The sequence below is a fragment of the Avibacterium sp. 21-586 genome (genome assembly GCF_026226775.1).
GTDB lineage: Bacteria > Pseudomonadota > Gammaproteobacteria > Enterobacterales > Pasteurellaceae > Avibacterium.
Genome location: NZ_JAKKOD010000001.1, coordinates 1,208,529 through 1,323,871 on the forward strand (window position 1 = coordinate 1,208,529; position 115,343 = coordinate 1,323,871).

General features: G+C 40.6%; 110 protein-coding genes, 9 tRNA genes, 3 rRNA genes and 3 pseudogenes (2 of these 125 cut by a window edge). 62 read left to right on the top strand and 63 right to left on the bottom strand.

Annotated features, from left to right (window positions below):
• Positions 1 to 142 (top strand): annotated as a pseudogene (locus L5B71_RS05485) (PTS system mannose/fructose/sorbose family transporter subunit IID); its annotated part reaches 41 nt to the left of the window's first position; the annotation flags it as partial.
• Positions 143 to 251: 109 nt separating this feature from the next.
• Positions 252 to 626 carry a hypothetical protein gene (locus L5B71_RS05490; RefSeq protein WP_265757364.1) on the top strand — a complete coding sequence of 125 codons (375 nt, stop codon included), beginning with the start codon at positions 252 to 254 and terminating at the stop codon, positions 624 to 626.
• Between the two features lie 125 nt (positions 627 to 751).
• On the opposite strand, the gene L5B71_RS05495 is transcribed toward L5B71_RS05490, so the two are convergent.
• The 3 genes from L5B71_RS05495 to L5B71_RS05505 all read right to left on the bottom strand — a co-directional run bounded on the left by L5B71_RS05495 (position 752) and on the right by L5B71_RS05505 (position 2,779).
• Positions 752 to 1,537 (bottom strand): TatD family hydrolase, encoded by a 786-nt coding sequence (locus tag L5B71_RS05495; protein WP_265757365.1) that lies wholly within the window; start codon positions 1,535 to 1,537, stop codon positions 752 to 754.
• Positions 1,538 to 1,548: 11 nt separating this feature from the next.
• A complete protein-coding gene (locus tag L5B71_RS05500; protein ID WP_265757366.1) occupies positions 1,549 to 2,166 on the bottom strand; it encodes an NUDIX hydrolase N-terminal domain-containing protein in 618 nt (205 codons plus the stop codon).
• Between the two features lie 103 nt (positions 2,167 to 2,269).
• Entirely contained in the window at positions 2,270 to 2,779 is a 510-nt protein-coding gene (locus L5B71_RS05505) for a peptidylprolyl isomerase (RefSeq protein ID WP_265757786.1), read from the bottom strand.
• 114 nt (positions 2,780 to 2,893) lie between these two features.
• On the opposite strand from L5B71_RS05505, the gene cysS reads away from it, so the two are divergent.
• On the top strand, positions 2,894 to 4,273 hold the full coding sequence (cysS, locus tag L5B71_RS05510) for a cysteine--tRNA ligase (protein WP_265757367.1): 1,380 nt from the start codon (positions 2,894 to 2,896) through the stop codon (positions 4,271 to 4,273).
• 59 nt (positions 4,274 to 4,332) lie between these two features.
• On the opposite strand, the gene L5B71_RS05515 is transcribed toward cysS, so the two are convergent.
• The 3 genes from L5B71_RS05515 to L5B71_RS05525 are packed head-to-tail and all read right to left on the bottom strand — an operon-like array spanning position 4,333 to position 7,345.
• The gene (locus L5B71_RS05515) at positions 4,333 to 5,013 is read right to left on the bottom strand and encodes a 3-keto-L-gulonate-6-phosphate decarboxylase UlaD (protein WP_265757368.1); all 681 of its coding nucleotides are present in this window, start codon (positions 5,011 to 5,013) and stop codon (positions 4,333 to 4,335) included.
• A 23-nt stretch (positions 5,014 to 5,036) separates the two neighbouring features.
• Positions 5,037 to 5,510 carry a PTS sugar transporter subunit IIA gene (locus L5B71_RS05520; RefSeq protein ID WP_265757369.1) on the bottom strand — a complete coding sequence of 158 codons (474 nt, stop codon included), beginning with the start codon at positions 5,508 to 5,510 and terminating at the stop codon, positions 5,037 to 5,039.
• 56 nt (positions 5,511 to 5,566) lie between these two features.
• Positions 5,567 to 7,345, bottom strand: a complete 1,779-nt coding sequence (locus tag L5B71_RS05525) for a PTS ascorbate-specific subunit IIBC (RefSeq protein ID WP_265757370.1) — start codon at positions 7,343 to 7,345, stop codon at positions 5,567 to 5,569.
• Positions 7,346 to 7,663: 318 nt separating this feature from the next.
• Between L5B71_RS05525 and ulaG the strand changes: the two genes are divergently transcribed.
• The 5 genes and pseudogenes from ulaG to tkt all read left to right on the top strand — a co-directional run bounded on the left by ulaG (position 7,664) and on the right by tkt (position 13,335).
• On the top strand, positions 7,664 to 8,755 hold the full coding sequence (gene ulaG, locus L5B71_RS05530) for an L-ascorbate 6-phosphate lactonase (protein WP_265757371.1): 1,092 nt from the start codon (positions 7,664 to 7,666) through the stop codon (positions 8,753 to 8,755).
• 76 nt (positions 8,756 to 8,831) lie between these two features.
• Positions 8,832 to 9,578 carry an HTH-type transcriptional regulator UlaR gene (gene ulaR, locus L5B71_RS05535; RefSeq protein WP_265757372.1) on the top strand — a complete coding sequence of 249 codons (747 nt, stop codon included), beginning with the start codon at positions 8,832 to 8,834 and terminating at the stop codon, positions 9,576 to 9,578.
• A gap of 48 nt (positions 9,579 to 9,626) precedes the next feature.
• Positions 9,627 to 10,488, top strand: a pseudogene (locus L5B71_RS05540) (L-ribulose-5-phosphate 3-epimerase).
• A complete protein-coding gene (araD, locus tag L5B71_RS05545) occupies positions 10,482 to 11,177 on the top strand; it encodes an L-ribulose-5-phosphate 4-epimerase (RefSeq protein ID WP_265757373.1) in 696 nt (231 codons plus the stop codon). The pseudogene L5B71_RS05540 and the gene araD overlap by 7 nt, the downstream one beginning before the upstream one ends.
• 160 nt (positions 11,178 to 11,337) lie before the next feature.
• Positions 11,338 to 13,335 carry a transketolase gene (gene tkt, locus L5B71_RS05550; protein WP_265757374.1) on the top strand — a complete coding sequence of 666 codons (1,998 nt, stop codon included), beginning with the start codon at positions 11,338 to 11,340 and terminating at the stop codon, positions 13,333 to 13,335.
• A 69-nt stretch (positions 13,336 to 13,404) separates the two neighbouring features.
• Here the strand turns inward: tkt and L5B71_RS05555 are convergent, their stop codons facing one another.
• Positions 13,405 to 14,295 (bottom strand): divergent polysaccharide deacetylase family protein, encoded by an 891-nt coding sequence (locus L5B71_RS05555; RefSeq protein ID WP_265757375.1) that lies wholly within the window; start codon positions 14,293 to 14,295, stop codon positions 13,405 to 13,407.
• Positions 14,295 to 15,509 carry a murein hydrolase activator EnvC gene (gene envC / locus L5B71_RS05560; protein WP_265757376.1) on the bottom strand — a complete coding sequence of 405 codons (1,215 nt, stop codon included), beginning with the start codon at positions 15,507 to 15,509 and terminating at the stop codon, positions 14,295 to 14,297. Before envC ends, L5B71_RS05555 begins: the two co-directional genes overlap by 1 nt.
• A gap of 240 nt (positions 15,510 to 15,749) precedes the next feature.
• Here envC and L5B71_RS05565 point away from each other — a divergent pair, with 240 nt between their 5' ends.
• Positions 15,750 to 16,433: a 2,3-diphosphoglycerate-dependent phosphoglycerate mutase gene (locus tag L5B71_RS05565; protein WP_265757377.1), complete on the top strand. Its 684-nt coding sequence runs from the start codon at positions 15,750 to 15,752 to the stop codon at positions 16,431 to 16,433.
• A gap of 45 nt (positions 16,434 to 16,478) precedes the next feature.
• Here the strand turns inward: L5B71_RS05565 and tusA are convergent, their stop codons facing one another.
• On the bottom strand, positions 16,479 to 16,718 hold the full coding sequence (gene tusA / locus L5B71_RS05570; RefSeq protein ID WP_265757378.1) for a sulfurtransferase TusA: 240 nt from the start codon (positions 16,716 to 16,718) through the stop codon (positions 16,479 to 16,481).
• Between the two features lie 75 nt (positions 16,719 to 16,793).
• On the opposite strand from tusA, the gene L5B71_RS05575 reads away from it, so the two are divergent.
• The 9 genes and pseudogenes from L5B71_RS05575 to L5B71_RS05615 all read left to right on the top strand — a co-directional run.
• Positions 16,794 to 17,402, top strand: a complete 609-nt coding sequence (locus L5B71_RS05575; protein ID WP_265757379.1) for a YigZ family protein — start codon at positions 16,794 to 16,796, stop codon at positions 17,400 to 17,402.
• Positions 17,403 to 17,413: 11 nt separating this feature from the next.
• Positions 17,414 to 18,877 (top strand): TrkH family potassium uptake protein, encoded by a 1,464-nt coding sequence (locus tag L5B71_RS05580; protein ID WP_265757380.1) that lies wholly within the window; start codon positions 17,414 to 17,416, stop codon positions 18,875 to 18,877.
• Positions 18,877 to 19,383, top strand: a complete 507-nt coding sequence (gene hemG, locus L5B71_RS05585) for a menaquinone-dependent protoporphyrinogen IX dehydrogenase (protein WP_265757381.1) — start codon at positions 18,877 to 18,879, stop codon at positions 19,381 to 19,383. Before L5B71_RS05580 ends, hemG begins: the two co-directional genes overlap by 1 nt.
• 365 nt (positions 19,384 to 19,748) lie before the next feature.
• Positions 19,749 to 21,288: ribosomal RNA gene (locus L5B71_RS05590) — 16S ribosomal RNA — on the top strand.
• A gap of 90 nt (positions 21,289 to 21,378) precedes the next feature.
• Positions 21,379 to 21,455: transfer RNA gene (locus tag L5B71_RS05595), tRNA-Ile, on the top strand.
• A 24-nt stretch (positions 21,456 to 21,479) separates the two neighbouring features.
• Positions 21,480 to 21,555 (top strand) — tRNA-Ala (locus tag L5B71_RS05600).
• Positions 21,556 to 21,828: 273 nt separating this feature from the next.
• Positions 21,829 to 24,729, top strand: a 23S ribosomal RNA gene (locus L5B71_RS05605).
• Positions 24,730 to 24,851: 122 nt separating this feature from the next.
• A 5S ribosomal RNA gene (gene rrf / locus L5B71_RS05610) occupies positions 24,852 to 24,967 on the top strand.
• The 16S, 23S and 5S rRNA genes sit together here with 2 tRNA genes alongside, the layout of an rRNA operon.
• Before the next feature lie 64 nt (positions 24,968 to 25,031).
• Positions 25,032 to 25,301: pseudogene (locus L5B71_RS05615) on the top strand (transposase); the annotation flags it as partial.
• Here L5B71_RS05615 and ligA read toward each other — a convergent pair.
• Positions 25,298 to 27,322 (bottom strand): NAD-dependent DNA ligase LigA, encoded by a 2,025-nt coding sequence (gene ligA / locus L5B71_RS05620; protein WP_265757787.1) that lies wholly within the window; start codon positions 27,320 to 27,322, stop codon positions 25,298 to 25,300. The pseudogene L5B71_RS05615 and the gene ligA sit on opposite strands and share 4 nt — an antisense overlap.
• 127 nt (positions 27,323 to 27,449) lie before the next feature.
• A complete protein-coding gene (gene zipA / locus L5B71_RS05625) occupies positions 27,450 to 28,475 on the bottom strand; it encodes a cell division protein ZipA (protein WP_265757382.1) in 1,026 nt (341 codons plus the stop codon).
• A 153-nt stretch (positions 28,476 to 28,628) separates the two neighbouring features.
• Between zipA and cysZ the strand changes: the two genes are divergently transcribed.
• Together cysZ and cysK are read left to right on the top strand one after the other, a co-directional pair.
• A complete protein-coding gene (gene cysZ / locus L5B71_RS05630) occupies positions 28,629 to 29,468 on the top strand; it encodes a sulfate transporter CysZ (protein ID WP_265757383.1) in 840 nt (279 codons plus the stop codon).
• A gap of 103 nt (positions 29,469 to 29,571) precedes the next feature.
• Positions 29,572 to 30,522, top strand: coding sequence for a cysteine synthase A (cysK, locus tag L5B71_RS05635; protein WP_265757384.1), 951 nt, complete (start codon positions 29,572 to 29,574; stop codon positions 30,520 to 30,522).
• 476 nt (positions 30,523 to 30,998) lie between these two features.
• On the opposite strand, the gene L5B71_RS05640 is transcribed toward cysK, so the two are convergent.
• Genes L5B71_RS05640 through L5B71_RS05650 form a run of 3 tightly spaced genes read right to left on the bottom strand, consistent with a single transcriptional unit; the run spans position 30,999 to position 34,762 of the window.
• Complete coding sequence (locus tag L5B71_RS05640) at positions 30,999 to 32,036, bottom strand: ABC transporter ATP-binding protein (protein ID WP_265757385.1); 1,038 nt, start codon at positions 32,034 to 32,036, stop codon at positions 30,999 to 31,001.
• Between the two features lie 2 nt (positions 32,037 to 32,038).
• A complete protein-coding gene (locus L5B71_RS05645; protein WP_265757386.1) occupies positions 32,039 to 33,694 on the bottom strand; it encodes an ABC transporter permease in 1,656 nt (551 codons plus the stop codon).
• Between the two features lie 57 nt (positions 33,695 to 33,751).
• On the bottom strand, positions 33,752 to 34,762 hold the full coding sequence (locus tag L5B71_RS05650; protein WP_265757387.1) for a Fe(3+) ABC transporter substrate-binding protein: 1,011 nt from the start codon (positions 34,760 to 34,762) through the stop codon (positions 33,752 to 33,754).
• A gap of 336 nt (positions 34,763 to 35,098) precedes the next feature.
• Here L5B71_RS05650 and L5B71_RS05655 point away from each other — a divergent pair, with 336 nt between their 5' ends.
• Both L5B71_RS05655 and groL read left to right on the top strand, forming a co-directional pair.
• A complete protein-coding gene (locus tag L5B71_RS05655; protein ID WP_017806817.1) occupies positions 35,099 to 35,389 on the top strand; it encodes a co-chaperone GroES in 291 nt (96 codons plus the stop codon).
• Between the two features lie 84 nt (positions 35,390 to 35,473).
• Complete coding sequence (groL, locus tag L5B71_RS05660) at positions 35,474 to 37,117, top strand: chaperonin GroEL (RefSeq protein ID WP_265757388.1); 1,644 nt, start codon at positions 35,474 to 35,476, stop codon at positions 37,115 to 37,117.
• 104 nt (positions 37,118 to 37,221) lie between these two features.
• On the opposite strand, the gene L5B71_RS05665 is transcribed toward groL, so the two are convergent.
• A complete protein-coding gene (locus L5B71_RS05665) occupies positions 37,222 to 37,698 on the bottom strand; it encodes a low molecular weight protein-tyrosine-phosphatase (protein ID WP_265757389.1) in 477 nt (158 codons plus the stop codon).
• Positions 37,698 to 39,029, bottom strand: a complete 1,332-nt coding sequence (rimO, locus tag L5B71_RS05670) for a 30S ribosomal protein S12 methylthiotransferase RimO (RefSeq protein ID WP_265757390.1) — start codon at positions 39,027 to 39,029, stop codon at positions 37,698 to 37,700. The genes L5B71_RS05665 and rimO overlap by 1 nt, the downstream gene beginning before the upstream one ends.
• A 201-nt stretch (positions 39,030 to 39,230) precedes the next feature.
• On the opposite strand from rimO, the gene L5B71_RS05675 reads away from it, so the two are divergent.
• From L5B71_RS05675 to L5B71_RS05695, 5 genes are all read left to right on the top strand, one after another.
• Positions 39,231 to 39,452 (top strand): YceK/YidQ family lipoprotein, encoded by a 222-nt coding sequence (locus L5B71_RS05675; protein ID WP_265757391.1) that lies wholly within the window; start codon positions 39,231 to 39,233, stop codon positions 39,450 to 39,452.
• On the top strand, positions 39,449 to 41,464 hold the full coding sequence (gene rep, locus L5B71_RS05680) for a DNA helicase Rep (protein WP_265757392.1): 2,016 nt from the start codon (positions 39,449 to 39,451) through the stop codon (positions 41,462 to 41,464). The genes L5B71_RS05675 and rep overlap by 4 nt, the downstream gene beginning before the upstream one ends.
• Before the next feature lie 108 nt (positions 41,465 to 41,572).
• Positions 41,573 to 41,662 (top strand) — tRNA-Ser (locus L5B71_RS05685).
• 10 nt (positions 41,663 to 41,672) lie between these two features.
• Positions 41,673 to 41,749, top strand: a tRNA-Arg gene (locus L5B71_RS05690).
• Positions 41,750 to 41,810: 61 nt separating this feature from the next.
• Positions 41,811 to 41,887, top strand: a tRNA-Arg gene (locus L5B71_RS05695).
• A gap of 423 nt (positions 41,888 to 42,310) precedes the next feature.
• Here L5B71_RS05695 and glyS read toward each other — a convergent pair.
• The 6 genes from glyS to L5B71_RS05725 form a co-directional block, all read right to left on the bottom strand.
• Positions 42,311 to 44,377, bottom strand: coding sequence for a glycine--tRNA ligase subunit beta (gene glyS / locus L5B71_RS05700; protein ID WP_265757393.1), 2,067 nt, complete (start codon positions 44,375 to 44,377; stop codon positions 42,311 to 42,313).
• 11 nt (positions 44,378 to 44,388) lie between these two features.
• Positions 44,389 to 44,826 carry a GNAT family N-acetyltransferase gene (locus L5B71_RS05705; RefSeq protein WP_265757394.1) on the bottom strand — a complete coding sequence of 146 codons (438 nt, stop codon included), beginning with the start codon at positions 44,824 to 44,826 and terminating at the stop codon, positions 44,389 to 44,391.
• A 28-nt stretch (positions 44,827 to 44,854) separates the two neighbouring features.
• Positions 44,855 to 45,124, bottom strand: a complete 270-nt coding sequence (locus L5B71_RS05710) for a hypothetical protein (protein WP_265757395.1) — start codon at positions 45,122 to 45,124, stop codon at positions 44,855 to 44,857.
• A 20-nt stretch (positions 45,125 to 45,144) separates the two neighbouring features.
• A complete protein-coding gene (locus tag L5B71_RS05715; RefSeq protein WP_265757396.1) occupies positions 45,145 to 45,762 on the bottom strand; it encodes a glutathione S-transferase family protein in 618 nt (205 codons plus the stop codon).
• Between the two features lie 33 nt (positions 45,763 to 45,795).
• On the bottom strand, positions 45,796 to 46,704 hold the full coding sequence (gene glyQ / locus L5B71_RS05720) for a glycine--tRNA ligase subunit alpha (protein ID WP_265757397.1): 909 nt from the start codon (positions 46,702 to 46,704) through the stop codon (positions 45,796 to 45,798).
• Positions 46,705 to 46,807: 103 nt separating this feature from the next.
• Entirely contained in the window at positions 46,808 to 47,188 is a 381-nt protein-coding gene (locus L5B71_RS05725; RefSeq protein ID WP_265757398.1) for a hypothetical protein, read from the bottom strand.
• A gap of 162 nt (positions 47,189 to 47,350) precedes the next feature.
• Here L5B71_RS05725 and L5B71_RS05730 point away from each other — a divergent pair, with 162 nt between their 5' ends.
• The 6 genes from L5B71_RS05730 to L5B71_RS05755 all read left to right on the top strand — a co-directional run bounded on the left by L5B71_RS05730 (position 47,351) and on the right by L5B71_RS05755 (position 51,522).
• Positions 47,351 to 47,953 carry a beta-phosphoglucomutase family hydrolase gene (locus L5B71_RS05730; protein WP_265757399.1) on the top strand — a complete coding sequence of 201 codons (603 nt, stop codon included), beginning with the start codon at positions 47,351 to 47,353 and terminating at the stop codon, positions 47,951 to 47,953.
• Positions 47,954 to 48,562 (top strand): sugar O-acetyltransferase, encoded by a 609-nt coding sequence (locus L5B71_RS05735; protein WP_265757400.1) that lies wholly within the window; start codon positions 47,954 to 47,956, stop codon positions 48,560 to 48,562. It begins immediately after the preceding gene.
• On the top strand, positions 48,555 to 49,016 hold the full coding sequence (locus L5B71_RS05740) for a YqaA family protein (protein ID WP_265757401.1): 462 nt from the start codon (positions 48,555 to 48,557) through the stop codon (positions 49,014 to 49,016). Before L5B71_RS05735 ends, L5B71_RS05740 begins: the two co-directional genes overlap by 8 nt.
• 101 nt (positions 49,017 to 49,117) lie before the next feature.
• Positions 49,118 to 50,272, top strand: coding sequence for a methionine adenosyltransferase (gene metK / locus L5B71_RS05745; RefSeq protein WP_265757402.1), 1,155 nt, complete (start codon positions 49,118 to 49,120; stop codon positions 50,270 to 50,272).
• 94 nt (positions 50,273 to 50,366) lie between these two features.
• On the top strand, positions 50,367 to 50,897 hold the full coding sequence (locus L5B71_RS05750) for a SprT family zinc-dependent metalloprotease (RefSeq protein ID WP_265757403.1): 531 nt from the start codon (positions 50,367 to 50,369) through the stop codon (positions 50,895 to 50,897).
• Between the two features lie 28 nt (positions 50,898 to 50,925).
• Entirely contained in the window at positions 50,926 to 51,522 is a 597-nt protein-coding gene (locus tag L5B71_RS05755; RefSeq protein WP_265757404.1) for an opacity family porin, read from the top strand.
• 49 nt (positions 51,523 to 51,571) lie between these two features.
• Here L5B71_RS05755 and mutM read toward each other — a convergent pair whose 3' ends face one another.
• The 4 genes from mutM to radC all read right to left on the bottom strand — a co-directional run bounded on the left by mutM (position 51,572) and on the right by radC (position 53,851).
• On the bottom strand, positions 51,572 to 52,387 hold the full coding sequence (mutM, locus tag L5B71_RS05760; RefSeq protein WP_265757405.1) for a bifunctional DNA-formamidopyrimidine glycosylase/DNA-(apurinic or apyrimidinic site) lyase: 816 nt from the start codon (positions 52,385 to 52,387) through the stop codon (positions 51,572 to 51,574).
• Between the two features lie 145 nt (positions 52,388 to 52,532).
• A complete protein-coding gene (gene rpmG / locus L5B71_RS05765; RefSeq protein ID WP_005542835.1) occupies positions 52,533 to 52,703 on the bottom strand; it encodes a 50S ribosomal protein L33 in 171 nt (56 codons plus the stop codon).
• 11 nt (positions 52,704 to 52,714) lie between these two features.
• On the bottom strand, positions 52,715 to 52,951 hold the full coding sequence (gene rpmB, locus L5B71_RS05770; protein WP_011608297.1) for a 50S ribosomal protein L28: 237 nt from the start codon (positions 52,949 to 52,951) through the stop codon (positions 52,715 to 52,717).
• Positions 52,952 to 53,176: 225 nt separating this feature from the next.
• The gene (gene radC, locus L5B71_RS05775; RefSeq protein WP_265757406.1) at positions 53,177 to 53,851 is read right to left on the bottom strand and encodes a RadC family protein; all 675 of its coding nucleotides are present in this window, start codon (positions 53,849 to 53,851) and stop codon (positions 53,177 to 53,179) included.
• A gap of 156 nt (positions 53,852 to 54,007) precedes the next feature.
• On the opposite strand from radC, the gene coaBC reads away from it, so the two are divergent.
• From coaBC to crp, 5 genes are read left to right on the top strand one after another with little or no spacing between them, the layout of a single operon-like run.
• A complete protein-coding gene (coaBC, locus tag L5B71_RS05780; RefSeq protein ID WP_265757407.1) occupies positions 54,008 to 55,213 on the top strand; it encodes a bifunctional phosphopantothenoylcysteine decarboxylase/phosphopantothenate--cysteine ligase CoaBC in 1,206 nt (401 codons plus the stop codon).
• A 16-nt stretch (positions 55,214 to 55,229) separates the two neighbouring features.
• Positions 55,230 to 55,685 carry a dUTP diphosphatase gene (gene dut, locus L5B71_RS05785; RefSeq protein WP_265757408.1) on the top strand — a complete coding sequence of 152 codons (456 nt, stop codon included), beginning with the start codon at positions 55,230 to 55,232 and terminating at the stop codon, positions 55,683 to 55,685.
• A gap of 7 nt (positions 55,686 to 55,692) precedes the next feature.
• The gene (gene slmA / locus L5B71_RS05790; protein ID WP_265757409.1) at positions 55,693 to 56,370 is read left to right on the top strand and encodes a nucleoid occlusion factor SlmA; all 678 of its coding nucleotides are present in this window, start codon (positions 55,693 to 55,695) and stop codon (positions 56,368 to 56,370) included.
• Between the two features lie 21 nt (positions 56,371 to 56,391).
• Complete coding sequence (locus L5B71_RS05795; RefSeq protein ID WP_265757410.1) at positions 56,392 to 56,616, top strand: YheU family protein; 225 nt, start codon at positions 56,392 to 56,394, stop codon at positions 56,614 to 56,616.
• Between the two features lie 15 nt (positions 56,617 to 56,631).
• Positions 56,632 to 57,279, top strand: coding sequence for a cAMP-activated global transcriptional regulator CRP (gene crp, locus L5B71_RS05800; protein WP_442780735.1), 648 nt, complete (start codon positions 56,632 to 56,634; stop codon positions 57,277 to 57,279).
• Between the two features lie 80 nt (positions 57,280 to 57,359).
• Here crp and L5B71_RS05805 read toward each other — a convergent pair whose 3' ends face one another.
• The 4 genes from L5B71_RS05805 to cyaY form a co-directional block, all read right to left on the bottom strand.
• The gene (locus L5B71_RS05805; protein WP_265757411.1) at positions 57,360 to 58,115 is read right to left on the bottom strand and encodes an esterase family protein; all 756 of its coding nucleotides are present in this window, start codon (positions 58,113 to 58,115) and stop codon (positions 57,360 to 57,362) included.
• A gap of 8 nt (positions 58,116 to 58,123) precedes the next feature.
• The gene (locus L5B71_RS05810; protein ID WP_265757412.1) at positions 58,124 to 59,302 is read right to left on the bottom strand and encodes an ATP-grasp domain-containing protein; all 1,179 of its coding nucleotides are present in this window, start codon (positions 59,300 to 59,302) and stop codon (positions 58,124 to 58,126) included.
• Between the two features lie 817 nt (positions 59,303 to 60,119).
• Positions 60,120 to 61,964 carry a DNA helicase RecQ gene (recQ, locus tag L5B71_RS05815; RefSeq protein WP_265757413.1) on the bottom strand — a complete coding sequence of 615 codons (1,845 nt, stop codon included), beginning with the start codon at positions 61,962 to 61,964 and terminating at the stop codon, positions 60,120 to 60,122.
• Positions 61,965 to 62,025: 61 nt separating this feature from the next.
• The gene (cyaY, locus tag L5B71_RS05820; RefSeq protein ID WP_265757414.1) at positions 62,026 to 62,334 is read right to left on the bottom strand and encodes an iron donor protein CyaY; all 309 of its coding nucleotides are present in this window, start codon (positions 62,332 to 62,334) and stop codon (positions 62,026 to 62,028) included.
• Positions 62,335 to 62,483: 149 nt separating this feature from the next.
• Between cyaY and lptM the strand changes: the two genes are divergently transcribed.
• Positions 62,484 to 62,603, top strand: coding sequence for an LPS translocon maturation chaperone LptM (gene lptM, locus L5B71_RS05825; RefSeq protein WP_265757415.1), 120 nt, complete (start codon positions 62,484 to 62,486; stop codon positions 62,601 to 62,603).
• A gap of 31 nt (positions 62,604 to 62,634) precedes the next feature.
• A complete protein-coding gene (lysA, locus tag L5B71_RS05830; RefSeq protein WP_265757416.1) occupies positions 62,635 to 63,885 on the top strand; it encodes a diaminopimelate decarboxylase in 1,251 nt (416 codons plus the stop codon).
• Positions 63,886 to 63,959: 74 nt separating this feature from the next.
• Here lysA and L5B71_RS05835 read toward each other — a convergent pair whose 3' ends face one another.
• On the bottom strand, positions 63,960 to 64,304 hold the full coding sequence (locus tag L5B71_RS05835) for a carboxymuconolactone decarboxylase family protein (protein ID WP_265757417.1): 345 nt from the start codon (positions 64,302 to 64,304) through the stop codon (positions 63,960 to 63,962).
• Positions 64,305 to 64,458: 154 nt separating this feature from the next.
• Between L5B71_RS05835 and L5B71_RS05840 the strand changes: the two genes are divergently transcribed.
• Positions 64,459 to 65,385 (top strand): AraC family transcriptional regulator, encoded by a 927-nt coding sequence (locus tag L5B71_RS05840; RefSeq protein ID WP_265757418.1) that lies wholly within the window; start codon positions 64,459 to 64,461, stop codon positions 65,383 to 65,385.
• 35 nt (positions 65,386 to 65,420) lie between these two features.
• Here the strand turns inward: L5B71_RS05840 and L5B71_RS05845 are convergent.
• The 3 genes from L5B71_RS05845 to L5B71_RS05855 form a co-directional block, all read right to left on the bottom strand.
• Positions 65,421 to 65,496 (bottom strand) — tRNA-Val (locus L5B71_RS05845).
• A gap of 67 nt (positions 65,497 to 65,563) precedes the next feature.
• A tRNA-Val gene (locus L5B71_RS05850) sits at positions 65,564 to 65,639 on the bottom strand.
• Between the two features lie 39 nt (positions 65,640 to 65,678).
• Positions 65,679 to 65,754 (bottom strand) — tRNA-Val (locus L5B71_RS05855).
• Between the two features lie 176 nt (positions 65,755 to 65,930).
• Here L5B71_RS05855 and gltX point away from each other — a divergent pair.
• Both gltX and L5B71_RS05865 read left to right on the top strand, forming a co-directional pair.
• Positions 65,931 to 67,373, top strand: coding sequence for a glutamate--tRNA ligase (gene gltX, locus L5B71_RS05860; RefSeq protein ID WP_265757419.1), 1,443 nt, complete (start codon positions 65,931 to 65,933; stop codon positions 67,371 to 67,373).
• A gap of 94 nt (positions 67,374 to 67,467) precedes the next feature.
• A tRNA-Ala gene (locus L5B71_RS05865) sits at positions 67,468 to 67,543 on the top strand.
• Between the two features lie 324 nt (positions 67,544 to 67,867).
• Here the strand turns inward: L5B71_RS05865 and L5B71_RS05870 are convergent.
• The 13 genes from L5B71_RS05870 to bioA all read right to left on the bottom strand — a co-directional run bounded on the left by L5B71_RS05870 (position 67,868) and on the right by bioA (position 78,480).
• Positions 67,868 to 68,581, bottom strand: a complete 714-nt coding sequence (locus L5B71_RS05870; RefSeq protein ID WP_265757420.1) for a 7-cyano-7-deazaguanine/7-aminomethyl-7-deazaguanine transporter — start codon at positions 68,579 to 68,581, stop codon at positions 67,868 to 67,870.
• 172 nt (positions 68,582 to 68,753) lie between these two features.
• Positions 68,754 to 68,984: an acyl carrier protein gene (acpP, locus tag L5B71_RS05875; RefSeq protein ID WP_005544465.1), complete on the bottom strand. Its 231-nt coding sequence runs from the start codon at positions 68,982 to 68,984 to the stop codon at positions 68,754 to 68,756.
• Positions 68,985 to 69,294: 310 nt separating this feature from the next.
• Positions 69,295 to 70,023: a 3-oxoacyl-ACP reductase FabG gene (gene fabG / locus L5B71_RS05880; RefSeq protein ID WP_265757421.1), complete on the bottom strand. Its 729-nt coding sequence runs from the start codon at positions 70,021 to 70,023 to the stop codon at positions 69,295 to 69,297.
• Positions 70,024 to 70,046: 23 nt separating this feature from the next.
• Positions 70,047 to 70,991, bottom strand: coding sequence for an ACP S-malonyltransferase (fabD, locus tag L5B71_RS05885; RefSeq protein ID WP_265757422.1), 945 nt, complete (start codon positions 70,989 to 70,991; stop codon positions 70,047 to 70,049).
• A 47-nt stretch (positions 70,992 to 71,038) separates the two neighbouring features.
• The gene (locus tag L5B71_RS05890) at positions 71,039 to 71,989 is read right to left on the bottom strand and encodes a beta-ketoacyl-ACP synthase III (protein WP_265757423.1); all 951 of its coding nucleotides are present in this window, start codon (positions 71,987 to 71,989) and stop codon (positions 71,039 to 71,041) included.
• Positions 71,990 to 72,019: 30 nt separating this feature from the next.
• Positions 72,020 to 73,054 (bottom strand): phosphate acyltransferase PlsX, encoded by a 1,035-nt coding sequence (gene plsX / locus L5B71_RS05895; protein WP_265757424.1) that lies wholly within the window; start codon positions 73,052 to 73,054, stop codon positions 72,020 to 72,022.
• 25 nt (positions 73,055 to 73,079) lie between these two features.
• Positions 73,080 to 73,250 (bottom strand): 50S ribosomal protein L32, encoded by a 171-nt coding sequence (gene rpmF / locus L5B71_RS05900; RefSeq protein ID WP_103853741.1) that lies wholly within the window; start codon positions 73,248 to 73,250, stop codon positions 73,080 to 73,082.
• A 17-nt stretch (positions 73,251 to 73,267) separates the two neighbouring features.
• Positions 73,268 to 73,792, bottom strand: coding sequence for a 23S rRNA accumulation protein YceD (gene yceD / locus L5B71_RS05905; protein WP_265757425.1), 525 nt, complete (start codon positions 73,790 to 73,792; stop codon positions 73,268 to 73,270).
• 83 nt (positions 73,793 to 73,875) lie between these two features.
• Entirely contained in the window at positions 73,876 to 74,523 is a 648-nt protein-coding gene (gene bioD, locus L5B71_RS05910) for a dethiobiotin synthase (RefSeq protein WP_265757426.1), read from the bottom strand.
• Positions 74,524 to 74,569: 46 nt separating this feature from the next.
• A complete protein-coding gene (gene bioC / locus L5B71_RS05915; RefSeq protein ID WP_265757427.1) occupies positions 74,570 to 75,334 on the bottom strand; it encodes a malonyl-ACP O-methyltransferase BioC in 765 nt (254 codons plus the stop codon).
• Positions 75,334 to 76,023: a DUF452 family protein gene (locus L5B71_RS05920; protein ID WP_265757428.1), complete on the bottom strand. Its 690-nt coding sequence runs from the start codon at positions 76,021 to 76,023 to the stop codon at positions 75,334 to 75,336. Before L5B71_RS05920 ends, bioC begins: the two co-directional genes overlap by 1 nt.
• Positions 76,014 to 77,186 carry an 8-amino-7-oxononanoate synthase gene (locus L5B71_RS05925; protein WP_265757789.1) on the bottom strand — a complete coding sequence of 391 codons (1,173 nt, stop codon included), beginning with the start codon at positions 77,184 to 77,186 and terminating at the stop codon, positions 76,014 to 76,016. Before L5B71_RS05925 ends, L5B71_RS05920 begins: the two co-directional genes overlap by 10 nt.
• 4 nt (positions 77,187 to 77,190) lie before the next feature.
• Positions 77,191 to 78,480 carry an adenosylmethionine--8-amino-7-oxononanoate transaminase gene (gene bioA, locus L5B71_RS05930; RefSeq protein WP_265757429.1) on the bottom strand — a complete coding sequence of 430 codons (1,290 nt, stop codon included), beginning with the start codon at positions 78,478 to 78,480 and terminating at the stop codon, positions 77,191 to 77,193.
• 144 nt (positions 78,481 to 78,624) lie between these two features.
• On the opposite strand from bioA, the gene asd reads away from it, so the two are divergent.
• From asd to rpoC, 13 genes are all read left to right on the top strand, one after another.
• Complete coding sequence (gene asd / locus L5B71_RS05935; protein WP_265757430.1) at positions 78,625 to 79,509, top strand: archaetidylserine decarboxylase; 885 nt, start codon at positions 78,625 to 78,627, stop codon at positions 79,507 to 79,509.
• 26 nt (positions 79,510 to 79,535) lie between these two features.
• Entirely contained in the window at positions 79,536 to 80,168 is a 633-nt protein-coding gene (locus L5B71_RS05940) for an FKBP-type peptidyl-prolyl cis-trans isomerase (protein ID WP_265757431.1), read from the top strand.
• 125 nt (positions 80,169 to 80,293) lie between these two features.
• On the top strand, positions 80,294 to 81,151 hold the full coding sequence (menB, locus tag L5B71_RS05945; protein WP_265757432.1) for a 1,4-dihydroxy-2-naphthoyl-CoA synthase: 858 nt from the start codon (positions 80,294 to 80,296) through the stop codon (positions 81,149 to 81,151).
• 61 nt (positions 81,152 to 81,212) lie between these two features.
• Positions 81,213 to 81,668 (top strand): hypothetical protein, encoded by a 456-nt coding sequence (locus L5B71_RS05950; RefSeq protein ID WP_265757433.1) that lies wholly within the window; start codon positions 81,213 to 81,215, stop codon positions 81,666 to 81,668.
• A 12-nt stretch (positions 81,669 to 81,680) separates the two neighbouring features.
• Positions 81,681 to 82,673, top strand: a complete 993-nt coding sequence (menC, locus tag L5B71_RS05955) for an o-succinylbenzoate synthase (RefSeq protein ID WP_265757434.1) — start codon at positions 81,681 to 81,683, stop codon at positions 82,671 to 82,673.
• A gap of 89 nt (positions 82,674 to 82,762) precedes the next feature.
• Positions 82,763 to 83,215: a type II 3-dehydroquinate dehydratase gene (gene aroQ / locus L5B71_RS05960; RefSeq protein ID WP_265757435.1), complete on the top strand. Its 453-nt coding sequence runs from the start codon at positions 82,763 to 82,765 to the stop codon at positions 83,213 to 83,215.
• 171 nt (positions 83,216 to 83,386) lie between these two features.
• Positions 83,387 to 83,842: an acetyl-CoA carboxylase biotin carboxyl carrier protein gene (gene accB, locus L5B71_RS05965; protein ID WP_265757436.1), complete on the top strand. Its 456-nt coding sequence runs from the start codon at positions 83,387 to 83,389 to the stop codon at positions 83,840 to 83,842.
• A 58-nt stretch (positions 83,843 to 83,900) separates the two neighbouring features.
• Positions 83,901 to 85,247: an acetyl-CoA carboxylase biotin carboxylase subunit gene (accC, locus tag L5B71_RS05970; protein ID WP_265757437.1), complete on the top strand. Its 1,347-nt coding sequence runs from the start codon at positions 83,901 to 83,903 to the stop codon at positions 85,245 to 85,247.
• 288 nt (positions 85,248 to 85,535) lie between these two features.
• Positions 85,536 to 85,799, top strand: a complete 264-nt coding sequence (locus tag L5B71_RS05975) for a YhdT family protein (RefSeq protein ID WP_265757438.1) — start codon at positions 85,536 to 85,538, stop codon at positions 85,797 to 85,799.
• A 13-nt stretch (positions 85,800 to 85,812) separates the two neighbouring features.
• Positions 85,813 to 87,240, top strand: a complete 1,428-nt coding sequence (gene panF, locus L5B71_RS05980) for a sodium/pantothenate symporter (protein WP_265757439.1) — start codon at positions 85,813 to 85,815, stop codon at positions 87,238 to 87,240.
• A 17-nt stretch (positions 87,241 to 87,257) separates the two neighbouring features.
• The gene (gene prmA / locus L5B71_RS05985) at positions 87,258 to 88,139 is read left to right on the top strand and encodes a 50S ribosomal protein L11 methyltransferase (RefSeq protein ID WP_265757440.1); all 882 of its coding nucleotides are present in this window, start codon (positions 87,258 to 87,260) and stop codon (positions 88,137 to 88,139) included.
• Positions 88,140 to 88,964: 825 nt separating this feature from the next.
• Entirely contained in the window at positions 88,965 to 92,993 is a 4,029-nt protein-coding gene (rpoB, locus tag L5B71_RS05990) for a DNA-directed RNA polymerase subunit beta (protein ID WP_265757441.1), read from the top strand.
• 98 nt (positions 92,994 to 93,091) lie between these two features.
• On the top strand, positions 93,092 to 97,354 hold the full coding sequence (gene rpoC, locus L5B71_RS05995) for a DNA-directed RNA polymerase subunit beta' (RefSeq protein ID WP_265757442.1): 4,263 nt from the start codon (positions 93,092 to 93,094) through the stop codon (positions 97,352 to 97,354).
• Between the two features lie 273 nt (positions 97,355 to 97,627).
• Here rpoC and L5B71_RS06000 read toward each other — a convergent pair whose 3' ends face one another.
• On the bottom strand, positions 97,628 to 97,822 hold the full coding sequence (locus tag L5B71_RS06000; protein WP_265757443.1) for a transposase: 195 nt from the start codon (positions 97,820 to 97,822) through the stop codon (positions 97,628 to 97,630).
• A gap of 120 nt (positions 97,823 to 97,942) precedes the next feature.
• Here L5B71_RS06000 and L5B71_RS06005 point away from each other — a divergent pair, with 120 nt between their 5' ends.
• The gene (locus L5B71_RS06005; protein ID WP_326938250.1) at positions 97,943 to 98,521 is read left to right on the top strand and encodes an acetate uptake transporter; all 579 of its coding nucleotides are present in this window, start codon (positions 97,943 to 97,945) and stop codon (positions 98,519 to 98,521) included.
• A gap of 42 nt (positions 98,522 to 98,563) precedes the next feature.
• Here the strand turns inward: L5B71_RS06005 and L5B71_RS06010 are convergent, their stop codons facing one another.
• From L5B71_RS06010 to rfbB, 9 genes are read right to left on the bottom strand one after another with little or no spacing between them, the layout of a single operon-like run.
• On the bottom strand, positions 98,564 to 99,376 hold the full coding sequence (locus tag L5B71_RS06010; RefSeq protein WP_265757445.1) for a DUF4422 domain-containing protein: 813 nt from the start codon (positions 99,374 to 99,376) through the stop codon (positions 98,564 to 98,566).
• A complete protein-coding gene (locus tag L5B71_RS06015; protein WP_265757446.1) occupies positions 99,376 to 100,299 on the bottom strand; it encodes a glycosyltransferase family 2 protein in 924 nt (307 codons plus the stop codon). The genes L5B71_RS06010 and L5B71_RS06015 overlap by 1 nt, the downstream gene beginning before the upstream one ends.
• A complete protein-coding gene (glf, locus tag L5B71_RS06020; RefSeq protein ID WP_265757447.1) occupies positions 100,300 to 101,451 on the bottom strand; it encodes a UDP-galactopyranose mutase in 1,152 nt (383 codons plus the stop codon). It lies immediately after the preceding gene.
• Between the two features lie 7 nt (positions 101,452 to 101,458).
• Entirely contained in the window at positions 101,459 to 102,448 is a 990-nt protein-coding gene (locus L5B71_RS06025) for an acyltransferase family protein (RefSeq protein WP_265757448.1), read from the bottom strand.
• Between the two features lie 32 nt (positions 102,449 to 102,480).
• Positions 102,481 to 103,569: a glycosyltransferase family 2 protein gene (locus L5B71_RS06030; RefSeq protein WP_265757449.1), complete on the bottom strand. Its 1,089-nt coding sequence runs from the start codon at positions 103,567 to 103,569 to the stop codon at positions 102,481 to 102,483.
• Entirely contained in the window at positions 103,562 to 104,266 is a 705-nt protein-coding gene (locus L5B71_RS06035; RefSeq protein ID WP_265757450.1) for an ABC transporter ATP-binding protein, read from the bottom strand. The genes L5B71_RS06030 and L5B71_RS06035 overlap by 8 nt, the downstream gene beginning before the upstream one ends.
• Before the next feature lie 12 nt (positions 104,267 to 104,278).
• Positions 104,279 to 105,070, bottom strand: a complete 792-nt coding sequence (locus tag L5B71_RS06040; protein WP_265757451.1) for an ABC transporter permease — start codon at positions 105,068 to 105,070, stop codon at positions 104,279 to 104,281.
• A 9-nt stretch (positions 105,071 to 105,079) separates the two neighbouring features.
• Positions 105,080 to 105,949 (bottom strand): UTP--glucose-1-phosphate uridylyltransferase GalU, encoded by an 870-nt coding sequence (gene galU / locus L5B71_RS06045; protein ID WP_265757452.1) that lies wholly within the window; start codon positions 105,947 to 105,949, stop codon positions 105,080 to 105,082.
• A 34-nt stretch (positions 105,950 to 105,983) separates the two neighbouring features.
• Positions 105,984 to 107,015, bottom strand: a complete 1,032-nt coding sequence (gene rfbB / locus L5B71_RS06050; RefSeq protein ID WP_265757453.1) for a dTDP-glucose 4,6-dehydratase — start codon at positions 107,013 to 107,015, stop codon at positions 105,984 to 105,986.
• A 134-nt stretch (positions 107,016 to 107,149) separates the two neighbouring features.
• On the opposite strand from rfbB, the gene wbaP reads away from it, so the two are divergent.
• From wbaP to L5B71_RS06075, 5 genes are all read left to right on the top strand, one after another.
• Complete coding sequence (wbaP, locus tag L5B71_RS06055) at positions 107,150 to 108,589, top strand: undecaprenyl-phosphate galactose phosphotransferase WbaP (protein WP_265757454.1); 1,440 nt, start codon at positions 107,150 to 107,152, stop codon at positions 108,587 to 108,589.
• 125 nt (positions 108,590 to 108,714) lie between these two features.
• A complete protein-coding gene (gene nudC / locus L5B71_RS06060) occupies positions 108,715 to 109,527 on the top strand; it encodes an NAD(+) diphosphatase (RefSeq protein ID WP_265757790.1) in 813 nt (270 codons plus the stop codon).
• Between the two features lie 11 nt (positions 109,528 to 109,538).
• Positions 109,539 to 110,603 carry a uroporphyrinogen decarboxylase gene (gene hemE / locus L5B71_RS06065; protein ID WP_265757455.1) on the top strand — a complete coding sequence of 355 codons (1,065 nt, stop codon included), beginning with the start codon at positions 109,539 to 109,541 and terminating at the stop codon, positions 110,601 to 110,603.
• Positions 110,604 to 110,612: 9 nt separating this feature from the next.
• Positions 110,613 to 111,203 (top strand): YjaG family protein, encoded by a 591-nt coding sequence (locus L5B71_RS06070; protein ID WP_265757456.1) that lies wholly within the window; start codon positions 110,613 to 110,615, stop codon positions 111,201 to 111,203.
• A 164-nt stretch (positions 111,204 to 111,367) separates the two neighbouring features.
• Entirely contained in the window at positions 111,368 to 111,640 is a 273-nt protein-coding gene (locus L5B71_RS06075; RefSeq protein ID WP_265757457.1) for an HU family DNA-binding protein, read from the top strand.
• Positions 111,641 to 111,719: 79 nt separating this feature from the next.
• Here the strand turns inward: L5B71_RS06075 and L5B71_RS06080 are convergent, their stop codons facing one another.
• The 6 genes in view from L5B71_RS06080 to truD are tightly spaced (at most 33 nt apart) and all read right to left on the bottom strand, a layout consistent with a single transcriptional unit that may run on beyond the window.
• Positions 111,720 to 112,094 (bottom strand): hypothetical protein, encoded by a 375-nt coding sequence (locus L5B71_RS06080; protein ID WP_265757458.1) that lies wholly within the window; start codon positions 112,092 to 112,094, stop codon positions 111,720 to 111,722.
• A gap of 1 nt (position 112,095) precedes the next feature.
• On the bottom strand, positions 112,096 to 113,292 hold the full coding sequence (gene nlpD / locus L5B71_RS06085; protein ID WP_265757459.1) for a murein hydrolase activator NlpD: 1,197 nt from the start codon (positions 113,290 to 113,292) through the stop codon (positions 112,096 to 112,098).
• Positions 113,293 to 113,305: 13 nt separating this feature from the next.
• Positions 113,306 to 113,494, bottom strand: coding sequence for a hypothetical protein (locus L5B71_RS06090; RefSeq protein WP_265757460.1), 189 nt, complete (start codon positions 113,492 to 113,494; stop codon positions 113,306 to 113,308).
• 14 nt (positions 113,495 to 113,508) lie between these two features.
• Entirely contained in the window at positions 113,509 to 114,084 is a 576-nt protein-coding gene (locus tag L5B71_RS06095; protein WP_265757461.1) for a YqaA family protein, read from the bottom strand.
• Positions 114,085 to 114,117: 33 nt separating this feature from the next.
• Positions 114,118 to 114,858 carry a 5'/3'-nucleotidase SurE gene (surE, locus tag L5B71_RS06100; RefSeq protein ID WP_265757462.1) on the bottom strand — a complete coding sequence of 247 codons (741 nt, stop codon included), beginning with the start codon at positions 114,856 to 114,858 and terminating at the stop codon, positions 114,118 to 114,120.
• A gap of 8 nt (positions 114,859 to 114,866) precedes the next feature.
• Positions 114,867 to 115,343, bottom strand: partial view of a tRNA pseudouridine(13) synthase TruD gene (gene truD / locus L5B71_RS06105; RefSeq protein ID WP_265757463.1) — the 3' portion only. The gene runs 531 nt beyond the window's last position; the window shows 477 of its 1,008 coding nt (coding positions 532–1,008); the start codon falls outside the window, past its right edge; it ends in the stop codon at positions 114,867 to 114,869.

A 115,343-nucleotide genomic window follows, 5' to 3' on the forward strand; every position in this document is an offset into this window, starting at 1 on the left:
TGAACTGCTTCCGGGGCTTGCAGTGCTCGGATTAACCTTCTTATGTATGTATTTACTACAGAAAAAGATTAATGCAATGTATATTATTTTTGCATTATTCGGTGTCGGTATTTTAGGTTATCATTTTGGCATATTAGCTTAACTTATTTTGCGATAAAGGCAGTTTCTAACAAACTGCCTTTTATAAATGTTATCACAAATGAAATTTCATTAATTCACATTAATGAGATTCTAAAAAGAGGAATTTTTATATGCGATTGAAAGAGATAATCAATCCGCCACCTCACGAAGGATATCTTAAAAATAGTTCAATGCTTGTTACCGCACTTTTTATTATTGGCGGGATTGTTTATTATCCAACTCAGGGCTATGGCACAGTTATCGCACTAGTCATTGCACTAATGGTATTAGTCGGGCAAAAATTACTACTTTCGCAAATCAAAAAAGATTTTGCCGATATATATTTTGCCAAGAAACAATTTGAGGAATCAAATAATAAAGAATATCTGGAATTTATTATTGCGCGTTCAAGCCAAATTTTACAGGATAATAAAGTATTATCACAAAAAGCGAAAAAAGAGCTCAAACAATTACAACAATACGCAAGTTCAATGCTCCCCAAATAATAATTATGTAACAGTCTAGGTATGACAATCATTTTATTTGTAAACTGACAATTCGCGCAAATGCACTACCAGTATTGCTATATTATTTATAAAATGAAGAATGAGCTAAAAATACCATAAATAGGCTATCCAAATAAGCAACTCCCCTGCCAGAGCACGCGTTCAATAATTTCTGGGGGTTCACTTCTAAGTTCGCATAATATCTTGAAAGTATTGATTAGTCGTATTGGTCTATTTGGTTGTCCTTGAAAACCAAACACTGGCATATCGGGGCTATCGGTTTCGAGTAATAAACTGTCTAGCGGTAGGCGTTTGATGGTTTCGCGGGTTTTGTTAGCGCGGGCGTAAGTGATGACACCGCCTACACCAATTTTATAGCCTAAATCGATAAACCGTTTGGCTTGTTCATAGCTGCCTGAAAAGCCGTGCACCACGCCTGTAACACTAAGTTGTGCACTTTTTAAAAAGCGATAAAGATCTTCGTGGGATTTGCGCGAATGTAGATTGACAGGTAGCTGATTGGCTTTGGCTAGGCTCAGTTGGGCTTCAAAAAATTCGCATTGTTTTTGCCATAATTCAGGGGTTAATAACTCTGGCACACCTTTTTCTAAGCCAATTTCAGCCACAGCAGTTAGATTTTTAGGGGGATTGGCAAGCCGTTTCGCCAATAATTCTAAATCCGCCACACGGTGTTGCTTGATATATAGCGGGTGCAAGCCTAAGCCATAGTAAAGCCGCTGGGGATAAAGTGCGGTGATTTTTTCAATATTTTTAAAATCCTCTGCTTGCACTGCCACCACGAGCATTTTCTCAACGCCAGCTTGTTGGCTTTCTTCCATCAGTTGCGTCAAAGGCTGCTGGGTTGTCGCGAGTAGATAATTAAGGTGGGTGTGAGTATCAAAAAATGGCACGGGAATTCCTGTTAATCAAAAATGGTCTGCCAATGTTCGGCTTGGTGTGCCTGAAAACACATTTTTATTTGTGCTTCCGTGGTTTTGCCTGTTGCCAAAGGTGGTAAGTTATGCAAGGAAAAATAGCCACTGGCTAAGGTTTCGCTGTTTGGCATAAATTCTCCCCCTGTGGCGCGACAGTAAATAAACACTTTGCATACATTATGCGCAAGAGCTGGTGGATTATTTTTCGTGTGATCTTGCAAGGCGATAACAAACTCAGCGACAGCATCTAGCCCAGCTTCTTCCTTCACCTCTTTCACCACATTTTCTTTTACCGTGGCAATCACATCACACCAGCCACCGGGTAATGCCCATAAGCCATTTTCTTCTTGTATGAGCAAAATTTGGTCATCTTGAAAAATCGCCGCTCTGGTATCAATTTTTGGCGTTTGATAGCCCGTTTCATTGCAAAATAACTGGGTTATGCGCGCTAAAGGCAAATCCGATTGGGCTTGCAACATTTCAGCGCTGATTTCTCTGATACGCTGAAAACGTTCCAAATCAAATTTATTGTTAGAATAAAACAGACCCGCTTGTGCCAAGCCTTGTAATTCGATTATCCATTGCAACCATTTTTCATTTTGCATCCTGATTGTCCTTAGCAAAGCACAATAAAAGAAAAGAGCGGTGGAAATTTTGGCTATTTTAAAAGGAGGCAAACCTCCTTTGTTTATCAATATTTCGCCAATCTTATTCCACGGTAACAGACTGGATTACGACATCATCCACTGGCACATCTTGGTGGAAGCCTTTGTTTCCTGTTTTCACGCCTTTGATTTTATCCACTACATCCATTCCTTCAATCACTTCACCAAACACGGCATAGCCCCAATCTTGTACCACTTCTTTGCCGAACATTTCTTTTGAACGATAATCCAAGAACGTGTTGTCTGCCACGTTAATAAAGAATTGTGCAGTCGCAGAGTGCGGATCAGAGGTGCGTGCCATTGCAATTGTGCCGCGTTTATTGCTTAGACGATTGCTGGCTTCATTTTTGATCGGCGCTTGGGTAGCTTTTTCACGCATACCCGCTTCCATTCCCCCACCTTGGATCATAAAACCATCAATAACACGGTGGAAAATTGTGTTATCATAAAAACCACTTTTGCAGTAAGTTAAGAAGTTTTCCACGGTGTTCGGTGCTTTTTCGCTGTTTAATTTAATTTTGATGTCGCCCAAATTTGTATGTAATGTAACCATTGTCATTGTAATATTCCTGTTGTGTATCAAAGGCGGTTATTATTTCATAAAAGTGCGGTATAATTCCAGCTCATTTATTTTGTCTAATTTCATCACTTCAAGAGAAACAAACAAATGCTAAAAATTTTCAATACATTAAGTCGAGAAAAAGAAGTTTTTACTCCTATTCACCCGAATAAAGTGGGAATGTATGTGTGCGGCGTAACCGTTTATGATTTATGCCATATTGGCCACGGGCGCACCTTTGTTTGTTTTGATGTGATTGCACGTTATTTGCGCTATTTAGGTTACGATCTCACTTATGTGCGCAACATTACTGATGTGGACGACAAAATTATTAAACGCGCGTTAGAAAACAAAGAAACCTGCGATCAGCTTGTGGATCGGATGGTTACAGAAATGTACCGCGATTTTGATGCACTCAAGATTTTGCGTCCGAATGTTGAACCGCGCGCCACCCACCATATTCCAGAAATTATTGATATTGTTGAGAAATTAATTCAACGCGGACACGCTTATGTGGCAGAAAATGGTGATGTAATGTTTGATATTGAAAGTTTTCCACAATATGGCAAGCTATCGCGTCAAGATCTCAGCCAGCTGCAAGCGGGCGCACGAATTGAAATTTCAGAAATCAAGAAAAACCCGATGGATTTCGTGCTATGGAAAATGTCTAAACCAAATGAACCAAGCTGGAATTCCCCTTGGGGCAAAGGCCGTCCGGGCTGGCATATTGAGTGTTCCGCAATGAACAGCAAACAGCTAGGCGATCATTTTGATATTCACGGTGGCGGTTCAGATTTAATGTTCCCACATCACGAAAACGAAATTGCCCAATCCTGCTGTGCGCACGATGGGGAATATGTAAATTACTGGATTCACTCGGGAATGATTATGGTGGATAAAGAAAAAATGTCGAAATCTCTCGGCAATTTCTTCACCATTCGCGATGTGTTAAATCATTATAACGGCGAAGTGGTGCGCTATTTCTTGCTCACCGCGCATTACCGTAGTCAACTCAATTATAGCGAAGAAAACCTTAACCTTGCACAAGGCGCATTAGAACGTTTATACACCGCATTACGCGACACCGATGCCACTGTCGCCCCACAAGGTGGTGAAGAATTTGTCGCACAATTTAAAGAGGCGATGGACGATGATTTCAACACGCCAAATGCTATTTCTGTGCTATTTGAAATGGCGCGTGAAATCAATAAATTGAAAGGCGAAGATAAAACCAAAGCAAATCAACTTGCTGCACGTTTGCGTGAATTAGGCGATATTTTAGGCTTATTACAACAAGATCCTGAACGTTTCTTACAAGCAGGTGCTGACGATGATGAAGTAGCAAAAATCGAAGCCTTAATCAAACAACGCAACGAAGCCCGCGCTGCCAAAAACTGGGCTGCCGCCGATGAAGCCCGCAATCAACTCAACGCAATGGGCATTGTATTAGAAGACGGAGAAAATGGTACGACTTGGCGCAAGCAATAAATTGTGATAATAAGAATGGCACTACCGAATGTGCCATTTCTCTATTTAGGTTTAGAAATTTACTCAGACCAGTATTTGTCAATTTCATTTCGGATAGCTCGCGCTGTAGCTTGACCTTTTTCTCCCACTAACGCACGTCCAGCAATAAAGGCTTTTGCGTTTTTGATATCTTTGAATAAATGAATATCTTCAGGCACAATCCCACCTGTAATGGAAAGTTGTAACCCTAAAGATTCTAGTGCTTTCATTTTTTCAATATCTTCCGCTGTCCAACCTTTACCTGCTAATTCGGCATCACGAGAACGGTGATAAATCGCTTGAGTTACACCAAGATCAACCCACTGTTTAGCGTCTTCAAGTGTCCAGTTACCGTAAATCTCAATTTGAATTTCTTTTTTCACTTTGAGCTCTGGATGAGCTTGGTTAAATTCATCTGCCACTTTTTTACAAGCTGCTTTAGTTGCAGGATGCGCTGCAGCAGAAACCGTTAGCCAATCAGCCCCAGCTTCAAAAGACATTTTTGCTAAAATCGCTCCACCATCTGTTGTTTTAAGATCACAGACTAGAATGTGATTGGGATGTAAGGCGCGTAGTGTGCTAACAGCTTTCATTCCCTCAGAACAAGCGAGAATTGTGCCAATTTCAATAATATCCACTAAAGCTTCAGCTTGTTTAGCGTCTGCAACAGCTTTTTCTAATGAAAGAGAATCTAACGCAATTTGTAGTAAAGGTTTTGACATAATTTCTTCCTTCTAATTAACAATTAATTTGATAATGCTTGATCAATAACGAGATAGACATCTTCAGCACGCTGACACTGAAGTATTTTTTCTAAATCAACACCTGTTTCACTATTTGGATCATCGTCTTCTAATACTTGAGTGATTTCCATAATCCCTTGCATATGTTGATCAGAGTCGCTTCCTGCGAGAGTAATTAATACACTAATCGGTTCTTCCTCTCCTTCAAATTGCACAGGCGTGTCCAATGTAACTAAAGCAAAGGCTGTGCGATTTACACCATCTTCGGGTCTTGCGTGCGGCATAGCTAAACCAGGTGATAAAATAATATAAGGTCCCATTTGTTTGATCATATTGATGATGGAATCATAGTAACGAGGCTCTATTGCACCTGAAGCAACAAGCATATCTGTTCCAAGTTTAATCGCCTCTTCCCAATTTTCCGCTTTCTGATGTAACTTGATTGAATTATTTTCAATTAATGATTGCTTTAACATATAAAAATCTCCAAAATTCCTACCGCACTTAGATAAAACGCGGCAGGACACACAAATTACTGATACTTCTTAATTAACGCTTTTAATTCATCACCAAAGGAATTTGGGTTAAGCATATTTTGTACGCCTAGTACGGAAACGCGCTCACCGCCATTGATTTCATCGGCAAGATGTTTAGAGCACACTATGATATCCACGCCATCTAATTTTCCTTTGTAATCAGTCACAGCGCAAGAATCCATAATATTGGCAATTCCTTGTTTATCTAAATAACCTTTAATTTTCATTTTCATCATCATTGATGAGCCTTGCCCGGAGCCACATACCGCCAAAATGCGTACTGGATTTTCTCCCATTGAGCTTTCTGCTTGCACTTCTGCACCTAACTCTTGCTCAACCACATCATCATTTCCGTAGCCATCCATTTGTTCCAATGTTTTCCCTGCCGCAGCCGCTGCTGCTTCATCAGCTCGCAATTTACGAGAAGCAAAGAACATATATACCATAGCAAGCACAAGAATAACAAAGAAGAATCCCGGCACACTTACAATACCTTGTAAAATTGGTGGGAAAAATAATGCCCAGTCAGCCATTCCCATCCAACCATTAAACTCTGCACCTTGCGTAGCCAAAAGTTGGATTACCCACGCTGACCCCATTACCTCGACAATCCCCATCACAAAACAAATTTTCATCACTGCTTTCCAGCCACCAAATTGGTTCGCAAATACACCAATAGTCGCATTAGAAAAAAACATTGGAATAAAACCAGGAATGATTAAGATTGGAGAATTAAACCCAAGTAACAATCCGACTGCGACAAATTGACCAATAGCCCCCCAAATAAAACCAAATACCATCGCATTTGGCGAGAAAGCATAAATGGCAGCACAGTCAATCGCTAACACGGAATTAGGAATAAGACGTTCAGAAATTCCTTTGAAAGCCTCAGATAATTCAGCCACGAACATACGAACACCAGTTACAATAATTTGGATTGCAACGGCAAATTTTAGTCCCATTTCTAAAATATACATAGACCAATGGGTTTTGCCTGCCATCGCTTGCAAATTATCTAAACCAAAAGAAAGCAAGATAATCCCAAAGAATATAGTCATGACTAATGCTGTTGCAGAAATACTATCATGGAAAATATGTAGCCATTTTGGCAACTTCATATTATCAACACTGTCAGTCTTATCCCCCAATTTTGGCGCAACTTTGGTTGCGATCCAAGAAGCAATTTGTTGTTGATGACCAATGGAAAAACCCGCTCCACCAGTAACAGCTTGAGTTGGTTTATACATAATATTTGACGAAATCCCCCAATATAACGCCATTAATACCGAAGTATAAATGACAGTCTCCCACATTGAAGCGCCAATGATCATATAAAATACCGCAACTAAACCAGCTTGTTGGAACATAATGTGTCCAGTTAGCATAATGGTACGAATACCAGTGAAACGTCTAAATACAACTAATAAGATGTTTAAAAATAATGCGCCAATAACAGCATAACCAACCCAACCATAATTATCCGCCATAGTTTGAATGGTTGCCTGCATACTGGTATAAGGATCGATAACAGCCCCTGTCAGATTATGAAATTTAGAAAGTCCTTCAATTACAGGTTTGAAGTTTGTAACTAAGAACCCTGACCCAGCTTGCACGATCATAAACCCCACAATGGTTTTGATCGTACCTTTAATAACCGTAGTTGTATCTTTCTTTAAAAGAATATATCCCAAACACGCAACAATACCTAACAAGAAAGGTGCCTTAGATAAGACTTGCGTATTAAAAATACCGAAATAGTGCATTATGGTATCCATATTTATCCCCTTGAATAAACAATGATTATGAAAAGATGTTTTTATCTAACGCGACAAAAACCGTGACTATAATACCCAATTACAATCAGATAAAAAGATCATTTTTGATAATGTGTGAGCGGAATCACAAAAATAATCATATTAAATAAGAGTAAAACTAATAAATATAAGTAAATATATTCAAAGAAAAAAGAAATTAACCAAAGAAAACGTGATCTAATTCACAATTTATCAAAAATTTTCTTTATTTACCCAGAATGATTATTTATGATTAAAAAAGATTAAACAAGATAACTAACCTTAATATAGGAGTCGATTATGCCAAATGTAAATGAAATCAGCCGTGAAAGCTGGATCTTATCTACCTTTCCTGAATGGGGAACTTGGTTAAATGAAGAAATTGAGCAAGAAGTTGTACCTGAAGGTAACTTTGCTATGTGGTGGCTAGGTTGCGTTGGAGTGTGGATCAAAACACCTGGTGGAGCAAATTTATGTATGGATTTATGGTGTAGCCGCGGCAAATCAACCAAAAAAGTGAAAGATATGGTACGAGGTCACCAAATGGCAAATATGGCTGGTGTGCGTAAATTACAGCCAAATTTACGCGCAGCACCAATGGTCATTGATCCTTTTGCTATCAATGAAGTGGATTTTATTCTTGCCTCCCACTACCACAGCGACCATATTGATGTAAACGTAGCCGCCGCTATTGTGAATAATCCCAAACTAGATCACGTAAAATTTGTCGGACCTTGGCATTGTACAGAATTATGGAAAAAATGGGGTGTTCCAGAAGATCGTCTAATTACAGTAAAACCCGGTGACGTAGTGAAGATTAAAGATGTTGAAATTCACGCCTTAGATTCTTTTGATAGAACTTGCCTTGTTACCCTTCCAGTGGAAGGCGCTGAAGAGCAAGGTGGAGAATTGAAAGGACTATGTCCGAGTGATGAAGAAATGGGACGCAAAGCGGTTAACTATGTATTCAAAACCCCTGGTGGTACAATTTATCATGGTGCTGACTCTCACTTTTCCATACAATTTGCTAAACATGGCAAAGAGTTTGATATTGATGTTGTATTAAATAACTATGGCGAAAACCCAGTCGGTATTGCCGATAAAATGACATCTATTGATCTACTTAGAATGGCAGAAAGTCTTCGTTGTAAAGTCATCATCCCTGTCCATCACGATATTTGGACTAACTTTATGGCAAGCACTGATGAGATAATTGCCTTATGGAAAATGCGCAAAGAACGTTTACAATATAAATTCCATCCGTTCATTTGGGAAGTTGGCGGAAAATATGTTTATCCAAGAGATAAAGATCTCATTGAATACCATCATCCTAGAGGTTTTGATGACTGCTTTGAGCAAGAGCAGAATATCCAATTTAAAGCTATGCTTTAAAATTGGTCATCCCCTGTGAAAGCAGGGGATTTCGCTCATTATTGCAGTAACTTCTAGTGATCATTAAGGAAATATAATGAACGAAAACTATCGACATAAAGCATTGCTCAATTTACTTGAAGAACGAAATGTACTGTCCACTGTTGAAATTATGCAATTATTAAATATCTCTCCTGCAACAGCACGTAGAGATATTAGCAAACTCGATCAACAAGGCAAACTAAAAAAAATCCGTAATGGGGCAGAAGCAATCAAAGGAACCATCCCCCTTATCGAAAAAACAACCATCAATCACTTTGATGAAAAACAACGTATTGCCAAAGCAGCCGCACAGCTATGTAAGAACGGGGAAAGTGTTATTTTAACTTGTGGTTCAACGATGCAATTATTAGGTAAGCAACTAAGCAGAAAAGATGTACAAATCATAACGAACTACATTCCTCTCGCTAATTACCTAATTGAATGTCAACACTCTGATCTTGTGATTATGGGAGGACAATATAATAAGGAAAAAGCAATAACTCTCTCTCTTAACCAACAAAATGAAACCAATTATTCAGCGCATATTATGTTTACTAGTGGTAAAGGTTTTACGCTTGATGGTCTATTCAAAACAGATATGATTATTGCAAACTCAGAGCAACAACTTTCCTCGAAAGCAGAAAAATACGTTGTGCTATTAGATAGTTCAAAATTAGGCAAACAAGTAGGTATGTTATTTACCCAATTACGACATATAGATTTACTCATTACTGGCAAAGAAGCAAATCCACAAATTATTGAACAGCTAACCTTATTAGGTCTTGAAGTTATTCTTGCATAATAAACCAAAGTGCGGTCAAAATTTCACTAATTTTATTAGGAAAACAAAATGAGAAAACATAAATTAGGCATTTATGAAAAAGCCTTACCTAAACATATCAGCTGGCAAGATAGACTTTCCATCGCCAAAGCCTGTGGCTTTGATTTCGTGGAAATCTCCATTGATGAAAGCGATGAACGCCTCAGCCGCTTAGATTGGACAAAAGCACAGCGCCTTGAACTGATACAAGCTATCATCAATACCGGCGTGACTATTCCCTCCATGTGCCTTTCTGGACATCGTCGCTTTCCCTTTGGCAGCCACGATGAAGCCACACGGAAAAAAGCCTATGAAATCATGGAGAAAGCCATTCAGCTGGCGGTAGATGTTGGTATTCGCACCATTCAACTGGCAGGCTATGATGTGTATTACGAAGGGCAAGATGAAGGTACGCTTGAGCGTTTTCAGCAAGGGATGGAATGGGCGGTTGAGTTAGCAGCAAGTAATCAAGTGACCCTCTCTATGGAAATTATGGATACGCAATTTATGAGCTCCATTACGCGTTGGAAAAAAATGGGATGACATTATTCGCTCCCCTTGGTTTACCGTGTATCCAGACCTCGGCAACCTGTCTGCTTGGAATGACAATGTGGTAGAGGAATTGAAATTGGGCATCGACAAGATTTCTGCGATTCATTTGAAAGATACTTATAAAGTCACAGAAACCTGCGCAGGGCAATTCCGTGATGTGCCATTTGGTGAAGGCTGTGTGGATTTTGTGACTTGCTTTAAGACCCTTGCTAAACTCAATTACCGAGGCGCGTTCTTGATTGAAATGTGGACAGAAAAAGCCCAAGAGTCGATTGAAGAAATCATCAAAGCACGCCGTTTTATTGAACAAAAAATGCAAGAAGGAGGCTTCCCATGCTAGCGGAATTACGCGAAAAAGTCTTACAAGCCAATTTGGCTTTACCAAAACACCGCTTAGTCACCTTCACTTGGGGAAATGTCAGTGAAATTGACCGCACTTCTGGATTGGTGGCGATTAAACCTTCGGGCGTAGATTATGAAACTATGACTGCCGATGATATTGTCATTGTGGATGTGAATACAGGTGAACGCGTGTGGGGAACGAAAAAACCGTCCTCTGATACCGCAACGCATTTGGAATTATACCGTCAATTCCCTGAAATTGGTGGCATTGTGCATACCCATTCGCGCCACGCCACCATTTGGGCTCAAGCAGGGTTAGATTTAATTGCCGCTGGCACCACACATGCCGATTATTTCTATGGCAGTATTCCTTGTACAAGAAAAATGACGCCAGAAGAAATTGCAGGTGAGTATGAATTAGAAACTGGTAAGGTGATTGTCGAAACTTTCCGTAATCGCAAAATTGAGGCGAAAGATGTGCCTGCTGTATTAGTTCATTCTCACGGTCCTTTTGCTTGGGGAACTGATGCAGATAATGCCGTACATAATGCGGTGGTGTTAGAAGAAATTGGTTATATGAATTTATTCAGCCGCCAACTCAACCCGAATTTAACGCCAATGCAACAAGAATTATTAGATAAGCATTACCTACGCAAACACGGTAAGAATGCGTATTATGGGCAGTAGGAGAAAGCAATAGATAGAGAGACCAAGCTGCAATGTTTGGTTTCTTTTTGAATCACGATAAAACCTAGAAAAACTAATCAAATTAATTACTATTTTTTCATAATAAATCGGGTAGAATAGCCAGAGTTCAGTTTTACATTTGATAATTAGGAGAACAAATATGTCAACTCGAAGAGAATTAGCCAATGCCATTCGTTTTTTAAGCATGGATGCGGTGCAGAAAGCCAAATCAGGGCATCCTGGTGCACCAATGGGAATGGCGGACATCGCCGAAGTGTTATGGCGTGATTTTTTAGTGCATAATCCAACCAATCCAAAATGGTCAAACCGCGATAGATTTGTGTTATCAAATGGGCACGGTTCAATGTTAATTTATAGCCTGTTACATTTAACGGGCTATGATTTAACCATTTCAGATTTACAACAATTCCGTCAATTACATTCTAAAACTCCAGGCCACCCAGAATATGGCTATGCACCCGGCGTGGAAACCACTACAGGGCCATTAGGTCAGGGCATTACCAATGCAGTAGGGATGGCGATTGCCGAGAAAACCTTAGCAGCACAATTTAACCGCCCTGGCCACGATGTTATCGACCACTATACTTACGCCTTCTTAGGTGATGGCTGTTTAATGGAAGGGATTTCCCACGAAGCTTGCTCATTAGCGGGAACCTTAGGTTTAGGCAAATTAATCGCGTTCTATGATGACAACAATATTTCTATTGATGGTGAAGTGGATGGCTGGTTCACTGATAACACCAAAGAACGTTTTGAAGCCTATAACTGGCAAGTGATTGGTCAAATTAACGGACATAATCCAGAAGCCATTGCAGAAGCGATTAAACAAGCGCAAGCAGAAAAAGCTCGCCCAACCTTAATTATCTGTAAAACCACTATTGGTTTTGGTTCACCAAACAAAGCAGGCTCACACGATAGTCACGGTGCGCCATTAGGTGAAGAAGAAATCGCCTTAACCCGCAAAAACTTAGGTTGGAACTACGCACCGTTTGAAATTCCAACGGAGATTTATGCGCAATGGGACGCGAAAGAAAAAGGCAAACAAGCAGAACAAGCGTGGAATGAAAAATGGACCGCATATAGCCAAGCCTATCCAGAATTAAGCGCCGAGCTTGAGCGCCGTTTAAGTGGTGAATTGCCAGCAAATTGGGCGCAAGAAAGCCAAGCGTTTGTTGAAAAATTACAAGCTAACCCAGCAAGCATCGCAAGCCGTAAAGCATCACAAAATGCGATTGAAGCCTATGCGCCATTATTGCCAGAGTTTTTAGGTGGTTCGGCAGATTTAGCTGGTTCAAACTTAACCTTATGGTCAGGCTCTCGCCCTATTCGTGTGACAGAAAATCAAGATGGTAACTACATTAACTACGGCGTGCGCGAATTTGGTATGTCTGCCATTATGAACGGGATTGCCTTACACGGCGGTTTCATTCCTTATGGTGCTACTTTCTTAATGTTTATGGAATATGCCCATAATGCAGTGAGAATGGCAGCGTTAATGAAACAACGTGTGCTTTTCGTGTACACCCACGATTCTATCGGCTTAGGGGAAGACGGCCCGACACACCAACCTGTGGAGCAAACGGCATCATTACGTTTGATCCCAAATTTAGAAACGTGGCGTCCGTGTGACCAAGTGGAATCGGCGGTTGCGTGGAAAGCAGCGGTTGAGCGTAAAGATGGCCCGAGTGCGATGATTTTCAGTCGTCAAAATCTTACTCAAATGGACAGAACCCCTGCGCAATTAGTTGATGTGGCACGCGGTGGTTATATCTTAACTGATAGCGAAGGCACACCAGATTTAATCTTCATTGCGACGGGGTCTGAGGTAGAGCTTGCAGTGAAAGCAGCGGAGCAACTTCGTCAAGAGGGCAAAAAAATCCGTGTGGTCTCAATGCCTTCCACTAACGTGTTTGACAAACAAGATGAAGCCTACCGCGAAAGCGTATTGCCAAGTAGCGTAATTAAACGTGTTGCAGTTGAAGCAGGCATTAGCGAGTTCTGGTACAAATACGTTGGCTTCGGCGGACGCATTGTGGGAATGAACACCTTTGGTGAATCTGCACCAGCAGGTGAATTATTCAAACTATTTGGCTTCACCGTAGAAAATGTGGTGGCTAAAGCGAAAGAAATTTTATAATTTTCTACCGCACTTTATTTTGATAAAAACCTTGAGTTTTAGCTCAAGGTTTTTTTACTTAATTATAGTTTAACGTGGAATGCCACGCAATAATGGCACCTTTTGGAAAGGGGCTGCTGAGGTTGGGGCTGGAGTGGTGTTAAATAGCATAATAAACGGTTTGATTGGCACGATTTTTTCGCCACGCCATAAGCTGCCCATATTAACTAATTGAATATCTTTTGGTAGGTTGCGTAGACCGTTTTGTAGTACTGCAACGGTGTTTTTGCGTGGATGACCAATCACAATCGCTGTGCCGTGTTTGCGTGCATAGGCAATCGCTTGTTGGAATTGCCGTTGAACATCGTCGAACGCATCACTATCATCTAAGAAAATATGGCGATCTAGTGCTCTTACGCCTTGTTGTTTTGCAGTTTTACTTGCTACGGATCGTCCAATAGTTCGGCTATCTAAGAAAAATAAATGCTGTTCTTGCAATGTGATCATTAATTTTGTCATTAAATCTTGATCTGCCGTTGCTGCACTGCCCATATGATTATTTAAACCAATGGCGGCAGAAACGGTTTTCTTTGCATTTTGTACTTTTTCTCGCACGGCTTGTTGCGACATTCCAAGACGGAGTCCACCAGCTTCAATTTTATGGCTTCCTATCGGCTGCATTGGCAGATGAATCAGAACATCACGATTTTGCCGTTTTGCCTGATCGTTACGCTGTTTAGCGTAAGGTGCAGAAGGTATAATCGCCACCGAGATTTCTTTCGGCATTGTATAAATGGCGGCGTCTTCTTTAGGGCGGTAGCCGACATCATCAATTACAATGGCAAGGCGTGATTGACCTAGTGTGACTGTAGGGAATAGGCTTAAACAAAGAACAGTAGAAAAAATGAACAAATTTTTGACCGCACTTTTTTTCTTTATGACTTGTTTTTTCACGCGTTGCTTTTGAGCAGTGTTTTTCATTATCGCAACCAACCTGTTGGATTGACCGCGACGCCCTTGCGGCGAATTTCAAAATACAAGCCTGAGCGTGATTGTCCGCCTGATGATCCTACTTCTGCAATTTTCTGCCCAGCTTTTACCAGTTGTCCTTCCCTGACTGATAAGGCGCGGTTATAGCCGTATAAGCTCAGATCATTCTCACCGTGTTTGATGATCACCATTAGCCCATAACCTTGTAGCCAGCTTGCCAAAATCACGCGCCCATCGGCAATCGCGCGTACAGATGCGCCTGCATTTGCGCCAATCACGATCCCTTTCCATTTAAGCTCGCCCATTTGCGTTGAACCAAAACGGTTAAGAATTTTTCCTGACACGGGATGTTGATATTGCTTTTGTGGCTTACCCAGCCCTGAATTGCTTGCCATAAGCTGTTTTTCTTGTGCCGTTGGCGTGTAAGGTTTTTGGCTTTTTTGTTCCTCTTGACGTTTTTTCTGCGCTAATGCCTCACGTTCATTCTTTTCTTGTTCGCGAGCCTGTTGCTCTGCACGCTGAATTTGTTGGCGTAAGGCATTTTCGTTCGCTTTTAAGCTGTCTAATTTATTCTGATCTTTGGCTAAACTTTTATTTAGTTGGTTCAGTGTCGATTGACGTTCACGTTGCACTTTTTGCAAATTTTGCTGCTGTTTTTTTTGCTCATTGAGCTGATCTTGTTGCTCTTTTTGCTGATCTTGAATATTGGCTTTTTCTTTTTTGAGTTGTTCTTGCGTTTGTTTCAGGTCTTCAATTAATGCGAGGCGAGCTTGGTTCATATGATCATAATAAGCCTTCATTCGTTCCGCTTTCTTAGCGTCTTCGGAAAAAAGTTTTTCCAACATTGAAGGATTAATCCCAGAACGGTACATGGCATCGAGCTGTTTAGCCAGTTTTTCTTTCTGACTTTTTTCTTGTCTTTCTAAGTGTTTGATTTGTTTATCGGTATCCGCTATCATTTTGCGAATGGCTTTCAGATCAGATTCTGTTTTGCGTAGTTGGCCGACCACTCCGTTAATTTGCAATTCCTGATTTTTTAGGGTGGATTGTAATTTGTTTTGTTCACGCTTTTGTTCAGCAATTTTCTGTTCTTGTTGTTTAATCTGCTTTTGAATTGCAGATAGATCAGCACCTAGCACTGTGAAAGGTAGGGTGCAGGTAAAAAAGAAAAGTGCGGTGAGTTTTTTCAACGTTTTTTCTCTCATTAATAAAATTAGCGTTTTACCTAATGGCTAAAAATGTGCATAACTATACCATTATTTGGACAAAGCGCTAAATGTTCGTTATAAAATTTTTTTACAAATCTGAAAATCTCAGCTTCACGAAAAATTGGCTCCAACAAATCCTTGCGAAAGATCAGGAAAGTCGTGCTTTTTCCTTTTAAAAAGTTGAAATTTTTGTTATAAAATGCGCAGTATTTTTTCATTAACATTAGGAGATTTTCTATGGAATTAGTGTTTATCCGTCACGGTTTTAGTGAGTGGAATGCGAAAAATTTATTTACTGGCTGGCGCGATGTGAATTTAACTGAGCGTGGTGTAGAAGAAGCTAAAGCAGCAGGTAAAAAATTATTAGATGCGGGCTATGAGTTTGATATTGCCTTTACTTCTGTGCTAACTCGTGCAATTAAAACCTGTAACATCGTGTTAGAAGAATCTAACCAACTTTGGATCCCTCAAGTAAAAAGCTGGCGTTTAAATGAGCGTCATTACGGTGAGTTACAAGGCTTGGACAAAAAAGCTACAGCGGAAAAATATGGTGATGAGCAAGTACATATTTGGCGCCGTTCTTACGATACTTTACCACCATTATTAGATCCAAATGATCCAAACTCAGCACACAATGATCGCCGTTATGCCAACTTACCATCTGATGTGATTCCAGATGGTGAAAACTTAAAAGTAACTTTAGAGCGTGTATTACCATTCTGGGAAGATCAAATTGCCCCAGCATTATTATCAGGTAAACGCGTATTAGTTACAGCACACGGTAACTCATTGCGCGCATTGGCAAAACACATTATCGGCATTTCTGATGAGGACATTATGGATTTTGAAATCCCAACAGGTCAGCCGTTAGTGTTAAAACTTGACGACAAATTAAACTTTGTAGATAAATTCTATCTATAATTGCTCAGAAAAAAGGAAGGTGCGTTTTACGCACCTTTTTACTTTTTATCGTCCTTTTTGCACCCAATATTTAAACGGTGTGCTTTCTGTTTCGCTTTTAAGTAAGCGATGATCCATAAATTGACAAAAACTTGGAATATCTCTTGTTGTGGCTGGATCATCAGCAAGAATGAGCAATACTTCGCCTTCTTGCATATGGCGAATTTGTTTGCGCACTAGCATGACGGGTTCAGGGCAGCGTAATCCCTGAGTGTCCAATTGTTGATGAATATGAATTTTGTTCATTGTTTATTTTTCGTTGAAGTGATTTTGTGCGTATAATACCGTTCAATTAAATATCGGTCAAAATTAGTCAGGGTTATGGAATATTTAATCCCGCAAAGTGCGGTGGTTTTTGAAGAAGAAATTAAGAAAAGCCGTTTTATCACGTACCTCAAACACACCGAAGGTTTATCACAAGCAAAAGCCTTTTGGCAGGAAATCCGTACTCAGCATCCGAATGCACGCCATCATTGTTGGGCGGCAGTAGCTGGCAAACCTTGGGATTCTCAAGCTTTAGGATTTTCCGATGATGGAGAACCTGCAGGTACGGCAGGCAAACCGATGCTAAATGCCTTGCAGGGTAGCCTGATTGGTGAGATCAGTGCCGTTGTGGTACGCTATTATGGCGGGATTTTGCTCGGTACGGGCGGGTTAGTGCGAGCTTATGGTAACGGTGTGCAACAAGCGTTGAAATTGCTGGAAACTACAATTAAAGTAGAGCGAGAACATTTTCTCGTAACCTGCGATTATGACCAAATTGACTGGCTACAACATTTGTGTGAGCAGCAAGATGTGTTGATTGAATCGCAAGATTTCCAAGAAAAAGTGCATTTTATGCTGGCGCTCCGTTCTGATAGACGGGCTGGGTTTGAACGAGAATTAACTGAACGTTCTGCAGGGCGATTGGGGCTCATCGCAATAAAATAAGAGAGAATATTGTGCATATATTATCTATTTTTCGAATTATTGGCATTTTAGTAATGTGTTTTTCTGCAACTATGCTTATACCAGCTTTTGTCGCACTAATTTATGGTGATGGTGGTGGTAAAGCTTTTATGCAAGCATTTCTAGCGAGTTTCCTATTTGGTACACTATTGTGGTGGGGGTGCCACCAACATAAGCAAGAATTACGATCTCGAGAAGGGTTTTTGATAGTAGTCATTTTTTGGGTATTACTTAGTTTCTTAGGAGTACTCCCTTTCTTGCTTTTCGACAAGTTGGATATGAATTTTGCTAATGCTACTTTTGAGTCCTTTTCGGCCCTTACGACAACGGGGGCGACAGTAATGTCTGGGCTGGATAATTTACCAAAGTCTATTCTTTTCTATCGCCAATTTTTACAATGGCTAGGCGGCATGGGATTAATTGTTTTGGTTGTAGCTGTTATACCTGTGTTAGGTATAGGAGGGAATCAATTATATCGTATTGAATCGTCTGGCCCTCTCAAGGATCAGAAAAACTTACCGAGAATTGCTGAAGTCGCAAAATTATTGTGGATTTTATATTGCGTTTTGACCTTAATTTTTATTCTTGCTTATTGGGCAGCGGGGATGTCATTATTTGATGCCATTTCACACAGTTTTTCAACCATTTCTAATGGCGGTATGTCTACGCATGATGCTAATTTGGGATATTTCAAGGATCCCGTTATCTATTTTTTAGCTGCGTTTTTTATGTTGATCTCTGGTTGTAACTTTGGTCTACATATTATGGCATTAGCTCGATTTAAATATAGAAGTTTTTGGAAAACATATTGGCAGGATCCAGAGTTCCGTTTTTTTTGTCTTGTGCAAGGTTGTTTTATTTTAATAATGTCTTTAGGGTTATATTTTTCATATCAAGACATGTCCTTGCTTGATGCATTTGCTCAAGGAAGCGTTCAGCTTAGTTCAATGTCTATGACATCTGGCTATACATTATTTGATATGAATGAGTTACCTCCTTTTTTAGGGACATTATTGGTTCTTGCCGCATTGCTCGGTGGCTGCGCGGGCTCCACTTCTGGTGGTTTGAAAATGATTCGTGTACTTGTCATTTGGTTGCAATTTAAACGAGAGCTTAAATGTTTAGTGCATCCAAATTTAGTTATTCCAATTAAGCTAGGAGATCGCTTACTTTCTATCCAAGTGATAGAAAGAATTTGGGCTTTTTTAATTGTTTTTTTTCTGACTTACTGGTTATGTGTATTTGCAGCGATTTTATGTGGTATGGGGGCTTTTGATGCTATTGGTGCTGTTTTTGCAACAATAAGTAATACAGGTCCTGGTTTAGGTATCGTCAGCAGCAGTTTTGCAAATGTTCCTGATAATGCTAAATATGTTTTTTCTTTTGCAATGGTTGCAGGGCGCTTGGAAGTGTTTTCCCTATTAATTTTATTTAGTCCTGCGTTTTGGAGAACCTAATGAAAACCCTGATTTTATACTCTAGCCATGACGGGCAAACGAAAAAAATTGCCCTATTCTTGGCAGAAAAATTAAGTGCAGAAGTGTGTAGCATTGATGAGAATTTCTCTGACTTAACTGAGTTTGATCGCATTATCATCGGCGCTTCAATCCGTTATGGGCATTTCAATAAATTACTCTATAAATTTATCGAAAAAAATACCGCACTTTTAAATCACAAACAAACGGCATTTTTTGGCGTAAATCTTACCGCCCGTAAAGCAAATAAAAATACTCCTGAGACCAATGCATATATTCGAAAATTTTTACAACGTATTGATTGGAAGCCAACTCTGGTAGCTGTATTTGCAGGAGCATTGCTATATCCTCGCTACGGATTTTTTGATCGAATGATGATCCGTTTTATTATGAAAATCACCGGTGGCGAAACCGACATCAGCAAAGAAGTTGAATATACCGATTGGCAAAAAGTGGCAGCGTTTGCAGAGCAGATAAGGCAATTATAAAGTGCGGTGAAAATTTTGCTAATTTTCCACCGCGCTTAGCCTAATAAATCATCGGTGTGATTTTAAAATAATCAGTTGCAATGATTTTTCGCATTATTTGCAATTTTTTTGCAAAAAAAGGCTTGCAAAGATTTCGTAGATGTCTATAATACGCGGCAGACAACGACGCGACGTTGTAAAAGTAGACTGATACAAATCGCGTCGTTGTTTTTTGCTCTTTAACAATCAATCAGACAATCTGTGTGGGCACTTGTTGATACTGTGTAAATTAAAAGATTTATAAACGATAAGTGCTTAACTGAAATTCATAGTGATTTAATGTAATTGAATCATATAGCTTAGTTAGTGTACGAATTGAGAAGATTAAACTGAAGAGTTTGATCATGGCTCAGATTGAACGCTGGCGGCAGGCTTAACACATGCAAGTCGAACGGTAACGGGTTGAAAGCTTGCTTTCGATGCTGACGAGTGGCGGACGGGTGAGTAATGCTTGGGAATCTGGCTTATGGAGGGGGATAACCATTGGAAACGATGGCTAATACCGCATAGAATCGGAAGATTAAAGGGTGGGACTTTTAGCCACCTGCCATGAGATGAGCCCAAGTGGGATTAGGTAGTTGGTGAGGTAAAGGCTTACCAAGCCGTCGATCTCTAGCTGGTCTGAGAGGATGGCCAGCCACACTGGGACTGAGACACGGCCCAGACTCCTACGGGAGGCAGCAGTGGGGAATATTGCGCAATGGGGGAACCCTGACGCAGCCATGCCGCGTGAATGAAGAAGGCCTTCGGGTTGTAAAGTTCTTTCGGTGGTGAGGAAGGTTGGTGTGTTAATAGCACGCTGATTTGACGTTAGCCACAGAAGAAGCACCGGCTAACTCCGTGCCAGCAGCCGCGGTAATACGGAGGGTGCGAGCGTTAATCGGAATAACTGGGCGTAAAGGGCACGCAGGCGGTGACTTAAGTGAGATGTGAAAGGCCTGGGCTTAACCTAGGAATTGCATTTCAGACTGGGTCGCTAGAGTACTTTAGGGAGGGGTAGAATTCCACGTGTAGCGGTGAAATGCGTAGAGATGTGGAGGAATACCGAAGGCGAAGGCAGCCCCTTGGGAATGTACTGACGCTCATGTGCGAAAGCGTGGGGAGCAAACAGGATTAGATACCCTGGTAGTCCACGCTGTAAACGCTGTCGATTTGGGGATTGGGCTTTAAGCTTGGTGCCCGTAGCTAACGTGATAAATCGACCGCCTGGGGAGTACGGCCGCAAGGTTAAAACTCAAATGAATTGACGGGGGCCCGCACAAGCGGTGGAGCATGTGGTTTAATTCGATGCAACGCGAAGAACCTTACCTACTCTTGACATCCAAAGAAGAACTTAGAGATAAGTTTGTGCCTTCGGGAGCTTTGAGACAGGTGCTGCATGGCTGTCGTCAGCTCGTGTTGTGAAATGTTGGGTTAAGTCCCGCAACGAGCGCAACCCTTATCCTTTGTTGCCAGCACTTCGGGTGGGAACTCAAAGGAGACTGCCAGTGATAAACTGGAGGAAGGTGGGGATGACGTCAAGTCATCATGGCCCTTACGAGTAGGGCTACACACGTGCTACAATGGTGCATACAGAGGGAAGCGAGCCTGCGAGGGTAAGCGAATCTCAGAAAGTGCATCTAAGTCCGGATTGGAGTCTGCAACTCGACTCCATGAAGTCGGAATCGCTAGTAATCGCGAATCAGAATGTCGCGGTGAATACGTTCCCGGGCCTTGTACACACCGCCCGTCACACCATGGGAGTGGGTTGTACCAGAAGTAGATAGCTTAACCGCGAGGGGGGCGTTTACCACGGTATGATTCATGACTGGGGTGAAGTCGTAACAAGGTAACCGTAGGGGAACCTGCGGTTGGATCACCTCCTTAACGAAACAGGGAAGATGAGTGCTCACACAGATTGTGATGATTGATGTTAGACAATGAGTAGCAAATGAAACAATAACCCGAATCCCTTGAGGGTCTGTAGCTCAGGTGGTTAGAGCGCACCCCTGATAAGGGTGAGGTCGGTGGTTCAAGTCCACTCAGACCCACCACTCAAGTGATGCGGAGAAATGATTGGGGATATAGCTCAGCTGGGAGAGCGCCTGCCTTGCACGCAGGAGGTCAGCGGTTCGATCCCGCTTATCTCCACCAAATCATTAGTAAGTTCTTTTAAATAAAGAGTCGTCTTAAAGAATTTAGTAATGATGAAACGCGAATGCGTTATTATCTAATTTGCTCTTTAACAATGTAAAAACAAGCTGAAAACTGAAGAGACTTTCAAGCTGATGAGGTGATGGGATGAGAAGACCATATCTTATTAAGTTGAAAAAGTCTGAGTAGAAGAAGACTTACTTGAACAAAAGCAAGTAAGCGTTCTCAACGAGAATGGATATAGCTTCGGGGAGAGAATCCTTGAGGTTGTATAGTTAAGTGAGAAAGCGTACAGGGCGGATGCCTTGGCAATCAGAGGCGAAGAAGGACGTGCTAATCTGCGAAAAGCGTGGGTGAGTTGATAAGAAGCGTTTAACCCACGATGTCCGAATGGGGAAACCCGATAGGTGAAGAACCTATCATTGTTTACTGAATAAAATAGGTAAACAAGGCGAACCGGGAGAACTGAAACATCTAAGTACCCCGAGGAAAAGAAATCAACCGAGATTCTGTGAGTAGCGGCGAGCGAAAGCGGAGTAGCCAGTAAGTGATAGTCATTGATTTAGGAGAATGAGCTGGGAAGCTCAATCATAGAGGGTGATAATCCCGTATCTAAAAAATTGGTGATGGTACTAAGCTTACGACAAGTAGGGCGGGACACGAGGAATCCTGTTTGAAGATGGGGGGACCATCCTCCAAGGCTAAATACTCCTGATTGACCGATAGTGAACCAGTACTGTGAAGGAAAGGCGAAAAGAACCCCGGTGAGGGGAGTGAAATAGAACCTGAAACCCTGTACGTACAAGCAGTGGGAGCCTGAAAGGGTGACTGCGTACCTTTTGTATAATGGGTCAGCGACTTATATTTTGTAGCGAGGTTAACTGAATAAGGGAGCCGAAGGGAAACCGAGTCTTAACTGGGCGAAGAGTTGCAAGGTATAGACCCGAAACCCGGTGATCTAGCCATGGGCAGGTTGAAGGTTGGGTAACACTAACTGGAGGACCGAACCGACTAATGTTGAAAAATTAGCGGATGACTTGTGGCTGGGGGTGAAAGGCCAATCAAACCGGGAGATAGCTGGTTCTCCCCGAAATCTATTTAGGTAGAGCCTTGTGTGAATACCTTTGGGGGTAGAGCACTGTTTCGGCTAGGGGCCCATCCCGGGTTACCAAACCGATGCAAACTCCGAATACCAAAGAGTAATGCACAGGAGACACACGGCGGGTGCTAACGTCCGTCGTGGAGAGAGGGAAACAACCCAGACCGCCAGCTAAGGTCCCAAAATCTATATTAAGTGGGAAACGAAGTGGGAAGGCTTAGACAGCTAGGATGTTGGCTTAGAAGCAGCCACCATTTAAAGAAAGCGTAATAGCTCACTAGTCGAGTCGGCCTGCGCGGAAGATGTAACGGGGCTAAAATATAGTACCGAAGCTGCGGCATCAGTAGTAATACTGTTGGGTAGGGGAGCGTTGTGTAAGCGGAAGAAGGTGGTTCGAGAGGATTGCTGGACGTATCACAAGTGCGAATGCTGACATAAGTAACGATAAAACGGGTGAAAAACCCGTTCGCCGGAAGACCAAGGGTTCCTGTCCAACGTTAATCGGGGCAGGGTGAGTCGGCCCCTAAGGCGAGGCTGAAAAGCGTAGTCGATGGGAAACGGGTTAATATTCCCGTACTTGGATAAACTGCGATGTGGGGACGGAGTAGGTTAGGTTAGCGTACTGTTGGAGATGTACGTTTAAGTTGGTAGGTGGGTGAATTAGGCAAATCCGGTTCACTATAAACACTGAGAGATGATGACGAGGCACTAAGGTGCTGAAGTAATTGATACCACACTTCCAGGAAAAGCCACTAAGCTTCAGGTTTATCTAAACCGTACTGAAAACCGACACAGGTGGTCAGGTAGAGAATACTCAGGCGCTTGAGAGAACTCGGGTGAAGGAACTAGGCAAAATAGCACCGTAACTTCGGGAGAAGGTGCGCTGGCGTAGTGTGAAGTTCTATACGGATGGAGCATGAACCAGTCGAAGATACCAGCTGGCTGCAACTGTTTATTAAAAACACAGCACTCTGCAAACACGAAAGTGGACGTATAGGGTGTGATGCCTGCCCGGTGCTGGAAGGTTAATTGATGGTGTAATCGAAAGAGAAGCTCCTGATCGAAGCCCCAGTAAACGGCGGCCGTAACTATAACGGTCCTAAGGTAGCGAAATTCCTTGTCGGGTAAGTTCCGACCTGCACGAATGGCATAATGATGGCCAGGCTGTCTCCACCCGAGACTCAGTGAAATTGAAATCGCCGTGAAGATGCGGTGTACCCGCGGCTAGACGGAAAGACCCCGTGAACCTTTACTATAGCTTGACACTGAACCTTGAATTTTGATGTGTAGGATAGGTGGGAGACTATGAAGCGGTAACGCCAGTTATCGTGGAGTCGTTGTTGAAATACCACCCTTTAACGTTTGATGTTCTAACGAAGCGCCTGAAACGGGTGTTCGGACAGTGTCTGGTGGGTAGTTTGACTGGGGCGGTCTCCTCCCAAAGAGTAACGGAGGAGCACGAAGGTTTGCTAATGACGGTCGGACATCGTCAGGTTAGTGCAATGGTATAAGCAAGCTTAACTGCGAGACAGACAAGTCGAGCAGGTGCGAAAGCAGGTCATAGTGATCCGGTGGTTCTGAATGGAAGGGCCATCGCTCAACGGATAAAAGGTACTCCGGGGATAACAGGCTGATACCGCCCAAGAGTTCATATCGACGGCGGTGTTTGGCACCTCGATGTCGGCTCATCACATCCTGGGGCTGAAGTAGGTCCCAAGGGTATGGCTGTTCGCCATTTAAAGTGGTACGCGAGCTGGGTTTAGAACGTCGTGAGACAGTTCGGTCCCTATCTGCCGTGGGCGTTGGAGAATTGAGAGGGGCTGCTCCTAGTACGAGAGGACCGGAGTGGACGCATCACTGGTGTACCAGTTGTCTCGCCAGAGGCACTGCTGGGTAGCTAAATGCGGAAGAGATAAGTGCTGAAAGCATCTAAGCACGAAACTTGCCTCAAGATGAGTTCTCCCAGTCTATAAGGCTGTAAGGGTTGTTTGAGACTAAGACGTAGATAGGCTGGGTGTGTAAGCGGTGTGAGCCGTTGAGCTAACCGGTACTAATTGCCCGAGAGGCTTAACTATACAACGCTCAAGGGTTTTGGCTTGTTTTTGATTGAGAAGGAAGAGTAAGAATACTTAGTGAGATAACGAAATAATAGAAGTTATGAACTAAGAGAAAGGACTTAAAGAATAGAAAGAATTATCTTGGCGGCGTTAGTGCAGTGGACCCACCTAAATCCATGCCGAACTTAGAAGTGAAACGCTGTAACGCCGATGGTAGTGTGGGATATTCCCATGTGAGAGTAGGGCACCGCCAGGTATTGAATGAAGAAGAACGCCATTGAGGGAACTCAGTGGCGTTTTTTTTATGTGGTTAAAAAGAAATTGATGTAAGTGAATTTAGTCATTTTGGTATCAATCACAGCACACATTTTGCTGAAAATCATCATCACATTAACGGAATTGAGAATTTTTGGAGTCAAGTAAAACGCCATTTACGCAAGTTTAAGGGGATTCCAAAAGCGCATTTTGAGTTTTATTTAAAGGAATGCAAATGGCATTTTAATTGCAGTGACATAAAAATTCAGATTTCCTACTTAAAACAATTGGTTAAAGGGAGTTTGGTTAGGCCCCTTATCTTAATCTTTATTTAACTGAAAGAATTCACTAATGCTAAAAATTCTTGCTCACTCAAGATGTCTACACCTAATTCGGCAGCTTTATTGAGTTTTGAGCCAGCGTTATCGCCTGCGATTAAATAATCCGTTTTGGCTGAAACGCTAGCTGTTACTTTACTGCCAAGCTGTTGTAATAACGCTTTGGCATCGTTACGAGCCATTTGGGTAAGGGTGCCAGTGAGTACTACGGTTTTACCTTTAAGCGGATTTTCGCCTACTTCTTGCACTTGCACGTCATCCCAATGTACGCCTTGGGCGATAAGATCGTTCACCACGTCCACATTATGTGGTTCACGCCAAAATAAGAAAATGCGATTTGCTACTACTTCGCCGACATCAGGCACTTCTTGTAGTTGTTCAAGGCTGGCGTTTTTCATCGCATCTAAATTTTTAAAATGATTGGCTAAGTTTAGTGCAGTTGCTTCACCTACATCTCGAATACCGAGGGCAAAGATAAAACGTGCGAGAGTTGTTTTTTTTGCTTTTTCTAAACTATTTAACGCATTTTCAGTGGATTTCGACCCCATTCGCTCTAAACGCATTAGGGTGACTTCATCTAATTTAAACAGATCCGCAGGGGTGTGAATGAGTTCACGATCCACCAGTTGCTCAATGAGTTTAGCTCCCACACCGTCAATATCCATTGCTTTACGCGAGACAAAATGTTTGAGCGCTTCTTTGCGTTGTGCTTCGCAGAATAAGCCGCCTGTACAACGTGCAACGGCTTCGCCATCAATACGCACAATCACCGATCCACAGACGGGGCAATGAGTAGGGAAAATAATCGGTTTTGCATTGTCTGGACGGCGATCTGCCAGCACGCCGATAATTTGTGGGATCACGTCTCCTGCACGACGGATAATCACGGTGTCACCAATTGCGATATTCAAACGTTCGATTTCATCGCCGTTATGTAAAGTGGCATTGCTTACGGTTACACCTGCCACAAAAACGGGTTCAAGTTTTGCGACGGGCGTGATCGCGCCTGTTCGGCCTACCTGAAATTCCACATCGTTTAGCAAGGTGAGTTCTTCTTGCGCTGGGAATTTATAAGCGATCGCCCAACGTGGCGCTTTGGAAATAAAACCAAGTTGTTCTTGCAAGGCAATATCGTTAATTTTCAGCACCGTGCCATCAATGTCATAACCTAAATGCGGGCGTTTTTCTGCCATAGTGCGGTAGAATTTCAGCACATTTTCCACGCCATTACATAGCTCAATTTCTTTATTCACAGGAATGCCGATAGATTTCAACCATTGCAAACGGGCAAAATGGGTATCGGGTAATTGCACGCCTTCTGCCACGCCAATGCCATAAGCATTGAGCATTAATGGACGTTGGCGGGTAATTTTCGGATCAAGCTGACGCAATGATCCAGCTGCGGCATTGCGTGGATTTGCAAAGGTTTTTTCCCCTTTGGCGAGCGCCATTTCATTGAGCTTTTCAAAGCCAGCTTGTGGCATAAATACTTCGCCACGCACTTCTAAACGTGCCGGCGGATTGTCGCTTAAAAGCTGTAACGGAATATTGCGAATGGTACGAATATTGGCGGTGATGTCTTCCCCTGTTGTGCCATCGCCACGGGTTGCCGCTTGGGTTAGCACGCCATTTTCATACAAAATACTGACCGCTAAACCGTCTAACTTGGGTTCGCAACAGAAAGTCAAAGGCTCAGGCAGCACAGCTAAGCGATCTTGGATACGTTTCACAAAGGCATTAAATTCTTCATCAGAAAAGGCGTTATCCAAGGAAAGCATTGGAATTTCGTGGGTTACCTGCGCAAAGCCTGCAAGGGGTTTGGCACCCACGCGTTGGGTGGGCGAGTGGCTGTCGGCAAATTCAGGGTGAGCCTGCTCCAAGGCTTTTAACTGGTGAAATAAACGATCATATTCTACATCGGGAATTTTCGGCTCGTCCAAAATGTGATACTGATATTCGTGGTAGCGTAAAGTTTGGCGTAATTGTTCAATTTGTTGGGCAACGGTTTGTTCTGTCATCATTAAATTCCTTCTAAAAAATCACCGCACTTTTTTGTTAAAAATTGAAGCTTGTACAAATAATTAAGGCGGACACAGTGGCCCGCCAGTTGCGATAAAAGAAAGTGCGGTGCTTTTTTCTGTCTTTTTAAGCGCTCACTTTAGCCAAATAGGCGTTTTCTGCATTGTCATCAAAAATTTCTTGCTGATCCGTTAGCACAAAACCGCCTAGCTCTTCGGCAATGGTTTTAGCAGCACGGATCATCATACGTAAATTGACGAGATCATTACCGTGAGACGGCAGCTGCATAAATAATGCGATACCTACAGTGTAGAAATCTGCCATATTGTTTGGATCGAACGTGCCGGGCTGTTGAATATTCGCCGCACTGAATAACACTGGGCTTGCTACACTGAGATCCAAATGGCGGTGGTAAATTTGGCGATTGCCAAAAATAAAACATAAACTATCAAGCACTTTAGTCAAGGCTAAGCCGTGAAACTCTTTGCCTTCAGGCGCAACCACATAAAGCATTATGAAATCTTTTGCATCTTGAGCTTGGCGTTGAGATTGTCGTTCTTCTTTTGTTGCTGACTCGACTGAAACGCTTTGTTGTACTTCTTCAAATTCTACGATTCGGCGCTCGCGCTCTATTTGGATCTCATTTTTCGTTGGTTCACTGGCTAATACTTCCGTTAATTTATGCTCTGCGTGAATGCCTTCTTCTTCGTTCATTGTTGCTTCAATTTCTGCAATGCTTGCCGTAGCTAAATTTTGGTGTGACGAATAAGGCGTCATTGTAGGTTGAGTTGGCTGTGCTTCATTTGGCAAGCTAATTTTAATTTGATTAATCGCTTGCTCAAAATTCTGCGGTTCTGACATCTGAGTTTGCTCAAAATCATCAGGTTGATTTTGGTTAAAATTACGAGTTTGCTGTGCTGATAAGGTTGGTCCAGCTTGTTGATCAAGTGGTTGAACTGGCTGAGCAATAGAGTCTCTCGTGGCAAAACTAGTCGAGTTGTTCTCAGATTGACGTGGTGCATTTTCTTTACTAAAGCTATTACTTTTCTCAAAGATCTCTGATTTTTCACGGCGGTTAGACCAAATGCCGTGTGCAACCAAGGCGACCAATGCAATAACACCAAGAATAATCAAAATTGTATTTAAATCCATCGCGTAATGTTCTCCAGTGAGGATATTGACCAAGTGGAAAAATTGTTTGTTAGCTTATCATATTTTGTAAATTCGGTGATATGCAAAAATTGATTTTTTTCACCGTATTTTGTATGCTAACCCGCATTTTTGATTATTCACTGGGAAAGATGTATGTTGCAACCTAAGGAACTTAAGCAAGGCTTTCACTATTTTGTGATGGGATGGCATTTAATTACTCAAAAAGGATTAAGGCGTTTTGTAATTATGCCAATCTTACTCAATATTTTACTTCTTTCGGGACTGTTTTGGTTATTTGTCACCAATATTGGTGATTTAATTGACCAGCTAATTAGCTATGTCCCCGATTGGCTTTCCTGGTTAAGCGGGGTGCTACTTGCGTTTTCAATTTTTATGGTATTAATCCTATTTTATTTTACCTTTTCAGCGCTTTCTGGTTTTATTGCTGCACCTTTCAATGGATTATTAGCAGAGAAGGTAGAGCAAAAGCTGACAGGTGAAAATTTAATAGAAATGAATTCTATTGACTTCATAAAAGATATTCCTCGTATGTTAAGACGAGAATGGCAAAAACTATGGTATAGCTTACCTAAACTTATTGCTTTATTTTTATTAGGTTTTATCCCCGTATTAGGGCAATCTATTGTGCCAATTCTTACCTTTTTATTTACCTCTTGGATGATGGCGATCCAATATTGTGATTACCCTTTCGATAATCACAAAATTCCATTCCATATTATGCGTAACGAATTAGGTGAAAAACAAACACTGAGTTTAACTTTTGGTAGTTTAATTGGTTTTTGTACTTTTGTACCAGTAATTAACTTGGTCATTATTCCTGTTGCTGTTTGTGGCGCCACGGCAATGTGGGTCGCAGAATATCGTGATAATTCCTTAATGAAAGTCAATCCTAACAAAAAGGAAAAGGATATGAAAAGACTGTCTGATCATCAACAAGAAAGACTAGAACAGCGAGATCGTTTCATTAAATAAATAGCTATTAGTTATAAAATATAGCAAATTACTATTTTTTTACTATTAATATGTGTGTTAAAACTAGTTTCAATTATTAATCAAAAATGAAAGGTTGACACAAATGACTATTTATAATGATAACTCTTATTCTATTGGTAATACCCCGTTAGTACGCCTTAAAAATTTTGGTAATAACGGTAATCTTGTTGTGAAAATTGAAGGGCGTAATCCAAGTTTTAGCGTGAAATGCCGTATTGGTGCGAATATGATCTGGCAAGCGGAAAAAGATGGTATTCTCAACAAAGAAAAAGAAATTGTCGATGCAACTAGCGGTAATACAGGGATTGCATTAGCTTATGTGGCGGCAGCGCGTGGTTATAAATTAACGCTCACAATGCCTGAGACAATGAGTTCCGAACGGAAACGCTTATTGAGGGGGTTGGGGGTTAACCTTGTGTTGACTGAAGGAGCTAAAGGGATGAAAGGTGCGATTGCTGCCGCAGAAGAGATTGTGGCAAGCGATCCAAACCGTTATGTGATGCTCAAACAATTTGAAAATCCAGCTAACCCAGATATTCATCGCCAAACTACGGGCGTAGAAATTTGGAATGATACTGAAGGCAAAGTTGATGTCGTTGTTGCTGGTGTGGGAACTGGTGGCACAATCACAGGCATCTCACGTGCGATCAAACTTGATAAAGGTAAACAAATTGTTTCTGTTGCCGTTGAACCGGAAGAAAGCCCCGTGATCACGCAAACCTTAAATGGTGAGGAAGTCAAACCAGGACCGCATAAAATTCAAGGTATCGGTGCGGGATTTATCCCAAAAAATCTTGATCTTTCCTTGATCGACCGTGTAGAACAGGTAAATAGTGAGACGGCGATTTCTACGGCTCGCCGTTTAATGGCGGAAGAAGGCATTTTGGCTGGAATTTCATCTGGTGCAGCTGTTGCTGCGGCGGATCGTCTTGCAAAATTACCTGAATTTGCTGATAAACTTATTGTTGCAATTTTGCCTTCAGCAGCAGAGCGTTACTTAAGTACCGCGTTGTTTGAAGGAATTGAAGGTTAAGCAGAAAAATAACCACAACATTGCCTTGTATTTTTAGTCTAAATACAAGGCAATAAATCAATATAAAAATAAGTGCCCTCTAAATCCTTGTAGGCTTGATTTTTAAACCTATACTAGTGGAACAGTAGATTTATTTGCTATAACAAATAACTAACTTTTCAATCATTTACTTTCTCTAACGGGATTATATTATGAGAGTTAAATTATGATTTCTGAAACTGAAAAAGCTAAAAGACGTGAAGCCATATAATATGCAAAAGCTAGCGTTGATTTAAAAGGAGTTACTTTATCTGAAGAATTACTAGAGATAGCAGATAAATATACTCAAGGATTATTAACAAGAGATGAATTTACAAAAGAGTATATTACAGTAGTAAGAGTCCGATTATTATGGGAATAAATAAAGCATTGGTTATCATTTAAAAACACTCCATAAACCTTATTCCTGAAGTCTTAAGATCATAATTACTCAGTCCTTATTCACTAACCATTTCGCTAAATAACAACGGTGTAACGCCATTTTTTAAGTAAATTTGCACCGCACTATGTAAGGGAAATTCGTGTTGGCTAATTACATTCAAAGTCTGTCCTGTCACTTCTACTTGATATTTATAATAAGCACCTAGAAAACGTTGTTGGCGAATAATGCCATTCGCTTGTGTTGGGGCATCTGCCACGCATAATTGTAGCTGTTCTGGACGGATTGCGAGATAACTCGGCGCTTGTTGGGATTGATGAGAGGTATGCAAATGCACACCAAGTAGCGATTGGCAATGCTGATCATCAATGGGCTGACAAGGCAGGTAATTTATTTCGCCTAAAAAGTTGGCAACAAAAGGGCTGTTTGGCTGTTGGTAAACGGTGCTTGGCACGCCGATTTGGCAGATTTTCCCTTGATTCATTACCGCTAATTTATCCGCAAAGAGAAAGGCTTCTTCTTTGCTATGGGTAACGAAAATCGCAGGAATATGCTGTTGTTTTAGAATATGGCGAATTTCTTCGATCATTTGATGACGAACTTGGCTGTCAATGTTAGAAAAAGGCTCATCAAGTAATAATAATTTGGGCTGACAAGCGAGTGTGCGGGCAATGGCAACGCGCTGTTGTTGGCCGCCCGAAAGCTCGTGGGGATAGCGTTTTTCTAAACCTTGTAAATGCACAAGTGCGGTCATTTTTTGCAATGTTTTTATTTGTTCGCTTTTATTCATTTGATGTAAACCAAATAGAATATTTTCCGCCACGGTTAAATGGGGAAAAAGCGCATAATCTTGAAAGATCAAGCCTATTTTTCGCTCATTTGCCTCAAGATGTTGAATTTCTTTATCTTGCAAACGAATATTGCCTGCACTGAGCGGGATCAATCCTGCAATGGCCTTGAGCAAGGTGGTTTTTCCGCAGCCACTTGCGCCGAGCAAACACACAATATCATCATTTTCAATCAATAAATTAAGATCTTGCAAAATGGGCTGATTGTTATAGCAGCAGGTTAAATGGGTAATATCTAATGTATTCATTATTAAGCTTTTTTCCCTGATTGCAGTAAAGAGCGAGTTAAAATCAACACGGGAATAATCCCCACTAAAATAAGCACTAAGGCAGGCAAGGCGGCGCGTTCAAGCTGTTCATCTGAAGTAAAGGTGAAAACGTGGGTGGCGAGCGTATCGAAATTAAACGGACGCAACAATAAAGACGCATTCAGTTCTTTCATACTTTCAATAAAAACCAGCAATAATGCGGTGAAAATGCCTTTGCGCATTAGGGGTAAGTGGATTTTGTGCCAAATTCCCCAAGATTTATAGCCTAACATTCTGCCTGCCATATCTAAAGACGGCGGAATTTGGCTCAAGCTGGTTTCTAAGCTGCCCAAAGCCATTGCCGAAAAGCGGATCACATAAGCAGACACCAGGGCGAAAATGGAGCCTGAAAATACCAAGCCAAGCATTGGCAAATCAAGCCATTTTAACAAGCGGTTAAGTTGATGATCGGCAAAGGTAAAAGGAATTAACAAGCCGATTGCCAGCACTGTTCCGGGAATAGCGTAACCTAGCGCAGAAAAACGTACGGCTATTTTTGCCAAAGGCGTTGGGCGTAATCTTGCCCAAAAGTGCATTAATAATGCTAAGCATACGCAGATGATCATTGCTAGCCCAGAAACTAGCAAGCTGTTTTGGCTATATTGCCAGAAATCTGCTGTCCATGCTTGTTCAAAATAGATAATTGACCAATAACTTAGCTGAAAGAGCGGGATAAAAAATGCAAGAATAATTAACAGTGTGCTGAATAACAGTAATCCCCAGCCTAATCCATTGAGCCGTTGGGTTTGTGCGGGACGCTGTCCTGAACGCTGATAATAGCGTTGCTGGCGGCGTGCATAACGTTCAATGCTGATAAATAGCACTAACAATCCGAGCATAAACAGAGAAATCTGCGCCGCGGCTTGCAAATCACCAAAGCCAAGCCAAGTGTCGTAAATCGCCGTAGTGAGCGAAGGAATGGCAAAAAACGCCACTGTGCCAAAATCGCCTAAGGTTTCCATTGCGACCAAGGCGCACCCCACCGCAATGGCTGGGCGGATAAGGGCAAAGGTAATTTTGTAAAACACACGCCAACGGCTTGCGCCCAGCAGTTTGGCGCTTTGCTGTAAATTGTCGCCTTGCTCCATCAACGCCATTCTGACTAATAAGAAAATATAAGGATACAACGACAACGCCAAAATAAAGCAAGCGCCGCCTAGGCTGCGAATGGAAGGGAACCAATAATCTTGTTTGCTTTGCCAATCAAACCAAGCGCGTAAACTTTGTTGCACGATGCTGGGATAGTCCAAAAAATCCGTGTAAAGATAGGCAGATAAATATGCAGGAATGGCAAGGGGCAGACAAAGTAACCATTGCAACAGTGTTTTACCGACAAAATGATAACGCGACACCAAAAATGCGCAGGGCAAGGCAAAACATAAACTTAGCACAGTTGTGCCGAACACCAAGCTTAGGGAATTCAATAAATAGTCGGTAAACACCGTTTGCCATAAATGTTGCAAACTGTGTAATGAGCCTTCAAATGCCGAAAACAACAAGGCGATAATCGGCAGCAAGAAGAACCCCAATACCGCCAATAATGCGATAAGAGCGGTGCTTTTTGCGAAAAAATGTTTATGTTTTGCGGAATTATCCATAATCAAAATAAAACTAGCCTATCCCTGATGGGTATAGGCTAGCATAGATTTAATCTATTACAGATCAAATTTTACTTCATCGATTAATTTCAACGCATTTTCATAGTTTTCTGCGATTTTTTCTAATGGCAAATCATCTTGTTTAAATTCACCCCAAGATTGCACCAATTTAGATTTTTCTACGGACGGTTTCACTGGATATTCGTGGTTCAATTCTGCATAAAGATGTTGTGCTTTATCGCCACTTAAAAACTCCACCAATTTCACCGCGTTGTCTTTATTTGGCGCATATTTTGCCACTACTACACCGCTGATGTTCATATGTGTACCCACGGTTTCTTGGTTTGGATAGTTGATATAAGCCGCTTCTGCCCAGCTTTTTTGTTTCTCATCTTCAAGCATTTTGCCGTAATAATAGCTATTGCCTAATGAATAATCACACACGCCTTCTTTAATGGCTTTCACTTGATCACGGTCGCCACCTTGTGGTTTTTGTGCCAAGTTCGCTTTTAACCCTGTTAAGAAATCTTTGGCTTTTTCTACGCCATCGTGAGCAATCATTGAGGCAATTAACGAAACATTGTAAGAATGTTTGCCTGAACGTACACAAACTTTGCCTTTTAATTCAGGTTTGGCTAAATCGTAGTAAGTGAAGCTTGCTGGCAATCTACCCACGCGATCTTTCGATGAATATACCACTCGCGCACGGCTGGTTAGCGCAAACCATTTACCTTGGCTATCACGGAATTTTGCAGGAATATTACTTTCTAATACAGAAGATTGGATCGACTGCGCCAATCCTGCGTTAACAATTTCCATCACACGGCTAATATCCACGGTTAACAGCACATCCGCTGGGCTAAGCTCACCTTCACGTTTTACCCGCTCAACTAAGCCTTTATCAGCAAAAATAAAATTCACTTTCACGCCCGTTTCTTGTTCAAATTGTTTCAAGATAGGTTCGATCAAATAAGGTTGGCGATAAGAATAGACATTTACTTCGTTGGCGGCGAAAGCAGGGGCTGCAAAGGTGGTCAATAAGGCCAAAGCAGATAATGTTTTTTTCATTGCACGTTCTCCGTGGTTAAATTGAGTGATTGGTTAAAATCTCTGCGTTTTTCCACCGCACTTTGCATAGAAAATGGAATTTTTCTTTTGAATTCGGTAAAAAACGCATTTTAAGTTTAGCTGAAACTTTTTAGCTTAGCTTTGTTTTAGCTAGCGTTGACTTTACCGAAAAAAAATCATCAAGTAAATAAAAATTATTCTCATATTTATCTGGGTGGTGATTTTTTTACCTATTTTTGTAAAAAAATTTTTGTTATTCTCTTGAAAGGAAAAAATCCTGCCCCATATTGGAGTTACTAGTTTGTTTTAAAACCTCAACTTTAGAAGGAAATTACAATGAATATTCGTCCATTACACGATCGTGTGATCATCAAACGTGAAGAAGTGGAAACCCTTTCTGCTGGCGGAATTGTGTTAACTGGTTCTGCGGCAACTAAATCAACCCGTGCAAAAGTGCTTGCAGTGGGTAAAGGGCGTATTTTAGAAAATGGCACAGTGTTACCTTTAGATGTAAAAGTTGGTGACACTATTATCTTCAATGATGGCTACGGCGTGAAAGCGGAAAAAATTGATGGCGAAGAAGTGTTGATCATTTCTGAAAGCGATATTTTAGCTATCGTGGAATAATCCCAAATCAATCATTAGCATTAAAAAGTGCGGTTATTTTTCACCGCACTTTTAGCAACATTAATTATTAAGAAGGAATAAAAAATGGCAGCAAAAGACGTTAAATTTGGCAACGATGCCCGCGTAAAAATGCTTAACGGTGTAAACATTCTTGCAGATGCAGTGAAAGTTACTCTTGGGCCGAAAGGTCGTAATGTAATTTTAGACAAAGCCTTTGGCGCTCCAACGATCACGAAAGACGGCGTATCCGTTGCGCGTGAGATCGAATTAGAAGATAAATTCGAAAATATGGGCGCACAAATGGTGAAAGAAGTCGCATCTAAAGCCAATGACGCCGCAGGGGACGGTACAACTACCGCAACCGTATTAGCCCAAGCTATTGTAAACGAAGGTTTAAAAGCGGTGGCGGCGGGAATGAACCCGATGGATTTAAAACGCGGTATTGATAAAGCCGTGAGCGCTGTGGTGGCAGAATTAAAAGCCCTTTCTAAACCGTGCGAAAGCTCAAAAGAAATTGAGCAAGTGGGAACGATCTCTGCCAACTCAGATGATGTTGTAGGTAAACTTATTGCTGAAGCAATGGAAAAAGTGGGCAAAGAAGGGGTTATCACGGTAGAAGACGGTACAGGTTTAGAAGATGAATTGGCTGTGGTTGAAGGTATGCAATTCGATCGTGGTTACCTTTCCCCTTACTTCATCAACAAACCTGAAGCAGCAACCGTAGAATTTGACAACCCATTCATTCTTTTAGTGGACAAAAAAATCTCTAACATTCGTGAATTATTACCCGTGTTAGAAGCCGTTGCAAAAGCAGGTAAACCATTGTTAATTATCGCTGAAGATGTGGAAGGCGAAGCCCTTGCAACGCTTGTAGTAAACACAATGCGTGGTATCGTGAAAGTAGCGGCGGTAAAAGCACCAGGCTTTGGTGATCGCCGTAAAGCAATGTTGCAAGATATTGCAATTTTAACTGCGGGTACGGTGATTTCTGAAGAAATCGGTATGGAGTTAGAAAAAGCGACTTTAGAAGATTTAGGTCAAGCGAAACGTGTTGTGATCAACAAAGACAACACAACCATTATTGACGGTGTGGGCGAAGAAGCACAAATCAAAGGCCGTGTGGCACAAATTCGTCAGCAAATTGAAGAAAGCACTTCAGATTACGACAAAGAAAAATTACAAGAACGCGTGGCTAAATTAGCTGGCGGTGTGGCTGTAATTAAAGTGGGTGCGGCAACTGAAGTTGAAATGAAAGAGAAAAAAGATCGCGTTGAAGATGCCCTACACGCAACTCGAGCAGCTGTGGAAGAAGGTATCGTAGCCGGTGGTGGTGTTGCCTTAATCCGTGTGGCAACCAAAGTTGCGGCAAGCTTAAAAGGCGATAACGAAGAGCAAAATGTGGGGATCAAACTTGCCTTGCGTGCAATGGAAGCGCCATTACGTCAAATCGTCACTAATGCTGGGGAAGAAGCTTCTGTGGTGGCAAGTGCGGTGAAATCGGGTGAAGGAAACTTCGGTTACAACGCAGGTTCTGAGCAATATGGCGATATGCTTGAAATGGGTATCTTAGATCCAACCAAAGTAACCCGTTCAGCCCTTCAATTCGCGGCTTCTATCGCAGGATTAATGATTACCACGGAAGCGATGGTAACCGAAATTCCAAAAGAAGATAAAGCAGACCTAGGCGCTGGAATGGGCGGTATGGGTGGAATGGGCGGTATGATGTAGTTCATCCCTTATTCTCTAGTAATAAAAAACTTGCTGTGAGTTCTCATCCCACAGCAGGTTTTTTGTTCCATTCACATTATGGTTATCTCTTATTCTTTTAGTGCCTAGATTGAATACTTTAAACAAATCTTAGCAAGCAATGCATCGCAACATTGATCTAATAATTCATAAGTTTGCGTGAAGTTTTTGGTGTACCAAGGATCGGGGATATGATCGATGCCAAGGTTTGGACAAAGTTGAGTGATTTGAAATAATTTTTCAGGGTGATGACCAAATAATTTTTCCAAATCCGCTAAATTTTGGTTATCCATTGCAATCAGATAATCAAAATCTTGCCAATCTTTTGACCGCACTTTTCGGCTAATAAAGCCTTTATTATCAATATGATGCAATTCAAGCGTTTCTGCCGTACCGCAGTGCATATCCTCGCCATCGTGCCAGCCAGATGTGCCAGCACTGTCGCTGATGATTTTGTTAGATAAGCCTGCTTGTTTTACTTTTTCACGGAAAAGATATTCCGCCATTGGCGAACGGCAAATGTTCCCCAAGCAGATGAATAACACTTTCACTGGCGTAGTCATTAGCAAGTTCCCCATAAATCATATTCATCCGCTTGCGTGATGGTAACGTTAATCACTTGCCCCACGCGGACAGCTTGGTTTGACAGGTTATCCACATAAACCACACCATCAATTTCTGGCGCATCCGCCATTGAGCGTCCGATAATGCCTTCTTCATCAATTTCGTCCACAATCACAGGCAAGATTTTGCCGATTTTTTGCTGTAAACGCTGTGCTGAGATAGCTTGTTGTACTTGCATAAAGCGATGGAAGCGTTCTTCTTTTACCTCTTCTGGCACTTGATCTGGCATATCCGTGGCAACCGCACCTTCTACCGGACTAAATTTAAAACAGCCGACACGATCTAATTGTGCTTCTTGTAAGAAATCTAATAATTGTTGGAAATCTTCTTCCGTTTCCCCTGGGAAGCCCACAATGAAGGTAGAACGCAAGGTTAATTCTGGGCAAATTTCACGCCATTTTTTAATCCGCTCAAGGGTGCGATCGATTGAACCAGGGCGTTTCATCGCTTTCAAAATTTTCGGGCTAGCGTGCTGCAATGGAATATCTAAATAAGGCAAGATTTTGCCTTCCGCCATCAGTGGAATTAAATTATCTACGTGCGGATAAGGATACACATAATGCAAACGCACCCAAATGCCTAAGGTTGCCAACTGTTCGCACAGGCTGATGAGATTGTTTTTAATCGGCTTACCGTTCCAAAAAAACGTTTTGTTTTGGTTTTCTTTGCTTTGATCTAAAGAATAAGCAGAGGTATCTTGCGACACAATAAGCAATTCTTTCACGCCCGCATCGGCAAGGCGTTTGGCTTCATCTAACACTTGCGTAATCGGACGGCTATCTAAATCCCCACGCATTGAAGGGATAATGCAGAACGTACAACGATGATCGCAGCCTTCAGAAATTTTCAAATAAGCATAATGTTTTGGCGTAAGCTTCACCCCTTGCGCTGGCACAAGGCTGATATAAGGATTATGGGCTGGCTTTGGCACATATTTATGCACCTGCTCCATCACAGCCTCGTAGCTGTGCGGACCTGTCACTTCCAATACTTTTGGGTGAACTTCACGAATGCGATCTTCTTTCGCCCCCAAACAGCCCGTTACAATCACCTTGCCGTTTTCTTCCAGTGCTTCGCCGATCGCTTCTAGCGACTCTTGCACCGCGCTGTCAATAAATCCGCAGGTATTAACGATCACTAAATCGGCATTTTCATAACTCGGAATAATGTTATATCCGTCAGAACGCAACTCCGTTAAAATACGCTCTGAATCCACTAAATTCTTAGGACAACCTAAGCTAATAAAACCAATATTTGGCGCTGAACTCATAAAAAAAAATCTCAATAATCACTCAAAACATTACATTGTACAAAATTCGTATGTAAAAGGCGATAAGAGCGAGGGAAATTTCGCGGAAAAAGTACCGCACTTATGAGAGAATGGGAGAATTGTGTTATAGGCATTTTACTTTTCATTGTATTCCGCCCTGATCTTTCTCTATAATGCCCCAAACATTAAATTTGGGGTATTATGAAAAAAATATTAATGATATCCACCGCACTTTTATTACTCAGCGGTTGTGGAACAGTAGTTAAATTAATCGATCCATCAGAGCCTTATCAAAGCTATGCAGGCACGAAATACGATTGGGAAATGACCCGAAAGTGGGGGTTGCCAATTTTAGACTTGCCTTTATCTTTTTTATTAGATACCGCATTATTGCCCTATGCGTGGGCGGAAGAATCTAAATGAAATTAAATGCACAGCAACAACAAGCCGTTCATTATGTGTCTGGACCTTGCTTAGTTTTAGCGGGTGCAGGCTCGGGTAAAACACGGGTAATCATTAATAAAATTGCCCATTTGATCGCAAATTGTGGCTATTCCGCTAAGCATATTGCAGCGGTTACCTTTACCAATAAAGCTGCACGCGAAATGAAAGAGCGGGTGGCACATTCCATCGGTAAAGATCAAAGTCGTGGCTTGACGATCTCCACTTTCCATACACTTGGGTTCGACATTGTAAAGCGAGAACATAAGCATTTAGGACTAAAATCGGCCATTACATTGTTTGATGATTCTGATCAAATGGCGTTGTTGAGAGAACTGACTGAAGATCTGTTACAAGAAGATAAAGATCTGTTGAAAGCCTTGATTACACGGATTTCGCGTTGGAAAAATGATCTCATTTTGCCTGTGCAAGCTCTTGCCACAGCACGCGATCCGCAAGAACATACGTTTGCAGAATGCTATCAACGTTATGCCACGCAGTTGCGCGCTTATAATGCGCTAGATTTTGATGATTTAATTATGCAGCCTACGTTGCTATTACGTGCAAATGCAGAAGTGCGGTCAAAATGGCAGGCAAAAATTCGCTATTTGCTGGTGGACGAATATCAAGATACTAACACGAGTCAATATGAATTAATCAAATTGTTAGTGGGCGAAGCCGCACGATTTACCGTAGTAGGGGATGATGATCAGTCTATCTATTCTTGGCGTGGGGCAAAACCGCAAAATATGGCACGCCTGAAAAATGATTTTCCGCAGTTAGAAGTGATTAAACTTGAGCAGAATTACCGATCCACTGGACGAATTTTACATTGTGCCAATATTTTGATTGCTAATAACGATCACGTTTTTGACAAAAAATTGTTTTCTACCTTAGGTGAAGGGGAAAAATTGCAGGTGATTGAAGCAAAAAATGAAGAACACGAAGCCGAGCGCGTAGTGGGTGAACTCATCGCCCATCGCTTTATGCGTAAAACCAAATACCGTGATTACGCCATTTTATATCGTGGTAACCACCAATCGCGCTTGTTTGAAAAAGTGCTAATGCAAAACCGTATTCCTTATAAAATTTCAGGCGGCACGTCTTTTTTCTCAAGGACAGAAATTAAAGATATGATGGCGTATTTGCGCGTGCTGGTGAACCAAGATGATGATGCCGCACTCCTACGCATTATCAATACGCCAAAGCGAGAAATCGGCACGGCAACCCTTGAAAAGCTGGGAGCATTATCATCAGAGAAACATATCAGTTTATTTGAAGCCATTTTTGATTTTGAGTTAATTCAACGTGTGACACCAAAAGCCTATAATGCCTTACAGCATTTTGCTCGCTGGATTGTGGAACTCAATGATGAAATTTTGCGCGCTGAGCCAGAAGACGCCATTCGTCGAATGTTGAGCCAATTGCATTATGAAGAGTATCTTTACGAAACCGCTACTTCACCAAGAATGGCAGAAGTGCAAAGTAAAAATGTGGCACTCCTATTCCAATGGGTGGCGGAAATGCTCAAAGGCGATGAGTTTAATGAGCCAATGACGCTCAACCAAGTGGTCGCTCGTTTAACCTTGCGCGATATGTTAGAACGTGGTGAAGAAGATAATGAGAGCGATCAGGTGCAGCTGATGACGCTACACGCCTCAAAAGGGCTGGAATTTCCCCACGTTTTTTTAGTGGGAATGGAAGAGAATATCCTGCCACATCAAACCAGCATTGATGAAGACAATGTGGAAGAGGAACGCCGTTTAGCCTATGTAGGTATTACGCGTGCGCAACAAACGCTGACCTTTTCCTTATGCAAAGAGCGGCGACAATTTGGTGAAATTTTTAAACCAACACCAAGTCGCTTTTTAGATGAGCTGCCCGCAGATGATGTACAATGGGAAAGAGATAAACCAGCATTAAGTCAAGCAGAAAAAAATGCTAGAACTGAACAGCACGTTAATAATGTGCTAGCAATTTTAGATAGCAAATAATAGATTTTATCTTAGCTGTTGATAAATCAGGCAAACGAAACATTATTGATAAAAATCGTTTGACTTATGCCAGTTCAATCCGTATTATACGGCGCACAAACCGATTGCGGTGAGATGGCCGAGAGGCTGAAGGCGCACCCCTGCTAAGGGTGTATAGGGGAAACTCTATCGAGGGTTCGAATCCCTCTCTCACCGCCATTTACTCAGGGCATCCGTAGCTCAGCTGGATAGAGTACTCGGCTACGAACCGAGCGGTCAGAGGTTCGAATCCTCTCGGATGCGCCATTTTATTGCACTCTACAGTAAAATTAAAATGATTAAATGATTGGTTAGCGAATTCAAATACGCACCCGTAGCTCAGCTGGATAGAGTACTCGGCTACGAACCGAGCGGTCAAAGGTTCGAATCCTTTCGGGTGCGCCATCTTATTAATTTTCTCTCAATCCAAAAATCTATTTTTTCTTGATGTAATATGATATTTGCTTGAAAAATAACGTATTTTTCTGGTTTTTCTTGATTTTTCACGCTCTATTTTTGGGTTGATTGTGAGCACATTTTATCTGTTGTACCATTTATTTGCTATTTGCACCCAAAATGTACCAATTATTGCACCAGACTAGATATTTAAGATTTTATGGCAACATTTATAAAAAGAAATATATAGTTAGTGAGGACAAATCAAAAAAGTGAGATGAGTTTATCTATTCATATTTAAAATAATGTCGAGGCCAAACTGTTCTTGTTTCCATTCATTCCTATTTGACAATAAAAAAATAATAGATGATTTAGTCTATATAAAGGAAGCCCCACGCTTTGTAGAATGGGGCTTAATTTAAGAGATAAAAATTATTGCAACAATGAAATATCCGCTACTTGTAAGAACAATCCTTGTAAAGTACGTAGAATAGCTAAGCGATTTTGACGCAATTGTGGATCTTCTGCATTCACCATCACTTTTTCAAAGAAGTTATCCACGGGCTGGCGTAAATTAGCCAGTTTATCCAATACCGCAACATAATCACCATTTGCAATAAGCGGTTGTACTTCACTTTGTAGCGTGAGTACACTTTCGGCGAGTACCTTTTCTTCAGGCTCAACGCAACGTTCTAAATGGATTTCGCCGATTTCACCATCTGTTTTAGCTAGAATATTTGTTACACGTTTATTGGCAGCGGCCAAGGCTTCAGCAGCATCTAAGGTGCGGAAGTGTGAAACGGCACGCACACGGGCATCAAAATCCGCAGGTTTCGTTGGTCGGCGTGCCAATACCGCTTGGATCACATCAACGCCAAAGCCCTCATCTTGATACCACGCACGGAATCGTCCGAGCATAAAGTCTAGCACATCATTTACCACATTTTGATTACTGAGTTTATCGCCATAAAGCGCGGTCGCTTTTTCCACTAATTGTTGTAAATCAAGTGGTAATTTTTTCTCAACAATAATTCGCAACACACCTAGTGCGGCACGGCGAAGTGCAAACGGATCTTTATCGCCTTTTGGATGTTGTCCAATGCCGAAAATCCCAGCAAGTGTATCTAATTTATCCGCTAGCGCCACGCAGCACGCCACTAAGCTATTTGGTAAGGCATCGCCAGCAAAACGTGGCATATATTGTTCATTTAATGCGATAGCAACTTCTTCATCTTCGCCATCGTGACGAGCGTAGTGCATCCCCATTACACCTTGTGTATCGGTAAATTCAAACACCATATTGGTCATTAAATCACATTTAGAAAGTAAACCCGCACGCTTCGCTTTGGTTTCGTCTGCCCCAATTAGCCCAGCAATAATGCCACTTAATTGTTCAATACGAGCAGTTTTGTCGCGCAATGTGCCAAGCTGTTGTTGGAATAACACCGTTTCTAAACGTGGCAAATTGTCTTCCAAACGCTGTTTTAAGTCGGTTTTGAAGAAAAATTCTGCATCGGTTAAACGTGGGCGCACCACTTTTTCGTTCCCTTCAATGATCGCACTTGGATCGTCTGGGTTGATATTGGATACAAAGATAAAGTGCGGTAATAATTTGCCATTTTTATCGTAAATAGGGAAATATTTTTGGTCGCCTTTCATTGTATACACTAATGCTTCAGCTGGTACAGCAAGGAAGCGTTCTTCAAATTTGGCGGTCAGTACATTTGGATATTCCACCAAGGCTGTGACTTCATCGAGTAAATCCTCTTCAATATCTGCCACGCCACCGAGAGCGGTCGCTTTTGCTTGGGATTTTGCAAGAATTTCTGCACGGCGTTCGTTGAAATCAGCAATCACCATACCTTTTTCTTTGAGTAACGCAGGATATTGATCGGCGTGTGCAATTTGGAATTCTCGCTCGCCTAAAAAACGGTGTCCACGAATGGTGTTACCACTTGCCACACCAAGAATTTCACCGGTAATTAATTCATCACCTAATAAAAGGGTAACGGTATGTACTGGGCGTACAAACTGTTCGTTTTTATCCCCCCAACGCATTGTTTTTGGGATAGGCAATTTGGCCAATGCATTGCTGATAATGCCCACCAGCAAGTTTTTGGTTGGTTGTCCTTCAACCACCGCACGGTGAACCAGCCACTCGCCTTTATCTGTCGCTAAGCGTTGCGCTTGATCAACCGTGATGCCACAACCTCTCGCCCAGCCTTCAGCTGCCTTAGTTGGCTTGCCTTCTGCATCAAATGCTGCGGATACTGCAGGACCACGTTTTTCCACCTCTTTACTCGGCTGAGCAGTGGCTAACGCCAACACTTTCACCGCCAAACGGCGAGGAGCTGCAAACCATTCTACCTTATCAAATGTTAACCCAGCTTGATTAAGCTCTTGTTCCACATTCTCTTTAAACGCCACCGCTAATTTTTTCAGAGCTTTCGGTGGTAGCTCTTCTGTGCCGATCTCGGCGAGGAAATTTTGTGTTGTCATTTTTTTCTCTTTTACTTAATATCTTTTCTATATTGAACCATTGAAGTTTGTTTGGCTAATTTATCATACAACTTTTGCGCCGTATGGTTATCACGATCTGTCATCCAATAGACTCGGTTAAATTGCTGTTTTTCTGCAAGTTGATAAATATACTCGATAAGCTGTTTGCCAATGCCTCGCCCACGGTATGATTCAGCAACAAACAGATCTTCTAAATAACAACAAGGCGTAGTATTCCAGGTATTGGGGTGAATAACAATGTGAGCAAAACCAACGAGTTTTTCACCATCAAATGCTCCCAATCCTTGAATTTGTGCTGCACTCGAGATATTATGCCAAGTATGTTGCGTAACCACGTCATCTAATGATGTTTGGTAAAAAGTTAAGTAGCCCTGCCAAAGTGGCTGCCATTGGGTAAAATCTTCTGCTTGTAATAAACGAATTTCCATCAATAAGCCTCTGCAATTTACTTTTCTATTACCCTCTTGGCGAAAAATAAAGTGTAAGCTGATCAGTATCTAAAATCACCTCATCACCAACAACTAAAGCTGGAACACCAGCATAACCATTCGCTTTCACAGCATCGAAAACTGAATGCTGATCACGTAAACGTAAAAAACGTTTCAGATTTGCCATACTTTCCAAAATACTAACGCTTTCATATTCCACATTTAAGCGAGCTAACTCTGCCATAAAAGGCGCTGTATCGGGGCAAAGATGGGCAAAAAATAAAACCGGTTTTGTCATTTTGATCATCCTAAAATTGTTTATACTGTTGGTGTTGTTGTTTGCAAACAAGGGTATTTAGTATTCATTTTTGCAGCCCATTCCGTAAGATTTGGAAAATTTTTCTCTAAATCGTAACCTGTATTGTCGGGACGAAATTGCCACCAATCAATTAAACATACCGCACTCAACGTACCAATATTTAATTCATCGCCAAATTTTGCCAGTTTCTCTTCTAGCTGCATAAAACTTCGAATATTTCTTTCCATTAACTGGTGATGTCTTGCTTTCCACCACTCATTTTCAGGACGAAAACGTCGCTCTACAACAATCATCGGCGTAGTATTTTCTAAAATACCTTCAACTAAAGCATGTAGTCCCAATACTTGCCAACGTTTACCATTCATTGGGAACAAAGTAGGCTGTAAACCTATACTATCCAAATATTGACTAATTAACAGACTACCAAATAACCATTCACCATTTTCTATTTGTAATGCAGGGATTCGCCCTAATGGATTATGCTGATTATGGGGTGAATTAGGATCAAATGAATCAGTTATGCGCAACATCTCAACTTGATTTTCAAGTTGATGATATTTCAATGTTGCCACAACCTTACGAGCAAATGAACTTGTCGTGGAATACCAAAGTTTCATTTTTTATTCCCCTTTAATCAGATAATCAAAAAATTATTTCTTACACCCTGGAAACCCTAACGCTTCACGGCTGGCGTAATAAGCCTCAGCTACACCTTTAGTTAGGGTGCGAATGCGTAAAATATAACGTTGACGCTCGGTAACGGATATCGCTTTGCGTGCATCAAGCAGGTTGAAACTGTGTGCTGCTTTTAAAATACGTTCATAAGCAGGCAGCGGTAATGGTTTTTCTAATGCAAGCAAACTTTGAGCTTCTTTTTCATATTGTTCAAAACAGTAGAAAAGAAAATCAGTATTAGCGTATTCAAAGTTATAAGTAGATTGTTCCACTTCGTTTTGGTGGAATACATCGCCGTAGGTGGTTTTACCTAATGGGCCGTCTGACCAAACAAGATCGTAAACGCTATCTACACCTTGAATATACATTGCCAAACGCTCTAAACCGTAGGTGATTTCGCCCGTTACGGGTTTACATTCTAAGCCGCCCACCTGTTGGAAATAGGTAAATTGAGTCACTTCCATTCCGTTTAACCATACTTCCCAGCCTAAACCCCACGCACCGAGTGTTGGGTTTTCCCAGTTGTCTTCTACAAAACGAATATCATTTTGCGTTGGATCGAAGCCAAGCATTTTTAAGCTATCAAGATATAACTCTTGAATATTGTCTGGCGAAGGCTTGATTACTACTTGGAATTGGTAGTAATGTTGTAAGCGATTAGGGTTTTCGCCATAACGACCATCAGTTGGACGGCGAGAGGGTTGCACATAAGCAAATGCCATTGGTTCAGGCCCTAAGGCACGCAAAGCGGTCATTGGGTGCGAAGTTCCCGCCCCGACTTCCATATCAAAAGGTTGAACAATAGTACAACCTTGCTCTGCCCAGTAATCTTGGAGGGCTAAAATCATACCTTGAAAGGTTTTTACATTAAATTTTTTATCCATAAGTGTTCTATTTTCACAAGTTAAAGAAATATAGCTATTATACGGGATAAGCAATCATTATCCCAGTTTTCCGTAAAATTTGCCTGAAAATTGCTGAATATATCTAAATACATTCGTTCAATATTTGTGGTTGCGAAAGAGAAAGCGCGTAAATATTAGCGATAAAATGCGTTTGTTCACTTTCTGGAATTTCGATAGGAATTAACGCAAGCAATTCTAAGTAGCGTTGAAAAACACGAGGGAAAAGCGTATCACTTTGCATTTCTGAAAATATATCTTGATCCAAGGGATGAACGGCATACCCTCGCTTAATTCGTCCTAATGCCATTGCAAAATGGTTGAGCAGCATAAAGGCTTGACGGCTTTCTACATCAGCGTGCCATTGTTCAAGCAGATATTCTCGAAGATGAAATACCCATTCTATGATTTCTTCATCGATCAACTTTCGTTGTAATAAAAAAGTTAATTGTTGTTGTAGTTTCATTGACACCTCTGAATGATTTTCAGGTTAGGAAAGTGCGGTGTTTTTTAGCGATAAATTTTTGCTTAATTCTAACTTTACCGAAATCTCACCAAATAAAACAGTGCAGGGATCACAAATTTATAGCAAAATATGCAAAATTTTAAAGAAAGAAGGTAGTAATCTATGAGAGATTTAGCGTTTTTGGCTGATTATGATGGCTTAATTTTTGATATGGATGGTACAGTTATCGACACAATGCCAAGCCATAAAAAAGCGTGGGATAAAGTAGGTGAAACCTTGGGTTATCCTTTAAATGGGGAAATGATTTATCAACTTGGTGGTGCGCCTGTGAAAGTGATAGCTGAACAAATGATGAAAAAAGCCGCAATGCCAATGGAATTGTTTGATGAAGTGATCCAACTAAAACGCCAATACGGCATTGAATTAATTATGCAGCATTCCACCTTGTTGCCAGCAGCGCAGGTGGTGATGCAATTTGCTGGGCAAAAACCTTTGGCGTTGGGAACAGGATCGCACCGCAATGTGACCAATTTATTGCTCGATAAATTTGATTTGCACGCCTATTTTGATGCTGTGGTTACTGCAGAAGATGTGGAAAAGCACAAGCCCGAACCCGATACGTTTTTACGTTGTGCTGAATTAATCAAAGTGAATCCGCAACGTTGTGTAGTATTTGAAGATGCGGATCTTGGTGTACAAGCAGGCCTTGCAGCAGGTATGGACGTGTTTGATGTGCGCATCAATCAACTGATTAAGGGCAATTAAATGTTATCCGATAAGCAAAAAATGCTCACAGGGTTGGCGCATAAACCGAATGATCCAGAATTAATGCAACTTCGCATTGAAAATAAAAAGCGACTTTTTCAATACAATACGCAAATTTGCCCTTCTGAAACAGAAAAAAGAGCGGTGCTAATTCAGCAAATTTTAGGCAAATGCAAAAATGAACCCCATATTAACGCCCCGTTTTTTTGCGATTACGGCTGCTTTATTGAAGTGGGTGAAAACTTTTTTGCTAACTATAACTGCACAATGCTTGATAACGGTGGTATTACTATTGGTGATAATGTAATGTTAGCACCCAATGTGAGCCTTTATACTGTAGGTCACCCCCTTGATGCTGAATTACGCCGTCAAGATTGGGAACAAGCGCTGCCGATCACCATTGGTAATAATGTATGGATTGGTGGAAATGCCATTATCTTAGGCGGTGTAACCATCGGCGATAACGTAGTGATTGGTGCAGGTTCAGTGGTGAGCAAAGATATTCCCGCAAATAGCCTTGTGGTAGGCAATCCTGCCAAAGTGATTCGCCAAATTACCGAGCAAGATAAGCTCAATTACATTAACAAATATATGGCAGACTATGCTTGATTGGCTGACCGATTGGCTATTGGGATCGCAAAATAGCCTATGGCTAATGTTTACTAGCGCCTTTCTTAGTGCCACCGTATTGCCTGGTAATTCGGAAATTATTTTCCTGTTTCTCACCGCACCTCTTATTGGCACAATGTTTTCTAATGATGTACTAAATTTGATCGCCGTCGCGACTGTAGGTAACACCCTTGGTAGTATGACTACCTATGTGATTGGACGCTGGTTTCCCAAATTAGAACAAAAAAATCTACAACGCAGCTGGGCGTTAGACAAAATTCAGCGTTACGGCATTTGGACGTTATTATTAAGCTGGTTGCCTATAGTAGGCGATGCGTTTTGCGCTATGGCGGGTTGGTTGAGGTTTAACTGCTTGAAATCAATGATTTTAATCTTTTTTAGCAAGCTATTACGCTATGTTTTTCTTTATCAACTAAACATATTGACATACTAATGTAGCGAAAATTAATGCTTGCTTTCTAAACAAAAAAACGTATTATAGACGTCTAGACGCAAAAACATCTAAAAAGTTAATTTCAGATTTTAAGGAAAGCTATGTCATCTTATTTATTTACTTCCGAATCTGTATCGGAAGGGCATCCAGATAAAATTGCCGATCAGATTTCTGACGCTGTATTAGACGAGATTTTAAAACAAGATCCAAAAGCACGTGTAGCGTGCGAAACCTATGTTAAGACAGGAATGGCGCTTGTGGGCGGTGAGATAACCACATCAGCTTGGGTGGATATTGAAAACCTTACTCGCCAGGTGATTTGTGATATTGGTTACGAACATTCTGAAATGGGCTTTGATGGCCATTCTTGTGCAGTGCTAAATGCAATTGGTAAACAATCTTCAGACATCAACCAAGGTGTGGATCGCGAAAGTCCGTTAGATCAAGGTGCGGGTGACCAAGGCATTATGTTTGGTTATGCAACCAACGAAACAGATGTATTAATGCCAGCAGCGATCACCTATGCTCATCGCTTGATGGAACGTCAAGCACAAGTGCGTAAAAATGGCATTTTAGCTTGGTTACGTCCTGATGCGAAAAGTCAAGTTACCTTAAAATATGAAAATGATAATATCGTGGGTATTGATGCGGTTGTGCTTTCTACTCAACATTCAGATGGAGTAAGCCAACAAGAGATCTATGATGGTGTAATGGAAGAAATTATTAAACCAGTACTACCAAGCGAATGGCTTAGCAAAGACACAAAATATTTTATCAACCCAACAGGTCGCTTTGTAATTGGGGGGCCTATGGGGGATTGTGGTTTAACTGGACGCAAGATTATTGTAGATACTTACGGTGGTGCAGCGCGCCATGGTGGGGGCGCATTCTCTGGTAAAGATCCATCAAAAGTGGATCGCTCAGCAGCGTATGCAGCTCGTTATGTTGCGAAGAATATTGTTGCCGCAGGATTAGCGGATCGTTGTGAAATTCAACTCTCTTATGCAATTGGTGTGGCAGAGCCAACATCTATTATGGTGGAAACCTTTGGCACGGGCAAAGTGAGCAATGAATTGTTGGTAAATTTAGTGCGTGAATTTTTCGATTTACGCCCTTATGGCTTAATCAAAATGCTCGATCTTATTCAACCAATCTATCGTCAAACTGCAGCTTATGGGCACTTTGGTCGTGAACAATTCCCTTGGGAAAGAACCGACCGCGCTGCGGAATTAAGAGTCGCCGCAGGGTTGAAATAAACGAAAAATTATTGAACAGTAAATATGGCTAGATTAATTCTCTCCGCGTTTTTGCTTTATTGGATAGAATAAATTTAGCTATATTTTTTTATTTATGTCAGCAATCGATCCATCATTACGTTTACTTAATATGCAGATTCTCCGTCAGTTACGCCATTATTTACAACTGGCAGAGCAATATTTTCAGCGTACTTTTCCAATACCTACTGTCAACTATCAATTGCGTGGCGTGAAAGCGGGTGTAGCATATTTGCAGAAAAATGAAATCCGTTTTAACCGCACTTTACTGCTTGAAAATCCCGAATATTTTTTACAACAAATTATTCCCCATGAATTAGCACATTTAATTGTCTATCAAGTCTTTGGGCGAGTTGCGCCGCATGGCAGAGAATGGAAAACGATAATGGAAACGGTTTTTTGCCAACCTGCTGAAATTTACCACAATCTCGATATTAAAAGTGTGCAAGGAAAAACCTTTACTTATCGTTGTGCGTGCCGCACTCATGATCTTAGCTTACGCCGTCATAACAAAGTACAAAAACAAAGTGCGGTGTATTTTTGTCGAGAATGTAAACAAGCATTGATCTATTTACCATTAAGTGCAGACTATGCTAAACTAAGTTAGTTTCTACAAACTTTGATTGGAGAAGACTATGAAGAAATTATTAGCAGTAGCAATCGGTGCCTTAGCCATTTCAGCAACAGCCAGTGCAAACTTGTATGTGCAAGGCGATTTAGGTTATTCAAAAACAAAATTTACTGGCGATTTTGATGATTCAAATATGAGTAAAGTAGCGCCAAGCGTAGCAATTGGATATAAAGTTAATGAGCTACGTTTTGCGTTAGACTATACCTATTATGGTAAGAAAAACTATTCTTACCATATTCAAGAAAATGCAACAGATTATGAAAAAGGTAACGGCTCAATTAAAGCTCAAGGTTTTGGTCTTTCAGCCCTGTATGATTTTGATTTAGATAGCGCACTCAAACCTTATGTTGGATTGCGTTTATCATTAAATAACATCAAAGCTAATGAGACTTTTGTTGAGGTGAGTTCTAACTCAGTGGCTACAAACTCTGACTCTGAATCGCATACTAAATTTGGTTATGGTGTATTAGCAGGCGTATCTTACAAGCTTAATAATAATTTAACTTTAGATACGGGTATTCAATTGCAACGTTTAGCTTCTTTTGAAAATACTAAAGTAAATCAATATGGTTTTAAAGTAGGTCTTCGCTACGAGTTCTAATTGTCTTTACATCATAAACTATGAATACCGCTTATAAGAGCGGTATTTTTTATGATCTTTTCTGGCATTTTGGGCAAAAAAAGCTATTACGTTGCCCGATGACCAAACTTTCAATTTTTGTTCCGCACTTTGGACAAGGTTTATCTTTATTGCCGTAAACCCGTAGCACTTGGGCGAAATAACCAGGGCGACCGTCAGGTTGTAAGAAATCTTTTAAAGTAGTTCCACCTTTTGCAATGGCAGTGGCAAGCACTTGTTTAATGGCGTGAACCAGCAATTCGCATTGTGCTTTGGTTAAGTTTTTGGCTAATTTCAGCGGATGTAAACCGCATAAAAATAGCGTTTCATTGGCATAAATATTGCCGACCCCCACCACCACCGCATTATCCATTAAAAAGGTTTTAAGTGCGGTCTGTTTTTTGCGAGATTTTTTGAACAGATATGCGCCTGTAAATTCTGCAGAAAGAGGTTCTGGTCCAAGCTTCGCAAAAAGATGAAAATCTTCCAGATTATCCGTCCACAACCACGCACCAAAACGGCGAGGATCGTTATAACGCAGCACCTTGCCATTATTCATCACAATATCTAAATGATCGTGTTTATCAATGGGACTATCTTGTGGCACTACACGCAAAGATCCTGACATTCCCAAATGCCCAATGATCGCCCCTTTTTCGGTATGAATGATCAGATATTTTGCACGGCGGGAAAGATGGCTTACTTTAACCTGCTTAAACTCACTTAATTGTGGGCTGACTTCCCAGCGTAATTTAGGATTGCGTACCACGATTTGTTCAATGGTAAATCCCGTTAAATAAGGCGAAATACCATTTTTGGTGGTTTCAACTTCAGGTAATTCAGGCATTTTTTCTCCGTGTAAATAAATGTATTAGTTCTAATGAAAATTTTTCTGCGTAACGATATAAATAGGGGCAATCAAGAAAAATCCAAGAAAATCGGCTATAAAAAAACCCGAACAAGTCGGGTTTTTCTAATTCATCAAAGCCAAATTATTTGATTTTAGCTTCTTTATAAATAACGTGTTTACGCACAACAGGATCAAATTTTTTGATCTCCATTTTTTCTGGCATATTACGTTTATTTTTAGTTGTTGTGTAGAAATGACCGGTTTCAGCTGTTGAAACTAAACGGATTTTTTCACGAGCACCTTTAGCTGCCATTTTTTAGCTCCTTAGATTTTCTCGCCACGAGCACGGATTTCAGCCAACACTGCATCAATGCCTTTTTTATCAATAATACGCATACCTTTCGCTGTTAAGCGTAAAGTTACGAAACGTTTTTCAGACTCAACCCAGAAACGGTGAGTGTGTAAGTTAGGAAGAAAACGACGACGAGTCGCATTCATTGCGTGCGAGCGGTTGTTACCAACTGCTGGACGCTTGCCTGTTACTTGACAGACTCTAGACATATTAATCTCCAATAAATCAAATATAAGCTCGAGCTTAGGGTTCGGATATTGCAAACTAGGTTTGCAAGCTACCTCGTCAGGTCGCTCTAACCGACCCGCATACTATATTAAAGGTTGCAAATTATACTCACTTTATTTGTTATACTCAAGCCTAAATCACTTAATTAACGTAATAAATGACAAAAAAATCAGCAACTCCACCGCTTTATTATTGCAAGGCGACCATTATAACCAACCTTTTTCGCTAAAAGAAACATAACAACCTTTGCCGATCACAAAATGATCTAGCACGCGAATTTCCACTAATTCGGCCACTTTTTGGATCTTTTCCGTGATGAACCGATCAGAATTGCTTGGCTCTGCAATGCCAGAAGGGTGATTATGTGCCAAAATAATTGCCGCCGCATTACAAAAAAGTGCGCTTTTAACAATTTCTCTGGGATACACCGCAGCCGTGTTGATCGTACCTAAAAACATTTCTTCTTTTTTAATCAGGCGATGCTGATTATCTAAAAAAAGTACCAAAAAAACTTCCCGCTCTTTATGCTCTAGCTCCGCTTGCAAATACATTCGCACTAACTCTGGGCGAGTAAATGCTTGCGCCATTTCCAATTCTTGCAATAAATAACGCTTTGTCATTTCCGTACTGGCTTGTAGCTGAATAAATTGCGTAATGCCTAAGCCTTTAACGTTGCAAAAGGCTTTTTGATCTGCACTGATTAACTGCCGTAATGATCCAAAATGATCAAGAACCACACGAGATAATTCCATTACCGAACAGTTCTTGATTCCCGTGCGTAAAAAAATGGCTAATAATTCGCTATCATCAAGGGCTTCAGCACCTAATTTTAGCAGTTTTTCGCGTGGCATTAAGGTGGGCATTTTTTGTAGTGATTCCATTTCGCTAACATCAAATTGTAGATCTTTTTAGCATAGGTAACGTTATTCTGGCAGGCTTCTCCACGAATTTTGCGATTCAGATCGAAAAATTGAATTTTTTATTGGGGAAAATTACAGTAAAATTGACCGCACTTTTAATTAGAATTCATATCCATAATGCAAGATCTTCAAGGAAAACGAATTGTTGTTGGCATAACAGGCGGGATCGCTGCTTATAAAAGTGTTGAGCTCATTCGCTTGTTACGCAAAAGCCAAGCGGAAGTGCGCGTGGTTCTCACACCAGCGGCGGCAGAATTTGTTACGCCACTCACGTTGCAAGCTATTTCAGGCAATGCGGTTGCTCAATCATTGCTTGATCCCCAAGCAGAATTGGCAATGGGGCATATTGAGCTGGCAAAATGGGCGGATCTCATTGTGATCGCCCCTGCCAGTGCAGATTTTATGGCACGCCTAAATGCTGGAATGGCCAATGATCTGCTGACGACTATTTGTCTTGCCACCAGCGCACCGATTTTGATTGCGCCTGCGATGAATCAGCAAATGTTTCGCCAGCCGATTACCCAACAAAATTTGATTAATTTAAAAGCCCGTGGTATTGCTACAATAGGGCCTAACAGTGGTGAACAGGCTTGTGGTGATGTGGGTTTTGGGCGAATGTCAGAACCTGTTGAAATTTATACCGCTCTTTGTGAAATTTTGTTACCCTTGCACGATCTGAGCCACTTAACCATTGCGATCACCGCAGGCCCTACACGTGAAGCCATTGATCCCGTGCGTTACATTAGCAATCATAGTTCAGGAAAAATGGGGTTTGCTATCGCTGAAGCTTTTGCCAAACGGGGGGCGAAAGTCAAGTTAATTGCAGGGCCAGTGAATTTGCCTACGCCTGCTCACGTGGAGCGAATCGATGTGATTTCCGCGCAAGAAATGGCGGAGGTTTCCCTTATGCTACAAGTCGATATTTTTATTGGTTGTGCGGCAGTGGCGGATTACCGTGTTGCTCAAATCGCTGAGCAAAAAATGAAGAAAACTGCCGATAATGATAAGCTCACCTTAGAATTGGTGAAAAACCCTGATATTATTGCGGCAGTGGCGGCACTAAAGGAAAATCGTCCTTTTGTGGTGGGATTTGCCGCAGAAACGCAAAATGTTGCACAATATGCACAAGATAAATTAGTACGTAAAAATTTGGATCTAATCTGTGCGAACGATGTGTCTAATGGGCAAGGCTTTAATGGTGATGACAACCAGCTCCAACTTTTTTGGCGTAATGGCGGCTTACAATTACCACGTAGCAGCAAAAAAGATCTGGCGGTACAACTTGTACAACACATTGTAGAACGCTTTAAAGCTCACGTTTGAACGAAGGAATAAAGGAATGAAAAAGATTGACGTAAAAATTTTAGATAGCCGAATTGGTACAGAATTTCCCTTACCAGCTTATGCCACTAGCGGTTCTGCCGGCTTAGATCTGCGTGCGTTGGTGGAAGAATGTTTTGAAATTCAGCCAGGGGAAACCAAATTGATCCCAACAGGGCTTTCTATTTATATCGCCGATCCTAACCTTGCAGCAGTGATTTTGCCTCGTTCAGGGCTTGGGCATAAACACGGTATCGTGCTCGGGAATTTAGTTGGCTTGATTGATTCGGACTACCAAGGCCCTTTAATGGTATCAATGTGGAACCGTAGTGATCAGTCTTTCAAAGTGGAAGTGGGCGATCGCATTGCACAGCTAGTGTTTGTGCCAGTAGTACAAGCAGAATTTAATATCGTGAGTGATTTTGAACAAACAGAACGTGGCGAAGGTGGATTTGGCCATTCAGGCAAACAATAGAGGGACTATGGTCGAAGAACAACTGGAAATTGCAGGCATTGAGCCTGCACCCGAACAAAAGCTCAGTGAAAAAAATATAGAAAAATCATCAAAAAGCGATAAGCGCAGCGTAAAAGAGCGCCGTCAGCAAGTGCTTACTGTACTCACTCATATGCTTCATTCAGAACAAGGAATGGAACGAATGACGACAGCACGTCTTGCAGAAAAAGTGGGGGTATCTGAAGCGGCATTATATCGTTATTTTCCAAGCAAAACTAAAATGTTCGAGGCCTTGATTGAAAATTTGGAAGGCACGTTATTTAGCCGTATCAACCAATCAATCAAAAACGAAACCAACACAATGAACCGCGTACGAGATATTTTGCAAATGATCTTAGATTTCGCACGCAAAAACCCAGGGCTAACCCGTGTGCTAACAGGCCACGCCTTAATGTTTGAAGATCCCAAATTACAAGCACGCGTAGCACAATTTTTCGATCGTCTAGAATTCCAATTTGTGAATATTTTACAAATGCGTAAACTGCGCGAAGGGCGAGCGTTTAGTATTGACGAACGCATTCTCGCCACTTATCTAGTCAATCTCTGTGAAGGGCAGTTTATGCGTTATGTGCGGTCGAATTTTCGCCATAATTCAAACCAAAACTTTGAACAGCAATGGAAACTTATTGCGGTACACTTTGCATAATAGCAATTTTTAGGTAAGATGATGATTATTCCTTGGCAAGATTTAGAAGAAGAAATGCTCATTAATATTGCAGAAAGTTTCATTCTGCGTGAAGGGACAGATTACGGTGAACGGGAGCTTTCCCTCAAACAGAAAACTCAAAACTTACTGACCGAAATACGTCAAGGAAAGGCTGTAATTGTTTGGTCAGAATTACACGAATCCATTGATATAAAAGATAAAATGGAATTTTCCCAACATAAGTAATACCCAGGAGGACTCGTGCAAGAACAACTCGGACAAATCCACACACCACCAATGGATCCAACAGTCGAATGGTTTCTGTCTCATTGTCATATTCACAGATATCCAGCAAAAAGCTCGCTTATTCACGCCGGTGAGAAGGCTGAGACACTGTATTATTTGATTAAAGGATCTGTTGCCGTATTAGTGAAAGATGATGAGGGTAAAGAAATGATCCTCAGTTATCTCGGACAAGGGGATTTTTTTGGTGAAGCTGGATTATTTCACGAAGGGCAATTACGCTCTGCTTGGATCAAAACTAAAACAGCCTGTGAAGTAGCTGAAATTTCTTATAAAAAATTTCGCCAACTTATCCAAGTGAACCCTGAAGTATTAATGTATCTCACCGCGCAATTAGCAGATCGCCTACAAAACACGTCAAAACAAGTTCGTAATCTTGCTTTTTTAGATGTGACAGGGCGTATTGCTCAAACCCTGCTTAATTTAACAAAAATGCCAGATGCAATGACTCATCCAGAAGGAATGCAGATAAAAATCACCCGCCAAGAAATTGGTCAAATGGTCGGTTGTTCACGAGAAACGGTAGGACGAATTCTAAAAATGCTTGAAGAACAGCATCTCATCTCTGCACGAGGCAAAACTATCGTAGTATATGGCTCTCGTTGATAAAATGGACTGATATTCCAGTCCATTTATTAGTTATAAAAAGGGTAGTTAGAATTTGACTCACTCGTCTTTAATATCTGTTATTTGAGTAATCCCTGTTCCTCTAACTTACCTAAAAAATAAGGCATTTGCACGCGCCACCAAGGCCAGTCGTGATCGACATCTGTCCCCCAGAAGTCAAACCAAGCAGGGATATCTTTGGCTTGGAAAGCTTGTTGTAAGCGTGTGGTGTCGGCGATGTGCTGTTCTTCCCAAGCACCCTGCCCAACGGCTACTATATAATGGTTTTGGCGGTAGCGGTCTAAAAACCACGGGTCGTTTTGATTCCATAAATAATCAATGGGGGAATTAAAATAGACTTCCGCATTGCCGTGAAATTCACCGGTGAAAAAACGGGCATCGTACACGCCGCTTAAGGCGATTGCTGTATCGAAAAGATCGGGGTGGCGTAAGGCGAAGTTAATGGTGTGGAATGCACCCATACTACAACCCGTGGCGATCATAGCCCCTTGCCATTGGGATTCGTGGCGAATTAATGGCACTAACTCATTGATAATATAGCGATCATAAGCATTGTGTGCCTGTGCCATATCTTGCCCTGATTTATAATCCGCCAGCCAAGATTCCTTATCAAAAGAATCAGGGGTGTAAAATTTAAGTAAGCCGCGTTCAATGAAAGAACGGCAGGCATCAATCATTCCAAAATTGCCATATTCGTTTTCATTTCCCCCTGATGAAGGAAAAACAATTACGGGCTTGCCGCTGTGGCCATCGACATTAAAAGGCATTTCGCGGCCGAGTTCTCCGCTCCAATGATGACGGCGTTCAAAAAACATTTTTCCTCCTATTGTTTTTGATGAGCGAATTGAATAATTTCACGCATTTGTTCAAGGCTCGGCGTGCGCGCCAATATTCCTTCCTCTCCCATAATTTTGGCAAAGACGCCCGGCACTTGCTGTACGCTAATGATATTGTGTGGGAATTTTTCGCACACTTCGGCAATGGAATGAGCATAATGCTGATTTGCCTTGCGAGAGATATACACCACATTCCAAGGATGCGAAATTTGCGCGTGGAATTGGTTATCTTTCACAATATGTGCATATTCATTAAATACATCAAAATCATTGGCATAATTCCACATATCAATGGTCAGACCACCCGGTGGGCGACAATTCACTTCTAATGGTAATAATTCGTTGGTTTTCTTCACACGGAAAAACTCGAAATGAAAGAACCGCTCTTTGACATTAAAGGCTTTGACGCATTGTTTGCCGAGTTCTACCAATTTTGGCGAAATTTCACGGGGAACGTAATAGAACATATCGCCGTCTTTTTCTACGGTATCCAGCACCGCTTCGGAATACTCAAGGCTGGAATAAAACACAATATTGCCATCGCGATCCGTTAAGCCGTCAAAGGTAACAATATCGCCGTCAATAAATTCTTCCATAATGTATTCCACGTTGGGATTTTTATGACTGAAGAAGTTTTCCAATTCTTGTGTATTTTTAATCTTATAAGTATCGCTTGCGCCTACGCCAGAATTGGGTTTGATAATCACGGGATAATGTAATTCGTGTGCTAATTTTCTGGCATCTTCATCGCTTTCAAATACACGTCCTTTCGCCACTTTTAAGCCTGTTTGGTGGAAAATTTCTTTCATTTTTGATTTGGTTTTAATGGATTTCATATCTTCATTTTTATAACCAAATACATTGAAATCCGTACGAAGTTTCGCGTCTAGCTCAAGCCAATATTCATTGTGCGATTCAATCCGATCAATGCGCCCATATTTATGTGCAAAATAGCCCAGTGCGCGATAAACCTGATCGTAATCTTCCATATTATCTACGCGATAATACTCCGTCAGCGCATTGCGCAAATTTTCACTTAGTTGATCATAAGGCATGTCGGCAATGCCTAAGGTGTTGAAACCATTTTCCCGCAAGCGCACGGCAAAGGTTTCAAAATTGGTCGGGAAATGGGGTGAAATCATCACAAAGTTTAATGGTCTTGACATAGACTATCCCTTAATCTAAAAAATAACGAAAACGATTGCATTATACAAAAAATCATCAAGTGATAAAAGTAACAACATATAAATTTGAATAAATTGAGTTATTTATTCCTTATTTTTTAGACGTAAACAGAGGGTAATAAATGTAAATATCACTGCGATAAGTAATACGTTTACAATGATTTTCTCTATCGTATTTTTAGGCTTCTTATAAATATTTCATAGTTCAAAGCATAGGTTAAATTAGATACTAAAACTATTATTATATTTTTATTTTCTCATACATTCGTTGTATTTAATTTCTTGCAAAACAGGATCTGGGAATTTAATTTTTCCACTCTGATGATTTGTTTCTATAGCTCGTGAGTAAATTAAACATTTATCTGTATCGAAATCATATTTATCATTTTTCTTGAGTTGAATAGATGTACAAGAAATTAATAAAATGAAACTTAATAAAGTTAGTGTTGTTCTAAGAATGCTCATTATAATAATCCTATAGATATATTAATGTGTGCTACTTTTTTATTTTTAGTGTTTTATAAAAATAAAGTAAAGATAATATGCTGATATAAAAGTAAATGGTTGGTGTTCTAAATATATCTGATAGTATGCTAGAGAAAAAATATACCCCGGAGCAAAAAAATAAAAGTTTTATATGTTTAGATATGTTCATAATGATTTTGTAAATAGTAATTAATAATAATTATTGGCTATTGTAGTGTCAATAGATTTTATTACATACTTTTCATTTTTGTGATTAAATTCACAAAAGAGAGATATGCCAAAGAAGAATAAAATAATAACAATAAAAGTGCGGTTATTTTTCGTTAGATAATTTCAGCGGTTGGCTGTTTTTGGCGCTGAGCGATTTATGCTCTTGAATAATATGCAGGAATGCCTGTCCGAAGCGCGCTAATTTGGTTGCGCCCACGCCGTTGATTTGTAGCATTTCGCGCTTGCTGGTGGGTTGATATTGTGCCATTTCTTGCAAGGTGGCATCGTTGAATACAATATAAGGGGGGATATTTTCCTTGTCGGCAATTTGTTTGCGTAAGAAACGCAGGCGAGCAAACAGATCTTTGTCGTAATTTTGCACCGCACTTTTTTGCGCGCTTTGTGCGGTCATAATGGAAGAAACCCTTGGCATTGCCAGCTCTAAGGGCTGTTCACCACGCAAAATTGGGCGCGCGTTTTCCGTCAGTTGTAACACCGAATGAAATTGATTCATCACTTGTTGCACAAGCCCAAGATGAATCAGCTGGCGGATCACAGACTGCCAATATTCTTTACTTTTGTCTTTGCCAATGCCGTACACGCTGAGCTGATCGTGCTGGTTATCTTTAATTTTTTGATTTTGCATTCCACGTAGCACGCCGATCACATAATGCACACCGAACATTTGCCCTACGCGATAAATGGTGGACATCACTTTTTGTGCGTCAATTAAGCCGTCATATTTTTTTGGCGGATCAAGGCAAATATCGCAGTTTTTGCACGGTGCTTGGCGATGTTCGCCAAAATAATTCAGCAAGACTAAACGGCGGCAGGTTTGGCTTTCGGCAAATTCGCCGATGGCTTCTAATTTATGCTGTTCAATTTGGCGCTGCGGACTTTCTGGTTTTTCCAGCAACATTTTTTGTAACCACGCATAATCGGCGGGTTCGTAAAACAGCACCGCTTCGGCAGGTAAATCATCACGCCCTGCACGCCCTGTTTCTTGGTAATACGCCTCAATACTGCGTGGCAAATCAAAATGCGCCACAAATCGCACATTGGATTTATTAATGCCCATTCCAAAGGCAACGGTTGCCACCACCACTTGCACATTATCACGCTGAAACGCACGCTGCACTTGCTCGCGCTGGCTGGCTTCCATTCCTGCATGATAGGCTTGCGCTGCCACACCTTTTTTACGCAAACTTTCTGCCAAGCGTTCCACTTTGCTACGACTATTGCAATAAACGATACCACTTTTGCCTTTCTGCCCTAGCACAAATTGGCATAGTTGTTCCATTGGTTTAAATTTTTCCACCAAGGTATAGCGAATATTTGGGCGATCAAAACTGCCGATGTAAATATGCGGATTATCCAGTTGCAAATGGTGCAAAATATCTTGCCTTGTGGCACTGTCTGCGGTGGCAGTGAGTGCCATTATTGGAGCATTAGGAAAGCAACGTTTTAAACCACCAAGTTGGGTGTATTCAGGGCGGAAATCGTGTCCCCATTGGGAAATACAATGTGCTTCATCAATGGCAATAAAGCTCACTTGGCAATGAGAAATAAATTGGAAAAAACTGGTTGTCATCGCCTTTTCAGGTGAAATATAAAGCAATTTGAGTTGCCCTGAAATCGCCTTATTTTGCACAATTTGCTGTTGCTCAAAGGTTTGTGTGGAATTGAGATAATCCACTTCAATACCATTGGCAAGCAGTTGATCCACTTGATCTTTCATTAACGAAATCAGCGGCGAAATCACTAAGGTTAGCCCCTGAAAGCAAAGTGCAGGAATTTGATAGCAAAGGGATTTTCCGTTTCCCGTTGCCATAATCACAAGGCTATCTTGGTGTGAAAGGGCGGCGTTGATCACTTCTTCTTGTCCGTTGCGGAAAGATTGGTAACCAAAAACCTCGTTCAAAACCTTAAGTGCGGTGCTTTTTTCCATTATTTTTTGCGAAAAATTGGTTAAAAACGCACCGCACTTTGTTTATTGATGAAATGAGCCATTAGGCGAAATGCACTTGCTCGCCGTGTACGCGACAGGCTTCTTCTAAGCATTGCCAGAATAATTTGCCATCATTGGCGATCCACTCGCCATCTTTAAACGCAAAGTGGAAACCGCCTGCTTTGCTGGCAAGCCAGAGTTCAAGCAACGGCTCTTGCTTGTTTACCACCACTTGGCTGCGATCAGAGAAGGTGATAGTAAACACCGAACCTTGCGTGTCGCAATCCACATCACAATCTTGCTCTTCTAATTGTTCTTCAATTTTGAGCCAAACGAGCTCAATATTTTGATGAAATTCTGTAACGTTCATAATTTTTCCATAAGCGAAATAGGTAAGTCGGAATTATAGAGAGTTTTTGCCATTTATACAAAGCGCAAAATGATGTAAAAAAGAATAGATATTTCTATAAATATCGTTATTATGCGTAAGATTTCTAAGATAAACCAAGAGAATACAAGATGAAAAAACTCATTTTAATCCTTACCTTAGGGGCGATTGCCCTTGCTGCTACAGCTTGTGGGGTAAAAGGCCCGCTTTATTTCCCTGAACAAGACAATTCACAAACGCAACAAAAATAAGAATTAACAATAAGAAGTAAAGGACAATCCGATGGATTTTTTTCAATATAAAGACGATCAACTGATGGCGGAACAAGTACCAGTACGTGAAATTGCCGAACAGTTTGGCACGCCGGCCTATATTTATTCCCGAGCAACCCTTGAGCGCCATTGGCACGCCTTTGATAAGGCGTTGGGCGATCATCCGCACCTCATTTGTTTTGCGGTGAAGTCTAACCCCAATTTAGCGATTTTAAATATTATGTCAAAACTTGGATCGGGCTTTGATATTGTCTCGCAAGGGGAATTAGAACGTGTGTTGGCCGCTGGGGGCGATGCTACCAAAGTGGTGTTTTCTGGTGTGGCAAAATCTGAACCGGAAATTGAACGTGCGTTAAATGTGGGGATTCGTTGCTTTAACGTAGAAAGCCTTGCTGAGCTTTACCGTATTAATGACGTAGCTGGGCGGTTAAATAAAATCGCGCCAATTTCTTTGCGCGTGAATCCAGATGTGGACGCACATACGCACCCTTATATTTCCACAGGTCTGAAAGAAAATAAATTTGGTGTGAGCGTGGATGAAGCGCGTGAAGTGTATCGCATTGCAAGCCAATTACCCCATATCAAAATCACTGGAATGGATTGCCATATTGGTTCGCAACTCACGGAAATTCAGCCATTCCTTGATGCCACAGATCGCTTGATCGTACTAATGCAACAGCTTGCACAAGATGGCATCGAACTAAAACATTTAGATTTAGGCGGCGGCTTAGGTGTAACCTATAAAGATGAAAATGCGCCGCACCCAAGTGAATATGCAAAAGCGTTATTAGCTAAATTAAAAGATTATCCAAACTTGGAAATTATTCTTGAGCCGGGGCGTGCAATCAGCGCCAATGCAGGGATTTTGCTCACCAAAGTAGAATACCTAAAAAGCAATGAAAGCCGTAATTTTGCCATTGTGGATACGGGAATGAACGATATGATTCGCCCAGCGTTGTATCAAGCTTATATGAATATTATTGAAGTGGATCGCAGCTTGCCGCGCGAAAGAAAAGTCTATGATGTGGTCGGCCCAATTTGCGAAACCTCTGATTTCTTAGGCAAACAGCGTGAACTGGCAATTGCCCAAGGGGATCTCATCGCCCAGCGTTCTGCCGGTGCTTACGGCGCAAGTATGGCGTCCACTTACAACTCACGCCCAAGAGCGATTGAAGTGATGGTGGACGGCGATCAAGCTCATCTCATCAAACGCCGAGAAACCTATCCTGAATTATGGCAGTTAGAGCAAGTATTACCTTAATAGACTAAATGATACACATAGAAATCCCTTGCTAAATGCAAGGGATTTTTTATAAAAACGAGAAATGTGCCAGATTATTCTTGCGAAGAGTGCACATTAAAGGCTTCTAATGCGCGTAAGGAATAGGTATAAGCTGCGCCTGCATTTAATGCTATCGCAGTGGCTAACGCAGCAGCAACTTCTTGTTCTGTTGCCCCTGCTTTTACCGCCTCATCGGCATGTACTGAAATACAACTTTCGCAACGCGTAGTTACCGCAACAGCCAATGCAATTAATTCTCTTGTTTTTGCATCAAGTACAGAGTCATCAATAGCTTGTGACAATGCACCATAAGCCTGTAACATTTTAGGATATTTTTTACCTAATTCACCAAAAGATTTTTTTACGTGAGTTTCTTCCACTTTCCAGTCTTTAAACATCTTGTTGTCCTTATTTTATGTAATGAAATATAATAAACTGCGATAATTATTATGAGATTATTTGTTGGTGTATTCTTAACAAATAAACGCAAAAATAAGTTAAAAAGTCTAAAAAATACGGTATGATATCCCTTTTTTATCGTCAGAGGGATTCATGGACGTACTGGATCATTTAATCGAATTAGCCCAAATTGAAGGGGAAATTCATACACATTGTTTATTCCAAGGAAATTGGCGCTCTCATCAGCCAAGTGCGTTGCAAAATATGGGGGTTTTTCATATTATTTCTCGTGGCGAATGTGAAGTTTTTCTTAATAATAAAAAATTCAATTTACAGCAAGGGGATCTCTTCTTTCTCCCAGCTGGTGATGAACATTACATCCAAAGTAAAGATTTTCAGTACTCACAAACAACCCCAAATCAGAATCCCACAATAAAAACGATTGGAGTTTCTTGGCAACTTGCAACTAACATCGTGACTCAGGCTGATTTTGAAATGTTCTGCGGTGCATTTTATTATGATAAAGAATCTATATTATTCAAAATATTACCTCCTTTCTTGCACCTAGCGACACATACACCAATGATAGCAATGTTATTGGATTTATTTCGTTTTGAAATATCCCAACAAGAAAATGAATTAGGTAGAAAATATGTAATCAATTCATTATGTGCGGTACTTTTTTGTAATATTTTACGCCAATACATAAAAGAACATACAACACAAATTGGCTTGTTAGCAGGTTTGCAAGATAAAAGATTATCAGCCGTCATAGAACACATTTTAAAAAATCCAGCATTTGACTGGAATATGGAAAATCTTGCTCAATTAGCTAATATGTCACGCGCTAATTTTATTCGAATATTTCAAAAAGTAATCGGCATTACACCTGGTAAATTCATTACTCAAATACGAATGCAACAAGCATCGATACTACTTAAATCAACACAAAAAAATATTATTGCCATAGCATTAGAGCTTGGATATCAATCAGAAGCATATTTCAGTCGAGCATTTAAAAAATACTATGGAATCTCGCCAAATAAGTATAGAAAAGATTATGCTAAACAGGAAAAGTAGAGATAACGTTATGTCTATCATAACAAGAATAAAAGTGGTGGGCGATACCGGTCTCGAACCAGTGACCCCCTCCTTGTAAGGGAGGTGCTCTCCCAACTGAGCTAATCGCCCGACAGAATGCTATTACTAGCTATCGGATTTAACTTTGTAAAAGTTAAACTGGGAATTTAAACTAGCGTGGTGGGCGATACCGGTCTCGAACCAGTGACCCCCTCCTTGTAAGGGAGGTGCTCTCCCAACTGAGCTAATCGCCCACGTTAGTTTAAATATTACAACACAAGCCTTAAAAAAAGTGGTGGGCGATACCGGTCTCGAACCAGTGACCCCCTCCTTGTAAGGGAGGTGCTCTCCCAACTGAGCTAATCGCCCTTGTGTTGTGGGTTGGCATTATAAGAGTTCTCAAAGTACAGTCAATAAGTTTTTGCATATTTTTGTTTAAGTGTTGTAAAAATAAACATAAAATTGCTTTTTTTATCGTGAATTAGATGAACTCATAGTACAATACCGCCAATTTAATTTTACTGTAAATATAGGTTATAAATAGAATGAAAGCAGAACCGCTATTTAATTTAGATCCGTCCGTGAAAGTTCGCACTCGCTTTGCACCTAGCCCAACAGGTTATTTACACGTTGGTGGTGCAAGAACCGCATTATATTCTTGGTTATTTGCAAAGCATAACCAAGGTGAATTTGTATTACGCATTGAAGATACTGATTTAGAACGTTCTACGCCAGAAGCCACGCAAGCGATTTTAGAAGGCATGGAATGGCTTAATTTGGCTTGGGAGCACGGCCCTTATTACCAGACGAAGCGTTTTGATCGTTATAATCAAGTGATTGATCAAATGCTAGAACAAGGCTTAGCTTATCGTTGTTATTGTTCCAAGGAGCGCTTAGAAAATTTACGCAACGAGCAAGAAAAAAATAAAGGAAAACCACGTTATGATGGCTATTGCTTACATCACACGCCTGAGAGTCCAGATGCCCCTCACGTTGTGCGTTTCAAAAATCCACAAGAAGGTTCAGTGGTATTTGATGATGCCGTGCGTGGACGCATTGAGATCAGCAACAGTGAGCTTGATGATTTAATTATCCGCCGCACTGATGGTTCACCAACATATAACTTCTGTGTAGTGATTGATGACTGGGATATGGGCATTACACACGTTGTACGCGGCGAAGACCATATCAATAATACCCCACGTCAAATTAATATTTTGCAGGCGTTAAATGCGCCAATTCCAACCTATGCACACGTTTCAATGATCCTAGGTGATGACGGGCAGAAATTGTCTAAACGCCATGGTGCAGTGAGCGTAATGCAATATCGAGATGATGGTTTTCTCCCTGAAGCCTTGCTTAACTATTTAGTACGTTTAGGTTGGGGGCATGGTGATCAAGAGATTTTCTCCGTAGAAGAAATGATCAAGCTATTTGAATTAACTCAGGTAAGCAAATCTGCCAGCGCATTTAACACAGAAAAATTGTTATGGTTAAACCATCATTATATTCGTGAATTACCGCCTGAATATGTGGCTAAACACCTTGCTTGGCATTATCAACACCAAGGCATTGATACCAGCAATGGACCAGCCTTAAGCGAGATTGTTGTAATGCTCGGTGAGCGCTGTAAGACGTTAAAAGAAATGGCAACTGCAAGCCGTTACTTCTTTGAAGATTTTGAGCATTTTGACGAAAGTGCGGTGAAAAAACATTTTAAATCAGGTTCGGTTGAGGCACTTGAAAAAGTCAAAGAAAAATTGACCGCACTTTCGCAATGGACTCTTGAGCCAATTCACCAAGCTATTGAACAAACGGCGGAAGAACTCGGCGTAGGAATGGGCAAAGTAGGAATGCCATTACGCGTAGCGGTAACAGGTGCAGGGCAATCTCCGTCAATGGACGTAACCCTAGTTGGCATCGGGCGTGATCGCTCTCTCGCTCGCATTCAAAAAGCCATTGATTTCATCAAGACACAAAACGCCTAATATAAAGCGCTTAATATTTAAGCTAGCGAATGAATGCAGTGAATTTAATATTGACAGCATTCATTCTGCTAATTATTATAAACGACACATCTACGGGGATATAGCTCAGTTGGGAGAGCGCTTGAATGGCATTCAAGAGGTCGTCGGTTCGATCCCGATTATCTCCACCAAATTACTAATTCATAGTAGTTCAGACTAATTGAAAAAAGTTTAAGAAGCCTTGTAAATCAAGGCTTTTTGTCTCTTATGGCCTATTAACATTTATTTTTCTCTGATTAATTAGTGATTTTAGTTGTTGATTATTCGTGACACAAAATGGCTAGAATGATTACTTCTGAAATGCTTAAATTGCTCATCTCTAACATAAGATAGCTGTAGTAACAGTGTGCAGTGTGTATAAAAACATTATTAGGTGCAATTTTCCCTTTAATAACAGGGAGTTGCTGGCAAGAAGAATCAATCTAGTCCATTATATGTCAAATCGAATATTTTCTCTAATATGAGCTAACAGTGATATTTTTTTGCGAGATTCTTTGTAATGTACGTAAAATTATATTTAATGCTACTCCATAGGCAGGCACGAAAAGGACGATACCAACAAACAGTTTAAATAGATAGTCTACAAAGCCAAGCTCAAACCAATTTTCAGCCATAAATGGATCTGAGCTAGCATAAAATGCTACGGAGAAAAAGAGGAAAGTGTCTGCCATTGAGCCGAAAACCATTGAACTTGTTGGTGCAATCCACCAAGTTTTCAGTTGGCGTAATCGATTGAATACTAAGACATCTAACAATTGACCAAAAGCATAGGCTACAAAGCTTGCGATTGCAATACGAAAAACAAAACTATTGAATGTAAGCAGGGCATCAAGGCCTTGATATTGACTATCTGAAAATAGCGTAGAGACCACATAACTAATAATGAGTGCAGGGAACATTACGACAAAAATAATCCAACGAGCCTCTTTGGCGCCAAAAATGCGTACAGTAAGATCGGTGGCCAGAAAAATAAAAGGAAAGGATAGTGTTCCCAAAGTGCTGTGAAAAGAAAAGTCCGTAGTACCAAATACATTCAGTGGCAAGTGAATTTCAAAGGGTATCTGCACCAAATAATTACTGGCAGTGATAATCAAAATGTGGAAAAAGCTCAAAATAATTAAGGCGTTTTTTTTCTGTTGCTCACTAAAGAGCGGTAAGTTTGTTTTCATTTGTGTACCTTTTTGTTAAATCTATTGGGGTGAGGGAACCCAAGTTAATGGAATGGATTGCTCCGCTAAAATTAGAGATGCGAAATAATACGGATTTTTAGCAAGAATTCAAGCGATAGAGCAAAAAAGTGCAGGGAAAAATTAAGGCGGTTTTTACACCGCCTTAATGTGATTATTGGTTGTTTTGAACGTAGTCAATTGCTGATTGAACAGTCGTGATTTTTTCTGCTTCTTCATCAGGAATTTCGATATCGAATTCTTCTTCTAAAGCCATCACTAATTCAACAGTGTCTAAAGAGTCTGCACCTAAATCTTCAACGAAAGAAGCTTCTGGTTTAACGTCTTCTTCTTTAACACCTAATTGTTCAACAATGATTTTTTTTACGCGTTCTTCAATGCTCATTTGCTTTTCCTATTATAGTTAGCCATAAAATAATGGTTTTATAGTGTATGTATTTTTAGCTAAGTTGCAACCTATTTTTGCAAGGTCAAACCACAAATCAGCGGTAAAAATACATTCGCTAAAAATAAGTTACGTTACTTTGCTAACGCAACAGCCAACGTAAACAATTTACATCGCTAGGGGCGATTTTAGCATTAAGCCCCCCGCTTGGCTATGCTTTCGTGCAAGAAATTGTTTTAAATCAAAGATTAAACAGAAAATCTTTCCTGTCTTGGAATAAATTTTCCTTTTAAATCTTAGTGTTATGGCATTACGCCATATACATTCCACCATTAACGTGTAAGGTAGAACCGGTGATATAACCTGCATCATCAGAGGCTAAAAATGCCACCGCTTTGGCAATATCTTTTGGTTCGCCTAAACGTCCAGCAGGCACGTTAGCCAAGGTTGCCGCTTTTTGTTCTTCCGTTAATGCATCTGTCATATCTGTTGCAATAAAGCCAGGAGCAATCACGTTTACGGTGATTCCACGCGAAGCCACTTCTTTGGCAAGGGCTTTGCTGAAACCAATTAAACCTGCTTTTGCCGCACAATAGTTCGCTTGTCCTGGGTTACCCATTGAGCCAACCACCGAACCAATGGTGATAATGCGCCCAAAACGTTTTTTCATCATTGAACGTAACATTGCTTTGGAAAGATGGAATACCGATGTGAGATTGGTTTGTAAAATATCAAACCATTCTTCATCTTTCATTCGCATTAATAGGTTATCACGGGTGATTCCTGCATTATTGACAAGAATATCAATATCGCCGAAATCAGCTTTGATTTGTGCAAGCACAGCATCAATAGATTGTGCGTCCGCAACATTTAACACAAGGCCTTTACCTTTTTCTCCTAAGTAAGCTGAAATGCTTTCAGCCCCTTTTTCAGATGTAGCTGTGCCGATCACAAATGCGCCTTTTGCACTTAATTCTTCTGCAATCGCGCGTCCAATTCCACGGGTTGCTCCTGTTACTAACGCAATTTTACCTTGCATAATTGTTCTCCTAATTGTCTTTTTTAGGCTTCGGTTAATACCGCGTGCGCTTTTTCTAGCGATGCTACATCATTGACGGCAACGGCGGTTAATTCTTTCACAATACGGCTTGTTAAACCGGTAAGCACTTTATTTGGGCCAATTTCTACTAACACTTCAATACCATTTTGTGCCATTTTTTCTACGGTTTCAGTCCAACGTACAGGGCTGTATAGCTGACGAATAAGTGCGGTGCGAATTTCTTCACTTTTTTCTTCTGTTTTCACATCAACATTATTGATCACCGCAACTTCAGGGGCTTTAATGGTAATGCTTTCTAAAGATACGGCAAGTTGATCCGCCGCTGGTTTCATTAAGGTACAGTGAGAAGGTACGCTCACTGCTAAAGGTAAGGCACGTTTTGCACCTGCTTCTTTACAGGCTGCTGCAGCACGTTCTACGGCGGCTTTTGCGCCTGCAATCACCACTTGTCCTGGGGAGTTAAAATTCACCGCGGAAACCACTTCACCTTGTTCGGCGTCTTTACAAGCGTTGATGATTGACTCGTTATCTAAACCAATAATGGCATACATTGCACCAGTGCCTTCTGGCACTGCTTGTTGCATTAATTTTCCGCGTAATTCCACTAATTTAATGGCATCTTGGAAATCAATGACACCTGCACAAACTAGCGCAGAATATTCTCCAAGGCTATGGCCTGCCATTACGCTTGGTTTTAAATCTGGATATTGTTGTTGCCAAACACGATAAATTGCCACGGAAGCGGCTAAAAGTGCGGGCTGAGTTTGCCAAGTTTTGTTTAATTCTTCCGCTGGGCCTTGTTGTACGAGTTGCCATAAATCATAGCCAAGCACTTCAGAGGCTTGCTTAAAGGTTTGTTCTACAACGGGAAATTGATTAGCTAAATCCGCTAACATTCCCACTACTTGAGATCCTTGTCCTGGGAAAACCATTGCAAATTTTTTCATTCTTATATCCTATTTTCGATTTTGAGTTGCTATTTTAGCAGATAAATTTAAAAACGAACTAAGGCTGCGCCCCAAGTCCAACCACCGCCAAAGGCTTCTAATAAGAGTAATTGACCACGCTGAATACGCCCATCACGCACTGCTTCATCAAGAGCAGTTGGCACGGTGGCAGCACTGGTGTTACCGTAGCGATCAAGGGTAATCACTACTTGCGATATATCCATTTCTAGTTTTTTCGCGGTGGCACTGATAATGCGTAAGTTCGCTTGATGTGGCACTAACCAGTCAATATCTTTTTTATCTAACTTATTGAAAGCAAGGGTTTCTTCCACCACGTTTGATAATTGGCTCACCGCCAATTTGAAAGTGGCATTGCCTTGCATTGAGATATAACCAGAATGCGCATCGTTAGGTTCAGCCTGTGGTAACACGAGCATATTCTCGGTATCAGGCGAAGCGTGTAAGTGGGTGGAAATAATGCCTGTATTTTCATCGGCTTCTAAAATTACCGCACCTGCACCATCACCAAATAACACCACGGTGCTGCGATCGCTTTCATCAAGATGATGTGAGTTTAAATCCGCACCGATTACCAAGGCTTTTTTCACTTGCCCGTTACGCACGAATTGATCCGCTACTGAAAGGGCATACACAAAACCAGTACAAGCAGCGGCAACATCAAAGGCAATGGCGTCTTTAATGCCAAGAATACCTTGAATTTGACAAGCTGCACTTGGGTAAGAGTGTGAGTTCGTGGTTGTGCCAACCACAATGAGATCGATTTCTTGTGGATCAATATTGGCCATAGCTAAGGCATTTTGTGCTGCCGCTGCGCTCATTGTTGCAACGGTTTCATCCTCACCTGCAATACGGCGTTCTTTAATGCCTGAGCGCGTGGTGATCCACTCATCGGAGGTATCCACCATTTTTTCTAAATCGGCATTTGTTCTTACTTGTTCTGGCACATAGCTACCAGTGGCTAAAATTCTACTATACATAACAATTTCTAATGATTAATGAATTGAAAGCTAATATCTTTGCAAGCCAGCTAAAATCTTTTCAGGGATTTTTTGTCTTGCTTGCTGTGCCGCATCAGCAATGGCGTAAGCAAAGCCATCAATGTTAGCACTGCCGTGGCTTTTGACTACCACAGCGGTTAAACCAATTAATGACGCGCCGTTATATTGGTCTGGATTAATTTGTTTTAAGCGTTGATAGCTCCCTTTCAACAAGAAAGTTCGCACAAACCAGCGAAAAATTGGTTTTAAAATATGATTTGTTTTATTCAATGTTGGGCTGCCTTTGAATAAAGAAATCACATTCTTTGCTGCGCCCTCTAAGGTTTTTAATGCTACATTGCCCACAAAGCCGTCATTGACAATCACATCAGCTTTGCCATTGAGCAATAAATCTCCCTCAATAAAACCAATGTAATTTAAGGTTGGATTTTGCTTCAATAATTCCGCTGCATCACGAATAGATTTATAACCTTTAATTTCTTCAATGCCAATATTTAGCAACGCAATACGCGGAAAAACCAGATCTAAACAGTTCTCGGCAAAAATTGATCCCATTAATGCAAATTGATAGAGATTTTCTGCACTACATTCAATATTTGCACCAAGATCAAGCATTACGGCGCGATCGCCATTCATTGTGGGGATCACAGAAATTAACGCAGGACGCTCAATCCCTTTCAGCGGTTGTAATAAAATTTTGGCTAAGCCCATTAATGCAGCCGTATTGCCTGCACTCACGCACGCCTGCGCCTCACCTTTTTGCACGGACTCAATGGCTAAACGCATTGATGTACCTTTGCTATGGCGTAGGGCATAAGATAAACCTTGGGTGTTTTCAATAATTCTGCTGCAATGGCAAACCTTGATGCGATCTTGCAACGTAGTCGGGGTATTTTCTAATAAAGGGAGAATTTTTTGGCTATCACCAAATAATAAAAGAGAAAGCATCGGATCTTGTTCCAACGCTTTTATGGATGCTGGGATAGTAACACGGGGACCAATGTCCCCGCCCATCACATCTAACGCAAGGGTTAGACGGCTCAAGTGAATACCTTATACAAAAAAGGAATTACTTGTTGATCACTTTACGACCGCGGTAGTAACCGTCAGCAGTAACGTGGTGACGTAAATGGGTTTCGCCAGTTGCTTTATCTACTGATACTGCTGCAGTAGTTAAGGCATCGTGTGAACGACGCATATCACGACGTGAACGAGATTTTTTATTTTGTTGAACAGCCATTGGCTATACTCCTAAATTTACTTTTGCTTTAAACTAGCTAATACAGCGAACGGGTTCGGTTTTTTTGCCAATTCTTCGGGCAATTCGCCAAAAACCTGTTCAGCCACGGACACTTCACAGTGTTCAGATGAATGCATCGGCACAATCGGCAGACATAACATCAATTCATCTTCAATTGTTGCCAGTAAATCTATTTCCCCAAACTCATTAAGTTCAATAGGTTCATAAATCTCTGGTAACGCATCGGCTTGATCCAAATTAGAAACAGGGCTATATGCAAACTCGGCTTCCAAGATTTGGTCAAAAGGTTCACCGCAGCGCTGACAAGTGAGTTCCACTTCAACCTGAGCTTTGCCTTTCATTACCACTAATTTTTGTGGATCAATGAAAAATGATAATGTTACCTGTGCATCGCTGAGCACTTTATTTACTGATTCAGCTAGGCGACCAAGTTGGTTGATTGCATAATAGCCATCATAATCCAATCTACGCTGCGCATCCTTTACTGGATCAGTTGTAAGGGGTAGTTTTACCTTTTGCATAGGGCGTGCATATTACCTTTTGATGTTCAATTAGTCAAAGGAAATTATGATTTTTTATGCGAAAAGTGCGAATTTCCTTTTTCTTAAATTTGATCTTGTTTTTCTAAACGGAAAAATTCCGCTTGGGGAAAATGTTGGTGCAAATAATTTTCTAAATAACGTGCCGTTTCATCATTGATGGTTTCATCACCTAATGGATAGCGATTATAAATTAATCCTTTTAATTCAATATGATACTGCTTGCAGGCTAACAAACTGAGTAAAGTATGATTAATGCTGCCCAGTTTTCCTGACGTTACTAAAATCACAGGATACTCTTGCATGGCTACATAATCTAAGGTGGTGTGCTGTTCATCATAAGGTACGCACAAGCCACCTGCACCTTCCAATAGCACATAATCATAACGCGCAGCCAGCTCATCCGTTGCTTGGCGGATAAGTGCGGTGCAAATTTCACGATTTTCTAGGCGAGCAGCGAGATGCGGCGAACAAGGGTAAGAAAATAAATAAGGGCAGGTTAACCCTTCTTGATCTTCGGGTAATAGGTCAATGCCTTGCAATTTGCGGTGTTGTAGAATGTCTTCAGAAATTTCTTCACAGCCTGTTTGGATCATTTTTTGCGTGATCACCGAAAAACCTTGTTCGGCGAGTTTTTTCGCATACCAGCCTGTCGCAATGGTTTTTCCTACATCGGTATCAATCCCTGAGATAAATAACACTTGTCCTGCCATTTTGCTTTCTCCTTAATTGTTCCAATATTATTTTTACTTCACTTAATTATTGGGGTAATTTCTGTGCCAAAATAAAAAGTGGCTGATAATTCAACCGCACTTGTTCTTGCGTATTTTCATATTGTGCTTTGTAATCTGCAATAAATTGTTTTAATCGTCCCTTTGTCCAACAGCCTTGACCTGTGGCAGTGACCCCAGTGGCTTTGAGATGTTGCAACACCGCCAACGGATTAGAAAAATACAGCGGCATTGATTGCTCAAATAAGGCTTTAATCTCAAATCTTTCACTCAGCCATTGTTGCCATTGATCCAAATCAGGATAATCCAAGCCAATTCCCGTTAACGCACGGATTTCTGCTAAATTTTGTGGGGCAAAGGTGCTGATCAATAAGATGCCTTTTTCACGCAATAAATCTGCACATTTATTGACGAAACCGTGCGGATTAGCAAACCACTGCACCGCAGAAGCGGAAGCGATGAGATCATAATGCGCAGGAAACGGATAGCTTTCCCCATCGCCTTGATAAAAAATAATATTCTCTTGTGGAAATAAGGCATTAAGTTGGCTTTTCACATCGCATAAATCGTTAAATGCCCAAGATTCCACCTGTAAATGTTGCGCCAAAAGTTGGCTAAAATGCCCCGTGCCACAACCAATTTCCAGCACTTGTGAAAAAGCCGTTCTGCCCGTTTGCAATAACAGCTGTAACAGTTGCTGATTAATTTGCTGCTGTGCTTGTGCTTGGCTGTCGTAGCTCTGTAAAGCTTGGCTAAAGCATTGCGCAACGCGAGATTTATCTACCGCCTTCATTAAAATAACTCAGCCCACGTGCGAAATTGCGCAAAAGGATAGTGCGCTAATGGCAGTGTCTGCAAGACAAATTCTGTGCAATTTTGCACCGCACTTTGCTTTTGCTCAGTTGCATAAGTTTGCCAAAAGTTAAGCTGATTTTGGCTAGGGAAAATGCGATCTTTCTCCCCAATAATGGCTTTTGTCCAGTTCAGCGATTTCCCATTATCTTGCTGAATAGATTGATAAAGTTCGCTTAATTCTGACCGCACTTGCTGCCAATCACGTTGCCCTGCTAATTGGTTATATTGCTCGAACGTGGCGCTATCGCCGCACATTCTACGCTGAAATTTGGCTAAATTGCGTTCATCTAGCTGTTCTAGCGTGCCGATAAATACCGCTTGTGGAATGCCCATCTCATCATCACAAGGTTTGCCAGTGCCGTTAATGGCAGTCGCACTAACAAGAGGCATTTGCCCGATGACCTGATTTGCCACCCACACGCCCATTGACCAAGCTACCACACGGATCTGTGAATAAGCGGAAAGATCGACATTCAATGCCAGATCTTGATAGTCATAGCACAGCAATAAATCGGTATTTTCTGGTAATGCTAAGTGAGAAACCACACTGGCTGGCGTTCCCCAGCCTGCAAAGTAAATGATTAAATTTGGATTATTATCTGCGCTTTTGATTAATTCTATTTGCATTGTTGTTGCTCAAATTCCATTAAGGTTGTGAGAAAAGTGTCCACTTCTTGCTCTGTCATATCTGTTGTTAAAGAAATGCGAATGCGTGATGTGCCTTTCGGTACAGTAGGCGGACGGATTGGCAAGCAATAATAGCCTTGTTGTTGCAAGGCAAGCGCCGTTGCCACGGTTTTTTGATTATCGCCGATAATATAAGGAATAATACCGCTTTCACTCAAAATAGATTGCATTAAATTCTCGCGAAAAAAGCACCGCACTTTTTTGCTTAGCTGATGTAAATGTTGGCGGCGTGCAGCAAGGTGCGGGAGTTTTTCAAAGAGAAATGCTGTCCACGTCACACACAATGGCGGTAGTGCGGTAGAAAAAATCAGCGGTCGCATTTTATTAATCAAATAATCTTTAATGAGCTGATCGCACACCACATAAGCGCCCATTGATGCCAAAGCTTTGCCAAAGGTGCCAACCAGAAAATCAATGTCTTGCAGGCAACCTTGTTGTTCGGCAATGCCTAGCCCCGTTTCCCCATAAGCACCGATGGCGTGGGCTTCGTCCACATAAAGCAACACATTACCAAAGCGTTGTTTCAGCGCCACTAATTGCGGCAAATCCACCACATCGCCGTCCATACTAAATAGGCTTTCGGTTACGATGATCATTCGTTGGTACTGGTTCTGGTGTTTGCTGAGTAGGGTTTCTAAATGATTGAGATCATTATGCCGATAGCGCACGAAATCCGCTTCGCTCAAACGAATGCCATCAATGATACTGGCGTGAACCAGTTTATCCGCCACAATCAGCGTTTTTTTATTTGCCACTGCAGGCAAAATGCCAATGTTGGCGTGGTAGCCACTATTAAATAATAAGCAGGCTTCGCGTCTAAAACGTTGTGCCATAAGGCTTTCTAATTGTTCATAAATGGCGAAGGATCCCGTTAATAATCGGGAGGACGATGAGGTAAAGTGCGGTAATTTTTCACCGTATTTTTGCAAAAACTCCGTTTTTAATTTGTCGTCATTGGCGAGGCCTAAATAATCATTAGACGACATATTAAGCATTAGTCGCCCATTTTTTTCGATCATTTTTCCTTGATGATCTAACTGTGGGAACTGACGAAACTGCCCTTGGGCTTTAAGTTCTGCCAGTGTTTGTGTAAAATCAGCCAAATGATTATTCATTGTAAACCTCTTTGAGTACCGCTAATAAGCCTTGTGTGAGCTGGCTGAGCTGGGCGGATGAAATAATAAAAGGAGGCATAATATACACCAAATGCCCAAAAGGACGTAGCCAAATGCCTTTTTCTACAAATTTTGGCTGTAATACAGTTAAATCCACTGGGGCTTTCATTTCTAATACGCCAATAGCACCTAATACACGCACTTTTTTCACGGATTGAAATCCCTTGGCAGGTGCTAATTCTGTTTTTAATTGCTGTTCAATCGCTTTTACCTTGCCTTGCCAATCGCTTTCCAATAATAAATCAATGGACGCACTGGCAATGGCGCAAGCGAGTGGGTTGCCCATAAAGGTTGGGCCATGCATAAAACATTTTGCTTTGCCGTTGTAAATGGTTTCGGCAATATGTGCGGTGGTGACGGTGGCGGAAAGGGTTAAATAGCCACCTGTTAAGGCTTTGCCTAAGCAGATAATATCAGGCTTGATGTTGGTATATTCTGTGGCAAACAGTTTTCCTGTGCGCCCAAAGCCTGTGGCGATTTCATCAAAAATCAGCAAGACGCCATATTCATCACACAAGGCGCGCGCTTTTTCTAAATAGGTCGGCGAATAAAAATACATTCCCCCCGCACCTTGCACAATGGGCTCTAAAATTAAGGCAGCAATTTCATCGCTCTTTTCTGCTAGCAAATCTTTGAGCGGCTGAATATCGGTCTCTTGCCATTGTCCGTCAAAGGTGGTTTTCGGTTGCGGTAAAAAATATTGTACAGGTAAGCCTTTAGCAAATAGGCTGTGCATTCCGGTAATCGGATCGCACACGGACATTGCGTGCCAAGTGTCGCCGTGATAGCCTGAACGAATGGTGGCGAATTTGTAACGCTGGCTTTCACCTTTGGCTTGCTGATATTGCACCGCCATTTTCATCGCCACTTCCACCGCCACCGAACCACTATCGGCAAAGAAAATTTTATCCAAGCCCGCAGGCAATAATCGCACCAAACGCTGGGCAAGCTCGCCAGCGGGATCGTGGGTAAATCCACCGAACATAATATGGCTCATTTTCTCTAACTGATCTTTCGCTACTTGGTTCAATTTTGGGTGATTATAACCGTGCAATGCTGCCCACCAAGAAGACATTCCATCAATAAGCCGCTTGCCATTTTTCAACGTGATTTCCACTCCGTCCGCACGTTCCACTGCAAACATAGGGGCATTACTGTTAATGCTCGAGTAAGGGTGCCAGATGTGGTTTTTATCGATATTAAGGAGAGATTGTTCTTGCATTTTTCTTTTATGATAAAGGAATTAATTTAAGATTTGTGAACACTACCCCCATTCCAGTGATAAATCAAGGCAAAATCCGTATATCGTTGCACAAGTAGGATAAGTTGATATAATCGCCCTTCCATTTTAACAAAGGAAAACCTTATGACATTAAAAACGCAAATGCCTTTAACGTATTGGCAACGTGTAAAAGTGGCCTTTCAATATGTAATGCCGCAACTTTATTTAACCCAGCTTGCAGGTTGGTTTGCAAAGCAACGTTGGGGAGTGTTAACCCATTTAGCGATTAAATTATTTGCGAAAAAATACCAAGTAAATATGCAAGAAGCACTCAAACCAAACTTTAATGATTATGCGACCTTTAATGAATTTTTTATCCGTCCTTTAGCGGAAGGGGCGAGAAAAATTGATGAAAATCCTACCGCTCTTTGTTTACCCGCAGACGGACGTGTGAGCCAACTTGGGCATATTGATGAAGAGCGTTTATTACAAGCCAAAGGACACGATTTTAGCCTTGCGGATCTGCTGGCCAATGATAAAGAATTGGTGGAGGCCTTTAAAAATGGTGAATTCGCCACAATATACCTTTCACCGAGAGATTATCATCGTGTGCATATGCCTTGTGATGGTACATTGCGAAAAATGATTTATGTACCAGGCGAACTGTTTTCAGTTAATCCATTTTTGGCAGAACACGTTCCGAATTTATTTGCTCGCAACGAACGTGTGATCTGCGTGTTTGATACCGAATTTGGGCAAATGGTACAAATTTTAGTGGGCGCAACCATCACAGCAAGCATTAGCACTCAATGGGCAGGCGTGATTAACCCACCGCGCAGCAAAGAGGTGAAAGTCTGGACATATAGCGGTGAAAATGCCGTGAAATTACGCAAAGGCCAAGAAATGGGCGCTTTCCAACTTGGTTCTACGGTAATTAACTTATTTCAACAAAACCAAGTAAAATTAGCCGAGCAATTAGCTGTTGATACACCTGTCCATATGGGTGAAGTATTCGCGTATAAACAGTAATTCATTTTTTAATAAAAGGAAAAACAATGTCAGAACAATTTTTTAACCAAGTCGCTTTAGATGATGTTTCTGCCAAAGGCAGTTACGGTATCGGTTTACAAATCGGTCAGCAATTAGTCGATAGCAAATTAGCAGTCAAAGCAGATGCAGTGGCGAAAGGGATCTTTGATGCGTTAAATCAAAATGCTCCAGCAATTGACTTAAACGAAGTGAGCCAAGCCTTACAGCAACTGCAACAACAAGCCGCAGAAGCTGCGCAAGCACAATTCAAAAAAATTGAAGAAGAAGGCAAAGCCTATCTTGCAGAAAATGCAAAAAAAGACGGCGTGAAAGTGACCGATTCAGGCTTACAATATGAAGTGTTAGTAGAGGGTAGCGGCAAAATCCCAAGCAAGCAAGATCAAGTTCGCATTCACTATACAGGAACATTAATTGATGGTACGGTATTTGATAGTTCGGTAAAACGCGGACAACCAGCAGAATTTCCTGTGACCGGCGTTATTGCTGGTTGGGTTGAAGCCCTTTCAATGATGCCAGTTGGCTCAAAATGGAAACTCACCATTCCACATAATCTTGCTTATGGTGAGCGTGGGGCTGGTGCCTCAATTCCTCCATTTAGTACCCTTGTGTTTGAAGTGGAATTATTAGATATTCTTTAATTATCACAATCATTTTCTAAAGCTGGGTTTATTCCCAGCTTTTTTGTGCAAACTTTCCCGATCTTTTAGTCATTCCCAGATTACGCTATAATGCCAGCCACATTTATTTAGCTAAGGAATTAATTATGCAAAATCCAAAAGATGATGTGCTTTATGCCCCGGTTGAGTGGGTTGATCATAGCGAAGGCTACACGGATATTCTTTATCACAAATCCACCGATGGCATTGCTAAAATAACCATTAACCGCCCAGAAGTGCGTAACGCTTTCCGTCCGCAGACAGTGAAAGAAATGATCCACGCTTTTTCAGATGCACGTTTTGATGAAAAAGTGGGGGTGATCGTGCTAACAGGGCAAGGGGAGAAAGCCTTTTGTTCTGGCGGTGATCAAAAAGTGCGTGGCGATTACGGCGGTTATAAAGATGACGCTGGCGTACATCACCTAAACGTGTTGGATTTTCAGCGTGATATTCGTAGTTGCCCGAAACCTGTGGTAGCAATGGTGGCAGGTTATGCGATTGGTGGTGGTCATGTATTGCATATGCTATGTGATTTAACGATATCTGCAGATAATGCTATTTATGGTCAAACAGGCCCGAAAGTGGGGTCGTTCGATGGTGGCTGGGGCGCAAGTTATATGGCGCGCATTGTAGGGCAGAAAAAAGCGCGTGAAATTTGGTTCTTATGTCGTCAATATAATGCACAAGAAGCCTTGGATATGGGCTTAGTGAACACGGTTGTGCCTTATGCAGAGTTAGAAAAAGAAACTGTACGCTGGTGTCGTGAAATGTTGCGTAACAGCCCGATTGCATTACGTTGCTTAAAAGCTGCATTAAACGCAGATTGTGATGGACAAGCTGGCTTACAAGAGTTGGCAGGCAACGCCACAATGTTGTTCTATATGACAGAAGAAGGGCAAGAGGGACGCAACGCCTTCAATGAAAAGCGTGCGCCAGATTTCAGCAAATTTAAACGCAATCCATAATCATCAAGTGCGGTGAAAAATCTCAAAATTTTCACCGCACTTTGTTTTTATTTTTAGACCAATGCAAGAAATCTCTCTCAAAAAAATCATCCTATTTTGGACGGCGGTGGTGCTATTTAATGCGGTGCTATGTTTTGCTTTTGGGCTAATGGTGTCACATGATTTTTTATCTATTTTAGGAATGATTGTGGGCATTGGCTGTTTTATTGCGTTTTATACTTTTGTAGATTACAAATTATGGACGAAGCAAAAACAGCTGTGGCGTAATGCCTTGCGACAAAGTGGTCTTATCCGTGGATGTTTTCAAATTTCGGTTTTGTCGCATTTTTCCATAGAGTTCTTCTGTGGTTTTTTGGCATTGTGTTTATTGGAAGTTTTATTTGGCGGAAATATACCGCTCTTTTGGCATAGCTTGCTTGCCACCTTGCTTACGGGAGCATTGTTGTCTGTTATGCTAGGCATTATTTGTTTAATTTGTTTTTGGATTGCGAAGTCAGCGCGCAAAGTTAAGGAATAAAAAGGAGAAAATATGCGTTCTTATCAACTTTATCGTTATCAAATCCCAATGGATTCACAAGTGGTGCTGCGCAACCGCTTTTTAAAATTGCGCGAAGGGTTGCTTGTGCAGGTGCGTTGTGGTGAACATGAAGGTTGGGGGGAAATTGCGCCCTTGCCTGAATTTAGCCAAGAAACCTTAGAACAAGCGCAAGATCAGGCGATCCAATGGTTGAAAGATTGGGACGTAGCACGCAGTAAAAATCAAAAATTGTCCTTGGACGGATTGTATCCTTCCGTGGCTTTTGGACTAAGTTGTGCCTTGGCAGAAATGAAAGGTGAATTGCCCGAGCAAGGAAATTACCGCACCACCCCCCTTTGCTATGGCGATCCTGATGAGCTTTATGCAGAGTTGGATCAGCTTGAAGGAGAAAAAGTGGCAAAAATCAAAGTAGGCTTATACGAAGCCAATCGTGATGGCTTAATTGCCGATATGTTTTTGGAAGCCATTCCTGATCTTAAATTACGTTTAGATGCCAATCGTGCTTGGATGCCAGCAAAAGCGCAGTTGTTTGCCAAGTATATTAAGCCTGAACATCGTGGGCGTATTCAATTTTTAGAAGAACCTTGCAAAACACCTGAAGAAAGCCGCCAGTTCGCCGCTGAAACAGGCATTGCTATCGCGTGGGACGAAAGTGTGCGCGAGTCAAATTTTCAAGTGAAAAAAGAACCGCACTTAGCCGCAATTATTATTAAACCGACTCTAGTGGGCAGCCTTGCACGTTGTGTTGAGCTGATTGAACAGGCCCATCAACAAGGGATTATGGCGGTGATTAGCTCATCTTTAGAAAGTAGTTTTGGTTTAACTCAACTGGCTCGCATTGCACAACATTACACACCAGCTACTACGCCGGGTTTGGATACATTAGATCTCATGCAATATCAGCTTGTTCGACCGTGGCAAGGATCAACCTTACCATTATTGGAACTGAACAGCGAAAATATCGTCAAAGTTAATATGGATTAAAATTTGCATTGGTTCGACCAGCCATAAGGCAACGGCAATTTTTAGAAAAATCATTATAATGCGAAAGATTAAAGGGAAAAGGATTAATTATGTCAGCATCTGCACGAATTTTGTTACTTAATGGCCCGAATTTGAATATGCTAGGCAAACGCGAGCCAAAGCATTATGGCAGCCTTTCTTTGCCTGCCATTGAGCAACGAATGAAGGATCTTGCAGCCACACATCAAATTGAATTGAGCTGCTTCCAAGCTAACAGTGAAGAAAAACTGATCGATAAAATTCACCAAAGTTTCCAACAGGTTGATTTTATTATTATTAATCCTGCAGCATATACGCACACCAGTGTCGCACTGCGTGATGCCTTGCTTGCTGTTGCCATTCCTTTCGTGGAAGTGCATTTGTCTAATGTGCATAAACGTGAGCCGTTCCGTCATCATTCTTATTTTAGTGATGTGGCAGAAGGCGTGATTTGTGGATTAGGGGCGCAAGGCTATGAATTTGCCTTCCATTATGCCGTGCAATATTTAGCAAATAAGGCATAATTTGCCGAAAATTTCGCAAAATTGACAGAATTTTGTCGCAAAAAGGATCGTTTTCAGGTAATCTTTGCCACGGAAATTTAAGTTTAAAAAGCACCGCACTTTAGTTTTTATGATTTTTATATTAAATCAACCAAAGTGCGGTGAAAAGTATTGACATTTTAGGAAAAAACTATGGATATTCGTAAAATTAAAAAACTCATCGAATTAGTTGAAGAATCGGGCATTATGGAGCTTGAAATTTCTGAAGGCGAAGAATCTGTTCGTATTAATCGTGGTTCACCTTCAGCCACTGCGGTGCAATATACCATTCCAAGCCCAGCACCTGTTGCACAACCTACCGCACCAGTTCAGCCAACCCCAGTTGCTGAAGTGCCTGCGGTTACGGAAGTATCAGGTCATCAAGTGCGCTCACCAATGGTGGGAACGTTCTACCGCAGCCCAAGCCCAGATGCCAAACCATTTGTTGAAGTGGGACAAACCGTGAAAGTGGGCGATGCCCTTTGTATTGTTGAAGCAATGAAAATGATGAACCGTATTGAAGCTGACAAAGCGGGTGTGGTAAAAGCGATCTTAATTAATGATGGCGAACCTGTTGAGTTTGATGAGCCGTTAATCGTTATCGAATAATTCATTTCTATTTAGGCGGAGCAATCACTCTGCCTTACAATTCTAAGAGATAATTCTTATGTTAGAAAAAGTTGTTATTGCCAATCGTGGAGAAATTGCCTTACGTATTTTACGTGCTTGTAAAGAATTAGGTATTAAAACCGTTGCGGTTCATTCCACTGCGGATCGTGATCTCAAACACGTTTTGTTAGCAGATGAAACCGTTTGTATTGGTCCTGCGCCTTCAACCAAAAGTTATTTGAATATCCCTGCTATTATTGCAGCAGCAGAAGTAACAGGGGCCGATGCTATTCATCCAGGCTATGGCTTTTTATCTGAAAATGCCGATTTTGCTGAGCAAGTAGAGCGATCAGGCTTCACTTTTATCGGTCCTACTGCGGACGTAATCCGTTTAATGGGGGATAAAGTTTCCGCTATCAATGCAATGAAAAAAACTGGGGTACCTTGTGTACCGGGTTCTGACGGCCCTGTTGGCATCGATATGAAGAAAAACAAAGAAATTGCCAAACGCATTGGTTATCCTGTGATTATTAAAGCCTCTGGAGGCGGCGGTGGTCGTGGTATGCGCGTTGTACGTGATGAAAATTCCTTAGAAGAATCAATTGCGATGACTAAAGCGGAAGCCAAAGCAGCATTTAATAACGATATGGTTTATATGGAAAAGTATCTAGAAAATCCACGCCATATTGAAATCCAAGTGTTAGCAGATACGCACGGTAATGCGGTTTATTTAGCAGAGCGTGATTGCTCAATGCAACGCCGTCATCAAAAAGTGGTAGAAGAAGCACCAGCACCAGGCATTACCGAAGAAATGCGCCGTGATATTGGTTCACGTTGTGCTAAAGCCTGCGTGGAAATTGGCTACCGTGGTGCAGGGACATTTGAATTCTTATATGAAAACGGTGAGTTTTACTTTATCGAAATGAATACTCGTATTCAGGTGGAACATCCTGTAACTGAGATGATTACTGGCGTGGACTTGGTGAAAGAGCAATTATTAATCGCTTCAGGCCTACCGCTTTCTATCAAACAAGAAGACATTAAAGTGCGCGGCCACGCCATTGAATGTCGTATCAATGCGGAAGATCCGAAGAGCTTCTTACCTTCACCTGGTAAAATCGATCATTTACACGCACCGGGTGGTTTAGGCGTACGTTGGGATTCGCATATTTACACAGGATATAGCGTGCCACCGCATTATGATTCAATGATCGCAAAATTAATCACTTATGGAGATACCCGTGAAGTGGCCATTCGCCGTATGCAAAATGCCTTGGCTGAAACCATTATCAGCGGAATTAAAACCAATATTCCACTGCACGAATTGATCCTATCCGATGAAAACTTCCAAAACGGTGGCACAAATATCCACTATTTAGAGAAGAAACTAGGAATGCACGATTAATTGCATTATTTGATCGAAAGGCGTTTTAGATAACGCCTTTTTTATTACGGAATTTTTTCTTTATTTCGTATAAAAGAGCGGTGCAAAATTGCGACATTATTTTCGCGAAAAATATTCCTACTAATCTCTTTTCTTGATCAACAGCAATAACGATTAATCAACAGTTTTCAGCATATTTAAGGTGATTTTTGTCGATATATTTTGCTAAGATTAGGCGGGCGAACAACGAGGTTCGCCCTCGATTTTGCTAGCAATAAAGGTGAAAAATACAGGAGTGCAACTCACACTATGAAACAACATTCTCGTTATCAACAAGCGACAAAAGAAGCGCGTTGGGCATTTGGATTGACCTTGCTTTATGTGCTGGGGTGGTGTCTATGTGCTTATTTGCCAAAAGGGCAGCAAGGGCCTTTGGGCTTTCCGCTTTGGTTTGAGTTGGCTTGTATTTATTTGCCCGTGCTATTTATTGTGGTGGCTTATTGGGTCGTAAAAATCGTCTATCAAGAGATTGATTTAGAAAATATTGAGATAGAAAACAAGGACGTTGAATAAGGATATAGGAACAATGAATCTCGGCATTATTTTCCCTTTAGTAATTTACCTTGCCTTTGTTTTTGGCGCAGCGATTTATGCTTATGCAAAACGTTCCAAAGGAGATTTTTTGACAGAATATTATGTGGGTAATCGGTCAATGACAGGTTTTGTACTCGCGATGACCACCGCATCCACCTATGCCAGTGCAAGCTCTTTTGTGGGTGGGCCGGGCGCGGCGTATAAATTTGGCTTGGGCTGGGTGTTGCTCGCAATGATTCAAGTGCCAGCAGTATGGTTAGCTCTAGGTGCGCTCGGAAAAAAATTCGCTTTACTCTCGCGTGAAAGTAAAGCCTTAACGATCAATGACTTATTACTTTATCGTTATAAAAACAAATATTTAGTTTGGGTTTCTTGTATCGCCTTGCTCATCGCCTTTTTTGCCGCAATGACCGTGCAATTTATCGGTGGTGCGCGCTTGTTAGAAACCACCATTGGCATTAGCTACACCAATGCGCTACTGATTTTTGCCGTTACCGTAGGGCTTTACACCTTTATTGGCGGATTTCGTGCCGTGGTGCTAACCGATACCATTCAAGGAACGGTGATGATTCTTGGCACGATCATTTTGCTCGGTGCGACCATTTATGCCGCTGGCGGAGTAGAAAGCGCGGTGCAAAAACTTAACGAAATTGACCCGCACTTAACCAGCCCTTATGGGCCAAATGATATGCTCGGCTTTCAGTTTATGGCCTCTTTCTGGATTTTAGTCTGTTTTGGCGTAGTAGGCTTGCCACACACTGCGGTGCGTTGTATGGCGTTTAAAGACAGCAAAGCCTTGCATAACGGAATGTTAATCGGCACAGTGGTACTGGCTTTAGTGATGCTGGGTATGCACCTTTCGGGAGCGTTAGGGCGTGCAATTCTGCCTGCCTTAGAAGTGCCAGATCAGGTGATCCCAACCTTAATGTTGCAAGTGCTACCGCCAATTGTCGCAGGGATCTTCCTTGCCGCACCAATGTCTGCCATTATGTCCACCATTGACGCGCAACTGATTCAATCATCATCAATTTTTGTGAAGGATTTATATCTCAGCGCCAAGCCTGAAATGGCACAAAATCAGAAAAAAATTAGCTGGATTTCTTCAATAATTACGCTAATTTTGACCGCACTTTTGATCTTGGCTGCGTTAAATCCCCCACAAATGATCATCTGGCTCAACCTTTTCGCCTTTGGGGGCTTGGAGGCCGCCTTTTTATGGGTAATCGTGCTGGGACTATATTGGCAAAAAGCCAATGCTGTTGGTGCAATTTGCTCAATGGTGGTGGGCTTGGGCAGCTATGTAGGCTTAACGGCCGCAAGTATTAAACTGTTTGATTTTCACGCCATTGTGCCGTCTTTATTGTTTGGCTTAATTGCCTTTTTGATTGGCAACAAATTTGGCGAAAACGCAACAAAATAAACTAAGAAGGAAAAATTATGGCTTGGGTTCAAATCCGCATTAATAGTACTAATCAACAAGCGGAAACGATCAGTGATTACTTAGAAGAAATCGGTTCGGTTTCGGTAACCTTTATGGATAGCCAAGACACCCCGATTTTTGAACCGCTTCCTGGGGAAACCCGTCTGTGGGGCAATACTGATGTTATCGCCTTATTTGATGCTGAAACGGATATGCAACAAATTGTCAGCTTACTGAAAAATGCGGGACATTTAAGCGAAGAAACCGCTTATAAAATTGAACAAATTGAAGATAAAGATTGGGAACGTGAATGGATGGATAATTTCCACCCAATGCAGTTTGGTAAGCGCTTATGGATTTGTCCAAGTTGGCGTGAAGTGCCAGATGAAAATGCAGTGAACGTGATGCTCGATCCCGGTTTGGCTTTTGGAACTGGCACGCACCCGACCACGGCATTGTGTTTAGAATGGCTCGATAGCCTAGATCTGAATGGCAAAACGGTGATCGATTTTGGTTGTGGCTCAGGGATTTTAGCGATCGCCGCGTTGAAGTTAGGGGCGAAAAGTGCCATCGGCATTGATATTGATCCGCAAGCCATTTTAGCCAGCCGCAACAACGCAGAGCAAAATGGTGTGAGCGACCGCCTACAACTCTTTTTAGCCAAAGACGCACCGCAAGATCTGCAAGCCGATGTGGTGGTGGCCAATATCTTAGCAGGGCCATTAAAAGAACTCGCACCAACCATCAGCCAGCTCGTAAAAGCACAAGGAGAATTAGGTTTATCAGGTATTTTAGAAACCCAAGCACAATCTGTCTGCGAAGCCTATCAACATCAATTTGCCCTTGATCCCGTAGCAATCCGCGAGGAATGGTGTCGGATTACAGGAAAGCATAAATAAATGGGATTTAAGCGCTGAAATCCATTTTCAGTGCTGCTTTAAGTTAAGGCTTAAAAGCAAAGCTTAAGTTGTAATTTAGTTGATTTATAAGAATAAAGCCGATCTACGTTGTTACGATTGTTTGTTTTTGACGTGATTATATTAGGGATAATATCCCTATGAAATGCATTAGAAAACGAGAGAATAGCTTGGTAAATAAATTGATTACCTTCTCTAAAATGGCTGCATTATTGTAATAGTGGTTTTCTTTTATTGTAGCGAGTAGAGTGAGAGTAGCTATTTGTTGAATATCGGACTTAAGCTGATTTTTTCTATAACCACTAAAAAGTGGCAGTTTTCCAGTTTAGGATATGAGTGTAACATCCAATCTCAACTAAAAAACTCTCATTTTTAAGTGGGGGCCATCAGATTGGGGCTGAGCTTTTATATATAAGTTAGAGAAGGGAGCTGTTTTAAGTACGCTAATCTGTATGATAGTGATGCGAAGTTATCCACATAACGCCCGTTTCAATCAGAAACGGGTTTTATTTATCAAAATCAGTTTAAATGTAAATTGACTTTATCTTATGAGATAAGATATAATATCCAGCCATTTTTAATTCACTAACCTTTTGGAATTAAAAATATACTGAATAATCACCGTTTTGTTGCGTGAATCAGGCTAGTTTTCTGGTAGTTTGATGGCAACCCGCTCATCAGAAGTAAGGTTCAGAGTGCGGTATCTGAAAACGGATTCATCATTGATATGATAAAAATGCGTGAAAAAATCACCGCACTTTTGTTTTATATCAACGCGGTCTCACTAAAATTTAATGAGGAAAACCAATGGGTTACTCCTATACTGAGAAAAAACGTATTCGTAAAGACTTCGGCAAACGTCCGCAAGTTTTAAATGTACCTTATTTATTAACTATTCAGCTTGATTCTTTCGATAAATTTATCCAAAGGGATCCAGATGGTCAGCAAGGCCTAGAAGCTGCATTCCGTTCTGTGTTTCCAATTGTCAGCAATAATGGCAATACGGAATTACAATATGTGAGCTATCGCTTAGGCGAGCCAGTATTTGATGTGCGTGAATGTCAAATTCGCGGCACCACTTATGCTGCGCCATTGCGTGTGAAATTACGTCTTGTTAGCTATGACAAAGATGCCGCGCCAGGCACAATTAAAGATATTAAAGAACAAGAAGTTTATATGGGTGAAATCCCATTAATGACAGATAATGGAACATTTGTGATTAATGGTACTGAGCGTGTAATCGTTTCGCAATTACACCGTAGCCCAGGCGTATTCTTTGATAGCGACAAAGGTAAAACGCACTCATCAGGAAAAGTGCTTTATAACGCACGTATTATTCCTTACCGTGGTTCTTGGTTAGATTTTGAGTTTGATCCAAAAGATAACTTATATGCGCGTATTGACCGCCGCCGTAAATTGCCGGCAACCATTATTTTGCGTGCATTAAACTATACAACCGAAGAAATTTTAGACTTATTCTTCGATAAAGTTGTTTTCCAAGTTGAAGATAACAAATTATTAATGACCTTAGTGCCAGAAAGATTGCGTGGTGAAACGGCAACTTTTGATATTGTGGCAAATGGAAAAACTTATGTTGAAGTCGGTCGCCGTATTACTGCTCGTCATATCCGCGCCCTTGAAAAAGACAATGTGACTCAGGTTGAAGTGCCAACAGAATACATTGTGGGTAAAGTGGCTGCGAAAGATTATGTTGATCTTGAAACTGGTGAAGTGATTTGCCCAGCCAATAGTGAAATTTCGCTAGAGATTTTAGCGAAACTGGCTCAAGCAGGTTACAAAACGATCGAAACCCTATTTACTAACGATTTAGACTACGGTCCATATATTTCAGATACCTTACGTGTTGATCCAACCACTGATCGCCTAAGCGCCTTGGTTGAAATTTATCGTATGATGCGTCCAGGTGAGCCGCCAACAAAAGAAGCAGCAGAAGGTTTATTTGATAACCTGTTCTTCTCGGCAGATCGCTATGATTTATCTGCGGTAGGTCGTATGAAATTCAACCGCTCTTTAGGTATTGAAGAAACGACTGGTAGCGGCATTTTAAGCAAAGAAGATATCGTTAATGTAATGCGTAAATTAATTGATATCCGTAACGGTCGTGGCGAAGTCGATGATATTGACCACTTAGGTAACCGTCGCATTCGTTCAGTAGGTGAAATGGCAGAAAACCAATTCCGTATTGGTTTAGTGCGTGTTGAGCGTGCGGTGAAAGAGCGTCTTTCTTTAGGTGATCTTGAAGCAGTAACTCCACAAGATTTAATCAATGCCAAACCAATTTCGGCAGCGGTGAAAGAATTCTTTGGTTCATCACAACTTTCTCAGTTTATGGATCAAAATAACCCGCTTTCAGAAGTGACGCATAAACGCCGTATTTCTGCTTTAGGTCCAGGTGGTTTAACTCGTGAACGTGCAGGCTTTGAGGTGCGAGATGTTCACGCAACTCACTATGGTCGTGTGTGTCCAATCGAAACACCTGAAGGTCCAAACATCGGTTTGATCAACTCTTTAGCGGTGTATGCGCGTACTAACGATTATGGTTTCTTAGAAACACCATATCGTAAAGTGGTAAATGGTCAAGTTACCGAAGAAATTGAATATTTATCAGCCATTGAAGAAGGCAAATATATCATCGCGCAGGCGAACTCAAACTTAGATGATGAATTACGCTTTACCGATACTTTCGTAACCTGTCGCGGTGAGCACGGTGAGTCTGGTTTATATCGTCCAGAAGAAATTCACTATATGGACGTATCAACACAGCAAATCGTTTCTGTGGCAGCGGCACTTATTCCGTTCCTTGAACACGATGATGCGAACCGTGCCTTGATGGGAGCGAACATGCAACGCCAAGCTGTACCAACCTTGCGTGCGGATAAGCCATTAGTCGGTACCGGTATGGAAAAACCGGTGGCATTAGACTCTGGTGTTGCAGTAGTGGCAAAACGTGGTGGAACAATCCAATACGTTGATGCTTCGCGTATCGTTGTAAAAGTTAACGAAGATGAAACGGTTGCAGGCGAAGCAGGGATTGATATTTACAATCTGGTGAAATATACCCGATCTAACCAAAATACTTGTATTAACCAAATTCCTTGCGTGGAGCTAGGTGAGCCAATTGAACGTGGTGAAATTCTTGCTGATGGCCCTTCAACGGATTTAGGTGAACTTGCTCTTGGTCAAAATATGCGCGTGGCATTTATGCCTTGGAATGGTTATAACTTCGAAGACTCAATGTTAGTGTCTGAGCGTGTGGTGCAAGAAGATCGTTTCACTACCATTCACATTCAAGAGCTTTCTTGTGTGGCGCGTGATACCAAACTTGGTTCTGAAGAAATCACTGCAGATATTCCAAACGTAGGTGAAGCGGCATTAAGCAAACTTGATGAATCAGGGATTGTGTATATCGGGGCAGAAGTAAAAGGCGGCGATATTCTTGTGGGTAAAGTGACACCAAAAGGTGAAACGCAATTAACCCCAGAAGAAAAATTATTACGCGCAATCTTTGGTGAAAAAGCGTCTGATGTAAAAGATTCTTCATTACGCGTACCAAACAGTGTATCTGGTACAGTTATTGACGTTCAAGTGTTCACTCGTGATGGCGTAGAAAAAGATAAACGCGCTTTAGAAATCGAAGAAATGCAGTTAAAACAAGCGAAGAAAGATCTTGTGGAAGAATTAGAGATCTTAGAAGCTGGCTTGTTTGCTCGTGTTCGTAACTTATTGATTTCAGGCGGAATGAGTGCAGCACAATTAGATCAACTAGAACGTACCAAATGGTTAGAGCAAACCCTTTCAGACGAAGCAAAACAAAGCCAGTTAGAGCAATTAGCTGAGCAATATGAAGAACTTCGTAAAGACTTTGAGCATAAACTTGAAGTGAAACGCGGCAAAATTATCCAAGGTGATGATCTTGCGCCGGGCGTATTGAAAGTGGTGAAAGTATACCTTGCAGTAAAACGCCAAATCCAACCAGGGGATAAAATGGCGGGGCGTCACGGTAACAAAGGGGTTATCTCAAAAATCAACCCAGTTGAAGATATGCCGTATGACGAAAATGGTCAGCCAGTGGATATCGTATTGAACCCACTGGGCGTACCTTCGCGTATGAACATCGGTCAGATTCTTGAAACGCACTTAGGTTTAGCGGCGAAAGGAATTGGTGATCAAATCAATGCAATGATCAAACAAAAACAAGATGTTGAGAAATTGCGTGGTTATATCCAAAAAGCCTATGACTTAGGTGGCGGTTCACAAAAAGTGGATCTTTCAACCTTTACTGATGAAGAAGTGATGCGTTTAGCGCAAAACTTACGCAAAGGTTTACCATTAGCAACGCCAGTATTTGATGGTGCACACGAAGAAGAAATTAAAGGCTTATTAGAGCTAGGTGGGTTGCCAACTTCAGGTCAAATCACCTTATATGATGGTCGCACAGGTGAGAAATTTGAACGTCCAGTAACCGTAGGTTATATGTATATGCTCAAATTGAACCACTTAGTTGATGACAAAATGCACGCGCGTTCAACAGGTTCTTATAGCCTTGTTACACAGCAACCATTGGGTGGTAAAGCACAGTTCGGTGGTCAGCGTTTCGGTGAGATGGAGGTTTGGGCACTTGAAGCTTATGGTGCCGCTTACACCTTACAAGAAATGCTTACCGTTAAATCCGATGATGTGAACGGCCGTACGAAGATGTACAAAAACATCGTGAGCGGTAACCAACAAATGGATCCGGGTACACCAGAATCTTTCAACGTAATTATGAAAGAAATTCGTTCACTCGGTATCAACATCGACTTAGACGAAGAATAATCTGATAAGCGAAAGCTAAAGTACGCTCAAGTGCGGTGATAAAATTCAAAATTTTATACCGCACTTGGATAAGTTTAACTCCGACAGGAGCAAAATCTGTGAAAGACTTAGTTAAGTTTTTAAAAGCACAATCTAAATCCAGCGAAGATTTTGATGTGATCAAAATTGGTTTAGCCTCACCGGATATGATCCGTTCTTGGTCATTTGGTGAAGTTAAGAAACCTGAAACCATCAACTACCGTACGTTTAAACCAGAGCGTGACGGGCTTTTCTGTGCGCGTATTTTCGGGCCAGTCAAAGACTATGAATGTTTATGCGGAAAATATAAACGCTTAAAACACCGTGGAGTAATTTGTGAAAAATGTGGCGTAGAAGTGACGCAAGCAAAAGTTCGCCGTGAACGTATGGGGCATATTGAGCTAGCTTCACCTGTTGCGCATATCTGGTTCTTAAAATCTTTACCGTCCCGTATCGGCTTATTATTAGATATGCCGTTGCGCGATATTGAACGTGTACTTTATTTTGAATCTTACATTGTTACTGAGCCGGGAATGACCGATCTTGAAAAAGGTCAATTATTAACGGAAGAACAATATATGGACGCAGAAGACCGTTGGGGCGATGAATTTGAAGCCAAAATGGGTGCGGAAGCGATCCAAGCGTTATTGCGTGATATGGATTTAGAAGTGGAATGTGAAACCTTGCGTGAAGAGTTGCAAGAAACCAATTCAGAAACCAAACGCAAAAAAATCACTAAACGCTTAAAATTATTAGAATCTTTCATTCAATCAGGCAATAAACCTGAATGGATGGTGATGACCGTATTGCCAGTGTTACCGCCAGATTTACGTCCATTAGTTCCACTTGATGGCGGACGTTTTGCCACTTCAGATTTGAACGATTTATATCGCCGTGTGATCAACCGTAATAACCGTTTAAAACGTTTATTAGACTTAATCGCGCCAGATATTATCGTGCGTAACGAAAAACGTATGTTACAAGAATCTGTTGATGCGTTATTGGATAATGGTCGCCGTGGTCGTGCAATTACCGGTTCTAACCGCCGTCCATTGAAATCACTTGCGGATATGATCAAAGGTAAACAAGGTCGTTTCCGTCAAAACTTATTAGGTAAACGTGTAGATTACTCAGGCCGTTCTGTAATTACCGTAGGACCATACTTACATCTACATCAATGTGGTTTACCGAAAAAAATGGCGTTGGAATTATTCCGTCCATTTATTTATGCCAAATTAGAAAGCCGTGGCTTTGCAACCACAATCAAAGCCGCGAAGAAAATGGTTGAGCGTGAAGACGCTATCGTATGGGATATTTTGGCAGAAGTAATTCGCGAACACCCAATCCTATTGAACCGTGCGCCAACCTTGCACCGTTTGGGGATTCAAGCCTTTGAGCCGATCTTAATTGAAGGTAAAGCGATTCAATTACACCCATTAGTGTGTGCGGCGTTCAACGCAGACTTCGACGGTGACCAAATGGCGGTGCACGTGCCATTAACCCTTGAAGCACAGCTTGAGGCGCGTGCCTTGATGATGTCAACCAATAACATTCTTTCACCAGCAAATGGTGAGCCGATTATCGTACCATCACAGGACGTTGTATTAGGTCTTTATTATATGACTCGTGATAAAGTGAACGGTAAAGGCGAAGGAATGTTATTGCAAGATCCGCGCGAAGCGGAGAAAGCTTATCGTACAGGTCAAGCGGAATTACATTCTCGTGTGAAAGTACGTATCACAGAATATGTAAAAGATGCGTCTAATGAATTTGTACCACAAACAGGTCTCGTGGATACCACAATCGGTCGTGCCATTTTATGGATGATTGCACCAAAAGGTATGCCATTTAGCTTATTCAATCAAACCTTGGGCAAAAAAGCGATTTCAAAATTAATTAACGAAAGTTATCGCCGTTTAGGATTGAAAGCGAGCGTATTGTTTGCTGACCAAATTATGTACACCGGTTTTGCTTACGCTGCACGTTCCGGTTCATCAGTAGGGATTGACGATATGGTGATCCCGGCGAAGAAATACGAAATTATTTCAGCCGCAGAGCAAGAAGTAGCAGAAATCCAAGAGCAATTCCAATCTGGTTTGGTCACTGCAGGTGAACGTTATAATAAAGTTATTGATATTTGGGCTGTTGCCAATGAGCGTGTTGCTAAAGCAATGATGGAAAACCTTTCGCAAGAAGAAGTGGTAAACCGCGAAGGTCAACTCGAAAAACAAGCATCATTCAACAGCATCTTTATGATGGCAGATTCTGGAGCACGTGGTTCTGCGGCACAGATTCGTCAGCTTGCAGGTATGCGTGGTTTGATGGCACGTCCAGATGGCTCAATTATCGAAACACCAATTACCGCAAACTTCCGTGAAGGCTTGAACGTACTTCAGTACTTTATTTCAACTCACGGTGCGCGTAAAGGTTTGGCAGATACCGCATTAAAAACCGCAAACTCAGGTTACTTAACCCGTCGTTTAGTGGATGTGGCACAAGATTTAGTGATCATTGAAGATGATTGTGGCACTTACGAGGGTATCGTGATGACCCCATTAATCGAAGGGGGAGATGTAAAAGAGCCTCTGCGTGATCGTGTATTAGGTCGTGTGGCAGCAGAAGACATCTTAAAACCGGGTACAGACGAAGTTTTAATTCCGCGTAATACCTTATTAGATGAAAAACTTTGTTATCTGATTGATGAAAATTCCGTAGATAGCATCAAGGTACGCTCTGTTGTAACCTGTGATACCAACTTTGGAGTGTGTGCGAAATGTTACGGACGCGATCTTGCGCGCGGACACCTTATCAACCAAGGTGAAGCTGTGGGGGTTATCGCAGCACAATCCATTGGTGAGCCGGGTACACAGCTAACGATGCGTACATTCCATATTGGTGGTGCGGCATCTGCGGCAGCGAAAGAATCAAGCATTCAAGTTAAGAATAACGGTACATTGCGTTTAGCCAACGTGAAATTCGTGACTAACAAAGAAGGCAAATTGGTCTTAACTTCACGTAACACCGAATTAACCATTATTGACGCATTTGGTCGTACCAAAGAGCATTATAAATTGCCTTACGGTGCAGTGTTAAACAAAGCAGATGGCGATGAAGTGAACGCAGGCGAAACCGTAGCGAACTGGGATCCACATACAATGCCTGTGGTTTCTGAAGTATCAGGTTTCGTGAAATTCGTAGATATTACTGACGGTGTAACTGTAACTCGTCAAACTGATGAATTAACTGGTTTATCTTCAATCGTGGTACAAGATGTGGGTGAACGTGCAACAGCAGGTAAGGATTTACGTCCAACCATTAAACTTGTTGATGCGCAAGGCAACGATATTCTTGTTGCAGGTTCAGATATACCAGCGCAGTACACCTTACCAGGTAAAGCGATTGTAACCCTTGAAGATGGTGCGGAAGTTCACGTGGGGGATTCCCTTGCGCGTATCCCACAAGAATCAGCGGGAACAAAAGATATTACTGGTGGTCTTCCACGCGTAGCGGATCTCTTTGAAGCGCGTAAACCGAAAGAGCCTGCAATCCTAGCAGAAATTTCGGGTATTGTTTCCTTCGGTAAAGAAACCAAAGGTAAACGCCGTTTACTCATCACCCCAATGGAAGGTGAAGTGTACGAAGAAATGATTCCAAAATGGCGTCAGCTCAACGTATTTGAAGGCGAAATGGTAGAACGTGGTGATCTTATTTCTGATGGTGCAGAAACACCACACGATATTCTACGCTTGCGCGGTGTGCACGCAGTAACTGATTACATCGTAAACGAAGTGCAAGAAGTTTACCGCTTACAAGGGGTAAAAATTAACGATAAACATATCGAAGTGATCGTTCGCCAAATGTTGCGTAAAGCCATCATCACTAAGGCTTATGATTCTGAGTTCTTAGAAGGTGAGCAAGTAGAAGTAGCACGTGTGAAAATGGTTAACCAAAAACGTGAAGTGGAAGGTAAACCATTGGTTGAGTTTGAACGTGAGTTATTGGGTATCACCAAAGCCTCATTGGCGACAGAATCCTTTATCTCAGCGGCCTCATTCCAAGAAACCACCCGCGTGCTTACTGAAGCAGCTGTGGCAGGTAAACGCGATGAATTGCGTGGCTTGAAAGAGAACGTTATCGTTGGTCGTTTGATCCCGGCAGGTACAGGTTTTGCGTATCACCAACAACGGCAGAAAAACCGTGCAGCAGGTATCATTGACCATGAACAGCTTACTAAAGCATCAAATATTTCTGATGAAGAAATCGCTTCAGAGTTTACGTTCACCGCAGACGATGCAACTGCAAGCCTTGCTGAAATGTTAAATATGGCAGAAGATACGGAATAATCGCATATAAGAAAATAAAAAAAAGCCCGAACATAGTGTCGGGCTTTTTTATTGCCTTGATAATAAATAAGTGCGGTGAAAAAATCATAAATTTTCCACCGTGCTTAGCAAATAAACCGATTTTAATAATGGATAGAACAGATGATATTGACTATGCTTTGGTATTACATAGCGTTTTGTATGGTTAGCAAAGAATATAAAGAGCGGTGAAAAATTCATAATGGTACCGTCTCCAAAAGTGTGTCTTTTTGCAAGAAAACTAGCATGGGTAGTTTAATTAAAAAGTACTGAATCTGCAAAACGGCTCAATGGGTAGCGGTAAGTCGTTTCACCCATATCAATAGCAACTTTACTCATCAGCGTTAACACAGAATTCACACTGGGCATACTGTTGCGTATCTTTAACACACGTTTAAATGACTTATTCAACCTCTCTATTTGATTGGTGGTATAAATCATATTCTGCACCTCGTTTTCATAATTTTTCTACCGTACTTAAAAATCATCTTAGCCAAACTTTTCCGCTTCATTTCTATAAAATTGCTTTATTTTCAAAGTAATATCAAGCATAATCCGCCCTTTGATTTTATTAACAAATTAGGAAAACAAATGACAACTCAAACAACAGAAAAATTGGCAAACCCAGGTCCATTAGGGCTATGTGGCTTCGCTTTAACTACTTGGCTATTAAGTTTAATTAATGCTGGCATTTTTGATAAACAAGACGGCATTTCTATTGTGCTTGCAATGGCATTTGCTTTTGGTGGAACGGCACAATTAATCGCAGGTATTATGGAATACCGCAAAGGTAACACCTTTGGTTTCACCGCCTTTATCAGCTACGGATCATTTTGGTGGTCTTGGGCACTGTTGGTACAATTTATGCCAACAGCCAGCCCTGCATTTTTAGGCTGTTATTTAGCAGCGTGGGGAACATTCACCCTAATGATGTTTATCGCCTCTTTCAGCAAACCAAAAGCTTTACGTGTGGTATTCCTTTTCTTAGCATTAACGTTCTACGCATTGGCAATTGGTGATGGTTTTGGTTATCACGGCTTAGTACAAATTGGCGGCTATCTAGGCTTAATCACCGCACTCAGCGCGTTCTACCTCGCCGCAGCAGAAATGATTAACGAAAATTTCGGTAGAGAGGTTTTACCGATTTAGTTGTTATATGATTATTTAAAAAGGAAAAGCTTCTAGTTGCTGCTAGAAGCTTTTTTCATATTTTTTACCAAAGAATTTCGCCATTAAAAATGCAGTACCTTTTTTAAACCAATTAACTTTCTCACCATAGATGACAGGAAGTTCTTTTATTTTTAGCGGTGTGATTTGGTTATATTCATACAGCCAAACATTAAATAATAATTCACTTACCCTTCCGTACAGTCTTGCATGAAAGGCATCATAATTATGATGGGAAAGGCGTTTCTCTAATTCAAATAAAATAGGGAATAACCAGCTACAATAACTATTTATCAGCTTTTTAGGCATAATAAACATATTAAACATATATCCCCATCGTTGTTTCATTACTACATCAAAGGCATTGATATATAAGGGAGAATACTCTTTGATAATATCCCTTGTAATATCTAAATGTTCTTGGTGTAAGGTATGTGCATAGTGAGAATATAGCGTTTCTATATAGTATCGGCGTTTTTTAGGAACAATAATATCATAATGTTTAACGAGTTCTTCTGTTTGCTCATACGTAAGATAGAGAGCTCTTATATTATCTTTTTTTATAGTGAAGCGGTATTTTAAGGAAAAAAAACGGCGATAGTGAATAAGCCCAAGATAGTCATAATCAAGATTTTTCCAAGCCCAATATAATCCGGTTAGTTCACTAAAATAAGGGTTTTTTTGAGAGATATTTTCTCCAGTGTCATCACTACAATATCCAATATCTTCTTTGCCATATTTTCCTACTTGCAATGGAATATATAATTTATCTTTAGGCATAAAATATCTTTTATGTGTGGCAATAATGATAGATATTCTAGGATAAAGTGGCTTCATTATTTTAAGTATTCCTTGTGATGTTTAAAATTTTTTTTTAACCCGTGATAAATAGCTCTTAAGGAAATGAAGAGTTTTTTAGAATTAGGTTTAGTAAAAAGATAGAACCATACTACTTTAAATATAAATGCAAGGATATGCAGCTTGGTATTATATATAGAATGATTGACAATTGAATTGCGGCACATACAATATAATTTTAAGTTTGAAGGTGTATCATTAAATTTCAACTTCCCTAAAAGCATTGGTGTACCCAAGGATGACTCTTTAGGATGATAGAATCTTGCTTTAGTGATCGTGGCAATTTTAAAATCATTTATTTCAGCTCTTTTTGTATATTCAAAATCATCACCCCAAATAAAATATTCTTTTTTGGGAATTCCAATCTTTTTAACAAGATTGCATGAAAATAAAATGCCATTAAAAGGAATTACGATACCATTAATAATATTAGGATCAGGTAGATTTTTAAGATCGCTAATGTTATTGATAAGATTTAATGTATTTGGGATACGCATTGGAAAGCATAAGTCATTGGGATTATCTTTATCCAAGACTAATGGACCAAGATAACAATTTGTGTCCATATGAGATAGTAGTATTTCTAGACAGTCATGAGCAGGACAGCCATCATCATCCATTAGCCAAATATAGTCAAAACCATTCTGATAGGCTTTTTCTACACCAAACGAAAAGCCGCCTGCTCCGCCAAGATTTTCAGATAAGCTAAATAAATGAATTAATTCATTATCTAGCCAACCTTGTTGTTTTAAATAATCTTCAGTTCCATCTGTACTTGCATTGTTGATTATATAAACTGCATTTAGTGATTGACTCTGATTAAGTAATGCCTTTAAGCATTCAACCAGTAATAATTTGCGATTATAAGTTACAATTACTGCACAGATAGAACTCGAATTCATTTATACTCCCATATCAACATAGAATGGCTTTAATTTTTCTCCTTTTTGTAAGGCAACTTTGATTGCATCAGCAGTTTCCAGCGCTTCTTTGATTGTTACATCCATATCTAAATAACGATATGTACCTAAACGCCCAACAAAGGTTACTTGATTTTCATTTACTGCTTTTTCTACATATTTTTCTAATAAGGCTTTATCCTCAACCAAACGAATTGGATAGTAAGGAATATCTTCAGGCTCACAAAGGCGACTAAATTCTTTGTAACAAATTGTTTTTTCGTGTTTCTCCCAAGGAGCAAAATGTTTATGCTCTGAAATTCGAGTATAAGGCACTGCTTCATCACCATAGTTGATGACAGCATTGCCTTGATAATCTCCTTCATCTCGGAAAGCCTCAAAATCAAGAGTCCTATATCCAAGTCTGCCAATTTCAAAACTAAAATAAGCATCTAATGGACCAGACCAGAAAATATGATCAAATTCAGCTTTCATTTTTTCATCGAATTCTGTATTTAATCGCACGGTAATATTTTTATGTTGTAAAATATTAGCAACCAATGCGGTATATCCTTCTTTCGGCATCCCTTGAAAGCGGTGAGCAAAATAGTTGTCATCATAATTAAAACGAACAGGTAAACGTTTTAAAATACTTGCAGGTAACTCCTTTGGCTCAACTCCCCATTGTTTTTTTGTATAGCCATAGAAAAAGGCTTTATAGAGATCCTCTCCAACAAAACGTAATGCTTGCTCTTCGAATGTTTTTGGCTCTTTAATTGACATATCCGCTTTACTTTCGATCAATGCTTTGGCTTCTTTTGGTGAACAAGTTATACTAAAGAATTGATTGATGGTATGCAAATTTATTGGTAAAGAGTAAACACTGCCTTGGCTAATTGTTTTTACACGATTAACAAAGGGCATCATTTCCGCAAAATTATTGATGTACTTCCATACACGTTCATTATCTGTGTGGAAAATATGTGGTCCATAAACATGAACCATTACATTTGTTTCAGGATCTCTTTCTGAATGACAGTTACCAGCAACATGGTTTCGCTTATCAATAACTGTAACTTTATAACCTTGTTCTGCTAGTTCTCTAGCGATTACTGCGTTTGAGAATCCTGCGCCGACTAATAAGAATTTTTCCATGCAATGATTAAATGACAGTTTGTTTCAACCAAGAAAACCTTAGGATAATAAATTTTTCTAATTTGGATAAAAGTAATGCAGTAATATATGAAATAATCAAAAGATTTAGTAATACTAGTATACTATATCTTGGAGCATAAATGAACTTAGCCATAAAATGATATGCAAAAAATGAATGCACTAACCACATATATATAGATTTATCTCCAAGCTCTATTATGATTTTATTAAATGCTTTATGTAAAAATCTATTAGTAATTTCATAAAAAGTTAATAAAATATATATGGCAAGAGGGGCTAGAAATACTATGCTTTCTAGCCAGAAATAGATAAACCCCTTAAAAATAATATATGAAAATAGAATAGATATGACTACTTTTGAAAATATATTCTTCGTAAAGTGTATTTTTTTATAGCTTGAATATATACCAAATAAAAATCCTATCATATAGGATGATTGCCATATTATTACTTCTTTCCATATACCTTCAGCTGATAGATTATGTAATATTATTGATATGGCCACTATAGAAATAGCTTTATTTCTTACTAATTGCAATAGGGGAGTGATAGCGACTAGTAAAATATATAGAATTAAAAACCACCATTCTCCATTATAAGAGCTGGATAAACCAAATAAATTAAGAATAAAATCCTTTGTGTTGAGTGCAATCTTATCTGGGAGGAAATATACATCTAATGGAATAAAAATAAAGAATACTATCCATACTGTTCTATATGTTGCTAAAATTTTACTCCAATAGTAGGAAGAGTTATTCTGCTTAGATACAGAATAACCATAACCACTGATGAATAAAAATATAGAAACACAATATTTACCTATCCATCCAAGCAATATTTCTGTATCTTGAGAAAATGTATATTGTAACATACCAGAGGGAGCTCTATCCGGAAATGTAAATATATGATGTATAAACATCAATATTATAGCAATCCCCTTAATGTATAAAGATTGTTCTTTATTTATCGTTAACATTTTATATGACGGTTGTTATTTAAATATACATCTTATATGTTATCATAAATTTTTTTTCTGATTTTATTAAGTAAATTATACAGTTTATAGTATTTATGCTTTGTTTTATGAACTTTTGCAAAAAGATTTGGATTATAAAAAAACAGTTGAAATTTATTCCATGTTTTTTTATCCTCTTTTAAGAAAATTTTCTTTAATACTTTTAAATCTACAATATTTGCCTTATTAAAGTTTTCTACAAATAACGGGTGTAATTTTAAAGGGTCTAAATCTCTATTGGATAATGTATCACCGCAAGACCAAGTAAATAAATATAAATTAAATATGGAGTGAGCAATGGCAATGTTATCAGGGATTTTCCCATATAGGTCTTCTAGTTCTTTTTTGACTGCAATGAGTCCTGATGATAAGTCTAGAATGTTTTTTTCACTCTTGATTTTCATTATGCTATTATCACGTTGTCTATATAATATGGCTTTAATTGGTAGATAATATATAGTATTACATTTATTTATGAGTAATGGTGTTGTATTTATGTCTTCATAATTTCTGCCAACAGGTTGTGGATATTGCTGAATAATTTCTTTTTTAAAAATATGTCTCCAAATATACACTTGTCTAGTGTCATATACAGCTTTTAAAATATCACTATCATATTTTAATAGAGTTCTAGGTTTTATATATTTATAAGAGCAATTTGTATAGGTCCCCCCATCATCCCAGTAATAACTAAAGTCAGTAATAAGACAATCAGGATTATTCTCTAATAAGCAATATTTGATAAGCTGCAGAGTGTTTTTAGATAAAAGATCATCACCATCTAAAAACATAATATATTTCCCTCTGGAAATACTTACTCCAAAATTACGTGCGTCTGATAAACCACCATTAGTTTTATTAGCAATAACAAAATTATCAGAAGTTATCCTTTTTTTATAACTTTCTAATAAGCTTTTTGTTCCATCTGTTGAACCATCATTTACTATAATAAGTTCTATATCAGTAGACCATTGTGTTGTGACTGATTTGATTAAATCATCTATGTATTCAACTACACCAAAAACTGGTGCAACTATACTAATCAAAATATTTTCTTTGTTATTAGTTACAATATTATTCATCTTTTGTAATTATCCCATGCTCTAAATGAATATGTTTCTGACAAACTCTTTCTGCTAACCACTTATCATGAGTTGCCATAACTAAAATTCCCGCTTTATCAACAAATTGTTCTAAGCGTTTTTCAGCTTTATTTCTAAATTGTTCATCTCCAACACTCATCCATTCATCCATTAGCAGAATTTCTGGTTGAGTACTGGTGGATATAGCAAAGGCTAGGCGTAATACCATTCCACTAGAATAGGTTCGCACAGGCATATTGATAAAATCACCAAGCTCACTAAAATCGACAATTTCATCAATTAGTTTTTCTGTTTGTTTTGGTCGAAGACCGAGGAAAAGTCCTCTGAGTTTGATATTTTCAATCCCTGTGGCTTCTCCATCCATTCCAAGCATGGAATCTAGTAAACTAGTGATTTTACCCTTTACACTAATTGAACCTTCAACTGGTGCATAAACACCAGCAAGTACACGTAATAAGGTGGTTTTTCCTGAGCCATTATGACCAATCAATGCGACTCTATCGCCTTCTTTTATATCTAAATTAATATTTTTTAATGCCTCAATTTCAGTGAATTTCCCCGTATTTTGGATAATTTTTCCACCTGTCGCTGCATTTAGCATTGTCTGCTTGAATGATCGTTGTTTCGCATCATAAATAGGGAAGCGAACTGAAACGTTATCTAATTTAATATGCATAGTTTTTCCCTTTTATAGCCAATAAGTGATGCGATTTTTTGTTTTCATAAAAACAATAATAGAAATAAATAAGCCCATAATAGCCATAAGTATTGCAGTTATCCAATGGCTAGGCTCAGGTGTTCCGCCTAATAAAGGCGTTCTTAATAGGTCAAGAAGAATAGTGAATGGATTCCAAAGAGCCAAATACTGTCTATCTTCTGGAAGTTGATCCATGCTCCAAATAATTGGAGTGACGAAGAATAAAAGAGTAATTACGCTATTGATGACTGGTAGCATATCACGATAACGTGTGCAGAAAACAGAGATGATAATTCCAATCCAAAAAAGGTTTAGTAGTGTAATTATAAATGCCGGAATAAGTAATAACACATCTAGTGAAATAGGTTTCCAAAAGATTAAAAGAATTATTGGATAGATTAAAATGTTATGTAAAAAAACAATAAATTGTCGGTATAACACTCTTAATATAAAAACAATGGGGGAGATTTTTGTTTGTTTTAAATAATGTGCTGAATCTGAAAATGCACCACAAAAATCATTAATAGATGATGAAATTAAAGCCCAGAAAATCATTCCTAGGGCTAAGTGTGGAACAAAATCGCTGATTGTATTGCCAAATAGAGAACCATATAATGGCCCCATTGCACTGATCGTAATCGCCATACTTAGAGTAATCCAAAATGGTCCTAAGGTTGAACGGCGATAGCGAGCAAGTACATCATACCAGCCAAGCGTTGTCCAAAGATAATATTCTTTGAATGCCATGAATATATCTTTCATTGTGTCTTTGAATTGATTCATATAGTATTCCTATATCTTATGTGTGCTTTCGTTAGCTAATGTAATATCTGTATCTTTAAGGTAAACATTTTTATAACAATAATTTGTTGCCTCTATGAAACCTTCAACGCTTCCGCAGTCAAAGCGTTTACCTTTAAATTTATAAGCCAATACTTTGCCTTGTTTTGCTTGTTGTAATAACGCATCAGTAATTTGAATTTCTCCGTTTTTTCCGGCAGGAGTGTTTTCTAGCTGGTCAAAGATGTCAGGCGTCAAAATATAACGCCCAATAATTGCAAGATTGCTTGGTGCGGTCCCTTTTTCTGGTTTTTCTACCATATCTTCAACTTGGAATAAGCTATCATTGATAGGTTTGCCTGAAATAACACCATATTTATGCGTTTCATCTTCTGGCACTTCTTCCACGGCGACAATAGTACAGTTATACTGATTGTATAGCTCTACCATTTGAGCTAGAACACCTTGTCCTTGTTCGTTAATGCATAAGTCATCAGCTAAAACAACAGCAAAAGGTTCATTACCAACTAGCTCTCCGCCAACTAATACGGCATGTCCTAAGCCAAGCATTTCGCCTTGGCGGATAAATGTAAAGCTAGCAGAATTGATTATTTTTCGAATATCTTCAAGTAGGGATTCTTTGTTTGTACCTTGAATTTGATGTTCTAGTTCATAGTTTTTATCAAAGTGATCCATGATGGAATATTTTCCGCGACCCGTTACTATACACATATCTTGCATTCCAGCTTGGATTGCCTCATCTACACCATATTCAATTAAAGGTTTATTAACAATTGGCATCATCTCTTTAGGCATAGATTTTGTTGCCGGTAAAAATCTTGTCCCATAACCTGCAGCAGGGAATAAACATTTTTTAATCATTTTAACTTCCGTTAGTTTATAAAATTATTTTCGTTTACTTATTTGGCGTATTGTCCCAAAAATTCTGATGATCTAGATACCACAAAATGGTTTTGCTTAATCCTGTATCAAAAGTTTCTTGCGGATACCACTCTAGTTCAGAATTAATTTTATGTGTATTAATGGCATAACGTTGATCGTGACCTGGTCGGTCTTCCACAAAAGTGATTAAGTCCATATACTGGTTTACATTGTCAGGCTTATCTGGAACAAGTTCGTCTAAATGCCTACAGATCGTTTTAACCACTTCAAGGTTTGTCTTTTCGTTATTACCGCCAATATTATAAATTCCGCCTATTCTACCTTTAGTTAAGACTAAGTGCAAAGCTCGAATGTGATCTTCAACAAAAAGCCAATCTCTAATTTGCATACCATTACCATAGATTGGCAACGGTTTCCCAGATAAGGCATTTAAAATCATTAAAGGAATTAATTTTTCAGGGAATTGATATGGACCATAATTATTAGAGCAATGAGTGATAATTGTAGGTAATCCAAAAGTTTTATACCAAGCACGGACTAGATGATCACTTGAAGCTTTAGAAGCTGAATAGGGGCTATTAGGGGCATAGATTGAGCCTTCATTGAAGGCCGGTTGGTCTTTTTGTAAATCGCCATAAACTTCATCAGTAGATACATGGATAAAACGAAAATCTCTTTGCTTTTGTTTGTCTAATTTTCTCCAATAATCATATGTACTTTCTAATAAAGTATAGGTTCCAACAATGTTTGTTTGAACAAAAGGTAAGCTATTTGAAATAGAACGATCAACATGTGTTTCTGCGGCAAGATGAATGACTGCATCGGCTTGATATTGTGAAAAAACATTGCTTAGTAAATGAGCATTGCAAATATCAACTTGTTGAAATCTATATCGGGGACTGTTTCGTACTGTGCTTAGTCCATCAAGGCAGCTTGCATAGGTGAGTTTATCAATATTAAAAACTTGATCGTTTGTTTGATTGATAAGGTAACGAATAAGCGCAGAACCAATAAAGCCAGCTCCTCCAGTAACTAAAATTTTCATATTGATCACTCTTAGTTTTTTGTGACCATTCTACTGTTTATCTAAATGTCTAGCAAGAATAAGGAGAGCGCTTTGCTTTTTGTTTGATGCGATAATATAATCATACAGACTTCGCAGAATTGAGGTATTCATTAATGCAAAAAAAAGATTTTTACTATAAAGCAACCTTTATGTTGCTTGATTTTTGTTTGGTTTTTGTTCCTTTTTTTCTTGTATTATGTTCGGTGAATATTTTCTATTCTAATATAACTTCATTAATTCCAAGCTATCCCATCTATAAGCAGTCTTTATTGCATTTGTCCTTATCGTTTTTCTGTATTTTATGGTTTTGGCTAAAATTAAGGCATTACACCTATCGAAAAACATTCTGGGTCGAGTTAAGAGAAGTAATATATACATTATTTTTGTTTTGTATTATTGAATTATCCCTAATTGCATTCTTAAAACTTACCTTTTCTCGTACTTTCTTCATGTTAATGTGGGGGGGGATATTTTTACTCTTTCCCTCAGTTCGCTTTATAGTAAAGTTCATTTTAATAAAAGATGGGAAGTATAAAAAGAAAACTGTCATTATTGGCACGCAAACAAATGCACTAGAGGCTTATCAAGCTATTAAGGCGGAGTTTTTTTTAGGGCTTGATGTGAAATATTTTGTTGATGTAAATATTTCTGCAAGTAATATTTATAATGAGTGTTTAAAGGATTTAAATATTCCTATTTTATACCCTGATAAGGATAATTTATTCTCTTTAGTCAATAAAGATGATACCCAATTTATTTTAGCGTTAGAAGAAGATCAAGCTGATGAGTTGGATTACTGGGTTAAGCGGCTAGCAAAGCACCATTGCAGAGCCATTTCTATTGTGCCTAGCTTAAAGGGGTTGCCGTTGTATAATACAGATATTTCCTTTATTTTTAGCCATGAAGTTATGTTATTGCGTGTGCAGAATAGATTGGCTAAACGTAGTTCTAGAATCTTGAAAAGAGCAATGGATATTTTTATTTCCTTATCTTTAATTATTGTGCTTTCACCCTTTTTATTATGTTTATATTATCTTGTGGCAAAAGATGGTGGAAAAGCCATCTATGCACATAAGCGTGTTGGAATGAATAAGAAAGTTTTTGGTTGCTTAAAATTCAGAACAATGGTTCTTAATTCCGATGAAGTGTTGCGTAATTTATTAAAAAATGATCCTAAGGCTAAGGCTGAATGGGAAAAAGATTTTAAATTAAAAAATGATCCTAGAATTACCAAAGTGGGCCATTTTTTACGTAAAACAAGTTTAGATGAGCTGCCACAGTTATTTAATGTGATTAAAGGCGATATGAGTTTAGTTGGTCCTCGTCCAATTGTTCGTCAAGAATTAATAAGATATCGAGATGAGTTAGATTATTATTTGATGACTCGTCCAGGAATGACAGGTTTATGGCAAATTAGTGGAAGAAATAATATTGATTATGCCACAAGGGTTTATTACGATGCTTGGTATGTAAGAAATTGGTCAATTTGGAATGACATAACGATTTTATTTAAAACAGCAAGAGTGGTATTTGAAAAGACAGGCGCTTATTAATACCGCAAGAAAATGTATTTTTTCATAGCGAAATAAGCGTAACCCTGTAAAATAGCTCCAAATCTTAAACAATCAAAACAGAGCAACCAAAACCAAAGTGCGGTGAATTTTTTATGAGTTTTTCAATGCGGCCGGTTGAGCCAACAACACAAGGTGCTTGGCTTTTAACCCAAGGATCAAACATTTTTCTGTTAGAAGGAAAATTACCCGAAGGGAAGGCAGAAGATTTTCAATTAACGGGGCGTTTGGCGATAGAAATCGGGCGTTGGAATGGTGCGCCGCTTTGGCTTATTACAGAGCGGGAGGCTGAGCAGGAAGATAGCCGAGAATATACTTCATTGCGCAGCCAGCTTCATTTGCCAGAAGTACAATTTAATTTGCTCAATCGTGGCGTGGAGATTAATCATTTTCTGAAAACCCATCGCTTTTGTGGGAAGTGCGGTTCAAAAATGATAATGGCGAAAGACGAATTGGCCGTGCAGTGTGAAAATTCTGCCTGTTCGTATCGCACTTATCCCGTGATTTGCCCTTCGATTATTGTGGCAGTTCGCCGTGGTAAGCAGATTTTGCTCGCTAATCATCAGCGTCATCAACAGGAAAAAATGTATACCACGTTGGCAGGTTTTGTGGAAGTGGGGGAAAGTTTTGAACAAACTGTGCAACGCGAAGTGTTTGAAGAAACGGGGATTCAGGTGAAAAATATTCGCTATTTGGGTAGCCAGCCTTGGGCGTTCCCTAATTCTCAAATGGTGGGATTTTTAGCCGATTATGCAGCAGGGGAAATTCGCCTGCAAGAAGCTGAGCTTCAAGATGCTCAATGGTTTGATTATGATAAACCTTTGCCAAATTTGCCGCCACAAGGCACGATTGCGTTGAAATTAATTAATGCCACACTGGCACTTTGTGCCGATGATGATAAAAGTGCGGTAGAAAAATAAAGGAATTTAGGATGTTTGAATTAAAAAATGATCGTTATTTGCGTGCATTATTGCGCGAACCTGTGGATATGACGCCAGTTTGGATGATGCGCCAAGCTGGGCGTTATTTGCCAGAATACAAAGCCACGCGTGCGCAAGCTGGGGATTTTATGTCCCTTTGTCGTAATGCAGAGTTGGCTTGCGAAGTGACGCTACAACCTTTACGTCGTTATGATTTAGATGCCGCTATTTTGTTTTCTGATATTCTTACTATTCCTGATGCAATGGGACTCGGTTTGAGCTTTGGCGCAGGCGAAGGGCCTAAATTTGCGCGCCCTATAGAAGATAAAAGTGCGGTGGAAAATTTGCCAATTCCTGATCCGGAACAAGAATTGCAATATGTGATGAATGCGGTGCGTACTATTCGCCGTGAGCTCAAAGGCGAAGTGCCGTTAATCGGTTTTTCTGGCAGCCCTTGGACACTGGGCACTTATATGGTGGAAGGGGGCAGTAGTAAGGCTTTCACAAAAATCAAAAAAATGCTTTATACCGATCCAAAAACCTTGCATTTATTACTCGACAAATTAGCGGATTCCGTTGCCCTTTATCTCAATGCACAAATCAAAGCAGGGGCGCAATCGGTGATGATTTTTGATACTTGGGGCGGGGTGTTAGCCCATCGTGAATATTTGGAGTTTTCGCTGCAATATATGCGGAAAATTGTGGAAAATCTCATTCGTCATAATGAAGGACGCAAAGTGCCAGTTACCCTCTTTACTAAAGGTGGAGGATTATGGTTAGAAAATATCGCCAATACCGGTTGTGATGCAGTTGGCTTGGATTGGACGGTGGATCTTGCCGATGCGAAAAAACGTATCGGGCATAAAGTGGCACTGCAAGGTAATATGGATCCTTCCGTGCTTTATGCTCCACCAGATCGCATTGAACAAGAAGTGCGGTCGATTTTAGCGGATTTTGGTGAAGGCAGTGGCCACGTTTTCAATCTCGGACACGGTATTCATCAGGATGTGCCAGAAATCAGCCCGAAAATTTTTGTGGACGCAATCCATCAATATTCTCAGTCTTACCATAAATAAGGATAAACAATGCGAAATCCTATTCATAAACGCTTAGAAAATTTGGCCAGTTGGCAACACCTCACTTTTATGGCGTGCTTGTGTGAGCGAATGTTGCCGAATTTTCAGCTTTTTTGCCAAGTTACAGAACAGCCCGCGCAAAGCAGAATTTATCAAAATATTCTGAATTTAACGTGGGAATATTTAACTGTGAAAGATGCAAATATCAATTTTGATAATCAGCTTGAAAAGTTTGAGGCGATTATCCCAGATGTGAATAATTATGATTTTTATGGCGTTGTCCCTGCGATTGAAGCGTGCGAAGCACTTTCTGAATTATTACATAGCCTAATTGCGGGCGAAACCTTAGAACACGCTGTGCAAGTAAGCTTGATTTCTTTACAAACCGTTATCGGATTACTGGAAATGAATTTAGATCGAGAATTATCTGAGCAAGAACTCAAGGCAAGTGAAGAAATTGAACAAGAATTAGATGTGCAATGGCAGATCTACCGTGCCTTGCGAGAGTGTGAGGAACGTGATATTTCGTTAATTTTAGCCCTTAAAAATGAAATTCGTGCAGAAGGAATCTCAAATATTGGTATAGAAATTAGCCAATAATGTGATTTAGATTACATTTTTGCGATTTACTACTTTAATTTATGCACAACTTGATTTATCCTTAAGCACGCTGTAGATACAGTTTTCTTATTGTCAGAGCTTGGATCTTTTATTAAAAAATTCAAGTTTTATTAATGTAATTGAAATAAAGAAGGTACTAATTTATGAACAAAACGGATTTAATTGATGCAATTGCAGGTGCAGCAGAGTTAAATAAAAAACAAGCTAAAGCGGCGTTAGAAGCAACGCTAGCTGCTATTGAAGCAAGTTTAAAAGCGGGTGATGCTGTTCAGTTAATCGGCTTTGGTACGTTTAAAGTCAGCGAACGTAAAGCACGTACAGGCCGCAATCCACAAACTGGTGCGGAAATCAAAATCCCAGCGTCTAAAGTGCCTTCTTTCGTTGCTGGTAAAGCATTAAAAGACGCATTAAAATAATATTTTATACATAGAAAAACCCTGTTAATGATACAGGGTTTTTTTATTATCTCATTGAGAGTAATGAGGTCAACTTATTTTACCTTTTTCTAATTTCCCAGTGATTATTGATGTTTATAAGATAAATGCTTTTATCTTTTGCCATATAACCGCCTTTCACGGCTTCTAATAGTCGATTGTGAGGATATCTTGCAGAAAAAACTTCTGCTTTTCCCTGTTCTTCAGCTAAAAAAACATAAATAGTCAAATTTGGATCTTCAGGATCAGTCAAACGAATATCGGCAATGGAAAAAGGTTGCACACATTGCTGTTTGAGTTCTGACCAAGTATAGCCAGCAGATGGAATGCAGCCTTTTTCATCGCGCTCGGTGCCTACTAAAGGCATTGGCGAAGGGGAAGTACAGCCCATTATCAAGGCTGTACTAAGCAAGGATAACGTGATACGTTTTTTCATCTTAGCGTCTTGGTAAATAGTTTACAGGATCAACAGATTTACCTTTGTAGCGGATTTCAAAGTGAAGTTTTACGCTATTTGTGCCAGAGCTTCCCATTTTAGCAATTTGCTGGCCCGCACGCACTTCTTGCTGATCTTTCACTAAAATACTTTCATTATGTGCATAGGCACTGAGGAAATCATCATTATGTTTGATGATGATTAGATTTCCGTAACCGCGCAGCGCGTTTCCAGCATAAACGACACGACCAGCAGAGGCAGCATTAACTGCTTGACCACGCGAACCGCTGATGTCGATCCCTTTGTTGCCACCATCAGAAGTGGAAAACCCTTGTACGATTTTACCACTGGTTGGCCATTGCCACGCCACATTTGATACAGCTGGCGCTTGAGTTTGAACAGGTTTTGCCACAACTGGTGTAGTTGGGGTTACTGTTATTGGTGTTTGAGCTGTAGTTTGGACTGGTGTGCCAGTATTTGATTTGACTGGGCCAATAATTGAGCCGTCAGAGCCATATTGTGTGCCGTTAGGACCAGGGGTATAGGTTACCGCAGGCTCAACAGGTTTAGCTGGTTTTTCCGCAGGTTTTGCTGTGCTAGTGGTATTCACTGGCGTTGGCGCTGGTGCGGTTTGATTAGACACTTTTAAAGTTTGTCCCACGCTTAAGGTGTAAGGCTCAGACATATTATTCATTGCTGCAAGCTCTTTTACATCAAGTCCACAAATATAAGCGATTAAGAACATGGTATCGCCTTTGCGCACCTTATAGGTGTTCCCTTTATAAAAGCCTTTGTCGATTTTGCTGTAATCAGGTGCATTGGTTTGAGGATTACGCGGAATCTCAAAATTTTGCGAAACCTGTTGTGCCTTGACTGCTGTGTTAGTCACTGTTTTTTTCGTTTGTTGAACCACTTGGTTTGCTTGTTGCTGTACTTGAGCCGCCTGAGGTGTTTTCATTTGTGGCATCTGTACCTGCGGTGCTTGATAAGTCGGTTGTACGGTTGGAGCCGTCATTGTCGCTGGCATACTTTGTTGTTGAATTTGTGGCTCCCAAGTATTCCCTGCATTGCTATCTACGGGCTGCATTGTGCCTGGTGGTAATGCACCATCAGCACTCTCTACAGGTGCTGGTGCGTTAGATGAACAGGCGGAGAGCATTGCTACGCTGATAGGTAAAAGTAAAAATGATTTTTTCATTGGAGTTCCTCTATTAATTCATTGATTCTGGCATAGGTTGTTTTTCAATAATTGGTTGCCATTGGGCATCTTCCGTTGCCCCAGTGCCAAGCACCGGCTGCATCATTCCAGGGGGAAGGGCATTTTCATCTTTCTGTTGTGGTTGTGATGAACAAGCACTTAACAGAGAAAAGCAAACAAATAAGATTAAAAATTTCTGCATTTTTGACCGCACTTTTATTTGAAAATGAAATAAATGATCACAGCAATAAGCACCACTGCCCAACCAATCCATTCAATAGATTGGCGTAATTTATGGGCAAATTTCTCACCGCCCCAAGCGGCTAATTTTGCGACTAAAATAAAGCGTGCCGCACGCGAGATAGCGGAAGTTAGCAAAAATGGCAAAAATACCATTTGCATCACGCCCGCGCAAATGGTGAAAATTTTATAGGGGATCGGTGAAAATCCCGCAATAAACACCACCAAAATGCCCCATTGTTTAAACCACGACATTGCTGTGTCTAAGTGGCCTTGATAGCCCCATTTTACGATATATTCTTGAATATAATCAAAGGCATAGTAACCCAAGCCATAACCCACCACACCGCCGAGCGCGGAAGCAATGGCGGTATAAATTCCTAACTTTAACGCCTGTTTTGGACGTTTCATTGCCATTGGCACAAGCATTACATCAGTGGGAACGGGAAAAAAAATGGATTCGATAAAGCTGGTAAACATTAACCACGCGGTGGCATAGCGATGCGCCGACCACTGCATCACTTTATCGTACATCGCACTAAATATTTTCAATGGCATACCCTCAATTATTTGCAAAGCGAAATATTATTCACTTTTTAACCAATCTTGTAAAGATTGAAGTGAATGATATGCCGTCATATCTGCTTGAATTGGCGTGATCGAAACATAGCCATTTTTCACCGCGTGAAAATCCGTGCCTTGTTGCTCATTTTCCGCCAAGCCAGCGGGACCAATCCAGTAAATGGTGTCGCCACGGGGATCTTGTTGTTTAATCACTTCCGCTGCCGCGGCCCGATAGCCTAAATGGCAAACTTTGATGCCTTTAATTTCTTCATAAGGCAAATCTGGCACGTTAATATTAATGATTTCGCGACTTTTCAGTAACTGATTATGCAATTTCGGCACAAGTTCGCACACAATGCGTGCAGCGGTTTCATAATGCTGACGCCCATCAAGGGATACCGCAATGGCAGGCAAGCCAAGGTGACGACCTTCAAAGGCAGCTGCAACCGTCCCTGAATAAAGCACATCATCGCCTAAATTTACCCCAGCGTTAATACCGGATACGACTAAATCAATTTGCCCTGAAAGAAAACCGTTTAACGCCAAATGCACGCAATCTGCAGGCGTACCATTAATGCAGTAATTTCCATTGTCTAATTTCATTGGGCGTAACGGCTCCACTAAGGTGAGCGAGCTGGACGCCGCGCTGCGATTACGATCCGGCGCAACCACGGTAACTTGGGCAATTTTACGCAATTCTTTGGCAAGCGCTTTAATGCCTTCGGCGTGAATGCCGTCATCATTTGAAAGTAAAATATTCATTGCATTTCCTATTCAATAATCTGTACTAATTCGCGAACGAGTGCCGTGGCATAACTGCCAGACGGCAGATAAAACGCCAGTTTTAGCCCTTCGGGTAAAAATTCCCAACGCAAATGCTGTGCTTGCATTAAGAGTGGGCGGCGGCTTGGTTTCATTCGTTCTTTTTGCATTAAATTTAAAATATCTTGATGTTGCTGCACAATCGTCATTTCGCGCGGATTGGCAGACTGAATGCTTTCCCCAACTAAAGGTGCGGTAAGCAAAATATCTTGATTTTCTAACCGCTGTTTTAAGGCGTTTAAATCTTCCTTTTCATCGACTTGAAACCAACTGTGCGAACCGTTGAGCTGCACAATGTCGCCCAGTAAAATTTGCTGTGTAAGCTGTGCTTGAATGCGATCGGACACCACCAAATTAAACATTTCACTGCGTGCAGCGGAAAGATAAAAACTCCGTTTTTTGCGATCTTTTACCTTAATTTCGCC

Bases quoted from the DNA above. Each gene is read 5' to 3' on its own strand.
- L5B71_RS05940 (WP_265757431.1), top strand. From the start codon at position 79,536: ATGTCAGAACAATTTTTTAACCAAGTCGCTTTAGATGATGTTTCTGCC.
- L5B71_RS06010 (WP_265757445.1), bottom strand. From the start codon at position 99,376: ATGAAGCCACTTTATCCTAGAATATCTATCATTATTGCCACACATAAA.
- L5B71_RS05675 (WP_265757391.1), top strand. From the start codon at position 39,231: ATGAAAAAAATATTAATGATATCCACCGCACTTTTATTACTCAGCGGT.
- L5B71_RS05715 (WP_265757396.1), bottom strand. From the start codon at position 45,762: ATGAAACTTTGGTATTCCACGACAAGTTCATTTGCTCGTAAGGTTGTG.
- rpmB (WP_011608297.1), bottom strand. From the start codon at position 52,951: ATGTCTAGAGTCTGTCAAGTAACAGGCAAGCGTCCAGCAGTTGGTAAC.
- L5B71_RS06035 (WP_265757450.1), bottom strand. From the start codon at position 104,266: ATGCATATTAAATTAGATAACGTTTCAGTTCGCTTCCCTATTTATGAT.
- L5B71_RS05710 (WP_265757395.1), bottom strand. From the start codon at position 45,124: ATGACAAAACCGGTTTTATTTTTTGCCCATCTTTGCCCCGATACAGCG.
- menC (WP_265757434.1), top strand. From the start codon at position 81,681: ATGCGTTCTTATCAACTTTATCGTTATCAAATCCCAATGGATTCACAA.
- metK (WP_265757402.1), top strand. From the start codon at position 49,118: ATGTCATCTTATTTATTTACTTCCGAATCTGTATCGGAAGGGCATCCA.
- coaBC (WP_265757407.1), top strand. From the start codon at position 54,008: ATGCAAGATCTTCAAGGAAAACGAATTGTTGTTGGCATAACAGGCGGG.
- L5B71_RS05515 (WP_265757368.1), bottom strand. From the start codon at position 5,013: ATGTCAAAACCTTTACTACAAATTGCGTTAGATTCTCTTTCATTAGAA.
- L5B71_RS06080 (WP_265757458.1), bottom strand. From the start codon at position 112,094: ATGAAAAAACGTATCACGTTATCCTTGCTTAGTACAGCCTTGATAATG.
- L5B71_RS05500 (WP_265757366.1), bottom strand. From the start codon at position 2,166: ATGCAAAATGAAAAATGGTTGCAATGGATAATCGAATTACAAGGCTTG.
- L5B71_RS05645 (WP_265757386.1), bottom strand. From the start codon at position 33,694: ATGGATAATTCCGCAAAACATAAACATTTTTTCGCAAAAAGCACCGCT.
- cyaY (WP_265757414.1), bottom strand. From the start codon at position 62,334: ATGAACGTTACAGAATTTCATCAAAATATTGAGCTCGTTTGGCTCAAA.
- L5B71_RS05810 (WP_265757412.1), bottom strand. From the start codon at position 59,302: ATGTCAAGACCATTAAACTTTGTGATGATTTCACCCCATTTCCCGACC.
- cysK (WP_265757384.1), top strand. From the start codon at position 29,572: ATGACTATTTATAATGATAACTCTTATTCTATTGGTAATACCCCGTTA.
- aroQ (WP_265757435.1), top strand. From the start codon at position 82,763: ATGTCAGCATCTGCACGAATTTTGTTACTTAATGGCCCGAATTTGAAT.
- L5B71_RS05640 (WP_265757385.1), bottom strand. From the start codon at position 32,036: ATGAATACATTAGATATTACCCATTTAACCTGCTGCTATAACAATCAG.
- bioA (WP_265757429.1), bottom strand. From the start codon at position 78,480: ATGCAAGAACAATCTCTCCTTAATATCGATAAAAACCACATCTGGCAC.
- nlpD (WP_265757459.1), bottom strand. From the start codon at position 113,292: ATGAAAAAATCATTTTTACTTTTACCTATCAGCGTAGCAATGCTCTCC.
- L5B71_RS05755 (WP_265757404.1), top strand. From the start codon at position 50,926: ATGAAGAAATTATTAGCAGTAGCAATCGGTGCCTTAGCCATTTCAGCA.
- fabD (WP_265757422.1), bottom strand. From the start codon at position 70,991: ATGAAAAAATTTGCAATGGTTTTCCCAGGACAAGGATCTCAAGTAGTG.
- mutM (WP_265757405.1), bottom strand. From the start codon at position 52,387: ATGCCTGAATTACCTGAAGTTGAAACCACCAAAAATGGTATTTCGCCT.
- L5B71_RS06090 (WP_265757460.1), bottom strand. From the start codon at position 113,494: ATGCAGAAATTTTTAATCTTATTTGTTTGCTTTTCTCTGTTAAGTGCT.
- recQ (WP_265757413.1), bottom strand. From the start codon at position 61,964: ATGGAAAAAAGCACCGCACTTAAGGTTTTGAACGAGGTTTTTGGTTAC.
- L5B71_RS05975 (WP_265757438.1), top strand. From the start codon at position 85,536: ATGAAACAACATTCTCGTTATCAACAAGCGACAAAAGAAGCGCGTTGG.
- L5B71_RS05575 (WP_265757379.1), top strand. From the start codon at position 16,794: ATGGAATATTTAATCCCGCAAAGTGCGGTGGTTTTTGAAGAAGAAATT.
- L5B71_RS05705 (WP_265757394.1), bottom strand. From the start codon at position 44,826: ATGGAAATTCGTTTATTACAAGCAGAAGATTTTACCCAATGGCAGCCA.
- accC (WP_265757437.1), top strand. From the start codon at position 83,901: ATGTTAGAAAAAGTTGTTATTGCCAATCGTGGAGAAATTGCCTTACGT.
- L5B71_RS05740 (WP_265757401.1), top strand. From the start codon at position 48,555: ATGCTTGATTGGCTGACCGATTGGCTATTGGGATCGCAAAATAGCCTA.
- rpoB (WP_265757441.1), top strand. From the start codon at position 88,965: ATGGGTTACTCCTATACTGAGAAAAAACGTATTCGTAAAGACTTCGGC.
- asd (WP_265757430.1), top strand. From the start codon at position 78,625: ATGACATTAAAAACGCAAATGCCTTTAACGTATTGGCAACGTGTAAAA.
- dut (WP_265757408.1), top strand. From the start codon at position 55,230: ATGAAAAAGATTGACGTAAAAATTTTAGATAGCCGAATTGGTACAGAA.
- L5B71_RS05805 (WP_265757411.1), bottom strand. From the start codon at position 58,115: ATGTTTTTTGAACGCCGTCATCATTGGAGCGGAGAACTCGGCCGCGAA.
- L5B71_RS05650 (WP_265757387.1), bottom strand. From the start codon at position 34,762: ATGAAAAAAACATTATCTGCTTTGGCCTTATTGACCACCTTTGCAGCC.
- panF (WP_265757439.1), top strand. From the start codon at position 85,813: ATGAATCTCGGCATTATTTTCCCTTTAGTAATTTACCTTGCCTTTGTT.
- prmA (WP_265757440.1), top strand. From the start codon at position 87,258: ATGGCTTGGGTTCAAATCCGCATTAATAGTACTAATCAACAAGCGGAA.
- lysA (WP_265757416.1), top strand. From the start codon at position 62,635: ATGGATTTTTTTCAATATAAAGACGATCAACTGATGGCGGAACAAGTA.
- rimO (WP_265757390.1), bottom strand. From the start codon at position 39,029: ATGAGTTCAGCGCCAAATATTGGTTTTATTAGCTTAGGTTGTCCTAAG.
- L5B71_RS05505 (WP_265757786.1), bottom strand. From the start codon at position 2,779: ATGGTTACATTACATACAAATTTGGGCGACATCAAAATTAAATTAAAC.
- glyS (WP_265757393.1), bottom strand. From the start codon at position 44,377: ATGACAACACAAAATTTCCTCGCCGAGATCGGCACAGAAGAGCTACCA.
- nudC (WP_265757790.1), top strand. From the start codon at position 108,715: ATGCGGCCGGTTGAGCCAACAACACAAGGTGCTTGGCTTTTAACCCAA.
- fabG (WP_265757421.1), bottom strand. From the start codon at position 70,023: ATGCAAGGTAAAATTGCGTTAGTAACAGGAGCAACCCGTGGAATTGGA.
- L5B71_RS05490 (WP_265757364.1), top strand. From the start codon at position 252: ATGCGATTGAAAGAGATAATCAATCCGCCACCTCACGAAGGATATCTT.
- tusA (WP_265757378.1), bottom strand. From the start codon at position 16,718: ATGAACAAAATTCATATTCATCAACAATTGGACACTCAGGGATTACGC.
- menB (WP_265757432.1), top strand. From the start codon at position 80,294: ATGCAAAATCCAAAAGATGATGTGCTTTATGCCCCGGTTGAGTGGGTT.
- L5B71_RS05840 (WP_265757418.1), top strand. From the start codon at position 64,459: ATGGACGTACTGGATCATTTAATCGAATTAGCCCAAATTGAAGGGGAA.
- L5B71_RS05525 (WP_265757370.1), bottom strand. From the start codon at position 7,345: ATGGATACCATAATGCACTATTTCGGTATTTTTAATACGCAAGTCTTA.
- cysS (WP_265757367.1), top strand. From the start codon at position 2,894: ATGCTAAAAATTTTCAATACATTAAGTCGAGAAAAAGAAGTTTTTACT.
- slmA (WP_265757409.1), top strand. From the start codon at position 55,693: ATGGTCGAAGAACAACTGGAAATTGCAGGCATTGAGCCTGCACCCGAA.
- hemG (WP_265757381.1), top strand. From the start codon at position 18,877: ATGAAAACCCTGATTTTATACTCTAGCCATGACGGGCAAACGAAAAAA.
- ulaR (WP_265757372.1), top strand. From the start codon at position 8,832: ATGAACGAAAACTATCGACATAAAGCATTGCTCAATTTACTTGAAGAA.
- L5B71_RS06015 (WP_265757446.1), bottom strand. From the start codon at position 100,299: ATGAATTCGAGTTCTATCTGTGCAGTAATTGTAACTTATAATCGCAAA.
- L5B71_RS05730 (WP_265757399.1), top strand. From the start codon at position 47,351: ATGAGAGATTTAGCGTTTTTGGCTGATTATGATGGCTTAATTTTTGAT.
- rep (WP_265757392.1), top strand. From the start codon at position 39,449: ATGAAATTAAATGCACAGCAACAACAAGCCGTTCATTATGTGTCTGGA.
- L5B71_RS06025 (WP_265757448.1), bottom strand. From the start codon at position 102,448: ATGTTAACGATAAATAAAGAACAATCTTTATACATTAAGGGGATTGCT.
- ligA (WP_265757787.1), bottom strand. From the start codon at position 27,322: ATGACAGAACAAACCGTTGCCCAACAAATTGAACAATTACGCCAAACT.
- L5B71_RS06030 (WP_265757449.1), bottom strand. From the start codon at position 103,569: ATGAATAATATTGTAACTAATAACAAAGAAAATATTTTGATTAGTATA.
- surE (WP_265757462.1), bottom strand. From the start codon at position 114,858: ATGAATATTTTACTTTCAAATGATGACGGCATTCACGCCGAAGGCATT.
- lptM (WP_265757415.1), top strand. From the start codon at position 62,484: ATGAAAAAACTCATTTTAATCCTTACCTTAGGGGCGATTGCCCTTGCT.
- rpmF (WP_103853741.1), bottom strand. From the start codon at position 73,250: ATGGCTGTTCAACAAAATAAAAAATCTCGTTCACGTCGTGATATGCGT.
- L5B71_RS05750 (WP_265757403.1), top strand. From the start codon at position 50,367: ATGTCAGCAATCGATCCATCATTACGTTTACTTAATATGCAGATTCTC.
- accB (WP_265757436.1), top strand. From the start codon at position 83,387: ATGGATATTCGTAAAATTAAAAAACTCATCGAATTAGTTGAAGAATCG.
- groL (WP_265757388.1), top strand. From the start codon at position 35,474: ATGGCAGCAAAAGACGTTAAATTTGGCAACGATGCCCGCGTAAAAATG.
- gltX (WP_265757419.1), top strand. From the start codon at position 65,931: ATGAAAGCAGAACCGCTATTTAATTTAGATCCGTCCGTGAAAGTTCGC.
- galU (WP_265757452.1), bottom strand. From the start codon at position 105,949: ATGATTAAAAAATGTTTATTCCCTGCTGCAGGTTATGGGACAAGATTT.
- araD (WP_265757373.1), top strand. From the start codon at position 10,482: ATGCTAGCGGAATTACGCGAAAAAGTCTTACAAGCCAATTTGGCTTTA.
- wbaP (WP_265757454.1), top strand. From the start codon at position 107,150: ATGCAAAAAAAAGATTTTTACTATAAAGCAACCTTTATGTTGCTTGAT.
- L5B71_RS05890 (WP_265757423.1), bottom strand. From the start codon at position 71,989: ATGTATAGTAGAATTTTAGCCACTGGTAGCTATGTGCCAGAACAAGTA.
- acpP (WP_005544465.1), bottom strand. From the start codon at position 68,984: ATGAGCATTGAAGAACGCGTAAAAAAAATCATTGTTGAACAATTAGGT.
- L5B71_RS05555 (WP_265757375.1), bottom strand. From the start codon at position 14,295: ATGAAAAACACTGCTCAAAAGCAACGCGTGAAAAAACAAGTCATAAAG.
- glyQ (WP_265757397.1), bottom strand. From the start codon at position 46,704: ATGGATAAAAAATTTAATGTAAAAACCTTTCAAGGTATGATTTTAGCC.
- bioD (WP_265757426.1), bottom strand. From the start codon at position 74,523: ATGGCAGGACAAGTGTTATTTATCTCAGGGATTGATACCGATGTAGGA.
- bioC (WP_265757427.1), bottom strand. From the start codon at position 75,334: ATGAAGGCGGTAGATAAATCTCGCGTTGCGCAATGCTTTAGCCAAGCT.
- L5B71_RS05870 (WP_265757420.1), bottom strand. From the start codon at position 68,581: ATGAAAACAAACTTACCGCTCTTTAGTGAGCAACAGAAAAAAAACGCC.
- yceD (WP_265757425.1), bottom strand. From the start codon at position 73,792: ATGCAAAAGGTAAAACTACCCCTTACAACTGATCCAGTAAAGGATGCG.
- tkt (WP_265757374.1), top strand. From the start codon at position 11,338: ATGTCAACTCGAAGAGAATTAGCCAATGCCATTCGTTTTTTAAGCATG.
- envC (WP_265757376.1), bottom strand. From the start codon at position 15,509: ATGAGAGAAAAAACGTTGAAAAAACTCACCGCACTTTTCTTTTTTACC.
- ulaG (WP_265757371.1), top strand. From the start codon at position 7,664: ATGCCAAATGTAAATGAAATCAGCCGTGAAAGCTGGATCTTATCTACC.
- L5B71_RS05725 (WP_265757398.1), bottom strand. From the start codon at position 47,188: ATGAAACTACAACAACAATTAACTTTTTTATTACAACGAAAGTTGATC.
- L5B71_RS06070 (WP_265757456.1), top strand. From the start codon at position 110,613: ATGCGAAATCCTATTCATAAACGCTTAGAAAATTTGGCCAGTTGGCAA.
- L5B71_RS05665 (WP_265757389.1), bottom strand. From the start codon at position 37,698: ATGACTACGCCAGTGAAAGTGTTATTCATCTGCTTGGGGAACATTTGC.
- glf (WP_265757447.1), bottom strand. From the start codon at position 101,451: ATGGAAAAATTCTTATTAGTCGGCGCAGGATTCTCAAACGCAGTAATC.
- L5B71_RS05950 (WP_265757433.1), top strand. From the start codon at position 81,213: ATGCAAGAAATCTCTCTCAAAAAAATCATCCTATTTTGGACGGCGGTG.
- rfbB (WP_265757453.1), bottom strand. From the start codon at position 107,015: ATGAAAATTTTAGTTACTGGAGGAGCTGGCTTTATTGGTTCTGCGCTT.
- L5B71_RS05735 (WP_265757400.1), top strand. From the start codon at position 47,954: ATGTTATCCGATAAGCAAAAAATGCTCACAGGGTTGGCGCATAAACCG.
- L5B71_RS06075 (WP_265757457.1), top strand. From the start codon at position 111,368: ATGAACAAAACGGATTTAATTGATGCAATTGCAGGTGCAGCAGAGTTA.
- L5B71_RS05920 (WP_265757428.1), bottom strand. From the start codon at position 76,023: ATGCAAATAGAATTAATCAAAAGCGCAGATAATAATCCAAATTTAATC.
- rpmG (WP_005542835.1), bottom strand. From the start codon at position 52,703: ATGGCAGCTAAAGGTGCTCGTGAAAAAATCCGTTTAGTTTCAACAGCT.
- radC (WP_265757406.1), bottom strand. From the start codon at position 53,851: ATGGAATCACTACAAAAAATGCCCACCTTAATGCCACGCGAAAAACTG.
- zipA (WP_265757382.1), bottom strand. From the start codon at position 28,475: ATGGATTTAAATACAATTTTGATTATTCTTGGTGTTATTGCATTGGTC.
- L5B71_RS06040 (WP_265757451.1), bottom strand. From the start codon at position 105,070: ATGAATCAATTCAAAGACACAATGAAAGATATATTCATGGCATTCAAA.
- L5B71_RS05795 (WP_265757410.1), top strand. From the start codon at position 56,392: ATGATTATTCCTTGGCAAGATTTAGAAGAAGAAATGCTCATTAATATT.
- L5B71_RS05835 (WP_265757417.1), bottom strand. From the start codon at position 64,304: ATGTTTAAAGACTGGAAAGTGGAAGAAACTCACGTAAAAAAATCTTTT.
- cysZ (WP_265757383.1), top strand. From the start codon at position 28,629: ATGTTGCAACCTAAGGAACTTAAGCAAGGCTTTCACTATTTTGTGATG.
- L5B71_RS05565 (WP_265757377.1), top strand. From the start codon at position 15,750: ATGGAATTAGTGTTTATCCGTCACGGTTTTAGTGAGTGGAATGCGAAA.
- L5B71_RS05655 (WP_017806817.1), top strand. From the start codon at position 35,099: ATGAATATTCGTCCATTACACGATCGTGTGATCATCAAACGTGAAGAA.
- hemE (WP_265757455.1), top strand. From the start codon at position 109,539: ATGTTTGAATTAAAAAATGATCGTTATTTGCGTGCATTATTGCGCGAA.
- L5B71_RS05520 (WP_265757369.1), bottom strand. From the start codon at position 5,510: ATGTTAAAGCAATCATTAATTGAAAATAATTCAATCAAGTTACATCAG.